Origin of the sequence: Lysinibacillus parviboronicapiens (assembly GCF_003049575.1) — a bacterium.
GTDB lineage: Bacteria > Bacillota > Bacilli > Bacillales_A > Planococcaceae > Lysinibacillus > Lysinibacillus parviboronicapiens.
Window position 1 is genome coordinate 286325 of the sequence record NZ_PYWI01000002.1, and the last position, 96980, is coordinate 383304.

At 36.6% G+C, this 96980-nt stretch carries 101 protein-coding genes, 3 pseudogenes and 2 other annotated features (1 of these 106 cut by a window edge); of the genes and pseudogenes, 77 read left to right on the plus strand and 27 right to left on the minus strand.

What is annotated here, in order from left to right; all coding sequences use genetic code 11:
• The 10 genes from C9J35_RS03840 to C9J35_RS03880 all read left to right on the plus strand — a co-directional run.
• Positions 1-1256, plus strand: partial view of a phage tail tape measure protein gene (locus C9J35_RS03840; RefSeq protein ID WP_107923486.1) — the 3' portion only. 3613 nt of this gene lie to the left of the window's left edge; only the last 1256 of its 4869 coding nucleotides appear in the window; its start codon lies beyond the left edge, outside the window; the stop codon is at positions 1254-1256.
• 11 nt (positions 1257-1267) lie between these two features.
• The gene (locus tag C9J35_RS03845; RefSeq protein ID WP_054767331.1) at positions 1268-2155 is read left to right on the plus strand and encodes a phage tail family protein; all 888 of its coding nucleotides are present in this window, start codon (positions 1268-1270) and stop codon (positions 2153-2155) included.
• Between the two features lie 2 nt (positions 2156-2157).
• The gene (locus tag C9J35_RS03850) at positions 2158-3264 is read left to right on the plus strand and encodes a siphovirus ReqiPepy6 Gp37-like family protein (RefSeq protein ID WP_107923487.1); all 1107 of its coding nucleotides are present in this window, start codon (positions 2158-2160) and stop codon (positions 3262-3264) included.
• Position 3265: 1 nt separating this feature from the next.
• Complete coding sequence (locus tag C9J35_RS03855) at positions 3266-4126, plus strand: hypothetical protein (protein ID WP_107923488.1); 861 nt, start codon at positions 3266-3268, stop codon at positions 4124-4126.
• The gene (locus C9J35_RS23470; RefSeq protein ID WP_107923489.1) at positions 4123-4728 is read left to right on the plus strand and encodes a hypothetical protein; all 606 of its coding nucleotides are present in this window, start codon (positions 4123-4125) and stop codon (positions 4726-4728) included. The genes C9J35_RS03855 and C9J35_RS23470 overlap by 4 nt, the downstream gene beginning before the upstream one ends.
• A gap of 12 nt (positions 4729-4740) precedes the next feature.
• Positions 4741-5007 (plus strand): hypothetical protein, encoded by a 267-nt coding sequence (locus C9J35_RS03865; protein WP_054767336.1) that lies wholly within the window; start codon positions 4741-4743, stop codon positions 5005-5007.
• Positions 5008-5009: 2 nt separating this feature from the next.
• Positions 5010-5186 (plus strand): hypothetical protein, encoded by a 177-nt coding sequence (locus tag C9J35_RS23475; RefSeq protein WP_167395916.1) that lies wholly within the window; start codon positions 5010-5012, stop codon positions 5184-5186.
• A 75-nt stretch (positions 5187-5261) separates the two neighbouring features.
• On the plus strand, positions 5262-5723 hold the full coding sequence (locus C9J35_RS03870; RefSeq protein WP_054767337.1) for a phage holin family protein: 462 nt from the start codon (positions 5262-5264) through the stop codon (positions 5721-5723).
• A complete protein-coding gene (locus C9J35_RS03875; RefSeq protein ID WP_107923490.1) occupies positions 5720-6244 on the plus strand; it encodes a M15 family metallopeptidase in 525 nt (174 codons plus the stop codon). Before C9J35_RS03870 ends, C9J35_RS03875 begins: the two co-directional genes overlap by 4 nt.
• Positions 6245-6519: 275 nt before the next feature.
• A complete protein-coding gene (locus C9J35_RS03880) occupies positions 6520-7542 on the plus strand; it encodes an Ig-like domain-containing protein (protein ID WP_054767340.1) in 1023 nt (340 codons plus the stop codon).
• A gap of 103 nt (positions 7543-7645) precedes the next feature.
• Here the strand turns inward: C9J35_RS03880 and C9J35_RS03885 are convergent, their stop codons facing one another.
• The 4 genes from C9J35_RS03885 to C9J35_RS03895 all read right to left on the minus strand — a co-directional run bounded on the left by C9J35_RS03885 (position 7646) and on the right by C9J35_RS03895 (position 9608).
• Positions 7646-7891 (minus strand): helix-turn-helix domain-containing protein, encoded by a 246-nt coding sequence (locus tag C9J35_RS03885; protein WP_054767341.1) that lies wholly within the window; start codon positions 7889-7891, stop codon positions 7646-7648.
• A 482-nt stretch (positions 7892-8373) separates the two neighbouring features.
• Positions 8374-9171 (minus strand): hypothetical protein, encoded by a 798-nt coding sequence (locus tag C9J35_RS03890; RefSeq protein ID WP_167395917.1) that lies wholly within the window; start codon positions 9169-9171, stop codon positions 8374-8376.
• A 73-nt stretch (positions 9172-9244) separates the two neighbouring features.
• Positions 9245-9376 (minus strand): hypothetical protein, encoded by a 132-nt coding sequence (locus tag C9J35_RS24480; protein WP_268807905.1) that lies wholly within the window; start codon positions 9374-9376, stop codon positions 9245-9247.
• A 19-nt stretch (positions 9377-9395) separates the two neighbouring features.
• On the minus strand, positions 9396-9608 hold the full coding sequence (locus tag C9J35_RS03895; RefSeq protein ID WP_107923492.1) for a helix-turn-helix transcriptional regulator: 213 nt from the start codon (positions 9606-9608) through the stop codon (positions 9396-9398).
• 176 nt (positions 9609-9784) lie between these two features.
• Between C9J35_RS03895 and C9J35_RS03900 the strand changes: the two genes are divergently transcribed.
• Positions 9785-10678 carry a helix-turn-helix domain-containing protein gene (locus tag C9J35_RS03900; protein WP_201262036.1) on the plus strand — a complete coding sequence of 298 codons (894 nt, stop codon included), beginning with the start codon at positions 9785-9787 and terminating at the stop codon, positions 10676-10678.
• An 83-nt stretch (positions 10679-10761) separates the two neighbouring features.
• Entirely contained in the window at positions 10762-11286 is a 525-nt protein-coding gene (locus C9J35_RS03905; RefSeq protein WP_107923493.1) for a hypothetical protein, read from the plus strand.
• A 93-nt stretch (positions 11287-11379) separates the two neighbouring features.
• Here the strand turns inward: C9J35_RS03905 and C9J35_RS23480 are convergent, their stop codons facing one another.
• Positions 11380-11544 (minus strand): hypothetical protein, encoded by a 165-nt coding sequence (locus C9J35_RS23480; RefSeq protein WP_167395918.1) that lies wholly within the window; start codon positions 11542-11544, stop codon positions 11380-11382.
• 792 nt (positions 11545-12336) lie between these two features.
• Here C9J35_RS23480 and C9J35_RS03910 point away from each other — a divergent pair.
• From C9J35_RS03910 to C9J35_RS03930, 5 genes and pseudogenes are all read left to right on the plus strand, one after another.
• Positions 12337-13905 (plus strand): glycoside hydrolase family 10-like protein, encoded by a 1569-nt coding sequence (locus tag C9J35_RS03910; RefSeq protein WP_107923494.1) that lies wholly within the window; start codon positions 12337-12339, stop codon positions 13903-13905.
• Between the two features lie 283 nt (positions 13906-14188).
• Entirely contained in the window at positions 14189-14344 is a 156-nt protein-coding gene (locus tag C9J35_RS25030) for a hypothetical protein (protein ID WP_167395910.1), read from the plus strand.
• Positions 14345-14685: 341 nt separating this feature from the next.
• Positions 14686-15498 (plus strand): TrmB family transcriptional regulator, encoded by an 813-nt coding sequence (locus C9J35_RS03920; protein WP_107923495.1) that lies wholly within the window; start codon positions 14686-14688, stop codon positions 15496-15498.
• 62 nt (positions 15499-15560) lie between these two features.
• Positions 15561-16439, plus strand: a complete 879-nt coding sequence (locus tag C9J35_RS03925) for a DMT family transporter (RefSeq protein WP_107923496.1) — start codon at positions 15561-15563, stop codon at positions 16437-16439.
• 95 nt (positions 16440-16534) lie between these two features.
• Positions 16535-16962: pseudogene (locus C9J35_RS03930) on the plus strand (GNAT family N-acetyltransferase).
• Positions 16963-17050: 88 nt separating this feature from the next.
• Here the strand turns inward: C9J35_RS03930 and C9J35_RS25035 are convergent.
• A pseudogene (locus C9J35_RS25035) lies at positions 17051-17166 on the minus strand (integrase); the annotation flags it as partial.
• Between the two features lie 18 nt (positions 17167-17184).
• Between C9J35_RS25035 and C9J35_RS03940 the strand changes: the two are divergent.
• A complete protein-coding gene (locus C9J35_RS03940) occupies positions 17185-17409 on the plus strand; it encodes an LOG family protein (protein ID WP_054768066.1) in 225 nt (74 codons plus the stop codon).
• Between the two features lie 133 nt (positions 17410-17542).
• Positions 17543-17674, plus strand: a complete 132-nt coding sequence (locus tag C9J35_RS24490; RefSeq protein WP_268807906.1) for a hypothetical protein — start codon at positions 17543-17545, stop codon at positions 17672-17674.
• Between the two features lie 142 nt (positions 17675-17816).
• Here C9J35_RS24490 and C9J35_RS03945 read toward each other — a convergent pair whose 3' ends face one another.
• From C9J35_RS03945 to C9J35_RS24690, 5 genes are all read right to left on the minus strand, one after another.
• Complete coding sequence (locus C9J35_RS03945; RefSeq protein ID WP_107923497.1) at positions 17817-18950, minus strand: hypothetical protein; 1134 nt, start codon at positions 18948-18950, stop codon at positions 17817-17819.
• 560 nt (positions 18951-19510) lie between these two features.
• Positions 19511-20917: a YfcC family protein gene (locus tag C9J35_RS03950; protein WP_107923498.1), complete on the minus strand. Its 1407-nt coding sequence runs from the start codon at positions 20915-20917 to the stop codon at positions 19511-19513.
• Positions 20918-21081: 164 nt separating this feature from the next.
• The gene (locus C9J35_RS03955; protein ID WP_107923499.1) at positions 21082-22404 is read right to left on the minus strand and encodes a MarR family transcriptional regulator; all 1323 of its coding nucleotides are present in this window, start codon (positions 22402-22404) and stop codon (positions 21082-21084) included.
• Between the two features lie 399 nt (positions 22405-22803).
• The gene (locus C9J35_RS24685; RefSeq protein WP_327322759.1) at positions 22804-23313 is read right to left on the minus strand and encodes a Ger(x)C family spore germination C-terminal domain-containing protein; all 510 of its coding nucleotides are present in this window, start codon (positions 23311-23313) and stop codon (positions 22804-22806) included.
• A 2-nt stretch (positions 23314-23315) separates the two neighbouring features.
• The gene (locus C9J35_RS24690; RefSeq protein WP_327322712.1) at positions 23316-23966 is read right to left on the minus strand and encodes a Ger(x)C family spore germination protein; all 651 of its coding nucleotides are present in this window, start codon (positions 23964-23966) and stop codon (positions 23316-23318) included.
• Positions 23967-24484: 518 nt separating this feature from the next.
• Between C9J35_RS24690 and C9J35_RS03965 the strand changes: the two genes are divergently transcribed.
• Positions 24485-24685, plus strand: coding sequence for a hypothetical protein (locus C9J35_RS03965; protein WP_107923500.1), 201 nt, complete (start codon positions 24485-24487; stop codon positions 24683-24685).
• A 305-nt stretch (positions 24686-24990) separates the two neighbouring features.
• On the opposite strand, the gene C9J35_RS03970 is transcribed toward C9J35_RS03965, so the two are convergent.
• The 3 genes from C9J35_RS03970 to C9J35_RS03980 all read right to left on the minus strand — a co-directional run bounded on the left by C9J35_RS03970 (position 24991) and on the right by C9J35_RS03980 (position 27424).
• Entirely contained in the window at positions 24991-25194 is a 204-nt protein-coding gene (locus C9J35_RS03970; protein WP_053582012.1) for a cold-shock protein, read from the minus strand.
• A gap of 550 nt (positions 25195-25744) precedes the next feature.
• Positions 25745-26122, minus strand: a complete 378-nt coding sequence (locus C9J35_RS03975) for an SET domain-containing protein (protein ID WP_107923501.1) — start codon at positions 26120-26122, stop codon at positions 25745-25747.
• Between the two features lie 297 nt (positions 26123-26419).
• On the minus strand, positions 26420-27424 hold the full coding sequence (locus C9J35_RS03980) for a nucleoid-associated protein (protein WP_107923502.1): 1005 nt from the start codon (positions 27422-27424) through the stop codon (positions 26420-26422).
• Between the two features lie 737 nt (positions 27425-28161).
• Between C9J35_RS03980 and C9J35_RS03985 the strand changes: the two genes are divergently transcribed.
• Both C9J35_RS03985 and C9J35_RS23495 read left to right on the plus strand, forming a co-directional pair.
• The gene (locus tag C9J35_RS03985; RefSeq protein ID WP_107923503.1) at positions 28162-28575 is read left to right on the plus strand and encodes a YugN family protein; all 414 of its coding nucleotides are present in this window, start codon (positions 28162-28164) and stop codon (positions 28573-28575) included.
• 226 nt (positions 28576-28801) lie between these two features.
• On the plus strand, positions 28802-28963 hold the full coding sequence (locus C9J35_RS23495; RefSeq protein ID WP_167395919.1) for a hypothetical protein: 162 nt from the start codon (positions 28802-28804) through the stop codon (positions 28961-28963).
• A gap of 83 nt (positions 28964-29046) precedes the next feature.
• On the opposite strand, the gene C9J35_RS03990 is transcribed toward C9J35_RS23495, so the two are convergent.
• Together C9J35_RS03990 and C9J35_RS03995 are read right to left on the minus strand one after the other, a co-directional pair.
• On the minus strand, positions 29047-29511 hold the full coding sequence (locus tag C9J35_RS03990) for an NUDIX hydrolase (RefSeq protein ID WP_107923504.1): 465 nt from the start codon (positions 29509-29511) through the stop codon (positions 29047-29049).
• 72 nt (positions 29512-29583) lie between these two features.
• Positions 29584-29997: an NUDIX hydrolase gene (locus tag C9J35_RS03995; protein WP_054768068.1), complete on the minus strand. Its 414-nt coding sequence runs from the start codon at positions 29995-29997 to the stop codon at positions 29584-29586.
• Between the two features lie 412 nt (positions 29998-30409).
• Between C9J35_RS03995 and C9J35_RS04000 the strand changes: the two genes are divergently transcribed.
• Together C9J35_RS04000 and C9J35_RS04005 are read left to right on the plus strand one after the other, a co-directional pair.
• Positions 30410-31501, plus strand: coding sequence for a PQQ-dependent sugar dehydrogenase (locus C9J35_RS04000; protein WP_201262037.1), 1092 nt, complete (start codon positions 30410-30412; stop codon positions 31499-31501).
• Positions 31502-31519: 18 nt separating this feature from the next.
• The gene (locus C9J35_RS04005) at positions 31520-31942 is read left to right on the plus strand and encodes a universal stress protein (RefSeq protein ID WP_107923505.1); all 423 of its coding nucleotides are present in this window, start codon (positions 31520-31522) and stop codon (positions 31940-31942) included.
• Positions 31943-32087: 145 nt separating this feature from the next.
• Here C9J35_RS04005 and C9J35_RS04010 read toward each other — a convergent pair whose 3' ends face one another.
• The 8 genes from C9J35_RS04010 to C9J35_RS04040 all read right to left on the minus strand — a co-directional run bounded on the left by C9J35_RS04010 (position 32088) and on the right by C9J35_RS04040 (position 39879).
• Positions 32088-32945, minus strand: a complete 858-nt coding sequence (locus C9J35_RS04010; protein ID WP_107923506.1) for a DUF6612 family protein — start codon at positions 32943-32945, stop codon at positions 32088-32090.
• Between the two features lie 205 nt (positions 32946-33150).
• Positions 33151-33390, minus strand: a complete 240-nt coding sequence (locus C9J35_RS23370) for a hypothetical protein (protein ID WP_153062939.1) — start codon at positions 33388-33390, stop codon at positions 33151-33153.
• Positions 33391-33824: 434 nt separating this feature from the next.
• The gene (qoxD, locus tag C9J35_RS04015; protein ID WP_054768069.1) at positions 33825-34106 is read right to left on the minus strand and encodes a cytochrome aa3 quinol oxidase subunit IV; all 282 of its coding nucleotides are present in this window, start codon (positions 34104-34106) and stop codon (positions 33825-33827) included.
• A complete protein-coding gene (gene qoxC, locus C9J35_RS04020) occupies positions 34106-34705 on the minus strand; it encodes a cytochrome aa3 quinol oxidase subunit III (protein WP_107923507.1) in 600 nt (199 codons plus the stop codon). The genes qoxD and qoxC overlap by 1 nt, the downstream gene beginning before the upstream one ends.
• Position 34706: 1 nt before the next feature.
• Complete coding sequence (qoxB, locus tag C9J35_RS04025; RefSeq protein WP_107923508.1) at positions 34707-36650, minus strand: cytochrome aa3 quinol oxidase subunit I; 1944 nt, start codon at positions 36648-36650, stop codon at positions 34707-34709.
• A gap of 27 nt (positions 36651-36677) precedes the next feature.
• The gene (qoxA, locus tag C9J35_RS04030) at positions 36678-37598 is read right to left on the minus strand and encodes a cytochrome aa3 quinol oxidase subunit II (RefSeq protein WP_054768070.1); all 921 of its coding nucleotides are present in this window, start codon (positions 37596-37598) and stop codon (positions 36678-36680) included.
• Between the two features lie 762 nt (positions 37599-38360).
• On the minus strand, positions 38361-39200 hold the full coding sequence (locus C9J35_RS04035) for a DUF2785 domain-containing protein (RefSeq protein WP_107923509.1): 840 nt from the start codon (positions 39198-39200) through the stop codon (positions 38361-38363).
• A gap of 214 nt (positions 39201-39414) precedes the next feature.
• Positions 39415-39879, minus strand: a complete 465-nt coding sequence (locus C9J35_RS04040) for a hypothetical protein (protein WP_054768071.1) — start codon at positions 39877-39879, stop codon at positions 39415-39417.
• A 218-nt stretch (positions 39880-40097) separates the two neighbouring features.
• Between C9J35_RS04040 and C9J35_RS04045 the strand changes: the two genes are divergently transcribed.
• From C9J35_RS04045 to C9J35_RS04125, 17 genes are all read left to right on the plus strand, one after another.
• On the plus strand, positions 40098-41087 hold the full coding sequence (locus tag C9J35_RS04045; protein ID WP_054768072.1) for a DUF3196 family protein: 990 nt from the start codon (positions 40098-40100) through the stop codon (positions 41085-41087).
• Between the two features lie 113 nt (positions 41088-41200).
• Complete coding sequence (gene tig, locus C9J35_RS04050; protein WP_107923510.1) at positions 41201-42490, plus strand: trigger factor; 1290 nt, start codon at positions 41201-41203, stop codon at positions 42488-42490.
• A 591-nt stretch (positions 42491-43081) separates the two neighbouring features.
• Positions 43082-44353 carry an ATP-dependent protease ATP-binding subunit ClpX gene (gene clpX, locus C9J35_RS04055; RefSeq protein ID WP_107923511.1) on the plus strand — a complete coding sequence of 424 codons (1272 nt, stop codon included), beginning with the start codon at positions 43082-43084 and terminating at the stop codon, positions 44351-44353.
• A 225-nt stretch (positions 44354-44578) separates the two neighbouring features.
• Entirely contained in the window at positions 44579-46903 is a 2325-nt protein-coding gene (gene lon / locus C9J35_RS04060) for an endopeptidase La (protein WP_107923512.1), read from the plus strand.
• A 4-nt stretch (positions 46904-46907) separates the two neighbouring features.
• The gene (gene yihA / locus C9J35_RS04065) at positions 46908-47489 is read left to right on the plus strand and encodes a ribosome biogenesis GTP-binding protein YihA/YsxC (RefSeq protein WP_054768074.1); all 582 of its coding nucleotides are present in this window, start codon (positions 46908-46910) and stop codon (positions 47487-47489) included.
• Positions 47490-47727: 238 nt separating this feature from the next.
• Positions 47728-47901, plus strand: coding sequence for a YjfB family protein (locus tag C9J35_RS04070; protein WP_080647677.1), 174 nt, complete (start codon positions 47728-47730; stop codon positions 47899-47901).
• 163 nt (positions 47902-48064) lie between these two features.
• Entirely contained in the window at positions 48065-49720 is a 1656-nt protein-coding gene (locus C9J35_RS04075) for a hypothetical protein (protein WP_235616190.1), read from the plus strand.
• Positions 49721-49960: 240 nt separating this feature from the next.
• The gene (locus C9J35_RS04080; protein ID WP_107923514.1) at positions 49961-51412 is read left to right on the plus strand and encodes an S-layer homology domain-containing protein; all 1452 of its coding nucleotides are present in this window, start codon (positions 49961-49963) and stop codon (positions 51410-51412) included.
• Between the two features lie 17 nt (positions 51413-51429).
• Positions 51430-54336: a vWA domain-containing protein gene (locus C9J35_RS04085; RefSeq protein ID WP_107923515.1), complete on the plus strand. Its 2907-nt coding sequence runs from the start codon at positions 51430-51432 to the stop codon at positions 54334-54336.
• Between the two features lie 629 nt (positions 54337-54965).
• On the plus strand, positions 54966-56324 hold the full coding sequence (hemA, locus tag C9J35_RS04090) for a glutamyl-tRNA reductase (RefSeq protein WP_107923516.1): 1359 nt from the start codon (positions 54966-54968) through the stop codon (positions 56322-56324).
• Between the two features lie 267 nt (positions 56325-56591).
• Complete coding sequence (locus tag C9J35_RS04095) at positions 56592-57419, plus strand: cytochrome C assembly family protein (RefSeq protein ID WP_054768075.1); 828 nt, start codon at positions 56592-56594, stop codon at positions 57417-57419.
• 18 nt (positions 57420-57437) lie between these two features.
• Complete coding sequence (gene hemC, locus C9J35_RS04100) at positions 57438-58370, plus strand: hydroxymethylbilane synthase (RefSeq protein WP_054768076.1); 933 nt, start codon at positions 57438-57440, stop codon at positions 58368-58370.
• Positions 58360-59121 carry a uroporphyrinogen-III synthase gene (locus C9J35_RS04105; RefSeq protein ID WP_107923517.1) on the plus strand — a complete coding sequence of 254 codons (762 nt, stop codon included), beginning with the start codon at positions 58360-58362 and terminating at the stop codon, positions 59119-59121. Before hemC ends, C9J35_RS04105 begins: the two co-directional genes overlap by 11 nt.
• Complete coding sequence (gene hemB / locus C9J35_RS04110; RefSeq protein ID WP_107923518.1) at positions 59118-60101, plus strand: porphobilinogen synthase; 984 nt, start codon at positions 59118-59120, stop codon at positions 60099-60101. The genes C9J35_RS04105 and hemB overlap by 4 nt, the downstream gene beginning before the upstream one ends.
• Positions 60098-61390 carry a glutamate-1-semialdehyde 2,1-aminomutase gene (gene hemL, locus C9J35_RS04115; RefSeq protein WP_107923519.1) on the plus strand — a complete coding sequence of 431 codons (1293 nt, stop codon included), beginning with the start codon at positions 60098-60100 and terminating at the stop codon, positions 61388-61390. The genes hemB and hemL overlap by 4 nt, the downstream gene beginning before the upstream one ends.
• A 125-nt stretch (positions 61391-61515) precedes the next feature.
• The gene (locus C9J35_RS04120) at positions 61516-61962 is read left to right on the plus strand and encodes an SRPBCC family protein (protein ID WP_107923520.1); all 447 of its coding nucleotides are present in this window, start codon (positions 61516-61518) and stop codon (positions 61960-61962) included.
• Positions 61963-62421: 459 nt separating this feature from the next.
• Complete coding sequence (locus tag C9J35_RS04125; protein WP_193767119.1) at positions 62422-63021, plus strand: valyl-tRNA synthetase; 600 nt, start codon at positions 62422-62424, stop codon at positions 63019-63021.
• Here the strand turns inward: C9J35_RS04125 and C9J35_RS04130 are convergent.
• Positions 63004-63198 carry a YszA family small membrane protein gene (locus C9J35_RS04130; protein WP_054768077.1) on the minus strand — a complete coding sequence of 65 codons (195 nt, stop codon included), beginning with the start codon at positions 63196-63198 and terminating at the stop codon, positions 63004-63006. The two genes, C9J35_RS04125 and C9J35_RS04130, sit on opposite strands and share 18 nt — an antisense overlap.
• Positions 63199-63302: 104 nt before the next feature.
• Positions 63303-63626, plus strand: a binding site (T-box leader).
• Positions 63627-63812: 186 nt separating this feature from the next.
• Between C9J35_RS04130 and C9J35_RS04135 the strand changes: the two genes are divergently transcribed.
• The 29 genes and pseudogenes from C9J35_RS04135 to C9J35_RS04275 all read left to right on the plus strand — a co-directional run bounded on the left by C9J35_RS04135 (position 63813) and on the right by C9J35_RS04275 (position 89248).
• A complete protein-coding gene (locus C9J35_RS04135) occupies positions 63813-66458 on the plus strand; it encodes a valine--tRNA ligase (protein ID WP_107923522.1) in 2646 nt (881 codons plus the stop codon).
• Between the two features lie 226 nt (positions 66459-66684).
• Positions 66685-66957: a hypothetical protein gene (locus C9J35_RS04140; RefSeq protein ID WP_054768078.1), complete on the plus strand. Its 273-nt coding sequence runs from the start codon at positions 66685-66687 to the stop codon at positions 66955-66957.
• Positions 66958-67095: 138 nt separating this feature from the next.
• Positions 67096-68376: a bifunctional folylpolyglutamate synthase/dihydrofolate synthase gene (locus tag C9J35_RS04145; RefSeq protein WP_201262039.1), complete on the plus strand. Its 1281-nt coding sequence runs from the start codon at positions 67096-67098 to the stop codon at positions 68374-68376.
• Positions 68373-69629: a bifunctional folylpolyglutamate synthase/dihydrofolate synthase gene (locus C9J35_RS04150; protein ID WP_107923524.1), complete on the plus strand. Its 1257-nt coding sequence runs from the start codon at positions 68373-68375 to the stop codon at positions 69627-69629. The genes C9J35_RS04145 and C9J35_RS04150 overlap by 4 nt, the downstream gene beginning before the upstream one ends.
• A gap of 446 nt (positions 69630-70075) precedes the next feature.
• The gene (locus tag C9J35_RS04155; RefSeq protein ID WP_107923525.1) at positions 70076-70711 is read left to right on the plus strand and encodes a hypothetical protein; all 636 of its coding nucleotides are present in this window, start codon (positions 70076-70078) and stop codon (positions 70709-70711) included.
• Between the two features lie 98 nt (positions 70712-70809).
• Positions 70810-71403, plus strand: a complete 594-nt coding sequence (locus C9J35_RS04160) for a Maf family protein (protein WP_107923526.1) — start codon at positions 70810-70812, stop codon at positions 71401-71403.
• A gap of 33 nt (positions 71404-71436) precedes the next feature.
• The gene (radC, locus tag C9J35_RS04165) at positions 71437-72015 is read left to right on the plus strand and encodes a RadC family protein (RefSeq protein ID WP_327322761.1); all 579 of its coding nucleotides are present in this window, start codon (positions 71437-71439) and stop codon (positions 72013-72015) included.
• A gap of 37 nt (positions 72016-72052) precedes the next feature.
• Entirely contained in the window at positions 72053-73114 is a 1062-nt protein-coding gene (locus C9J35_RS04170; RefSeq protein WP_438941196.1) for a tyrosine-type recombinase/integrase, read from the plus strand.
• Positions 73115-73124: 10 nt separating this feature from the next.
• Positions 73125-73430 (plus strand): helix-turn-helix domain-containing protein, encoded by a 306-nt coding sequence (locus C9J35_RS04175; protein ID WP_107923527.1) that lies wholly within the window; start codon positions 73125-73127, stop codon positions 73428-73430.
• A 19-nt stretch (positions 73431-73449) separates the two neighbouring features.
• Positions 73450-74802 carry a site-specific integrase gene (locus C9J35_RS04180; protein WP_107923528.1) on the plus strand — a complete coding sequence of 451 codons (1353 nt, stop codon included), beginning with the start codon at positions 73450-73452 and terminating at the stop codon, positions 74800-74802.
• 26 nt (positions 74803-74828) lie between these two features.
• A complete protein-coding gene (locus tag C9J35_RS04185; RefSeq protein ID WP_107923529.1) occupies positions 74829-75692 on the plus strand; it encodes a DNA-processing protein DprA in 864 nt (287 codons plus the stop codon).
• Positions 75693-75715: 23 nt separating this feature from the next.
• On the plus strand, positions 75716-76861 hold the full coding sequence (locus C9J35_RS04190) for a phosphoribosyltransferase (protein ID WP_107923530.1): 1146 nt from the start codon (positions 75716-75718) through the stop codon (positions 76859-76861).
• Positions 76862-77133: 272 nt separating this feature from the next.
• Complete coding sequence (locus C9J35_RS04195; RefSeq protein WP_107923531.1) at positions 77134-78099, plus strand: phospholipase D-like domain-containing protein; 966 nt, start codon at positions 77134-77136, stop codon at positions 78097-78099.
• A gap of 188 nt (positions 78100-78287) precedes the next feature.
• Positions 78288-78440 (plus strand): annotated as a pseudogene (locus C9J35_RS04200) (JAB domain-containing protein); the annotation flags it as partial.
• A gap of 455 nt (positions 78441-78895) precedes the next feature.
• The gene (locus tag C9J35_RS04205; RefSeq protein WP_107923532.1) at positions 78896-79915 is read left to right on the plus strand and encodes a rod shape-determining protein; all 1020 of its coding nucleotides are present in this window, start codon (positions 78896-78898) and stop codon (positions 79913-79915) included.
• Between the two features lie 13 nt (positions 79916-79928).
• Positions 79929-80843 (plus strand): rod shape-determining protein MreC, encoded by a 915-nt coding sequence (mreC, locus tag C9J35_RS04210; RefSeq protein WP_054768087.1) that lies wholly within the window; start codon positions 79929-79931, stop codon positions 80841-80843.
• Positions 80843-81367, plus strand: coding sequence for a rod shape-determining protein MreD (mreD, locus tag C9J35_RS04215; protein ID WP_107923533.1), 525 nt, complete (start codon positions 80843-80845; stop codon positions 81365-81367). Before mreC ends, mreD begins: the two co-directional genes overlap by 1 nt.
• A gap of 27 nt (positions 81368-81394) precedes the next feature.
• Entirely contained in the window at positions 81395-82063 is a 669-nt protein-coding gene (minC, locus tag C9J35_RS04220) for a septum site-determining protein MinC (RefSeq protein WP_107923534.1), read from the plus strand.
• 1 nt (position 82064) lies between these two features.
• Positions 82065-82862, plus strand: a complete 798-nt coding sequence (gene minD, locus C9J35_RS04225; RefSeq protein WP_107923535.1) for a septum site-determining protein MinD — start codon at positions 82065-82067, stop codon at positions 82860-82862.
• Positions 82863-83083: 221 nt separating this feature from the next.
• Positions 83084-83635, plus strand: coding sequence for a M23 family metallopeptidase (locus C9J35_RS04230; RefSeq protein WP_054768088.1), 552 nt, complete (start codon positions 83084-83086; stop codon positions 83633-83635).
• Between the two features lie 34 nt (positions 83636-83669).
• Complete coding sequence (locus C9J35_RS04235; RefSeq protein ID WP_235616192.1) at positions 83670-84236, plus strand: site-2 protease family protein; 567 nt, start codon at positions 83670-83672, stop codon at positions 84234-84236.
• A 45-nt stretch (positions 84237-84281) separates the two neighbouring features.
• Positions 84282-84357: a sequence feature (ribosomal protein L21 leader region), on the plus strand.
• A 14-nt stretch (positions 84358-84371) separates the two neighbouring features.
• On the plus strand, positions 84372-84680 hold the full coding sequence (gene rplU / locus C9J35_RS04240) for a 50S ribosomal protein L21 (RefSeq protein ID WP_054768089.1): 309 nt from the start codon (positions 84372-84374) through the stop codon (positions 84678-84680).
• 16 nt (positions 84681-84696) lie between these two features.
• Positions 84697-85053, plus strand: coding sequence for a ribosomal-processing cysteine protease Prp (locus tag C9J35_RS04245; protein ID WP_036130449.1), 357 nt, complete (start codon positions 84697-84699; stop codon positions 85051-85053).
• Complete coding sequence (gene rpmA, locus C9J35_RS04250) at positions 85050-85349, plus strand: 50S ribosomal protein L27 (RefSeq protein ID WP_010860051.1); 300 nt, start codon at positions 85050-85052, stop codon at positions 85347-85349. Before C9J35_RS04245 ends, rpmA begins: the two co-directional genes overlap by 4 nt.
• 147 nt (positions 85350-85496) lie before the next feature.
• A complete protein-coding gene (locus C9J35_RS04255; RefSeq protein WP_054768090.1) occupies positions 85497-86024 on the plus strand; it encodes a Spo0B domain-containing protein in 528 nt (175 codons plus the stop codon).
• A gap of 5 nt (positions 86025-86029) precedes the next feature.
• The gene (gene obgE / locus C9J35_RS04260) at positions 86030-87319 is read left to right on the plus strand and encodes a GTPase ObgE (RefSeq protein WP_107923537.1); all 1290 of its coding nucleotides are present in this window, start codon (positions 86030-86032) and stop codon (positions 87317-87319) included.
• Between the two features lie 23 nt (positions 87320-87342).
• Positions 87343-87798 (plus strand): transcriptional regulator ThrR, encoded by a 456-nt coding sequence (gene thrR / locus C9J35_RS04265; RefSeq protein WP_107923538.1) that lies wholly within the window; start codon positions 87343-87345, stop codon positions 87796-87798.
• Between the two features lie 160 nt (positions 87799-87958).
• Positions 87959-88837, plus strand: coding sequence for a prephenate dehydratase (pheA, locus tag C9J35_RS04270; RefSeq protein WP_054768091.1), 879 nt, complete (start codon positions 87959-87961; stop codon positions 88835-88837).
• A gap of 21 nt (positions 88838-88858) precedes the next feature.
• On the plus strand, positions 88859-89248 hold the full coding sequence (locus C9J35_RS04275) for a thiol-disulfide oxidoreductase DCC family protein (RefSeq protein WP_107923539.1): 390 nt from the start codon (positions 88859-88861) through the stop codon (positions 89246-89248).
• Between the two features lie 181 nt (positions 89249-89429).
• On the opposite strand, the gene C9J35_RS04280 is transcribed toward C9J35_RS04275, so the two are convergent.
• Positions 89430-89963 (minus strand): transcription repressor NadR, encoded by a 534-nt coding sequence (locus C9J35_RS04280; protein ID WP_107923540.1) that lies wholly within the window; start codon positions 89961-89963, stop codon positions 89430-89432.
• A 141-nt stretch (positions 89964-90104) separates the two neighbouring features.
• Here C9J35_RS04280 and C9J35_RS24695 point away from each other — a divergent pair, with 141 nt between their 5' ends.
• From C9J35_RS24695 to yajC, 7 genes are all read left to right on the plus strand, one after another.
• Complete coding sequence (locus tag C9J35_RS24695; protein WP_107923541.1) at positions 90105-91130, plus strand: LysM peptidoglycan-binding domain-containing protein; 1026 nt, start codon at positions 90105-90107, stop codon at positions 91128-91130.
• Positions 91131-91164: 34 nt separating this feature from the next.
• On the plus strand, positions 91165-91998 hold the full coding sequence (locus C9J35_RS04290; RefSeq protein ID WP_107923542.1) for a phosphotransferase: 834 nt from the start codon (positions 91165-91167) through the stop codon (positions 91996-91998).
• Positions 91999-92111: 113 nt separating this feature from the next.
• Positions 92112-92732: a Holliday junction branch migration protein RuvA gene (ruvA, locus tag C9J35_RS04295; protein WP_107923543.1), complete on the plus strand. Its 621-nt coding sequence runs from the start codon at positions 92112-92114 to the stop codon at positions 92730-92732.
• An 18-nt stretch (positions 92733-92750) separates the two neighbouring features.
• Positions 92751-93755, plus strand: coding sequence for a Holliday junction branch migration DNA helicase RuvB (gene ruvB / locus C9J35_RS04300; protein WP_054768092.1), 1005 nt, complete (start codon positions 92751-92753; stop codon positions 93753-93755).
• Positions 93756-93773: 18 nt separating this feature from the next.
• Positions 93774-94817, plus strand: a complete 1044-nt coding sequence (queA, locus tag C9J35_RS04305) for a tRNA preQ1(34) S-adenosylmethionine ribosyltransferase-isomerase QueA (RefSeq protein ID WP_054768093.1) — start codon at positions 93774-93776, stop codon at positions 94815-94817.
• 56 nt (positions 94818-94873) lie between these two features.
• Positions 94874-96019, plus strand: coding sequence for a tRNA guanosine(34) transglycosylase Tgt (tgt, locus tag C9J35_RS04310; RefSeq protein WP_054768094.1), 1146 nt, complete (start codon positions 94874-94876; stop codon positions 96017-96019).
• A gap of 141 nt (positions 96020-96160) precedes the next feature.
• A complete protein-coding gene (gene yajC / locus C9J35_RS04315) occupies positions 96161-96427 on the plus strand; it encodes a preprotein translocase subunit YajC (protein WP_107923544.1) in 267 nt (88 codons plus the stop codon).
• A gap of 113 nt (positions 96428-96540) precedes the next feature.
• Here yajC and C9J35_RS04320 read toward each other — a convergent pair.
• Positions 96541-96980: DDE-type integrase/transposase/recombinase (locus C9J35_RS04320; RefSeq protein WP_153062940.1), on the minus strand; the 440-nt coding region annotated here is incomplete at its 5' end.

The window sequence follows — 96980 nt, forward strand, 5'->3', positions numbered from 1 at the left end:
TTGATGATAAAAAATCTTTAGGCGAATTAAGCCTAGAAGAAGAAGCGAAAATTTGGGAGCAATCAATAGATCAATTTGATTTGTATTCAAAAGAACGCGTGACAGCTCAAAAAGCCTATAAAAAAGCTGTGGAAGACCTTAACAAAAAAGATTTAGAGGATATTAAACAATATATAGCTGATAAAAAATCCTCAGAGGAACTGTCACTTGTTGAAGAAGCGAAAATTTGGGAAAGAACGATCGGTCTATTTGAAGAAGGTAGTAAAGAACGTATTGAGGCACAGAAGGCATATCAAAAAGCAGTCGAAGCAGTGAACAAAGAAATCGTATCAATTAATAAAGATTTCCAAGGTCAAATGAAAACAATTTCAGATGATTTAGCAAAACAAGAAGAACAGCTAAATAAAGCTTACGAAGATGCATTTAGTAAGCGTGTATCTAGTTTAATGTCCTTTGCTGGTACATTCGACGCCTTTAAGGTTGAATTAAACCGTACAGGCCTTGAATTAATGGATAATCTGAAATCTCAAGTTGATGGCTTTAAGCAATGGCAAGATGAATTTGCGAAGTTATCAGAACGTAAAATCGATGCTGATTTACTAAATGAATTATCAGGGTTAGGTGTTAAAGCTCTACCAGAGTTGGTTGCACTTAATACCATGACAGATGAACAACTATCTAAGTACAGTGAGCTGTATCGAGAAAAATCACAATTAGCTCGCGAACAAACTGAAAAAGAATTAGTTGGTATGCGTGAAGATGCAGACAATCAAATCCAAAAGTTACGTGAAGCAGCTAATGAAAAGTTGAACCTTATCCAGCAAGAATGGGATAAGGCTATTCGCAATTTAACGCGAACTACAGCTAGTGAACTATCATCCCTACAACAGATAGGTATTGATGCAGGACAAGGTTTGTTAAATGGCTTAGAAAGTATGCACAAACCACTTATTGATAAGGCAACTGAAATAGCTAATAGTATAAGAGACGCAATGCAAGGCGCGCTAGACATTCATTCTCCATCACGTGTAATGCGTGGCTTTGGAGTAAATATCGCTGAGGGATTAATACAAGGAATGAACAGCATGATTGCAGAAGTAGAACAGTCTTCCACAGGGTTAGCTAGTGCAGTTGTGGGTGGACAAACCTCTTACGATTACTCTAAACAATTAAATCAAAAGGTTAACATCTATACACAAGATAGTGGATCACGAGAAATGGAACGAGCATTTAGACGTATGGCATTTGGATTCTAGGAGGTGACGGTTTGAATATAAAAGAATTAAAGATCACTAACAGTCGTGACGATTCGATAACATTCGGTCGTCACTTTTTCTTGATGGAAGACTTTCAGGTTAGTGGTTTAAAAGCAAATGTAAACACCTCTACATTTACAAGTGACGGAGCGCATTATCAATCAACTGTGCTTAATGTTAGAGAATTAGATATTCCTTTCTACATTAAACGCGATGGAAATGAAGCATGGTGGATTGAAGAAAAACGTCACGAGATGTATACGGTATGTAATCCTAAACACAATCCAATAAGGCTAGACTTCACTACGAAAGCTGGACAGGAATTTTATTTGTATGCCAATGCAGAGATGGCGCCCATATATAACACAGGCTTTGAACATGACAATAAAAAGTGGCTAAAGGGGCTACTACAATTTATTGCTACTGATCCATTTATTTATGAGAAAGATGATTACTTTGCTGAAATTGGTCTATGGAATCCAGCATTTGAATTTGTCCTAGAAATACCAGAAGGAGGAATTGAAATGGGATATCGTACGCCTTCCACAATAATTAATGTGGAGAACACTGGGCAAGAAGCTACTGGTATGATTATTAGGTTTAAGGCTACAGCTACGATAAAGAATCCTTCACTAATAAACGTAAACACATATGAGTCGTTGAAACTTAATACAACAATGCTTCCTGGTGATGAAATCTTTATCAACACTAATCGTGGTAAACGATCAATTATATTAAGCAGGAACAACGTTCAAACAAACGTTTTTAACGTCTTGGATTTGTCCTCCACATTCTTGCAGATTGAGGCAGGAGACAATTTATTCAGGTACGAAGCTGAAGAAAACATTGATTTTTTAGAAGTATCGTTTAACTATCGCGCAAGAAGAATAGGGGTGTAGTTATGGTTGATTTGAATGTCTTTGATTTGAATTTCAATCGTATCGGTGAAATCAGCGAATACAAGAAGCTAATTCTCCAAAGGAACTACTATAAATTCAGCATGCTTACATTGGCTGTGCCAGGTACGCCTGAAATGATTGAGCTCCTAAAGATGAACAATATCATTACAACACAATCCAATCCGAACTATGGCTATATAATCACGCATTTTGATTACATCGATGCAAACGGAAGCGAGATTGAGGTCGTTGCCTATTCTCTCAATTTCTTTACTTCATGGCGAGTCATTGAAAGGCAGCAAAGGTACGAAGGAAATGTGGAGGACATAATTAAGTCTTTCATTTCTACAAACGCAATCGATACAACTCAGAATAAAGTAATACCAAATCTAAGACTTGCTACAAATACAGGTATAAACATTGTGGATGACAGTACAAAAACAGGTGGTCCAGTTAGTGAACATTGTTTTGCGCTATGTCAAAAACATGAGATGAGCTTCGATATTTTAATGAATCACAAGGATAAAAAATATGAGGTATTCACATGGCAAGGTGATGATCACAGCATTACTCAAACAGCTTTACCACATGTGATTTTTAGTAAAGAGTTTGATAATGTCATTAAACAAAACTATGTAAATAGCAATGTCGAAACGAAAACAACCGCAATTGTGGCTGGTGAGGGTGAAGGGGTCGACAGGAAGACTATAACTGTTAATGACCATCTAAAAGGTTTTAATAGGCGAGAATTATATGTCGATGCTAGGGACTTACAAAGTAGTTATCTAGATGATAGCAATAACAACGTTACTTTAACTCCAGCGCAATACAACGAAACATTGCAATCAAGAGGTAATGAAAAGTTAGCGGAATATCAAGAAATCGAAACATACGAAAGTGAAATTGATATGTTTGCACAATTCGAATATGGTGTCGATTATTCCCTTGGTAATGTGGTTAGTATCCGAAACGATGAGCTTAAAAAAGTAATGCACGCCAGAGTTGTATGCGCTGAATTAACAGTAAACAGAGACGGCCAAGAATTACGTGTGGAATTTGGCTCAAATATTCCTACACTTAATGAAAAAATTAAAAGGGCGGTGAGATAGAGTGGCAGTAAGAAGTGGTTTTTTTAACAGTGTAAATGGCGACCGTCGATATGATGCTGCATGGTTTGCAGAGTATTTTGCAACGTTTATAGGTGATGGCGTTTTTCCCAATCCATCAAATGGTCTACAACTTGTGGAAGGCCCAGGGATGCGGACTACCATAAAAGCAGGTAAAGGTTGGATTAAGGGGTACTATGTCACAAATGACAGTGATTATATCATTCAACATGATATAGCTGATGGTATCCTAAAGCGTATCGATCGTATTGTAATAAGACTGAATCATTTAAAACGACAAATAGAAATTGTATTAAAGAAGGGTTCTCAAGCATCAAGCCCAACTGCTCCAACAATACAACGTGATGCAGAGGCGTATGAATTAGTCCTAGCAGATATATTTATAAACGCAGGCACTACTCAGATTACCCAAGCAAATATTACAGATCAACGATTAAATAATAGTCTGTGTGGCATTGTACATGGTGTTGTAAACCAAGTTGATACTACATCTATATTTAATCAATACCAATCATGGTTTAACAATTATAGTGTGACAAAAGCCAATGAATTTTCGGCATGGCAGAATAATGTTACAACAGCTTTAGAGGCTTGGATTGATGGACAAGAGGCTGATTTTAATGCTTGGATGGCAGCAGAAAAAGGACTGTTTTACGATTGGTTCGCAACAATAAAAGACATATTGGATACAAACGCAGCAGGAAACTTATATCAATTGATTGAGGACCATAAAGCCGCACCATTTCCACACTTTACAGTAGATAAAGTGCATAAATGGGGATTCAACTACAACAGCAATTTAAAGTGTGCACAAATTATTTTTGAGGTGGTGGTCGAAGAATGACTAAAATAATGCAAATACCGATGAATATAGCATCTTATGAGCAAGCAGAAGAAATAAAAACAAAAGTAAACAACATAAATACTTCAATGGCGACAGTAGGAAAAAAACTAAGAAGTAAAGTTTACACAGCTAACGGAACTTTTGTTGTTCCCGCAGGAGTTACCGAAGTGTATTTAACAGGAGGTGGCGCAGGAGGTGGTGGTGCTAAAGATGGCAACCCTGGCGGTTCAGGTGGACCCACATCATTCGGCTCTTTATTAACAATCCCAGGTGGGGGTGGTGCAGGTAGTGGTGGTGGTTCTTTGCCTGGGGGACCAGGGGGTGGTCAAGGTGGTTACCCGGTTTCCAATGCAGGTGGAATCGGGGGTTCAAGTGGATGGTACAAGGGTGGAGAATCTCGTGCTATAGCTCCTTATTGTTGCGGTGGAGGTGGTTCTACAACAGGTTGGGGCGGTGGAGGTGGTCATTTTGTAATTGACTACCCAGTTGCTGTTACTCCCGGTAATTCAATTCTTGTAACAATAGGAGTAGGCGGTACAGGTGGCGCGATGGGTGGCGCTCCAGGAGGAAGTGGAATATTAACCGTAAAATGGTGGGAATAAAGGAGTGATAGTATGCGATTTGCACAGATTTTATATGATAAAGCACATTGGATTTTTGAAGCAGATGAAAAGCCTGAATTTGCACCAAACATTGTCTTAGTTGAAATAACAGGACGTGATGATATTCAAGAAGGTTGGGATTATAACAAGGAAACAGGTGAATTTACAGCGCCAGTCATACTTGAACCAACACCAACGGAACCGCAAATAGATGAAATACAAGCTAAGATTTTAGTCAATACAGAAACGCTTATTTCTATGAAAGAGATGGAGGTATAAGCATGAACAACCTTACTTATCGGGCTTGCAAAAAGTTGGCAGAACGAGACAATATGACAGAAACACAAAAGAATGAGTTGCTATCAAGCATGGATTTATTCGTTTTAACGAAGCGTATCACCCAAGACGAATATAAAGAGTTATGTACAATAATGGACGAACAGAAGACGCAGGCATAAGCCTAGCGTTATTTTTATGCCTTCCACAGATTGTGGAGGGCTTTTATTATTCACAAAAAAAGGAGCGTGAGCTTTATGGGAGGTATGGATTTGCAGTATTTAGAAGTAGCACATTTATATTTATTTGGCGGAGTTAAATTTCTACACCTATTACTTTTATTAATGGGGCTAGACATTATAACAGGTCTTTTTAAGGCAACGAAAAATGGCAACTTATGGAGTCGTAAAAGTCTCTTTGGCTATGCGCGTAAATTGTTAGTCTTAATCGTAATTATCACAGCGAACATTGTTGACCAAGTATTAGCTTTAAACGGCACGTTAACATTTGCGACAGTGTTATTCTACATTGCTAATGAAGCTTTGTCCATAACTGAAAACATGGCTGAATTAGGTGTCCTAGTGCCAACAAATCTTGCTGAAAAGTTAAAGGTCATTGAAGGTGAGAAGGGACAAAAAGAAAGCTTTGGTACTGAAATTTTGGATGAATTAGCTGGGAAGAATGTTGATAGTGAATTGAAGGATGGTGAAAAGCGATGACAAGTGTAACGACAACATGCAGAGACTTAGCCGAACTATTAACTGCTGCACAAACAGCCTGTCGATTGCTATTTCAGGAGTGCTACAAGGCAGGTATTAAGAACATCTTCATTACAGAAACATATCGCTCACAAGAACGGCAAAAGTATCTATATGCTCAAGGTCGTACTAGACCAGGGCAGATTGTTACCTGGACTCTAGACAGTAATCATAAATCACGTTTAGCGTGGGACATTGCTGTAGGCCCTCCACAATCTTTATACGATGTGACTATTTTAAATAAAGTCGGTGCCATTGCTAAAAAATTAGGCATCGAGTGGGGAGGTACTTGGACTAACGCTATTGACCGACCACACTTTGAAGTTAAATCAAATTGGGTCATGCCTAAAGGCTACAAATTGGAAGGACAAGTAATTGTACCAAGTAACAGCAAAATGAAAGTTCAATTAATTGTGGAAGACAAAAAGGAGGAAGTTAAAGTGACAAATTGGAATCCAGGTTCACCAGCTATGAAAACTTAAACAGAAAACTTTATTGCACAGGCGGTGAAGGATGGGATTATTCAGGAATCGCATTTGAAGGATTTACAGAATGGTACTATGACAAGCGACAGATTGTTAGGTTTATATATTACGATTCAGCAAAGACGTAGTAAATAAAAACAATTAAACAATAACCTATTTGTATTAGATGAAAAAATTGTTGAATTTTGTAATAAAATACATGATAATTATACCTGTTGTATTATTTTTTTAACAGGATAATAAACCTATTAATATTGATTTGGAGGATTACTATGAAAAAGATTTTAATGATAATATCAGCAGCTATAGCTATATTATTCAGTTACTCACTTCTAGATATCGAAGGAAACAAGGCTAAAGCAGCTACTATTGGAGAACAATTAAAAGAACCTGAGATTGGTTGGAAAAGATATGACGATTCTCATCAAGCAATTATAAAAACAGGATACTCAACTTCGAATGAGGCCAGTCCGTATAACGGTCGATATTCTTATACATCCGCAAATAATAAACCTATACTATTTGATTTCACTGGAGATAAAGTTCGACTTATTGTCCGCAAATGGAACACAAGTAATTATTATTCTGAAAAAGTAGAATTAGTTATAGATGGAGAGGTAAAGCAAGAATTTTCTATACACGGACCTACGCAAAGTCAGACTTTAATAGCTGAAGTAACTGGTTTAGAGAATAAGAGACATAAAGCAATAATCCGTGTAGCAGAAGGTTATACAAAGGGTATAAACTTAGATGCAATAGACATTGATGCTGATGGTACGCTTATTCACCCAGATACAGAATTAGTTGAAACTCTAAAACTAAACAGAGAAACGCTTGACCTAATAATAGGTTCTAGTGAAACCTTAGTAGCAACTGTTACTCCTGATAGCGCTAAAGTAATTCAATGGACAAGCAGTGATCCTGAAATTGCTTCTGTAGATGACAATGGGAATGTAATTGGTAAAAAGTCAGGTAAAGTAACGATTACAGCAGAAACTACCGATGGTAGCAACTTATCAGCAACAGCAGAAGTAACAGTAAAAGAATCTGAAACAGCCGAGATTGGAACAAGAGCAATTTTAAGACTTACAATGACAACTAAAGATATTCATGAGTATGATTTATCTTTATCAGAAATTGATCAGTTTATGAATTGGTTAGATGGCCGCGAAGATGGACAAGGGAAACCGTACTATAAATTTAAATTAAATGTAACGACTGGAAATATAATTTCAAGAACAGAGTACATTATGTATGACAAAATTGTTAGTTTTACAGTTGATGATTATAAATAATTTATTTTGCAGTTAGTCTTTTAAAGGATTTAATTTCGATAAAGTTTATTCAAACAAATAAACCAGGCGCTCATTTTAAAAGTGAGTACCTGGTCTTTTTTTGTTATTCGTCATAAGGTCTATATTTTGTGTGAAGCTCCTTAGCTGCTTCTTTTCGACTTTCTATATCTTCTCTCAAATATAATTTATCTCGACTTAATTCTTTTACAGGAACTAACTTACCACGCTTTACAAGTGAATTTAATGCTTGCCGAGTTATTTGTAATTCCTCTATAACCTCTGACGTTGTTAATATTTCAGATTGAACCAGCTTAATAAACTCTTCTTTATTTGCTACCTTGTATTCCATTTGAAGACTTACACCTCATTTCTTTTTTACTACATTTTTTATAATGAACAGCACTAACCATAACATCGAAACTGTAAAACCTACCCACTTGATGGTACTCATTGATTCAAAATCTAAGTCCACTAAAAAAATAGCTACAATGATGAACACTAACCAATCAGTCGATGATATTCTTTTCATAAAGTAATGGAGGATGATATAATTTTTATAGCGAGGGAGCTAAGCCCCCTCTGCTATTTACTTTTCCTTGTCGTTCTTGTCTTTGCGAGTCATCCAGTCAATTATATCAAGTGAGCCCTTGATACTAGCGATGATTCCCGCAATGATGAGAACGACATTTCTTAATTCATCCACCATGTTCACCTCCTTTCTATACTCTTATTATACTATATCTATTTACTCTCGTAAACAGATATTAATCATTTATTTTCCTATTGTGCTAAAAAATTTCATGAAAAAAGCCACTCATTGAGTGACTCAAATTATTTTAAAACAGGAGCTAACCATTTATCGTTCTTAGCCATACCATTCGTTGTGCGTGTGTAATTAAACTTAGCAATATTTTCACCTTCTAAATGATAAGGTACTTCCCAAAAAACTGTTATTTCTTCTATACCTGGCTGTTCATAAAGTTTAGCAGCAATATTATCACTGTACATTTCAAGTATTTCCACAGTTGTTTTTTTACTGTTCTGTGCATCCCATTTTAAATGAGGCAATACAATATATTTATTATCTTCAGCTTGATAGTTATTCACTAATATTTCGCTGATTTTTGTTTGCATTAAATCTGCAGAAACAATTTTTTTTACCATTTTCTTTATGTCTTCTTTCTTATCAGTTTCTATAACAACTTCTTTTATAGCAGGTTTAGATTTAGTTTCAGTAGAAGCCTTAGCTTTTTCTTCGGTTTCTTTTTCAGTTTTTTCCTTAGATGCTTGTTCTTTAGCAGTTTGTTCTTCTTTTAATTTAGCTTCTTTTTCGGCTTTCTTTTCCTCTTCCTTAGCCTTTAATTCAGCTTCTTTTTTAGCTTGTTCGTCCTTATCAACTGTAACTATTGTTTTGTCTGCATCAACTTTAGCTGAATCGGTTGGCTTTTCAAGTAAATTTTCTAAAGACATCAAACCCACCATTAACAAAAAAGATATGCCTGCAAATTTTAAGAATTTCATACCCTGAGCTTTACTGTTCTGTTTAAACTTTTTGTAGGTTAAAGTACTGAAAGTTATCAACGATATGAAACTCAATACTCCAACTATTGCAATAAAATCTGACAACATAAAAACCTCCCTCTATATTTCCATTTTAGGAAATTTGGTAATGAAAGTACATATAAAAAACAGACAACCGTAATTAGTTATCTGTTTTATCATTTGTCTTTGATTGTTTTGCTTTATTTATTACTTCCTCAAAGGCTGCTTTAATTTCCTCGATTGTATAGCCTTTTTCAAGCAATTCGTTTGTTATTTGTTCTAACTGGTTCACTTAATTACTTCCTCATCTTTTAAATCTTTGTACCATCTTCCATTATGAAATAAGCCTCAAACTTCATATCCAACAACTCAGCAATTTTGCGTAATTCTTCTTCATTAAAATTATTCCGTTTCAATTTCTTCGATAAATTTGGCTGAGATACCTCTAGCTTCTCAGCTAGTTGTGTTAAAGTCATGCCCTTTTTAATGAGAGCAATTCGAATCTTTTCCCCCATTTCATTCATTGTCATGCCTCCTCTAGGTTACATTCATGTCTCTATTATATATGAACTAATCAATATTTGAAATAAATATATCCAAAAAGTTATGAAAAACACTTGCTATTATAACTTATCGGATATATATTTATTCATACGAGGAAAATTAATAACTAATTGTTTATGTAAGTGAGGTGAAAAAGATGGCATTCGAATACTTAGCAGCATATACAACATTTGAATCAATAGCAGATATGGATAAGAGTGTGGAGGACCATATGGCTGTTCATTATTACGATTTAACAGAATCAGAACGTGCCATCGTTTTCAAGCTTGCTAGTCACGCATTGGAGCATCCGGGGGCTTGTCATTTGAAGGCATCCACAATTGCTGAGGCATTAGAGATTAGCACAAAGACTGTTTATCGAAGCATTAAGAAATTAGAGTCATTGGGCATCATTGAAAAAGTACCTGGTACGAAATTAAACGGCATTAAAGGGGCTAGTATTTATCGCATCCTACCTTATGTCCCATCGAGCGTGTCCCAACGAGAGACAGTCGATGAAGCTAGTAACAACGTGGTTTGTCCTCCACAATCTGAAAACCAATCATCTAAATCTTTTAATCTTTTAAGTTCTAAACAAGCAAGTAATATTACAGATTTAGAAAATGAACTAGCTTTGCAAGCTGAAAAGAAAAAGGAATACATGAATGAGTACCAAGAAATGCTATTTGATTTCATGAATAGCTTGCCATTAGCAGATAACTTGAAAGATGAATTACATAAGGTTGTATTATCTGCTCAGGTTCAAAGTGCGCCTGACTTCATTAGAGCTAAGAACGTACTATTTAAAATTGCTATGGACATTAAAGAAGGTGTACTGACAGTTGCTAGTACATTAAGAGCCGTATTTGTAAGGGCATATAGTAAGGCTGTTGAGCGATTAGATAAGAAGTCGATTAATTCATCATCTATAGAAGAAACTCCGTTAAGAGAACGTCCTGTATCTTTCTATAATTGGTTAAATGAGCGTGATTGTCTTCCACAATCAATAGGTAGTAGACCTGGTAATCTAGATAATTGGCTTGAATGGTAGAGAAATGAAGGGGAGTTGCTTTTGATATAAAATGTAAAATCTATTAAAATTATATAAAAAGAGAGCTAAGGGAGAAATAATCTATGAGAAAAAATTATTTTGATAAAATACCAATAAATAAATTAGTAGAACCTAATATGTTGATACATTATATAGGTCTTACTTTCATTATTCTAGGTTTTCTTTTTTTATTTGGGTGGGTGCAAATTAATTCTGCATTCATCTTAGCTGTAGCAATCTCGGGAGCTTTATTTGTCCTAGGAGATATACTTCAATATAAGATTGAAAAAAGTGAAGTAAAGAGTAGGAAACGTTCAAATATTATTGCAATCAAAACTATCGTTCTATTTCTTTCTATCTTTTCTCTTTTAGCACTTCCTTATATTTCCGTTAATATAAAAGATGAGTTGTTAGATAAACTTGCAACAGTGGCTTCTATTGTAGCTATAGGTCTAACAATATTGAATATCGGTCTTTCCCATGAAAAGGTACAATCTGATATATTTGATGCCTATCAGGACATAATCGTGGATATTGAAAAAAAGATAGATGATGTAACTCAAAATGAAGTAGAGATTCCTCTTGAATCAGATAAAGAAAAAGAATAATTAATTCTCGCAACATATTTTGATGATTTTTTTATTAGTGTTTTATAATAAAACAAGACCACTACGTGATGGGTGGTCTTATTTTTGCTTATATTATAATGTAGTTGACTTACTTTTCTTCTCATTAATAATAAGGTCTTCTTCCTTTTGTGGGTGAGGAGTTTCGGTATGACCGACACGCTCATTAGGTTTTTTAATATTTGATTGTTTTATTGTCTCGTCTGTTGCAAATTCTGTATCTTTTTTATCCCTTTTCATTTCGACACCTCCTAAAGATATTATTTAACTTAACTAATAAAATATACTTTGTTTATGAGTGGTTTAAAAATCGAGGTAAACAAAAGGTAAACATTATAGTTGTAAACCGTTGAAATATCAATGTTATGGTATGTTCTCATGGGACGTATCTAGGTTCAGATAGAATAAGTTTGAACCAACTGAAAAGCGCTTCAAATCCTTTAATATCAGGAGTTTGAGGCGCTTTTCCTTTTTCTGAGAATCAGTTAGAAAACGATAGAAAATGAAAAGTTTCTACACATTTTCTACACAAGCAAAAGTGGTTTGAAGATGCTATCTGTCTGTTCTGAATCGAAATGTGGGGATGGTAGTACTTTAATTAAGATAAATTATTCGAGTAACACATCAAGGAGATTTCGGCGAGCCATTGTAAAAATGTTACACTTAAACTAACGTATCAGGTTTATTGAATAAATAGTAACAAGATACGAAGAATAATATTAAAGAAATGGAAATTACCAGTTAAGGGAGAATAATTGGGGATTTGTGGTATTATATAGTGAGCGAAGAAACAAGAATAAAATTATCCAACGAGCTTCGCAAACAATTGAAATTACCAATAGAGGGTCCTGCCGACAAAACACTACAGACCTAATGACTGTAAGACACTTTTGGAAGGATAAATCAGTCCCTACTTTTATAGAATAGGCTGATATGGTATTTACTTAGGTTATAGAAACAACTAGATTTTAATAACTGAGAAATAGTTGTTGAAAAATTATTATATTTAAAAAAGGAGAGATTTTATTATTTATGTTTAAAAATTTTTTTGGCAAGTGCTTAGTAACTTTTTTGGTTTTACTTTTACTTATCCCTGTTTTTACAAATCATAAGGCTACAGCTAATTCATTACCTCAAAATGAAATGCGTGCAGCATGGATTGCAACAATAACTAATATTGATATGAAGGCAGGTATGAGTAAAACCCAATATACTCAATGGGTTCAAAGTACCTTGGACAAATTAAAAGCTGATAACTTTAATACAGTTATTTTTCAAGTTAAGCCATTAAATGATGCACTGTACCCGTCTAAGCTTGCTCCATGGTCATCATATATAACAGGCAATACACAAGGGACCAATCCGGATTTTGATCCATTGCAAATTATGCTGGACGAAGCACATAAGCGAGGATTAGAACTTCATGCATGGGTAAATCCATATAGAGTCACTATGCCTTCGCACGCGTTGTCTGATCTAGCTGCCGACAATGTAGCTCGTAAAAATCCTAGCTGGGTAGTGAAATACGGTAAACAATACTACTTGAATCCTGGTTTACCAGAAGTTCAAAATTACTTACTATCAACTATAGAAGAATTAGTAAGCAACTATGATATCGACGCTGTACATATGGATGATTACTTCTATCCTTATAAAATAAAAGGAGAGACTTTTCAAGATCAACAAACTTTTAAAAAGTATGGTGGCTCTTTCAATAATATTGAAGACTGGCGCAGAAATAACGTTAATCAATTAGTAAAAAAGGTTTATGCAAGCATTAAGGCAATTAAACCTTATGTTCAATATGGAATATCTCCGTTTGGAATTTGGCGAAACAAAGGGCAAGATTCTACTGGTAGTAACACGAATGGAATGAGTAACTACGATGATATTTATGCTGATACAAGACAGTGGATTAAAGATGGAAGTATCGATTATATTGCTCCTCAAATCTATTGGTCCAGAAATCATAAAGCAGCAAATTACTCTGTTTTATTAGATTGGTGGGGAAGAGAAGTTCAAACGTATGCAAAAGACCATCCTGTTAATCTATATATTGGCATGGCCGATTATAAAGTTGGAAATGATGCTGATCCTGCATGGAATAATAAGACCGAACTAATCAGCCAAGCAATCGCCAACAGAGCAAATAAAAATGCTCAAGGACAAATGCATTTTTCTCTAAGAAGTATTAACAATAACGCTCTTGGATATGCTTCTTATCTAAATCAGCAACTATACAATACTAAAGCTTTAACACCTACAATTTATTGGAAAGGCTCTGCAATACCTTTATGTCCAACTGATGTTAAATTGAGTAAAGAGTCTTCCGGCACGAAGCTTACTATTACAGATAAAAATAGTACTCAACCAAGGAAATATGTAATATACCGATTTGATGGAACAAAAGAAGGTTCATATGAAGACGTTAAGAATATAGTAGACGTGGTTTATAACACACAAGGTAATACTGTTTATGTAGATACTACTGCAAATAATAGTAAAGTATACACATATGGTATAAAGTCTATATCTGCTACAGGTGTGGAAAGTAAAACTGCTTTTGTTCTAAAAGACGGAAGTCCTTACCAGCACCAATAGAGTCAATACCTGAAGGGCCAGAGCAACCAGAAAAACCTGTAGATCCAAAGCCTAATATTACATTCAATGATATCTCCAGGAAAACTGGGCTAAGGACATAATTGAAGACATCGTAGCTCGTGGTATTATCACAGGCTATCCAGACTACACGTTACGACCGAATGAACCAATTAAACGTCAGCATTTGGCAGTCATGATCGCACGGACTTTTGAGCTAACACTGAAACGAAAGGACGTATCATTTAGTGATGTATCAACGAATCATCCATACTATGAAGCTATTATGAGTATACAACAGGCAGGTATTGTAAACGGTTCAAACGGGGCATTCACTCCAGATGAATCTAAAAGAATGATTCAAGAGCGTGTTTTGATTAATCTTTTTTCAAAACACGCTCTTTTTTTTGCTTGTTTATCAAGGCTATTAGTATTAATTTGATCAATCTTTATTCTAAGGCTCAAATGGTTGGGCTTTTTCTTTTATGATGGCTTCTTAAGTGCAAATTTCATTTATGTAGTATTCCACATATTATACTCATTACTGTTTGGTTTACTTTTGTTTAGGTTTCTATTTCTAAATATATTGGAAGAGTCACATAATAGTAGAAAAAGCATGAATCAATGAAAATTTAGGCTTAGAAGGTTGCTGAGGCAGCCTTTTCTTATGGAACTAAAGGGGCTGGTTTGTTGAAGAAGATTTCAAATAGTTCTAAAATTATAGACTTCTTGGTATGAATGATTTATAGTAGTTAGTATATTAACTACTAAGAAGGTGAGTTTATGGAAGACAAAGCGATAATCGAATTGCAAAAGCATGGATTTTCAAAATACGAGTGTAAGGCCTATATAGGTTTATTGAAATCCCCTGCAATTACTGGCTATGAATTAAGTAAGCGTTCTGGGGTTCCACGGTCAATGATTTATGAAGTATTAGGGAAATTACTTGATAAAGGGGCTATTCAAACGGTTCCCTCTGACCCCATTGTCTATAAAGCTGTAGAGCCAAAACTACTGCTTTCTCGTCTTAAAGAAGAGATGAATACATCATTTGAATTGTTAGAGTCATCTCTTACAGTTTTAGAAAGTGATCAAAAAGTGGACGTCGTGACGAGAATTGTCCAGTACGACCATATTGTTCAAGAGATGCTTTCGATGATTCGATCCGCAGAAAAAGAGATTTGGCTATCAATTTGGGCTCCTGTGGTGAAAGATATTGAAAAAGCTGTTCGAGAGAAAGAAGGCTCGATACCAATTTTTACAGTTTTATTTGGAGCTGAAAGTGAGACATTGGGACATACCTATCATCATAACTACATGGCCCCAGACATTGTGAGTAAACGCATGGGCGGATATTTGACTATTCTCATTCGAGATGAAGAAGAAGCTCTAATTGCTAAGTTTAGCGACAGAGGTTCAGAATGGGCTGTGAAGTCAACAGATCCTGCACTTGTCCTTATTGCTACTGAATATATTAGGCACGACATTATGGTAGAAGAAATCACAAATGCATTCGGTCCTGAAAAGCTAGATGAGCTATGGAAAGCTCGAGAAGATTTAATTCATGTAATGACAGGAAAAAACAGCTTAGCATAAAGCTGTTTTTTTACCACCAAATTAATAGTAGTTATAGCAATAACGACTTAGGAGGGTGTTAAATGTATGTCAAAATAAAATTTGCCATCTCCATGGCTATATTCGGATCAGTCGGTCTATTTTCAGAAAAAACAGGTCTGCACTCGATTGAACTAGTTTTTGTGCGTTGCCTCTGTGCAAGTATTCTTTTGGGAACAATATGGGGGATTAGTACATTAAAAACAAAACAACAGAGGGAAATTGCTATCCCTCGTAGGGAGTATTTACTTGCCTTATTATGCGGTGTATTCCTTATCGTAAATTGGGTGTTTTTTTTCCGTTCTTTAGAAGTAATGCCTATTACTGTGGCGGTATCCATTTATCATTTAGCACCTATTATTGTACTTCTTTTAGGCTCTGTTATTTTCAAAGAAAAAATAACAAAAATAGGATTGGTCTTTTTCTTTGTTTGCTTTTTAGGGACATTGTTAGTTGGGGGAATTCATCAACATACAACTATGGCTGGATTTTTATCCACCGGTGTTTTATGGGCGTTTGCAGCAGCATTCTTCTACGCTCTAACTTCTATTACGGGGAAGGGAATAAAAATGCTTAGTCCTTTGTTAACAACCGTTATTCAAACAAGTCTGGGTGTTTTATTATTGATGTCATTAGTGGATTGGTCAAACTTCATACATCTTACCGTTGAAAACTGGTTCTATATCCTTGTTACAGGATTTATTCACACGGGATTTGTGTTTTATTTATTTTTCAGTAGTTTACGTGAGTTAAAGGCACAAACAATTGCAATTTTAGTCTTTGTTGATCCGGTTGTTGCAATCTTACTGGATGCAACTATTTTGAACTACCGTCCTGATGTCTACCAGATTCTCGGAGTATTTCTAGTGTTTGTGGGGATCAGTTACTCTCCCAAAAAAGAAAGAAGTTTAGAAAAAGTGTAAATTTATTTGCACACACTAATAGTGCAGTTTAAGGTACAAAATACGATTCCTTACATTCAAGTTGAAGTGAAAAAGAACCCTTAATTCAATGATATATAATCAAAGAAGTCAAATTTTTGCTATTGGCTGACCCTTCAAGAGAGATTATTAGGAATATGTCAATAGGGGCGAATGTTTTGTAGCTAAAAATCAAACAGCAAGTTATTGGGGTTTATGTATTACTTCCAACAAGGCCAGAAACAGTGGAGCTGGTGAATGTTGCAGTCGTAGAAGAGCAACACGGTAGATGTATAGGGAAACAGAATTGGTAATGGATACAATTAAGGTAGATAAGACAAAAAGATACAAAACAATAGAAATTGGAACTGGAAATTCAAGCATAGGGCAATTGGCTCTTTATCAAAAATGCGGTTTTAGAATAATTGGTGTTGATATGGACTTTTTTGTTAAGCATTACCCAGCACAAATTTTTGAGAACGGTATTCAGTACAGGGATACGGTTCGTTTATCTCAAGATTTATAGGTTAAAAAAGGGTGAATATTGTTCAACTAACAGGGGAATTAGTTGAACAGGGAAACCATTATTATAGTGTTTCTCTGTTTTAAATAAACTAAAAGTACTTCTGATAAAATTCCTTCCTAAGTTTTCCGCTTAGTTGTGCATAAATCCAAGTAGTTTCACTTTTTCATGACCCAATAAACTACGAATTACTTCAATGGGAGCCCCCAGAGATGCTTTTTTGAAGTGTTTACGTGGAATCAAATTGGTTTAATTCAAAAACCTTGTGGAATTTTAAACATTAATCATTATTATGATTTACTTATTGCATTATTTGACCATATGCAAGACGAACAATTTTTACAAACACAGTATCGAAATGCACTGTTAGTAGATAGCGACGTAATACTACTATTAGAAAAATGTTTGGCTTATGTGCCTCCTGCAATTAAAACATATCAAAATAATTAGCGTTTTATTTTAAACTTAAGCTCTATTTTTGAAACAATTAAAGTTGGAGTTGCAGCAATATACTAGATGAGAATAACCGGATTTTACTTGTTACGTAAGGCATCGTCTGAATTTGGCTACTGGAGTTTACCTAGTGGCATATAGTAAGGCTATTGAGCGTTTAAGTAAGCAGTCTATTAATTCAGCATCTATAGATGAAACAGGGAATAGAGAGTGTCTGGTATCATTTTATAATTGGGGTAATAAGCGTATTAGTCGCCCGTAATAGGTCCATCGTTAGAAATTGGCTGGCATGATAGAGAGGGCAATTGAAGATGACGCATTGAATACATGGAGGTAAGAGAAAAGGGGTTATATCCAAAAATCATTTTCAATGACTTTTAGAATAACCCCGAATTCTTTACTGGTTAATGTTGTGGAAGATAGTCTTGGCCGTTTATCGTTATTTTAGAACCTGAAATAAGAATTTCTTTATTTGCTGTTCTATATGGGGCTAAAATTTTGTGAAAGGCATCCCATTTTTCTTCTGCTTTTTCAAGCTCCTCATTTTTATTAAGAGCTCTGGCTTCTTCATAAAGCTGTTTTAATTGCTTGCTATCTGCTTCACTCACTTCGAATTCAAAGTCAGCCATGTATTCTTCAAATGTGGCAGGCACATAGTACTGATCAAGGATTTCATAAAATTCATTCCATAGCTGATTAGACAACTCTTCATTGTCATCTTTATCTGCTTTTCGAGCATCCTCAAAGATTGTTTTTAGTTTTGCTAAAGTTTCAGCAGGGATTTCTGAATCTAGGCCTTCTAGAGATTCTTCAAAAGTTTGTGGTGGATAGAGCTCATCAAAATATGGTTGAAGGATTTTATCAAACTCGTCATATTTTTCGTTAGCCTTTTCTTCATCCCCATTTTTTTCAAGCTTTACCCATTCTTCATAAATAGCTTTAAGCTGTTTTTTATCGTTTTCTTTAATAATTATGTTACTTTCATTAAATCCATATTCTTCTATATATTCATCAAATGATTTATTAGCTAATACATATGGCTTTTTAATTTTATACATTTCGTCATAAATCTTATCCATTTCCTCAAATTTCTTTTCTATCTCTTCAACTGAATAATCATTGTCTTCATTTATTTCCTTTTCTAGCTTCTTCATTTCATTAAACATTTTTTCTAATTTTACTAAATCTTCTTTTGTTACCTCTTTAGGTAGGTCTTTTTTATAAACTTCAAATGTATTGAAGTCATTATAATTTTCTACAACACTACCTTCAACAGAAATTTCCTGTCCTTCAACTAAGTTCATTTTTTCTAGTTGTTCTGTAGAAAATTTATTGAAACTGATGAAATATTTTTTACCATCTTGTCCTTTAAGGTTTATTCCGTTCATGTAGATGCTTTTAACAGTCCCTTTAATTTGTTGTTCCTTTTGAACGGATGCTTCAATTGTTTTTTCTGCTGATGCAGCTCCTGCTTGAAGTGGCGTTAAAACAGCCATTCCTATAGTAAGTGCTGAAGCAATCATCCAAGTTTTTTTCATATTTATTTCTCCTTTTATCTTTAAAATTAGGTGTTACCAATAATTAGACGATTTACCATATAAGAAAGTTCATGGTTTTTAACAAAATTTAAAAATAGGCTGCTATTTGGAAGATAGGTAAACATTCTCAAACAGTAGAATGTAGACCACTCCGTGAAGAGTGATCTAAAAAAATAGGGTAAATATTTTAAGTGCAGACTATTGGTATATCGACGTTTTAGTATGTCTTCCTATGACGCATCGAGGTTCAGGTAGACTTTGAACCAACTGTAAAGTGCCTAGAAAAAATTGGTACCGAGAGAATTAAGGCCCCTTTTTAAAAAAACAAGTTAGAAAAGCGTAGGAAATGTCTCAAAAAAATGCTAGTTGTCCGTTCGAAATCAAACCCCTTTATTTAAATAACGTGAATTAAAAAAGCTGCGAAGGCAAAATTAAAAGATCTAAGTCCAGTACAATACCAGACTTAGATCTGAGAAGCTGCTTAAATAAATTGTCTATCTTTTTTGGGTCAGAACAATGTAAATGCTACTTTCCTGACAGCTTTTTGACGTAAATTGCTACTATGAAATTCCTAGAGCTACGGCTACAATTAATGTAATACATGCGATGACTGCCCATCCAAGAATCATCTTCCAAATAAATTTAATCCATTTTTCATAAGGAATACCTGCTACTGCTAAATATGCCATGAGCGCAGACGAAGTAGGAATAATAGAGTTTGTTAAAGAGTCCCCATATTGGAACGCTAATACAGCAATTTGACGCTCTAAACCTAGTAAATCTGTAATAGGGATCATGATTGGCATAGTTGCTGCTGCTTGACCACTTCCAGATGAAATAAATAAATTCAATATCGCTTGAATAAATAACATCCCGATTGCACTGATTGCATGAGGTAAATGACCAATCGTTTCGGACGCTGCATAAACAATCGTATCAATAATTTTCCCTTGCTCTAGCACAACAGTAATGGCGCGTGCGAAGCCGACAATTAAAGCACCAAATGTCACAGCCTTTGCCCCTTCGATAAAGGAGTCGAAAATAGTACCAGGTTTTAAACCCCCGATTAGACCAGCAATTAACCCCATAATTAAAAAGGATGCTGTTAATTGTGTTAAAAACCAACCCCAGTTGAACACACCATAAATATTAAAACCAATCCCACATGCCATCACAAGAAACACGAATTTATGTTTCCACGTTAATGAAGGTATATCGATAATAGAATGATTAGCCTTTGCCTTTTGTTCAATCTCATAAATGACACTCGCTTGTGGATTCTTTTTCACTTTAAAGGCATAACGTGACACGTAGAAAATAGAAAATCCTAGCACAAAAATGTAAACGACAGCCCGGAAGCCAATCCCTGAAAATAAAGGTACATCAGCTAAAGATTGCGCTACACCTACTGTAAATGGATTTAACATACCGCCAAAAAAACCGCTGGCAGCACCGAGTGTAATCATAGCAGTCCCTGTTACGGCATCGAAGCCCATTGCGCGTGCAATGGCTACACCAATCGGTACAAAGATTATCGTTTCCTCTGCCATCCCCATGGTGAAACCACCAACAGAGAATAGAATCATAGATAATGGAATTAGTAATTTTTCTCTACCTTCTAAAGCTTTTACGCCTTTATAAACGCCAGCTTCAATAGCTCCCGTAGAACGAATAATACCAAATACACCACTTACTAAAAATATGTAAAAAATGATTTGAGCCCCTTTTTCAAGGCCCATCGGAATTGCTGTAAACATCTCAAAAAATGATACAGGATTACTTTCGATATGATGATAACTGCCATCTACAACAAGCATTCGACCTTCTTTATCCTCAACACGGTCAAACTCACCTGCAGGAATAATATAGCTTAAAATCCCTGCAAGAAAGATAATAGCAAAAATGATTGTATAAGTATGAGGCACCTTAAGCCAACTCTTCTTTTTCTTACCTTGTTCATTCTCCATATATACACCCCTATATATAAGACTTCAGATATTGCTCCATCTGACATATTGTACTGTGGTAGTTTTCTTAATGCTTCTATATGTCTCCCTTCGTAATCCCAAATTGTCGTTATATGTCGTTAATTGAAAATAAATATACAATAGATTAAATTTAATGTAAAGTGTTAATTTTCTATTATTTTAGAAATTAAATGTGTCGTTGCTTTATAAACCTTTCTAGGGCGGCCCTGATTGTATGGATGTTCCTCACCAATGAATAGCAAATAGTTATTATCAATTAATCGACTAATAATTCGTTCAGCAGACCTACGGGAAAGGTTCATATATTCTGCTAATTCAGCTGCTGAAAATGGACGATTATTATTCATGCCAATAAACTGTTTCATTAATTTTAAATTTTTCGCACTCATTTTTATTTCCTCAGCTAATGCTAAAACTTGTTTATCGTTATTCAATAACGAAATTTTGTGCTCTTTCTCAAAGAGTGATCCAAGCAATCGACTTTCTTCATCAACTAGACATAGAACGGATGTGTGGTTTTTAAATTTGTTCGTAAAAAATAAAGCCTGCGATGAATGAATCTCAGCTTCATGGAGTGAATAACCAATTCCTATTCCAATATTAAAAAATGTCTCGAACTGTTTTTCTAGTTGACCAATTAAAGATTGGAAATAAGCAATATTTGATTTTCGAATAGCTCCTCGTGTGGCATAAATAACATAAGGCTCACTTTGTGATTGTGAAACTCGTGCATTAAAGATTTTGCATATTTTTTCTATACTTTCTAAGAATAAAAGGTTATTTACCAGTGATTTTTCTTGACTAGCAATGGATACAACAGCAATTTGTGATGACGACAATAAAGAATATTTGTAAGCATCAATCGCTTTAGATATGGTTGATACAAAAGTATGTTTGCTATCAACCATATAGGTGGAAGGGATACCTAATTGATTTAACGCAACAAATACAGCATGTAAACAAGTCAGTACATGCTTCGTTTTACCTGCTGCGTATAAATTTTTATGGAAGTGAATATATTCTTCAATTTGAAACTCTTTCATTTCTCGTTGTTGCTCATACACCCAGGCGTAATCCTTTAAAAAAAAGTGGTCAGCCTGTAAGCCCGCTTCCGTTATTACTTGATAAAAGCTATCCTTGTTTGGTAAGTCAATTGATATGTTGGCAAGTTCAATTTTTTGGCTGTGTATAATGGACAATAATGAAAGCGATAATGATAATTCATCGACAGGAATATAAGTTGCTTGTATTTTTTGAACTTGTATTTTTTTATAACAATAATAATAAGGGATGGAGCCTGCAAATAATAAAATATCCGATTTGGAAGCTGCTTCATCTATTAAACCAACGCTTTCTTCAGGTACAGTGTAAGGGAAATGGATAAATTGCACCTTAGGAAACTCTTTAAAATACTCTTTTATATTATCCCAAAAAAATAAAGAACCAATAACAGCTATTGTTTTCATATTTATCCTCCAATATATATTTTTTACTATGAAAAACCTCTTCTCGATGAAGCTTTTCGTGGTTTTCTTTCTGCTCTGGCCTAATTCTCATCAAAGTATGAGATTTTCTAGCCCTTCGAGAAGCCTTCTACACATATATACCACCAGGGATTCGTTACCCTCCAAATACGATTATTATAGACGCCCATATTATGCCATGCTATATGTATTTAAAATAAATCACAAAATATTTAATTGAATCAGGTGATTGGAGGGGGAATGCACTTAGAGGAGGCAGGCATAAACTTATTTTAAGACGTCAAAGGGAAGGATAGGTTCGCATCCGATGTACAGAGGAGGCGGTTTTAGTCACAAAATAGATAACCAGGCTCTCTTTTTACAGAGAATACCTGGTATTTTTTATTCTTCAATTGTCTCTTCAAATGTTTTGTTACCTAAATATATTTTATCCACATAGATATCTATTTTGCTTAGTGAGTCTTTTGTTAATGGAATTTTCCCGTTAGCTTCGTATTTTTTCCATGCCTTAACGTTGCTTCGATAAAGATGTTCAGATAAACGATAAATATCTACATCTAATTTTAGTCCTTCCTCGTAAGTTTCTTTTATTTCTTTTTTTACTTCTGTAACAATTTTATCTCTTAGCTCTTTTGTCGTGACTGCCCCTTTAAAACCATTGACTTTAGCACGGAGCTTTATCTCTGCTTCAAATCGAATTTGTTGTCCTGTTACAATGGGTTTTACTTTTACTTTTACTTTTAATTTATCGAGAGTTACAGTGATGTAATCTCTTTCATTTGTATCTAATTTAAATGTGACTTCTGCTTGATTAGTATAATTGTGCATCCATTGATTTCCACGTGCTGCGGAACCTTTAATAATTCCTTTAAAACCGTCTTTGGAGAGTATACTTACACCTGCAAAGGATGTCGCCTCTGTTTGTCCTTCAGCAGTCTCCCATTCTTTTTGAAATCTACAAAAGGAATACTGATTTCATGACTTGGTTCATTTAATCCAATGGCGATATCTCTTAAATTTATTGGTTCAATAAACGACTCTTGTTTTGTAGGATTTATAGGGTTACTTAATTTTGAAGATGCAAGAGAATTCTTCAAAATGGGTGTGGCTAGAAGAACGTCATTAATTGAATTCTCCGTAGAATAGATCCAAATTTGATATCTTGTATCTCTAAACCGTATGAATGTATCTATGACAGGAATACTTCGTTCATTTTCCATTGCTCGTACTGAAAATATAAGATATCTCATATGGCCCCAGAAGATTTTTTGGTCAATAGAACGATATAATTCAAAAATAGCTTCTTCAATTGTTTTCCCTTTTGCATACCCAACCTCAGTAGGTACAATGTCTGGATTTGGTTGTTCAGATTTTGCTAAATCGGCAAAGTTAATAATTTGCAAATACACCTCATACTGATTATCGTTAAAGTCGACACCTACTGCATTAATATAATACATTCTTTGGGGTTCAGTAGTATCCCAGCAACCCGTTAAAAATATAGTAAAAATTATCATTATTAGAAATGCAATTTTATTTCTCATTTTATCTCCGTTAAACCGAGGTGTGAATTTTATACTGTTAGCCTAGACAAAAGTGTATTTTAATAAACTCGTTTGAGTGATTTAATCTTTTAGTGTTTCGTGCTTTTATCCACATGAAAACTAGTAGGAGGTATTATTACAGTAATGGAGCAGTTTTGCTTAAGTAGGAAATTAAATTTTATATAGTGAATGAAAAATAAAATCTCAAAGGATGAAAGTAATGGTTATCTTGCAAACTAAAGGTTATATGTAAGACAATATCGAGAAGATGATATACACGCTTAATAATACTATAAGTAACGCTTATTAAAGTGATAAAAGATAAGGGGAAAATTGGAATGAGATAGAATAAGTATGAATCAACTAAAAAGCGCTTTAATCCTTTATGATTAAGGGATTGAAGCGTTTTTTTGAGAATGCGTTAAACGATTTATCATCCTTCATGAAATCCTTAATCATTTAGAATATTTTGTATAAAATTCGGCAATGAATAGGTGTAAAATGAAGGGGTGGTAGTGATGGAATTTTATAAGGATAAAGAAATTTACTGCTACAGCTGTCGTAAAAAAACTTTATTTACATGTAAAGACAAGCATAAAAAAAGTGGTGTAGACAGTCATTGTAGTGAATGTTCTGGGATTTGGTTTGAATGGCAAAATCGAGCGGTAGAGCGAGAAATGGAAAAGTGGATTGAATATAATCAAGGGCTTGCAAATTAAATCGATATCTATTTTCACAATAAAAAAGTATAATTGAAGCTATTTACTTGTAGAATCGACTCCTATGTAAAAGTTGATTGGAACGAAGGGCGGTGACTCCTACGAAAAAAGCGGGAAAGTCGAGAACCTGGTCTAAAGCTCGCTCCTGCCTGTGGAAAGTGTCCGCCTGTTTTAGAAATCAACGGTTTCATCTAAATTTATTGTAAAAGAAAAAACTGTAGGCAAACTCAATTTTTACTGAGTCTGTCTACAGTCTGAGGTATCCTAATGAAAGGATGCCTTTTTTGTATGGTGATAATTAGAAATTAAAGTTTTACGATGTTTGTAGCTTGTGGTCCACGTTGGCCGTCTTCTACTGAGAATTCAACTTTTTGACCTTCGTCAAGTGATTTGAAACCGTCACCTTGGATAGCTGAGAAGTGAGCGAATACATCGTTTCCGCCTTCTACTTCGATGAATCCAAAACCTTTTTCTGCGTTAAACCATTTTACTGTACCTTGTTGTGTCATTTGAATGACCTCCATTAATTGTATTAAATAATATCATAAACTTCAAAAGAAAAAAATTCACATATTACAAAAAGTATCGAACAAAACATGATTACTCTTTGTAATATGTGAATTCATTGATTCTTTGCAAACGATGTTATTAAATTTATTATATCACTAAAAATCGTATTTGTCTAGTACTGAATCGAAATCTTTCGTGAGGCCCATATTGCTAAGTAATTCATGCGCCATGCAAAAACCTTACGACCCCTCATTTACTCCGCAACCAGCGCAGGATGACGGCAAGGCTACTTAAACTTCAATCCTCCCGTATACACCAAAAGATTAGCAAGAATATGGTTAAAGTAACATATAGAGGAAACCATCGTGATCATACAATTTTTAGCTGGGAAGGGGGCCAATGTAGTCTGGCTCTAAATTTTGTAGGGAAAATAAAGTTTTTAGAAACACGATAACCATCTATCAGTTGCTCTTTGATAGATGGTTATAAATTGTTTTTCAATACTACATTTTGGCAGATAAACCGCTAAAGATTCACGATAATATCCTTTTAGTCCTGGTTAAACCACAATTCTTCTTTGTCATCAACGTCCCCATTATAATTAATTAAAATTTCATCTCCTGCTTTGATATCTGTATAAGCATAGAAGTCAAAGGTGTGATTTTTAAAATTAATTTCATACGTTGCATTAGGTTCATAAGAATGATTAAACAACATTCCGTACCCTAGAAGGATAGCAGAATGGTTTATTCCATATTCAAATGCGTAATCAGCGAGAAGTGTTTGCTCAATGTATTGGTGTTGGTCATTTGGATAAGAAATGACAGGTGCTTCATGTAAAAGCGCTCCTTTTTTAATATCACATGTAGCAAATACCCCTCTATTGAATTCTCCATCACTTAATGGAGATGTTTTTACCTCAATCATATTGTTCTCCTACTCATTAAAAAAATTTTCTTTCTAAGAATAACATTAATTTGAACTTTGGGCTCTATTTTTTGAAAAGAAACTTTGCAATACGTCTGTAAGGATGTAGTTGCTCACTATTTCTTTGCACACAGCCAATCCTTTAAGGTTTTGGTTTTAATGCCAATTCGCATAGTAGATTCGTTTTGTAATGGAAAGACAGCTGCTACGTGTTAGAACATTTTCACTAGCTTTTACTATGCAATCCCCAAAATTTATCTAAGAATTGTGGGCTCTATCTCTTTTTGAGTGCATGTATCAAACTTCTTCTTGAAAATAGATTTTATAAAACTTTCGATTGGTTGTTTCATCATAGCCGACTTCAATCAATTCATGTACTTGTTCGATATCACGAACGTTCACTTGTATTTCTATAGTAGAATCGAGTTTAATTTTACGCTTATAGCTTTTTTCTGCTTTTGCAATCGCGCTCTCAGAAATAACTGTTTCATAGGGTTTTACCGTATTGACAATGATATCTTTTTGTACAGGCTCTGCTTTTTCAAAGACTGTTTCAATATAATCATTCACTTGGAATTCTTCTTCACTTCTAAAATAATCGAGGGTTTTATTTAAAAATCCTAATTTCTCGGTATTGGTAAAGCTCTCTTCTTTTAAAATATATTTTTTACACTCTGTTAACGCTAAATTCGTTTTATGATAATGTTCATCCGCTACCTTAATCTTTAAAAAGCGCTCTTGCCAGTAGACAACATCTTCTTTCTTTTTTGTTTTCATAAAGACAGCGGGTGCTTTGTCAGGCCCCATATCCACGATGACGGCCATATTATTGATTCTTTTAACATTAATACCGTCAATACCATTGACAATCATTTTATTTTGCTCGTTTTTCACATCTAAAAATATTTCTTTTTCATCAATTTTTACAATAGCAATGACCTTAGTTACATCTGTAGACATAAAACAATTTTCGAATAGGCCAATAAATAATTCTCCACTTTTAATTTGAGGATGCCCAGAGGCACTATGTAAGTGTATGGCGATATTTTTCGATTGTTCAAGAAAACTATTCTCTTGATCGAAAATAGACATTACATATGTATACACTTCATTTAACCCTATATCTGTTTCGTGAAAAAATTCATATTGTTGCTCCATATCAAGTTTGTTAAATGCTAATTGTGTAAAGGCGGCCTCTAGCATGACTTCGGGCTGAGAGAAAGTCTCTTCACCTAAAATAAGCGTATCACTTACTTGATGGACAACATATTTTGCTAATTTACTATCACTTACTTCTAACATGGTCTTCACCTTCTATTATTAGTTATAGATAATTTACCATACCACACTGGGCACAATATTTTCATGTATTTTATATATAGTAATAATAATATTAAATGGGAATCAATAGGAGGTTTTATAGTTTGAGAGTGCTGTTATGGAGACTTTAGCGTTTCTATCCGTCTTTTTGACTGTTTTGGCACAATCAATTTACATGTAAAGTTAAGTGAATCAGAAAAGAACGCAAAAGATAAAGACTCCTGCGTTTTTCTTTTTATTTTGTTTAGTAAAATCAACATACCTAATTCAAATATACAATGGTTGCAAAATCTTTGGAGGACATGAAAGATTTGGATAACTAGACGTTCGTAATCATCAAACATACGATACAAATTCGAGGTCATTAACAAGAGGATGTAGTGTCTATAATGTTTAACTCCTATCTTTTATTATCGATCATATTCATAGTCATAAGGAACATCTCTATTTCCACATCCAACAAGAAGTAATGATAAAGTTAAGAATATAAACATACTTACAAAAAACTTTTTCATTTCATAAACACTCCCTTGAATTAATTATCCTTTTTATACACATTTTATAATAATTATAGTGTAAGTGTATGATATTAATAAGTACATAATTAAAATATTTTCTATTAATGTTAACCCCTAAAGACGCGTTCTTTAGCGTAAGTAATGGTTTGTATTTCCCTTTTTAAGGATAGACTGATATCGAATAAAAGGAGGGATAGGCAATTGTTACAATTTGAATCAAATATTGTAGGAAAACAAATAGGATTTGGTTATTTACGCGATCATATTGAAAGGCATGGTTTTACAATCGGAGGTAATTGGGATTATGACAAGGGTAGTTTCGATACGGTGTTATGGCGTGAGGCAGGCGAAACAATCTATTTACGGGTACCTTTTATCGTAACAGAGGGCGAGTTGGATTTTTATGATGCGCAGATTCGCTTTCAGACCCCTTTTGTCATCAAACATGTAACCAACGTAGGCTTAGATTATGATGAGGGTTCACTGCTAGATGCTACGGGAGCTAGTCAATTCCAAGCCCCACTTGATAAAGATGCTCAAATCCATAATAAAAGTAAGTGGATCCATGCGGGTGAAAAGGTAGTAGAAGAAAAAGTTTTGCCCTTTTTTCATTAAATAAAAAGATTGTCATTTTTAGGGTCACACTAATATGGAGGTGTGGCTTTTTGCATGTAGCCGTTTGAAAAATGATGAAATAAATAGCGAAATGACTCTAATGATTGCAAGTCTTTGGACCTCCTTGACGATTGGTTCTATATAATCAAAAGTTAAAAACTAATTGTCAGAAAATATTACCAATATTATAATAGGGATAACTAATACTATTATATGGGGTGAGTTTATGGGAAAAGCAGTTAGTAATGATTTTCTATTTTCGTATCAAAAATTGCAACATGAACGACTCATCGACAGAAAAGAAGAGTATTTAGAAGTGCTTGAAAAAACGAAAGTTGAAGGCGAAATTTTAGAATTTGATAGTATAATAGAAGAGGCGCCTGAGTGACGTCTTCTTCTTTTTTTTTTTGATGGTAGTGGCTTTTGAGCAGTTACTAGAGTGATGTCGATATTTAATGAAAGGTGCATTTATTAATCGATAATTGGTAATTTCTTATTTTCAACCCAATCTACAATAAATTTTTTTTGGCGGGGATTTAAATTTAGAGGTAAATCTTTCCTTTGAAAAAATCGATGTGCTTTACTTTCTTCGCTCTTTTGTTTTAAATCGCCCTGAAAATCTGAGGTTTTAAAAATAATTTGCACACTAAATACTTTATCTTTGTTGGGATATTCCACAAAGCAAGTTTTTCCTGAGTAAATACCATATAACTGTAAGTTATGAACCACTAATCCAGTTTCTTCGAATACCTCTCTCGTCGCTGTTTGTTCAAATGATTCTCCTATTTCCATCACACCACCAGGGATACACCAATTATCTTCGTCTGCACGATGCTGCAGGAGGATTTTTTCATTACTTTCTATAATAACTCCACAGCCAACAGTAAAAAGTGTTTCGTGACCAATAAAACTCCGCATCTGTTTTACATAATTCATCGTATGCAACTCGATTCTTTGTTAAAATTTTACCTATTCATTTTATGTCTCTATTATACGCAATCTGAAGCATTATATCGTTCCTTCGTTACTGTAAAAAGCAAGGTGTTCTAAAAGTTTGTCAAGTCCTTGTGAATAGTAAGGCATTCGATAATTGGCCGTGTCCATAGCTGTCCATTCGATGTGAGAAATTTCATGTGGCAATGTTATTTCTTCTGCACCAGCCACAATCTGGGCTTCAAATGTAAAAAATAAAGCATGGTGATTTCTCTTTGTAAACTTTGCTTCATTTACTGCTAGTAGGCTTCCAATTGTCACTTTATAGCCAGTTTCTTCAAAGGTTTCACGAATTACTGCTTCCGTTCGCGTTTCATTAACTTCAACTCTTCCACCAGGTAGTGACCAATGACCTTCATGATTATATACCATAAGAATTTCATTATCGATATTTTTAATGAATGCATAGACAACTTTTACTTCTTCCAATAGTGACCCCCTGTACTCCAGTTTCAATGATTTTTTTAATGATGACAAGCTCATTTTTAGCATACGATATAGCTCAAATCCAATGCTCTTGTTATGAAGAACGTATTTTCTTTCGGTAACAGTTATATAAAGACAATGGATAAAATAAGCATGGGTAACACATGTAAAAACCAAATTTGATGATTTTATTATTAAAATTCATATCTATTTTTTAATCACTCCATTAGGGTCTTGGTTTAAACATAGTGTAGGCCGATACTAAATATTATTTACAGTTTATTGGAATTAAATTAGGAAGTAAAGTACCTTGAATTTATAGGTAAGATATATTTTAGAATAATGAGTGCCATGAAAAAAATTTTCACGTACAAACATGTGGATGCTAAAAATAACATAGAAAGAGTGATGGTCGTTGAAGAGAGCCTTAGTTCTAATTATGCTTACAATATTTTTATTAGCAGGGTGTACGGCAACTAAGCAACAATCTATTAGTAAGGAGCCCGAAAACGTAGATCAGGGGGCTGGCGAGGTAGCTGATGTGGCATTAGAAGTCATTGCACAGAAACTAGCAACACCTTGGTCAATTGACAAAGTAGACAATACATTTTATGTATCAGAAAGACCAGGGCATATAGTGAAGATAGTCAATGGTGAACGACAAAGACAACGGGTGAAGCTAGAAAAAAATCTTGCGACAGCGTCAGAGGCAGGTTTATTAGGATTTGTTCTTGCTCCAGACTTTCTGCAATCGAATCGAGCATATGCCTATTATACGTATGTAGAAGGCACCAAACAATTTAACCGAATTATTATATTAAGACTTGAAGGGGATATCTGGAAGGAGGAACAATTGCTTGTCGATCATATTTTAAGTGGTTCCTACCATCATGGAGGAAGACTTGAAATTAGTCCAGATGGTAAACTATATGCAACTGTTGGGGATGCACGAGCCCCATCAATAGCACAGGCGCAAGATACGTTGGAAGGAAAAATTTTAAGAATGAATTTAGATGGATCGATACCAAGTGATAATCCATTTCCAAATTCTTATGTTTATAGTTACGGGCATCGTAATCCTCAAGGCATGGCATGGTCGACAGACGGCACATTATATGCTAGTGAACATGGCAATACTGCAAATGATGAGATAAACAGAATCGAAGCGGGGCACAATTATGGTTGGCCGATAATTGAAGGTTCCGAGCAACAAGAGGGGATGATAGCTCCACTGTTTACATCCGGAAATAACACTACTTGGGCACCTTCAGGCATGGATTATTATGACGGTAAATTGTATGTTGCCGCATTAAAAGGAACAGCAGTTTTGGCATTTAATATAGAAAAAGGTGAACAAAGAAAAATAATTAGTGGACTAGGCAGAATTCGAGATATACTAGTTGATGGAAAGTACCTTTATTTTATTAGCAATAATACAGATGGACGGGGTTTTCCACAGGAAAGTGACGACAAATTGTATCGAATTCCATTGCTAATTTTAAAGTAATTCACGAGGAGGATTATGATGACGAAGAACTACACAAAAATCGCAGTAGCGATTGATTTTTCCGAACAGTCACTAAAAGCTTATGAACGCGCTGTAAGTATAGCACAGGAGGGCGGAGCGACTTTACAATTGGTCAATGTTGTTGATACGAAATCATTTGGGGCTATCACAGCATATGACTTAAAGTATGCAGAGAAACTGAAAGAGGAAAACCTTATCAAAATCGAGAAAATGAAAAATGAAGCGCAAGCACAAGGTGTAACGAATGTAGTAGTGACTGTAGAAACAGGTTCACCAAAAGTCGTTTTAACGCAGTTGCCTGAGGTTGAATTAATTGTATGTGGTGCTACAGGGTTAAATCAAATAGAAAAAATGGTACTCGGTTCAGTAGCAGAGCGCATTGTTCGCTTAGCGAAATGTGATGTGCTACTTGTTCGCTAATAGATATTATTTATAAAAACAAGCTGTAAATCCTCGTCTAAACGAAGGTTTACAGCTTACAGACAGTTAGTTAGTTTCCTTATAGAAAACAAATTTTTGATAAAAAAGCCAGTCTCCAAAATCATGGAAACTGGCTATTTTTGGGTTATTGCGGTTCAGTTGCGTTATCGATAATATTTTGTGGAATATCAATTGTTTTAAGGTGATTGAATTCACTATAAGTAACTACTGACTTTGTTGTCATGGCTAATTCTTCGCCTTCAACTTTCATCTTAAAGTCAAAGTTCATATCCATTTTCGTTGTGTCAAATGTTTCTTTATCGATATATAGCACGTAGTTTACTTGATCAATTGTTAAGTTATCAAGGGGATTTTCTTCAAGACCAAGTTCTTTCATAGAATCATTAACTTGTGAATCGATTAAATCTTTAAAACGATCACCTTTTGCTTCAAGTGTTAATACATAAGCATCATCGTTTTGTTCAAATGTGAAGTCATCAATATATTTTTTAAGTTGTTGTAATTGTTCTTTTGCATCTGCGGATGAAGCTGTTTGCTCTAAAATGTCGTCAAATTGTTCGTTGGGCAATTTAAACCAATTGTCAGATGCCGTATCTTTCATAAAGAAGCCTTGATCTTGTTTCATATACATTTCAATAGGCATTTCTGATTTTTCAGTGCCTTCTCCAAACATATCCGGCATTGTCATAGAGCCTGATAAGTGCATAGCGAGAGGGTCAGTAATTACATCCATTTCCATTTTCGAGTCAATAGCTACTTCCATTGATTCCTCGCCTGCACCAATTTTTGTTACTTGATTCATTTCCATATTTGCGCTCATGCTTTTAATGTCTGTTTGACGATCTACTGCCTTGTCGTACACCTGCTCTAAAGTAAGTGAGCTTGTTTTAGTTGTATCCTTTGTTGGTGTAGCGCTTGTATTACAGGCTGCCAATACTAGTGCAAATGTTCCTACGCCTAAAACTTTGAAAATCTTCTTCAATTCAATCATCTCCTATTCATTGTGAAAAAACACACTATTTACTAGTATACGAGGAATAGGGGCAAAAGTTTCGAAAAAATAAATAATGAATCATTATTACTATATTAAAGGAATGTCTTACAAATTAAGAGGAGGGAGGATCTATAGGTGAAGAGAGGCTATTTAACTGTGGTTCTTTTTTAGAAAACCTCAATTATGTTACCCATTACTTTTTAGCAGTTAAGTATTGAGATAATGCGGATGTTGTTGACAGGATATCAAGTAAATTGTTGCTTGTAGAAGTGCGAGTTGATAATGCATTTAGATGATGATTAGTGTTAATGGCTGTATTTGTTTTTTCTGTTAAGTAATCATTTAATAGGGCAATATTGTATTTCATTTTTGTCAGCCTTTGTTGGTCAATGATAGAACTGTTTTCGTTAATTGTTGCAGTAAAGTTCGTCATGTGTGTTTGTAGCTTGTCCTGTGCAGCTTTTGAATTGTTGTGCTTGAAATGCGTTTTGTAGGTAGTCGGGCATTGTTGGTGTTCTCATCGTCGAGGTATTGATATGACCATTCATATGATCAAACAAATTATACAGCGACGCTGAGCTTGATTTATGTTGCTCGTACGTGTAGTGCTTCAATGCTGTTAGAAGTGGAAGTTGTTAGAGAGAAGCAATAGCGTTTAATAAAATAAGAAGTAAAGTCACTAGTCGTTGTTGTGTTATTGTTTGTTGGCGATACGCCCTGTACTAAAGCTAGGAATATTAATCCATAAATTTACACTTGAAGTCAATTTGCTCTGCTTCCTTTCATATGTATCTTGTTTAATGGAAAATGTTATTTTAGAAAAGAAAAAGCCGAGAAAATGCTAAGCATTTTCTCGGCTTTTTTTCATTAGTAACCCCAGATCATTGCAAATAATGTACCAAGGATTGTCACAACACCTACGAATACTGAATATAAAATCGTTGTATATAACGTTTTCTTATCTTCGGATTCACCGATGTGCATGAATAACACTAATTGAACTGTTGCTTGTGCAAGTGCAGTCACTAGTAGGATAGCGAATGCCATTGTGTAGGACATATCAAATGCCACAACAGATAATGCTACAAGTGTTAATAATAGTGAGAAGCCGAAGCCCATCACATGTTGTTTTGGGAATAATTCCTTCATCAGCTAATCAGTCCTTTCAAGTAGACGAAGCTGAAGATGAAAATCCAAACTACGTCTAGGAAATGCCAGTACAGTGAGAAGATAAACGCTTTGTTAGCCGTTTGTGGGTTTAAGCCACGTTTTGCTACTTGGATTAAAATTGCTAAGCCCCAGAAGAAACCAAAAGTTACGTGGGCACCGTGCGTACCAAGTAAAGTCATTAATGATGACAAGAATGCACTTGTAGTTATTGTCGCACCTTCATGTACATAAGTGACGAATTCATCAATCTCAATACCTAAGAAACCAAGACCAAGCACAAGTGTAATGATGAAGAATGTCATCATTGCTTTTTTATTGCCAAGACGCATAGCATGTACGCCAAGACCAATTGTAAAACTACTTGCTAAAAGTAAAAATGTTTCTAATAATACTGGTGTTAACTCGAAAATTTCAGCGCCAGTTGGGCCATTACCTGTACGGTTATGAAGCGTGAAATAGACGGTAAAGAGTGTGGCGAATAACACGATTTCGGCGCCGAGGAATATCCAGAAACCAAAGATTTTTAGACGGTTTTCCTCTGTACTATATTCTAATGGAAGTGAAGAATCGATTTTCATATTATTTGTCACCTCTCAAACGTTTCTCAGTTTCGTTAATTTCCTCAACTGAAATATAACGACCATGATCTTTTTCAAATGAACGATAAGCCATAAAACCAAATACAACAAGCATACTTAGGATGGCTGGAATCCATTGATTAAATACAGCGAAGAATGCTGCTAGGAAGAAGAATCCACTCATCCAGAACGGTGCACCAGAGTTGTTAGGCATATGGATTTTTTCAATTTTACCTGCAGTAATATCGCGACCTTCTTTTTTCGCAAACCAGAACTCGTCTAAACGTGTAACTGTAGGAACTACTGCAAAGTTGTATTCAGGTACTGGAGAATGTGTTGCCCATTCTAATGAACGACCATCCCACACATCTGCTTTTTCGTTACGAGGCATATGTTTCCAACTGTAGTAAATGTTATAAACAATTAAGCCAAAGCCGACTGCTAGACCAAGTGCGCCCACGAAAGATAGCATATTTAATGGACCGAAGCCTGTTGACTCTGAATATGTGTACATACGACGTGCATAACCATCTAAACCTAAGATGAATAGTGGGAAGAATGTCACGTTGAAGCTAATTGCGATAAACCAGAAACCTAATTTACCTAATTTCTCATTTAAACGGAAACCGAACATTTTTGGCCACCAGTAGTGGTAACCTGCAAGTACACCAAATACTGTACCTGGAATTAATACATAGTGGAAGTGAGCAACTAAGAACATCGTATTATGATATTGGTAGTCGGCACTAGCCATTGCTAGCATTACCCCTGTAACCCCACCGATTGTGAAGATAGGAATAAAGCCAAGTGCATAAAGCATTGGGGTTGTAAATTGAATCTTCCCGTGCCTCATCGTGAGCAACCAGTTGAATATTTTAACCCCGGTCGGTACAGCAATCGCCATTGTTGTAATAGAGAAGACGCTGTTTACCATAACGCCGTGACCCATTGTATAGAAATGGTGGGCCCAAACTAAGAATGACAGTAAAGAAATAACAACCATACTCATAACCATTGATTTGTAACCGTATAAGTTTTTACGTGCAAATGTTGCAATGATTTCTGAGAAAATACCGAAGGCTGGTAGGATAACAATATAAACCTCAGGATGTCCCCAAACCCAGAATAGGTTGGCCCAAAGCATATCCATACCGCCATCTTGCATGGCGAAGAATTTTGTACCGAATTGACGGTCAAACATCATTAATGCTAGCGCAACAGTTAAAACTGGGAACGCGAATACGATAATCACGTTTGTAATTAAAATTGACCAAGTAAACATTGGCATTTTCATTAATGTCATACCAGGTGTACGCATTTTAATGATCGTTGTGATGAAGTTAACCCCAGTCATTAACGTACCAATCCCTGATAATTGAAGTGCTAAAGAATAGTAGTTATTCCCGACAGTTGGACTAAATTCTGTACCAGAAAGTGGGAAGTAGGCAGTCCATCCTGCATCTGGCGAACCCCCAATGATGAATGATAGGTTAAGTAAGCCTGCACCAGCTGCAAACAACCAGAAGCTAATTGCATTTAGACGTGGGAAGGCAACGTCACGGGCACCAATTTGCAGTGGAATGACAACGTTCATTAAACCAATAACGAATGGCATTGCCATAAATAAAATCATTAATAAACCATGTGTTGTAAAAATCTCATTATAATGTTGTGCATCAAGAAGTCCGTTATCTGGAACCGCTGTTTGTGCACGCATTAAAAGTGCATCAATACCACCGCGGAAAAGCATTAACAGTGCAACGGCGATATACATAATCCCGATTTTTTTATGGTCAACGGTTGATAGCCAGTTTTTGTAGAAATAGCCCCATTTTTTGAAATACGTAAGGCCTGCTACGATAGCAACTGCACCAACTACGATACTAATAGCTGCCGCTAAAATCATCGGTTCTTGCATTGGATGGAATACTTCTTCCATACTCATAGGATGCGCTCCTTTCAGATTTGAAAATTAGTGTGAATGTGTTGATTCGGAATCTTTATGTGAATCAGTGGAATGGTCCATCTGTTCATGATCCATTTCGTCGTCTGACATGTCCATATCACCGTGTTCCATTGGTGCAGGACTAAATTCTAAGTGAGTAGATGAGTAACTTGAACGACCAACGTGCTCAGCTGCTAAAAGCTCATTAAATTTTTCTTCTGTTAATGGTTTTTCGTTCGCTTTTACATCAGTAACCCATTCGTCGAAGTCTGCTTGTGTCATAGATTGTGCTTCAAATTCCATTTCCGCAAATCCGCGGCCACTAAAGTTTGAGTTACGACCCATGAAAGAACCAACTTCATCTGCTGCAAGGTGAATAGTTGTCAACATATCACTCATAGCGTATTTCTGACCTGCTAATTGTGGAATCCAAAAACTTGTAATAGGTCCGAATGAGTAAAGTTTAAACTCAATTGGACGGTCAGTTGGGATATTGACATAGTTCACTGTTTCAATACCTTCTTCTGGATAGCTGAAATGCCATTTCCAGTTCGAAGAAGATGCGTAAATTACAAGTGGCTCTTTATTATCATAACCTTCAGGTGTTGTTTCAACTGTACTTGTCGTTTTCACAGTTACAACTGCTAAGAAAGCTACGATAATAATAGGAATAACTGTCCACGTAATTTCTAGCAGATGACTTCCCTCTTCATGGGGAGGCTCGTAATCGGCAGATGCTTTTGATGCACGATATTTCGTTAGCATAAATGCTAAAAGCACGTACACGACTAGTAATATAACGGCCATTGTAATAATGGATAAAATAATTGTGTCTGATAATGTTCTGGCATTAGGCCCTTTTGGATCGAAAATTGTTAGTGGTTCACAACCAGCTAGAATCGCAAGTGCACCAAATGCTAAAAACATTAAGCTTATTTTTTTATTCATGTTTGACTCCTTTCTATAAAACAGCTATTCATAAAATTCATGTGGTGTAGTATATAGTCACATTTACAAATAGTAGGTATTGAGGTCACCTCTTTTATCTGATGTACCAATTCAAATACATGTGCATTTACAATGGCATGGTTCAATATGAAACGTAAAATCTAGTATTTGATTGGTCTAGCAAGCGTTTGCAATGACAATGCATTGTGCAACCACAAAAGGACATTTATTGGATGTCTGTAATCACAAGTTGTCGTTGTTTGCACATTGGATTATACGCCCGATTCTTCAGGAAAAAAATTATTTTGTTATAGTTTGAATGTCGAATAGGGGAAGAATATGAACATTTTTTGAACAAAAATTGTTATTTCACCATTGGTATTTTCTTGTTTAATAAAATAAACACTGTGCAAACGTTGAAAACACTGGATTTATCAAATTTAGCTAAGTAAACATTTTTTTTGTGAAAAGTTTCGTTTCACATTTTAGACGTTGTTTTGTAATAAAATCAGCGTCATACTTAGACATTCAGTGCAAATTAGTTGTGTTTTTTTATAAAAAGGAGTATGCAAAAAGACAGTATTGAGGGACTTAAAGGATATTTCTTCATTATGAGGAATGACCGAAGAGGATAAATTTGGATGCAAATATTAATTATGTTAATATAATTACATGTTTTCATTTAAAACCAAATTTTGGTATATTTTATAGTTGGTTGAAAAATAATAGAGCATCCTACATATGAGGATGCTCTAAGGACGATTATGCGCCAAGTTTTAACCATTTTGCGACTTGACCATAAATGATGTTCTGAAGTTTTGGCGCACGATTATTCATTTTTAAGGCAAAGTATAATGTTTTCATTACATTTAATGTACAAGTGCGTCCGCTAAAAAAGCTTTCGTTATAGCCTTGTGTCACTAAATGCATTTCAAATTTATCGAAAACTTGTTCTACCCACTCCATTATGGCTTCCTCAGAATAGCTACGATCCAGTAAAGCTTCAATAATGTTTACTAAGCGTTCTTCCTCATCATTGATATACACTACATCTTTCCAAGTAGTTAGCTTTAGAGCGTGGAGGATAGATGGTGCGTACTGTAAGTCGAACTTTGGGTGTTTAATTGTTATAGCTGCTAAATCAGCGCCGTGTGCGATGCTATGTGCCCATCCTTTCCCTTCAATGTGTCCGCGCGTATCCTGTTCTAACAACAAATAACGGCCAATCTTTTTAAAGAATGGTTGTAAACTTTCGTCGTTTAAAGTAAGTATTTCAGCATCCTTTGTTAATATATTTGCCACAAGTAAAGCCGAAAATGAACGTATAAATACACTATCTGTGAACTTTTCACCAATGTTAGCATATAAAAAATCCTCATTTGTCGTAGTATCAAACAAAAATTGTAATTGTTGCGGACTCAGTAAATTATCACTGAGAATGTCTATGAATGTGCGATATATAAGGTCGCGAAGCTCAGCGTTAGTTGAACCTATATGCGTCAATGTTTGTTGTAACAGCCAATCACCTTCTTTTACAAGAAAGTCTTGGCGCTCAGTAAAGCTCTTACTAGAAAATGTTTGTAATGTTTCTTTAATATCCAATTGAAAGCCCCCAATGATAAGTCTATTTAAATTATACCGTGTTTTTAATCAGGTAGTTGATTTTTTATATTGAAATAGTAGTAAATGACACATGGGAATTCCAGAATCTATGGAAAGTTGATATGATAGAAACGCAGCAAAAGAAGAACGACCTATTCATATAAGGTTTGTTACAAATATAAAAGACATACCTATATAAGTATGTCTACCTTAGTTATAGTATAAAGGCCGCTTTTATCCCAATAGGCCACTCTATGAGGGTGTTGTGATTTGTCTTTAATTCTACAAGAATATTTGCGTTTTTAATCGCTTCAATAATCCACTCACTATAATGGATGTTTGGTTGAGGATGCTGTAAGATACGTTGCATATCTTTCATATCTATACGTAAAAGCTTATAGCTGCATTCAATGTGTACATTTTGGGGAAGAATAAAAAGAGTGTCGTTTTGATGCCCAACTGAGATGGAACCAGGAATGCTACCTCTAATACTCGTGATATGTGTAATTGCTTCCCGCGTGTACATATCTATCTTAGTGCTTGTGAGAAAATCAAAATCAATTGGATAATCATGTTGCGGGCCATCCGCGGTAGTAAATGAAGTAACTCTAATAGATAGTGCCTCGAAAGCGGGGGAGATGCGACTATCGAATTCATTGATTGTATCCATTAATTGCATATATTCCTCTCCTTGTGACAAACTTGTTTACTAAGAGGCAGACAATTAATGGGTGAGAGTTGCCTGCAAAATAGTATTTTTTTATGGGTATCATTAATTATAATACAATTTATTACAAAATATGAATCTAAAAGCAATGATTTTTGTAAAAAAATAAGCGATATGTAAAAATTTTAATAATACTTGCTCAGAAAAATTTAAGTAAAGAGGTGAGAAAAATGACAAAACGAAAGCGCCATGTTATTAAACATGATAATGTTGTTGTTTTTCCTGGCGCAGCCCAAACGTTAATTCGAGAGGGCCAAAGCTTTGCGGAGAATTATCAATATGAAGAAGCTGTAGCGTGCTTTGAAAAGGCGTTTTTATATGAAGAGGGAGATGAAGTAACGTTAAGTGCCTATGCGTATGCTTTATATGAAATCAAGGCGTATGTGAAAGCGAAAATAATATGTGAGAAGTTACTGGCGATGGGTACTACGATGTATGTAGAAGTAATGGAACTCTATATAACTATATGTATGCAGCTAAAGGAGTATCATCAAGTAGAGGCGTTAATTTCTGCGCTCATTGAAGAAAATGTACTGCCAGTGGAGCAACTTGAAAAATTTGAGCGTTTACAAAACTTGAATAGAGAAGTAGCGAGAAATCTTCAGCAAAAAGAAGATACACAGCAAATGATCGAACAACAAGAGTACGAATTGTCTCATTTTAGTGCGTTAACGCCAAATGAACAATCAATTCTTTTGCATCGCTTAATGGATACAAACGTCCGTCAATTAAAAGTAGCGTTGAAATCCATTATCGAAAGCCCTAATATCCATCCATTTGTACAAAGTTTGGCATTACTATTACTTGTGGAGCAAGAAGTATCTATTGAACTCAACGTCACAAAGTTTGAGCAGACAAAAACCATTAATCCTGTAGAATTGGCTTTGCCTAATCAGTTACCTCAGTATGGTCAAGTGAAAAAGATTATTGAGAGTAAATTAGAACAAGACCCATCGACGCTAGAAATGGTACAATATTTAATGGCAAAGCATGCCATTGTGACGTATCCGTTTGAATGGCATCCATTTGAAACGGATGATATTGCCTATAGTTACATCGATTTTGTACAAACGATGCTCGGTAAAGTACAGGAAATGGACTATGACATCATCGGCTATTTACAAATGTTAGAAAAACTAACAGAACTACAGGAAGTATGAAATAAGTTGAAACTATACGCATCTATGATATACTAAAATGGTTGTCAAAATCGTAGTTACGAATGAATTGTCTAACATTTTAAACTTGATTATTTATTTGGAGGTATTTATACATGTCAGCAAAATGGGAAAAACAAGAAGGTAATATCGGTACTCTTACAATTGAAGTACCAGCTGCAGCAGTAGACGCAGCAATGGACCAAGCGTTCAAAAAAGTTGTAAAACAAATTAACGTACCAGGTTTCCGTAAAGGTAAAATGCCTCGTAAAATGTTTGAACAACGTTTCGGTATCGAATCTTTATACCAAGATGCATTAGAAATCATCGTACCAGATTCATATGCGAAAGCAATCGATGAAGCGGCTATTATGCCAGTTGACTATCCAGAAATCTCTGGCACAGAAAACTTCGTACATGGTCAAGATTTCACTTTCACTGCACAAGTAACTGTGAAACCAGAACCAAAACTTGGTGACTATAAAGGTCTAGAAGTAGCAAAACTTCCAGTTGAAGTAACTGACGAAGAAGTAGAAGCACAAATCACAGAACAACTAGCACGTAAAGCTGAACTTGAAATTAAAGAAGACGAAGCGATTGTTGAAGGCGATACAGCTGTTATCGACTTTGAAGGTTTTGTAGGCGAAGAAGCTTTTGAAGGTGGTAAAGGGGAAGACTATCCACTAGAAATCGGTTCAGGTTCTTTCATCCCAGGTTTTGAAGAGCAAGTTGTAGGTTTAAAAGCTGGCGAAGCGAAAGACGTAGTCGTTACTTTCCCAGAAGAATACCATGCTGAAGAACTAGCTGGTAAAGAAGCTACTTTCAAAGTAACTGTAAAAGAAGTAAAAACAAAAGTTCTTCCAGAACTAAACGATGAGTTCGCGAAAGAATTAGATCCAGAAGTAGAAGGCGTAGAAGCATTACGTGCTAAAATTAAAGAAACAACTGCTACACAAAAACAAGCAGAATCAGATGCTGCACTACGTGATGAATTAGTGGAAAAAGCGGCAGAAAATGCTGAGTTTGAAGTACCAGCTGGTATGGTTAACTCTGAAACTGATCGTATGCTACAAGAGTTTGGCCAACGTTTACAAACACAAGGTATGAACTTAGACCTTTATTACCAATTCTCTGGTCAAACAGAAGAAGATTTACGTGGTCAAATGAAAGAAGAAGCTGAAAGCCGTGTACGTGTTTCGTTAACACTTGAAGCTATCGCAGAAGCTGAAAAAATTGAAGCTACTGAAGCTGACATTGAAGCAGAATTAGAAAAAATGGCTGCTCAATTCAACATGACTAAAGAACAAATTACTGGCGCTTTAGGCGGTACTGCAGTTCTTGAAAATGACATTAAAATTCAAAAAACAGTTGAATTTTTAGTAGAAAACGCTAAAATTACGGAATAAGATTTTTGTAACTAGATAGCAAATTTATAAGAAAACAAGGTACGGCATTTTACCGTGCCTTGTTTTATAACACATATATTTTAGGTCTACGCTAAGCTTCTTCTATTTCTTTTTTAGAATCTTCATAATTTTATGTTAGGAAAAGTAAGAAGCCTTAGCACTTTTCTTATACATAGTATTGTTGTTTGACTTATCACACGATGCTAAATTTTAACTTCATTCAGCAGATGTTCTCGAAGCGGATTGTATACACAAAGTTGTATGTGCTAAAAACGTTTAAACTAAGAGACAAGATTGTCCACCCACTTTTAGTGGAAATAGACATCAAAGGGTTTTTCCGTGCAATGATGAATAACAAACCCCTGCTGAATGAAGTTAAGCCACTAGCGGATATTACGGGTTTTGAAGGGTGTTATTTTTAAATGTTAGCTTAATTTTACACGGTGAAGGTTAACTAGTTGTGATTTAGCAAGTCAAAGCACGATTCAAAATATGGACGTAATTATGCAGAAGCGTAATTGATGCAGTCAATTTATTTGATAATGATTCAATAATCTTGTAAGATTGTTGCTTGAATAGGGGTGAAACATATTGTTCAAATTTAATGATGAAAAAGGCAATTTAAAATGCTCATTTTGTGGAAAGCCACAAGAACAGGTGCGTAAACTAGTTGCAGGGCCTGGAGTTTATATTTGTGATGAATGTATCGAGCTTTGTTCAGAAATCGTTGTAGAGGAACTAGGTGTTGAGGAAGAGATTGAATTCCAAGATATTCCAAAACCAAAAGAAATCTTATCGATTTTAAATGAGTATGTAATTGGACAAGAGCGTGCTAAAAAAGCCTTAGCGGTTGCGGTTTATAATCACTACAAACGTATCAATACAAATAGTAAAATTGATGATGTAGAATTAGCAAAATCGAACATTGTGTTAATCGGCCCAACTGGTAGCGGTAAAACATTGTTAGCTCAAACATTAGCGCGTATATTAAACGTTCCTTTCGCAATTGCGGATGCTACTTCTCTAACAGAAGCTGGTTATGTAGGTGAGGACGTAGAAAATATTTTATTAAAATTAATCCAATCTGCAGACTATGATATTGAACGTGCAGAAAAAGGCATTATTTATATCGATGAAATCGATAAAGTTGCTCGTAAATCAGAAAACCCATCAATTACCCGTGACGTTTCTGGTGAAGGTGTTCAACAAGCACTTCTGAAAATTTTAGAAGGAACTGTTGCAAGTGTGCCACCACAAGGCGGACGTAAGCATCCACACCAAGAATTTTTACAGATTGATACAACAAATATTTTATTCATCGTAGGTGGAGCATTTGATGGTATTGAATCTATTATCAAGCGCCGTCAAGGTGAGAAAATAATTGGCTTCGGTTCAGATCCAAATAAAGTAGAAGTGGATGAAGGTTCACTAATGTCGAAGCTGATTCCAGAGGATTTACTGAAATTTGGTCTTATTCCGGAATTCATTGGTCGTTTGCCAGTACTTGCGAGTCTTGAACAATTAAACGAGTCTGCGCTTGTGCAAATTTTAACCGAGCCAAAAAATGCGCTAGCGAAGCAATATCAAAAAATGCTTGAGCTAGATGGTGTTGAGCTTGAGTTTGATGAAGGTGCCCTTTCAGAAATTGCCAAAGAAGCAATAGAACGTAAAACAGGTGCACGTGGTCTTCGTTCAATTATTGAGTCAACAATGCTAGAAGTAATGTACGAACTACCATCACGTGATGACGTGAAAAAATGTATCATTACAGCAAAAACAATTACGGATAAAGAAAAACCGAAATTGCTTCTTGAAGATGGCACTGAACTCGATGAAGGTAGCGACACAAAAACTTCAGCATAATGAACAGACTTGGCTGTCTATTGTTATGGGATAAAGAGTAACTTAGCTGACTTCGATTGTGCAATATTCGCACATATCGACAGTCAGCTTTTTATTCATACATAAAGCCAACTGTAAATAGATGAAATTTTTGGCTCGTTTGATTAGATAGTGTGAATCCATTATTTAGACACATACTAGTAGCGCGGGATTGTAAACAAAATTTTGACGGAGGTGAATACCCGCATGGTGACAATACAAAAAACAACAAATGTACCATTATTGCCTTTACGTGGACTTTTAGTATACCCCTCAATGGTGTTACATATTGATGTGGGTAGAAATCGTTCTGTAGCAGCGCTGGAACAAGCGATGTTAGAGGACCAATTGATTTTATTGGTAACACAAAAAGAAATGCATGATGAACAGCCGGAAGAACAAGATTTATATGCAGTTGGTACGATGGCATATGTAAAGCAAATGCTAAAATTACCGAATGGAACACTCCGTATTTTAGTGGAAGGTGTAGCACGCGCAACATGGTCGAACTACCAAGCGTTAGAAAAATATACTGTTGTTGATATCGATGTCAAGGAAGAAACTGCTGATAAAGATGTTGAAACACAGGCTTTAATGCGTACGTTGTTAACGTATTTCGAAAGATACGCGAAATCCTCCAATAAAATTACGACAGAAACAATTAATACAGTTACTGATATTGAAGAGCCAGGCCGTTTAGCAGACATTATTGCGTCACATTTGCCATTTAAAATTGCAGATAAACAGGAAGTATTAGAAATGCTAACCGTAAAAAAGCGTTTAGATCATTTAATAATACGCCTGCATGATGAACAAGAAGTGCTGGATTTAGAAAAGAAAATTAATACAAAAGTGAAGCAATCTATGGAGCGAACGCAAAAAGAATATTACCTACGTGAACAAATGAAAGCTATTCAAACAGAGCTTGGGGATCGCGAAGGAAAAACAGGCGAGGTTGCAGAATTACGCAAACGTATTGATGAAACTGGTATGCCAGAATCGACAAAAGAAGTAGTACTTAAAGAACTCGATCGTTATGAAAAACTTCCGGGAGCAAGTGCTGAAAGTGGCGTTATTCGTAATTACATTGATTGGGTAGTTTCGTTACCGTGGACAAAGGCAACTGAGGACCGCATGAATATTGCTCATGCTGAAGAAATTTTAAATCGAGATCACGATGGTTTAGAAAAAGTAAAAGAACGTGTACTTGAATATTTGGCGGTTCGACAGTTAAGAAACTCATTACGCGGACCAATTTTATGTTTAGCTGGACCTCCTGGTGTTGGTAAAACCTCTTTAGCACGTTCAATTGCCGAGAGCCTAGATCGTAAATTTATTCGAATTTCATTAGGTGGCGTTCGTGATGAATCAGAAATTCGTGGGCATCGACGCACTTATGTAGGTGCCATGCCAGGCCGTATTATTCAAGGCATGAAAAAAGCTGGTACTATTAATCCGGTTTTCTTATTGGATGAAATTGATAAAATGTCTAATGATTTCAGAGGAGATCCTGCAGCCGCAATGTTGGAAGTTCTAGACCCTGCACAAAATAATACATTTAGCGATCACTACATCGAAGAACCTTATGATTTATCGAACGTGTTATTTATTGCAACGGCCAATGATTTGAGCACAATTCCTGCACCATTACTAGATCGTATGGAAATCATTTCGATTGCAGGCTATACAGAAATTGAAAAAGCACAAATCACAAAAAATCATTTAATTCCTAAACAATTAAAAGAACATGGTCTGAAGAAAACACAAGTTGTTCTAAAAGATGAGGCTGTGCTAGATATTATTCGTTATTATACACGTGAAGCAGGGGTTCGTGGTTTGGAACGTCAAATTGCGACACTTTGCCGTAAAATCGCAAAAATTATTGTTTCTGGCGAAAAAAAACGTGTGACGGTAAGTTCAAAATCCTTAGAGGATTTACTTGGAAAGCATCGTTTCCGTTATGGACAAGCTGAGAAAGAAAACCAGGTCGGAGTGGCAACTGGACTTGCGTATACTACTGTTGGTGGGGATACGCTACAAATTGAGGTTTCATTAACTCCTGGCAAGGGCAAAATACAGCTGACAGGGAAGCTTGGAGATGTCATGAAGGAATCAGCGCAAACAGCCCTATCCTATGTACGTACGAAAATGGAGGATCTTGGAGTGGATGCAGAATATTTTGAAACGCATGATATTCATATTCACGTACCTGAAGGCGCAGTGCCAAAAGATGGACCTTCTGCTGGCATTACAATGGCTACAGCGATTGTCTCTGCGATTTTACACCGCCCAATTCGTCGTGAAGTTGGTATGACTGGTGAAATTACGCTGCGTGGTCGTGTGCTACCAATCGGTGGCTTGAAAGAAAAAACGCTCAGTGCCCATCGAGCAGGACTAACGACAATTATCTGCCCGCAAGATAATGAGCGGGATATTGAAGATATTCCTGAAAGTGTGCGTGAGCAACTTACATTTAAACTAGTGTCGTCTGCTGATGAAGTATTAGCATATGCACTGGACGGAGGTTTTTAAAGAAATGAAAGTCCATAACGTCGAAATGGTCATAAGTGCAGTAAGACCAGACCAATATCCAGAAGATGGACTGCCAGAATTTGCATTAGCAGGTCGTTCCAATGTTGGGAAATCATCATTTATCAATCGCATGATTGGTCGTAAAGCATTAGCACGTATCTCTTCTAAACCGGGGAAAACACAAACGCTAAACTTTTATAAAATCGAGGAGCAACTCTTTTTCGTCGATGTTCCAGGCTATGGCTATGCGAAAGTATCCAAAACTGAGCGTGAAGCATGGGGGAAAATGATTGAGCGCTATATTACTGGGCGTGAGGAATTAAAAGCAGTTGTTCAAATTGTTGATTTACGTCATCCGCCAACTGCTGATGATTGTATGATGTATGATTTCTTGAAGCATTACAATATCCCGTGTATTGTGATTGCTACGAAGGCAGATAAAATTCCAAAAGGTAAATGGGATAAACATAAGAAAGTTGTCAAGGAAACCCTCGATATGGATAGAAATGATCCTTTAGTTGTGTTCTCTTCTGAAAAAGGAATCGGATTTGAAGAAGCTTGGCATCTTATCGAAAAAAAAATGTAATAAAAAAACATCTATTGCGTCTAAGGTTTAGGACAGTAGATGTTTTTTATTTGTCTTCGTATTAACGATTGCTTTAACAAAGATTTGCAGATTTTACATATGCAAATGTAGCGTTAATTTCTTTGCACTAGAGACAAGTCCTTTTATTTGTGATGCAGTATGAAAATTGGTAGAAATACGGGGAAATGACTTGATGAACGAAAACTTTATCCGATAAATTAGATAGGAGGTGGACTAAATGGATATTGCAGCTTTATCTATCGCAATGAATCAAGCAAGTCTAATGCAAAACGTATCTTTAGCAGTGACAAAACAAGCAATGGATATGCAACAACAAAATACCGAGCAGTTAGTAGAAATGTTAGATGCTCCACATCCAACAGCCGGACATACAATTGACATTCAAGTATGATAATGGCGAGGTAGCTTGAATTTGGAAGCTACCTCTGTCTTTATGTCTAATAGTAATTTCGAAATTAAATAGAATAGTGTTAAAATGAAACTTTTTCAATAAGAAAAACTACCAATAATACGATATACTATTCATAAATAACAAATTTTTAAGGAGGCGGGAATTGTTGAAGAAGATTCCATACATATTTATGATTTTGTTACTACTTGCTCTTGGGCTTCCATCAGGACAAACTGCACAAGCTGCACAGTTAGTAACAGGGACCTTCGTGGATGTGACATATTCTGAATATGCGAATACCAACGGAGAAATAGAAAAGGCACTAAGTAAAATTACGTTGCAAAATGCGAACGGTAGAACAGTAACGTACAACATTAATAATAATACTCGCCTGTATATTAATAACACGGAAACTTCTATTGAGGGCTTTAAGATGGGCATGAAAGTAGAAGCAGAAGTCTCACTTCGTAATGTCGTGGAGCTTCGAGGTACTTCCAATACTTCAGAAGAAACGACAACAGTTGTACAAAATGCTACAACTATTGCTGGAGTAGTAACAAGCATTGATCCTAATGGCATGTTCATAATGGTGAAGCCAGACATTGGCCAAGAAACAACGTACTATATTAACAAGGATACAAGCTATCAAAAAAACTCATCGTCTGTTGATATTAGTGCAATGTATGTAGGCGATCGAGTAAAGCTGAGTCTTAAAAACACAAGTACCTCAATCGTAACAAAAGTAAATATTAGTGAGTCTGGTACTTTAGTAGAAAATCTTTATAAAGGCGAAATACAGGCAGTTAATGCTAACGCAAATAAACTGACTGTAAAAAATCAGCATGCCTTTGTGAACTGGCAATTTGGGGCACAGACAACAACTGCTTTAACAACGATGAATTTTACTTCAAAAGTACCGATTTACGTAGGTAATACTAAAATTGAAAAAGGTCAATTGAAAAACTACATTGGCAGTGAAGCGTATTATGCAACTGTTAAGCAGTTTGGCAAAGAAGTTATAGAAAAAATTGTGCTGTTAAAAAACAATGAACGCACTTACTATGAACCGATGCTTGCTGTTGATACAAACTATCAATTCTTAAAGCTAAAAACAGCCGGCACAATGTACTTCCATGACGGAACAATTTTGATTCGTAATAATCGTTTAATCGAACCAACAGGATTATTAGCTTACGGGACTGCGTTTGTTATTTCCGACGGTGCTGCTCGCGACCACTATGCACAGGTTGTACAAGTGACAAGTGATAGCTTTATGTCACCAAACTTAGCAACGCACGATTTATACTATGGTCGATTATCTCAAGCAGATGGCTATTTAATCGAAATTGATGATGCAATAAAAATTGAGTCGAATGTCTTTAAGGATACAGATAAAGTAGTACTGTCAGTTAGCAATACGACAAAGGCAAAGGTTGATGATGGTAATAAAACATACACTGTTATGCCGGATATTGAGCTTTATTTATCTGAAGGGGATTATGGTTACTTCTATGTAAAAGATGGCCATGTTCAAGCTCTTCATATTTTAGACAATGCAAAACCGGTGGCACCGTTAATGCTTGCAGGTAAGCTGCAATCGGTTAAATCAACTTATCCAGCCGTTATCAATGTGAAGAGTGTTAGTCAATGGCAGAATGGTCGTTGGTATGAGGCTGGTGAAATGATTGATATGAATATAGACCAAGCTACACTAATCAAAGCAGGTAAAGTCATTCAACCTTCGGATTTAAAACCTTCCGATCGTTTAGTTGTATTATCTGATCGATTTGTCAAAGCGCATTTCATTTTAGTTGATTAATAAAGTTAGAGAGTTGCTTTATAGGTAAATTTAGAAGCCGTAATTTAATCTCTCGTAAATGATTTAGAAAAGACAAAGAATCTGCGCAACTCCTGAGGGAAAGTAAGCCAAGCAAGAAGCGGCTGTAGTGGATTGCAACTTACCCCGCAGCATGTGAGCAGGTTCTTGTCTTTTATGTATGTACTAGACTTATAAGAAAAGCCACATCTAGGCATTTTAGAAAAGAGGGACAAAAAACGAATGCGAAATCATATATCGAAGATAGTGTTAGCATTTCTTGTAGTATTCGTTATTGTGGCGAATATCTCAGTAGATGTTTCTGCTGCATCAGCAGAAACGACGGGTGCTGTAAAAAATGAATATACATATGAAGAAGCTGTGTTCATTACAGGAACACCTATCGTATTTAAAGGTACTAGTAAAGACATCAAAATTACCCAAAAAGAAACAAAAGGAAAATTAACAGAAACGTATAGCTTAAAATTAACAGCAAGCACGGGTGCTACACTGACTCGAAATATTGCTTACGAATCAGATGTTGTAGATTATGCAACGATTGGCCAAAAGACATCGAATGGCATTGTAAAAAAATACTCTGAGAAAATAGTTGTAGGTAATATAACTTATACATTGGTAGACTTCCAATTCTCCCAAGGAACAGTGACAGATAATCGTGCAGCCTCTGATTATTTTTCAGGGAATGTAATTTCAAGAAAAACTTACGCATATCAAACCGGAAGTGGAAGAAATGCCAAAAAAAATACGGTAACAGTGGATACTGATAGTCGTCACGTCGGCTATGAAAACTTCTGGGGTGCAACAGAAACACAAATTACAGAATCTATTTATTCTTATAGCAATGGTACGACAAGTCATGTTAAAAATCGTTTATCTACAAGCAAATCTCGTGTCATAAATTATGAGGAAAATCCAGCTAGTCTAGCAAGTTTTGACGGAGGTTATGCAGTTGTAAGTGAAAAGGATGTTATATCCGAATACACGTATGACTTAGCATCTGGTGCAAAAGGGACAGTTGACCTGGATACAGAATTTATGCCAACAATTGAACGTTTAATCATTCCTAAATTTCGTGATTTAACGAATCATTATGCGAAAGACGCAATCGATAAATTATATTCTTTAGGTATTTATACAGATGCAAGTAATTTCTTCTCACCAAATACACCAATGAAACGTATTGACTTTACGGTTGCAATTGGTAAGGCTGTTGATTTACGTGTAATGGAAGAAAAGAAATCCAAGAAAACGACAACAACAAGTGTTTTTAAAGATGTGAAACGAACAGTAAAAGATTACCCATACATTGAATCAGCCGTAAATAAAGGCATTATTAAAGGTGTAACATCAGATTATTTCAAGCCAGACAACGCATTAACACGTGCACAGGCTGCCGCAATATTCGTACGTGCATTAGGGCTGGAAAACAAAGCTCCAGACCCAGGTTATATTACGAAATTTGTTGATGATGCGCAAATTCCAGACTATTCACGTGACGGAATATATATCGTCAATGAATTAGGTTTAATGACAGGTGATCCTGTAACAGGTAAGTTTAATCCAAATCAACCGTTAACACGTGCGCAAGCATCTGTTATGCTTGATCGTTTCTTGAATTATTTAGAAAATGACTTAAAACAAAACTATCGAGACGATGTATTGTTCTTTAACTAAAGAAAGGGCTGAAATGAATGACATATGCTAAAAAAGCATTGCTATTGCTTGCTTGTTTCGTACTCGTCTTAATGACAGTGACGCCAACTACCCTAGCTGCTACAACAATTCAGGATGTTCCGACGAATAATAGTAAGTACAAAGCAATTTCTTGGGCAGTCGATAATGAATTACTATCATTGAATGCTGCAAATAACTTTTTACCGAATGAACAAGTAGCAGAACGAGATCTTGTGACAATGTTTGCAAAGCTCGATAAAAACTATGCATTAACATATAACGAAAGTGTTGCTTATAATTTTTATAGTGAATTTTATTTACCGCTTGAAGGTACTTATGTCGCGACAAATCGTTCAAAAACGATTACCCGTGGACATTTTGCTCGCATATATGCGGCGTTTAAAGGTTTAGATTTAGACGAGCCTCAAGCAGTCCAATATTTGTATACGAATGATATTTCTACAGGTAACACGGGTAAAAAAACATTTGCTGATTTTAATCCGTCTACGAAACTTACACGTAGTGATGTAGCAGAATTTTTATATCGCAGTGTACAAAACGGTTCATTTGCGGTACAAGGGTTAAAGCGTACAGCAACAGGCCGTGATAATGACAAAATTACTTTGCCTGCAGGTTTTATGGGTTCAAATAGTTCAGAATTTGAGGAACCAAAGGATAATAACAATGATTTTACGGGGCCAGAATATGTCAATAATGCATTACAAAGTATTGATGTTGACAATCCGGATTTAATTGCCAATGATCAAGATACAACACTTATTACGGTATCGTTAAAGGCATGTAATGGAGATCCAATTGCGGACGATAAATCCTATACATTCCGAGTGACATCATCGTATGGTGCGAAGATTGTTGACACGGCCGGTGATGCTGTACGAAACGTACAATCAGATGGCTCTACGGTATCAGCGATTGTAGTAGCTCCTAAACTAACTAAATCTGTGCGTGATACAATTTCTTTTGAACTGATTAACAATACTGATCCGAGTATGAAATGTCTTGTAGGAGAAAAATTAAATGCACAAGTTCGTTATGCACCTCAACCTGAGATGCGTATCGATTTAGAAGTATATGATCCAGCTAACTTAGATGATGGTGATGGAAATGTAACACCACCATATGTACCATACGAAAAATTACCTGAATTCTTTACAGAAAACATTGTTAATGTCCATTGGATTGACCCAGAAGATAAATTATTTAGTATCGGACAGCAAACAAATGTGACAACGCCGTTAGGAAATGTGCAGAATATGTATTTACAATACGGTGGTAGTGATACAAAATATCCTGCATTGGGCTATGAAAATGCAATTTTGCAATTTGAAAACTATAATATTTCGGTTTGGCTCTTTGAAACAATCATTCAGAAGAGACTGGACAATTCTGTAAATAAAGATAATACAATCGAGATTATGTATATGATTTCAGAAGATGGTCGTCCAATTTATCGAATTCAGGGAATTGATGATGATATAGCATCGCAAGTAGAAAACATCAATCCTGTTGGCTCTATCATACAGCTGATGAGCTATATGCCAGAGGAAAAACAACTAACTCTCGAACACTATGATAGTGTGATGAAAATTTATGCGATTTTAACAAGTTTAAGTAACTATGACCGTACAGTATTATTGAAATATCAAGGTGGTAAATTACTTGGACAAGTAGAGGCCTATAAAAAGCGCGTGGATGCATTAAAGGAAAGTGAAGAAGAAGCGTCGAGACCATCTGGTAAAGCCCGTTATACGAAAGTTATGGTAACACTTGTAAGTCCAGGTGGCGAAATTATTACGGACTATCAGGGAACAGTTAAAATCAAATTTGATGGTGTTGAAAAAACAGCGTCCTTTATCACAAATACGTCAAATTCTGTAGATAATACTGGTAGTCCGGGAACTGCTGTAGCGTATTTTGACTCCATTATTTATGGGAAATCCAAAATAGAAGCTAAGCTAGTCAATAAAGTAGATCCACGATATGCAACTATTTTAAAGAACTTAATAGATAAAATGATTACAAAAGAAATTTTCACAAATCCTTACTTTAGTAAAAATGCATGCTCGTTAGCAACTGAAGTTGCCTATGTAGTCGATTATTCGTCTTCTATGAAACGTATAGATAAAACAAATTATCGTGGTAAGAAAACTATTGAATTAATCGATCAAATTAAGGCCAAAAATAATATCGTCATTGAAACAAATACGAGTGCGAATGTATTAGGAGAAGGTACTATTGAAAATGTCTTAAAGAAAGACCTTTATCGCACTTCGAAAGACAAAGGGGCAACGGATATTTTTGCTGGTATTGAGATAGCACTTTCAAAGTTCTCGAATGATACAAAAACTTCCAAGTCTATTGTTGTTGTTTCAGACGGTAAAACAAGTAAAGCAAAAATGACTAAAGTACTGAATGATGCGAAAAAGAAAGGCGTTAAAATTTACACAGTTAGTATGGGTAAGAAAACTCAAATCAATGAGGCAATACTAACACAATTAGCGTCAGAAACAGGTGGTGCATATTATCATGCAATTGATAATCTACAATTACACCAAGTGTATCAAAAACTAATTGATGCAATTTTATGTAAAACAACACCTTCAAGTTGCATTAATCCTGAAGATTTATTTGAAGAGTCAACAGTATCTCTGCGCAAAGGGTATATTACGATGAATGCAAGAATTGATGGCAATTGTCCTGGTGTAGCAAGTGTCAGTGTACGTTACTCTTCTGTTAGTGGAGACGTTAAATTTGAGCTGACGAAGCGTAGCGATAGCGTTTATATGTTAACGAAGACAGTACAGACAATGCAGGACTTCAAAGTAAATGGCGAAATAGAGTTTTTAGCCTATGATAACGAAGGTAATTTGCTAGCTCTGAAAACTGTTACAATTAGCAATTAAGAGGTAAACTGCTCCTAGATGATAGAAGCAATCAACTTGACGACAAAAGGCATTCAGAATGATCATCATATTCTGAGTGCCTTTTTCCATGTCGTTTAAAATGGCACGAAGTCAGCCATGCTTAAAGTGAGTAGAGTGCTAATTTCATCCATTATGCCATCATTGGACTTTGCCATGTTCAGTTAGCAAGTTTTTTTAAATAAATCGCAGCAAAAGTAAGCATTACTTGCATGAACAATTCGTCGTTACAGAGCAAATTTCCCTGTGAAGCATAGCATAAGCAAAAGGCTACGCAGGAGCATAGCGACAAGGAGGCTGAAGCAAGGCTTGCGAAAAGTGTCCGTGTAACGGAAATCAACGGGTTCATATAAATACTTCTATTTGAAAAGAAATATGACTGTAAACTAACACGAATTTTGGAGTCTGTCTTCAGTCTGACTGCTCTTAGATTCTAGCAGCAGATTTTTAATTTGAAACAATACGTATAATTTGTTACACTTAGTTTATAATAATTCTAATGTAGAAAGTTGAATTATAGTTCTTCATGACATGTTCACAAATTTTAGATGAACTCTTGTCGAACTGTGCTATAATGAGATTTGTGAATTAGAACGTGTGAGGTGTTATTCATGCATACCATCGTAGTAGGCCTGAATTATAAATCAGCGCCAGTTGAGATTCGTGAGAAGTTATCTTTCATAGAAAGTGAACTACCACAAGCAATGGAAGCGCTACAAAAACAAAAAAGTATATTAGAAAACGTCATTGTTTCGACATGTAACCGCACAGAAATTTATGCAGTGGTAGACCAATTGCATACAGGGCGTCATTTTGTGAAACAATTTTTAGCTAAATGGTTCGACTTGCCTGTGGAGACATTTTCTTCGTATTTAACAATTCGTGAAGAAGATGAGGCATTAGAACATTTATTTAAGGTAACAGCTGGAATTGATTCAATGGTTCTTGGTGAAACGCAAATTTTAGGACAAGTAAAGAAAAGCTTCTTGAATGGACAAGAGATTGGGACGACAGGTACGGTTTACAATCAGTTATTTAAACAAGCAGTCACATTTGCGAAGCGTGCACATAACGAAACAGCCATTGGTGAAAATGCGGTGTCAGTTTCTTATGCAGCTGTAGAATTAGCCAAGAAAATCTTCGGTTCTTTACAGCGCAAACATGTGGCAATTTTAGGTGCAGGTAAAATGGGTGAACTTGCTATTGAGAACTTATATGGTAGTGGCGTAGGAAAAGTGACAGTCATTAACCGTACATTTGAAAAAGCAGAAAGTTTAGCTGCAAAGTTCCATGGTGAAGCAAAATCAATGAAGGAATTACAGTGTTCATTATTGGAGGCAGATATTCTAATAACGTCTACTGGTGCAACAGATTTTGTCATTGACTATGAATTAATGCAATTTGTTGAACGTTTACGTAAAGGTAAACCTTTATTTATGGTAGACATTGCGGTTCCTCGCGATATCGATCCACGTGTTGGAGAGCTACCAAATGTTTTCTTATATGATATAGATGATTTACAAGGCATTGTAGAGGCAAACCTAGCAGAGCGTGAACGTGCTGCAGTTGAAATTACACAAATGATTAATCATGAAGTTGTGCAATTTAAAGATTGGTTTGCAACACTTGGTGTCGTGCCAGTCATCTCTGCATTACGTAAAAAAGCAAATCATATTCAAGCAGAAACAATGAGCAGTATTGAAAATAAAATGCCAGATTTAACGGATCGCGAACGTAAAATTTTAAGTAAGCATACAAAATCCATTATAAATCAATTGTTAAAAGAGCCTATTTTACAGGCTAAAGAAATGGCAAATTCACCGAAAGCGAATGAACAATTGCGTTTATTCCAACAAATTTTTGGTATTGAGGATGCTGTAGAGGCAGAAGTTGAAGCAATGAGTAAGCAAGAAATCGAGCGTAAAGAACGATTACAGCAAACTTCTGCTGAGACAAACTATTCTTTCTAATTTCAAAAAACAGCTTGAGTATCGAAATTGAAGCGGTAGCAACAAATTTTTTACGCGAAAGCGAAGCGACAATAGTAAATCTTTTTCCGTGCCGAAAGCGTCAGCGGCAGGTGCAAACGGGCGCGAAAGCGCCTTTTTTTATTGGCATTACATGAGGCGTTTTCGTATCTGTATGGTAAACTAAGGATACGAAAACGTCTTTGTTTTCTAGGCTGAAGTACTATTGAAGTCACTTTAGTAATTTTTGATATAAAGAAGGGATGTCTATTGGCTGATTTGACAATGACAAGGCTCTACGAAGTGATGATCGTCTTGTATGCGATCAGTCTTGTATTTTACTTTACTGATTACTTTTATAAACAAGTACGAGCAAGGCGGATTGCGTTTTGGCTAGTGTCATTTGTATGGGTAATTCAAAGTGCCATTATTTTATTAACGTTTGTGGAAACGAAGAGATTTCCAATATTATCCTTATATGAAGGGGTTCTGTTCTACTCATGGCTATTAGTGACGTTGTCAATTATTCTTCATTGTATAGCGAGGGTAGATTTGCCGGTATTTATCATTAATATACTAGGATTTGTGTTCGCTAGTATTTTTACATTTATGCCGAAACGGCCGACTGGAGCAGTAGGCGAAACTTTAATTTCAGAAATGCTCTTTATTCATATTTCCTTTGCGATATTATCGTACGCTGCTTTTACGCTGACATTTGTTTTTGCGATATTGTATTTAGTTTTATATCGTTTACTGAAACAAAAAAAATGGTCACATTTATGGACGCGTTTACCATCATTGCAACAAACGAGCAATTGGATGAATGTTTCATTTTATGTGGGCATTCCAATGTTATTTATAAGTTTAATTTTAGGGTTTGAATGGGCACTATTAACTTTAGAGAGTTTATCTATTTTTGATGCGAAGATAATAGGGTCCTTTATCATATTAGTTTTGTATTGCTGTATTTTATATGTGAATCGTAAAGGTAAGCTGACAGGTACAAATTATGCGTGGGTGCATATTTACGCGTATTTATTAGTTGTCGCCAATTTCTTTTTAGGAAGTAGTTTATCTCGATTCCATTTATGGTATTAGAAGAAAGGTTGGAGACTGGTGAGAAAAATTATTGTAGGTTCTAGGAGAAGTAAGCTCGCATTAACACAAACGAATTGGTTCATTAATGAATTAAAGGCAGCAGGTGTGCCATTTGAATTTGAGGTAAAGGAAATTGTCACAAAAGGCGATCAAATTTTAGATGTTCAACTTTCTAAAGTTGGTGGCAAAGGGCTCTTCGTAAAAGAGATAGAACAAGCACTTTATGACAAAGAAATTGACTTTGCGGTGCATTCAATGAAGGATATGCCTGCAGTATTGCCAGAGGGCCTAGTGATTGGCTGTATCCCACCACGTGAAGATGCGCGTGATGCTTTTATTTCAAAAGGACATATAAAATTTGCCGATCTGCCAGCAGGGTCTGTTGTTGGGACTAGTTCGCTTCGTCGCAGTGCTCAGCTCTTAACAGTGCGCCCAGATATAGAAATAAAATGGATTCGCGGCAATGTGGATACACGTTTAGCGAAACTAGAAACAGAAGAATATGATGCCATTATATTAGCAGCAGCAGGATTAAAACGCCTTGGTTGGAGCGATGATGTTGTCACTGAATTCTTATCTGTAGAAGATTGTTTACCAGCGGTAGCGCAGGGATCGTTAGGCATTGAATGCCGCGAAGATGATGCTGAGCTATTAACGGAACTAGCTAAATTAACAGATAATGCAACATGGCAAGAAGCACATGCAGAACGTGCCTTTTTGGCGGCTATGGATGGTGGCTGTCAAGTACCTATCGCAGGGTATGCAAAAACAAATGGGGAAGAAATTACACTTACAGGTTTAGTTGCTGCACCTGATGCTTCGGTGATTTATAAAGAAACTGTAGTAGGTTCAAAACCAGAAATAATTGGAAAAGAACTTGCTGATATTTTAACGAAGCAAGGGGCCTTTGATTTAATTCAACGTGTGAAGGCAGAGCAAGATGCAAAATAGTTTACCTTTAAAAGGTAAAAAAATAATTTTGACAGGTACATCTAAAACTTCCGCAATTATTGATGACATAACAACTTTAGGTGGCCAAGTAGTTATTACCCCATTGATTGAAACCTGCGAACTCATAGATAGAAATGATGATGTGCATTTAGAATTTGCACGTCAATTTAAGTGGCTAATTTTTACGAGTCAAAATGCAGTAGATGCCTTCGCTAGTAAAATGAACCGATTTAATTTAAACGCAAGGCATTTTCAAGGGAAAATTGCATCTATCGGTACGAAAACAACTGAAGCGTTAGAACAACTAGGCTTTCATGTCAGCTTTATGCCTTCCGTGTTTAGTGCAGATGTATTTGTCAAAGAATTTCCAAGTGTAGCGGGAGAAAATCCAACGTGTTTATTTATTCGTGGTGAAAAAGCGAAAAAGACATTAAAGGAAGGCTTACCGTTTGAACTAAAAGAATGGACGGTCTATGAAACGATTGAACGTCACGACCAAAAACAAGTAATTATCAACTGTATTCGTGCACACGAGGATGTAACAGTGATTTTTGCTAGCCCGTCTGCTGTTGATGTGTATGCCATGGATGTAGCATCAGTAATAGGCTGGGAAGCAACTCGTGTAGCAGCAATCGGTCATATTACAGAGGCAGCGATTTTAAATCATGGTGCTACTGTGGATATAATGCCCAGTGTATATACAATGCAAGCAGTCATCGAGGAAATAATGAAAGTAGAGGAAAGAACATGACACAATTACAATTTCAAAGACATCGTCGTTTGCGCTCAAGTGCAGCGATGCGAGCTATGGTAAAAGAAACTTACTTACACAAAGAAGACTTAATTTATCCGATTTTCGTCATTGAAGGCGAAAATATTAAAAAAGAAGTTCATTCTATGCCAGGTGTTTTCCAATTTTCTTTAGATAACCTTGGTGCTGAAATTGATGAAGTTGTGGCTTTAGGGATTCCAGCAGTTATTTTATTTGGCTTACCAGCAGAAAAGGATGCAGTGGGAACAGGCGCATTCCATGATCATGGTATCGTGCAAGAAGCTACCCGTCTTATTAAAGCACAACATCCAGAACTTTTGGTAATTGCGGATACATGCCTTTGTGAATTTACCGATCATGGCCACTGTGGCTTAATTGAAGGCGACCAAATTTTAAATGATTCTTCACTAGACTATTTAGCACGCACAGCAGTATCTCAAGCTAAAGCGGGAGCAGATATTATTGCACCATCCAATATGATGGATGGTTTCGTCACAGCAATTCGTGCCGGATTAGACGAAGCGGGTTTTGAAAATGTGCCGATTATGTCTTATGCAGTAAAATATGCTTCAAGCTATTATGGTCCATTCCGTGATGCAGCTGACGGAGCACCCCAATTTGGAGATCGTAAATCATACCAAATGGATCCATCGAACCGTATGGAGGCATTCCGTGAAGCGGAATCAGACATTGTAGAAGGTGCGGATTTCTTAATTGTTAAGCCAGCTCTTAGCTATTTAGACATTATTCGTGATGTAAAAAACAACTTCACATTACCGATTGTTGCTTATAACGTTTCAGGCGAATATGCAATGATTAAGGCCGCAGCTATTAATAGCTGGATTGAAGAAAAAAAAGTAGTGCTTGAAACATTACTAGGCATGAAGCGTGCAGGTTCTGATCTAATCATTACGTACCATGCAAAAGATGTAGCACGTTGGCTGGAGGAGAAAAAATGACGCGTTCTTATGAAAAATCAAAACAAGCATATGCAGAAGCTCTAAATTTAATGCCAGGTGGCGTAAATAGCCCAGTACGAGCATTCAAATCAGTAAACATGGATCCAATTTTCATGGAGTCTGGTCACGGTGCGATTATTAAAGATATTGATGGCAATGAATACATCGATTATGTATTATCATGGGGCCCGCTAATTCTAGGGCATACCCACCCTGAAGTTGTAAAAGCGATTGCTGAAACAGCAGCGAAAGGCTCTTCTTTTGGCGCGCCGAGCTATACAGAAAATAGACTAGCGAAATTAGTATTGGATCGTTTACCTGGTATGGAAATGATTCGTTTTGTGTCATCAGGAACAGAGTCAACGATGTCTGCCCTACGTGTAGCACGTGGTGTTACTGGGCGCGATAAAATATTAAAATTTGAAGGCTCATACCATGGCCATGGCGACTCATTACTTATTAAAGCAGGTTCTGGTGTGGCGACATTAGGTTTACCTGATAGCCCTGGTGTACCAGCAGACATTGCGCGTAATACATTAACAGTGGCGTACAATGATCTAGACGGTGCACAACAAATTTTTGAAAAATTTGGTGCTGAACTTGCCGCAGTAATTGTAGAGCCAGTAGCAGGTAATATGGGTGTTGTGCCACCACTACCAGGCTTCCTGCAAGGTTTGCGTGAGCTAACAACTGAGCATGGTGCACTTTTAATTTTTGATGAGGTTATGACTGGATTCCGTGTTGATTATGGCTGTGCACAAGGTTATTTTGATGTTATACCAGATATGACGACTCTGGGTAAAGTAATTGGCGGAGGACTTCCTGTTGGAGCATTCGCTGGTAAAAAAGAGATTATGGAGCAAGTGGCCCCAGCAGGCCCTATTTACCAAGCTGGGACATTGTCAGGTAATCCATTAGCAATGACGGCTGGTTATGAAACGCTATCTCGCCTTGATGCAAGCTCATATGAGCACTTTAAAAAATTAGGTGATCAACTAGAGACAGGTTTCCGAGCTGCGGCGACGAAATACAATATTCCACATACAGTAAATCGTGCAGGTTCAATGATTGGCTTCTTCTTTACAAATGAAGAAGTAATTGACTTTGCCTCAGCAAAAACAGCTGATTTACAATTATTCGCAGAATATTTCCGATTAATGGCCGATGAAGGTATTTTCTTACCTCCTTCGCAATTTGAAGGCTTATTTATCTCTACGGCGCATACAGAAGAGCATATTACAAAAACGGTTGACGCCTTCCATAAAGTCTTTGCGCAACTAGCAAAATAATATATACTAAGAGCCGTCCATATTGGATGGCTTTTTTTTGTCAAAATTATAACTTTCAGCATAGCCAAATCGTGGGCGAAATCATTTATAATAAAGCTATTCAGAAAAGAAAGTAGTGGTTTTATATGGCAACAGGCACACATACGGTAGAAGTACCCGTAGAGATTGAAAATGTATGGGATTTCGTAAGCAATATGGAGAAATGGGCAAAGCTTGTCCCAGGTTATAGTGCACATACGATGATAGATGATAAAAATTCTACATGGACATTTAAAGGGAATGTAGGCGTACTTAAAAAAACAGTAGAAGTAGAGATTACTATTTTAGAATGGACAGCACCCTCTAAAGTAACGTTTAAGTTAAAAGGTTTATCTGATAACTTCTCAGGAAATGGCTATTTCCTTGCTGAAAGCATTGACGCAGGAAATACAAGAATGACAGGCTTTTTAGAAGTAACAGCAGGCGGATTAGCAGGCCCTGTTTTAAATCCAATCTTTAAACCGATTGTACCGAAAGCAACTCAAATGCTAACGGATCGAGTGGCAAATAAAATAAAAATGGTTAACGTCTAAAAAAACGCTGGTCGTTGGAGATTTTGAACGCCTTGGATGTGCTTATAGTTTAATGCCACAGGCATCGAAATCTAGTTTTCCCTTCCCTTTATATTGAATTAGATGTTATAGTTACATTTTACTGTGAACAGAATATAAATGTAGCTGTTCCAAAAGTGAAAATAGTATGCTAGGAGTTCTTCTTAGTATGCTATTTTTTTATATTAATATTAATATCCGCATAGGCTTCTCTGTTGCAAATGTCTGCCTGCAGAAAGCCTAGCGGATTTTTCACAATAGAAAGATGTCATGGTTTGCATGACTTTTTAGAACTTTCCTTATTAATGCCATGATAATAGCAATATCGGAAGGAAAAAGTAGCGTGAAACAACAATATCTAGCTCGTTATAAAGCATACAACCTGCTCGACAGTCATATGATGCAAAGGGAGGGATTATTATCGAACAGAAAACTTGGAGTATGCGTGAGACATTTTGTTTTCCGGGGTATGGTTGCCCAACAGAAATTGCAGCTGTACAGATTAAGCCACAGTGGCAAGCTACGCAGCTAGATGATTCAGTACGTTTAGTCGGTATTTATCATATTACTTCACATGTTCGCTTCGATTTTCAAGACTTGCAAAATTTTAAGGATGTTGAAGATTTAGTTAAAATTGATGCACTTGATATTCAAGGAGATACAGGATATTTTGAGTATGCTGTACCTTTGCATGTTGATTTACCGAAAGATGCCGCTATTGAAGATTTGATGGTGAAAGACGTACGACCAACACTTGCCAATCAAATGTGTCAGTTGGAATGGACAGTTACAAGTATCTTTAGTGAACCAGAGCCTGTAGTAGAAAAAGCTTTAGTATTAGAAGAACCAGTTGCTCCTGTAGAGGTGGCTGTTCATGTAGAGAAGGCTGCTCCTATTGAGCAAAAAATCGTGCTAAGAGAATCTTCTAGTCACACTGCTGTGCGTGAGTCCAGCTCCTGGGATGAAGTGCCAACCATGATTTGGGATTTAACTGAGAATTATACGCCGTTAAAAGTTCGCGCTTCAAATGATATCATTTAAAAGTAAATAGCAAAGAAGAAGCAGTAGTAATAAGAAGATTAAATCGCCAGAAGTTGGTACGATGATGACACGCACAAACTGAAATGCACAAATTGGTATAATAATCGTTCGACAATAGAAACGAATTTGTCGTAGCCAAGGTGGTAAAAACCAGGGATTGTATTTACGTCGTCGCATATGAATATTCACTTCCTTTTCTATTTACTTCTTACAGCTAGCCAAAAATAACTAAATTACTTGAAAAAGTGCACGATTTTGCGTTACAATGTGGAAAGTTGAATATAGATGCTATGACAGGGAAGAGTAAATTATTCGCACATTTTTAGAGAGGAAACGGTAGCTGAAAAGTTTCTATTTATGCATAATTGAACGTAGCCCTCGAGCAGTTTTAGTGAACTAACAGTAGTTAAAGCCGGTTAAACACCGTTATCGAATTAAGAGCCAGTAGAAGTAAGCATAAGCAAATCAAGTATAAATCATATTGTGTGTTGACTAGGGCTAGCAATAAGCGCTGTCAGACATAAAATGAGAATATACGTGAGCGCTTGACTTAGCCCTGCTGGAATTAAAGGTGGTACCGCGAACTAAACTCCTTCGTCCTTTTGTAGACGCTAGGAGTTTTTTTATTGTCCAAAAATCATGTTTAAACATTTTGTGGCAATAAAGCTTCTAGTAGATATCAGATTTTCAAAGGAGTTCATTGTGTAAACACAATGGAAAATCTGGACAGCAAATTCGTTTTAGCTAATTTGATGTATATCAAAAATTTTTAGTCAACAGGAGGAGTCAAAATGACAGAAAACATTTCAATGCCAACGAAATACGATCCACAGTCAATTGAAGCGGGACGCTATGAATGGTGGTTACAAGGTAAATTTTTCGAAGCACAACCAGACAGTGGGAAAGAGCCATATTCAATCGTTATCCCACCACCGAACGTAACAGGGAAATTGCACCTTGGTCATGCATGGGATACAGCTTTACAAGATATTTTAACGCGTATGAAACGTATGCAAGGCTATGATGCGCTATGGTTGCCAGGTATGGACCATGCTGGGATTGCAACACAAGCAAAAGTGGAGGCCAAACTGCGAGAAGACGGTATTACACGTTATGATTTAGGACGTGAAAAATTCCTCGAAAAAACATGGGAATGGAAAGAAGAGTATGCAGGACATATCCGTCAACAATGGGCAAAGCTTGGCCTAGGATTAGACTATTCTCGTGAGCGTTTCACCCTCGACAAAGGCCTATCGGATGCTGTTAAAACTGTATTTGTTCAATTATATGATAAAGGGCTAATTTATCGTGGTGAACGTATTATTAACTGGGACCCTGCTGCAAAAACAGCGTTATCTGATATTGAAGTTATTTACAAAGATGTGCAAGGCGCATTCTATCACATGAAATATCCATTAGCAGATGGTTCAGGAAATGTGGAGGTAGCGACAACACGCCCAGAAACAATGCTAGGTGACTCTGGGGTTGCCGTTCATCCGAAAGACGAACGCTACCAACATTTAATTGGGAAAACAATTATTTTGCCTATCGTTGGCCGTGAAATTCCAATCGTAGCAGATGACTACGTTGATATGGAATTTGGTACGGGTGTAGTAAAAATGACACCAGCCCATGATCCTAACGACTTTGAGGTTGGTAACCGTCATAACTTAGAGCGAATTCTTGTGATGAATGAAGATGGGACAATGAATGAGCTTGCTGGTAAATATAACGGGATGGATCGTTTTGAATGCCGTAAGCAAATCGTTGCTGACTTACAAGAGGCTGGTATTTTAATCAACATCGAAGAGCATATGCATTCAGTTGGTCACTCTGAACGTTCTGGCGCTGTTGTAGAGCCGTATCTTTCAGCACAATGGTTCGTTAAAATGCAACCACTAGCTGATGCTTCATTAGCACTACAACAAGACGAAGAAGGCAAAGTGAATTTCGTTCCAGCTCGTTTTGAAAACACCTATTCTCGCTGGATGGAAAATATCCGTGACTGGTGTATCTCTCGTCAATTATGGTGGGGCCATCAAATTCCAGCTTGGTATCACAATGAAACGGGTGAAATTTATGTTGGTAAAGAAGCACCAGCAGACGCAGGAAATTGGACACAAGATGAAGATGTCTTAGATACATGGTTCTCAGCTGCGCTATGGCCATTTTCTACAATGGGTTGGCCAGACGAGGCAAATGAAGAGTATAAGCGCTATTACCCAACAAGTACGCTTGTAACAGGCTATGACATTATTTTCTTCTGGGTATCTCGCATGATCTTCCAAGGTATCGAATTTACTGATCAACTTCCATTTAAAGACGTATTAATCCACGGTTTGGTACGTGATGGAGAAGGTCGAAAAATGAGTAAATCTTTAGGTAACGGCGTAGATCCAATGGACGTTATTGAAAAATACGGTGCCGATTCGTTACGTTACTTCTTAGCAACTGGTTCATCTCCAGGGCAAGATTTACGTTATACAACAGAGAAAGTAGAATCAGTTTGGAATTTTGCTAATAAAATTTGGAATGCTTCTCGTTTCGCGTTAATGAATATGGATGGCATGACATATGATGAAATCGACTTAACTGGCGAAAAATCAGTGGCCGATAAATGGATTTTAACTCGTTTAAACGAAACAATTGAACGTGTGACATCGCTTGCTGAGCGCTATGAATTCGGTGAAGTTGGCCGCGAGCTTTACAATTTCATCTGGGATGATTTCTGTTCTTGGTATATTGAAATGGCGAAATTACCAATGAATGGTGAAGATGAAGCAGCGAAGAAAATTACTCGTTCTATTTTAGCTTACGTATTAGATCAAACAATGCGTCTATTACACCCATTTATGCCATTTATCACGGAAGAAATCTGGCAGCACTTACCGCACGAAGGTGAGTCTATTACAGTGGCTGCATGGCCAACTGTACGTACGGATCTTCATTTTGCGGATGAAGCGGACAATATGAAGCTCCTTATGGATATTATACGTTCAGTGCGTAATATACGTGCGGAAGTTAATACACCAATGAGCAAAAAAGTGCCTTTATTCATTTCTGCAAAAGATGCAGCAACAGTTACTATTCTTGAAGCAAATAAAGCATACCTTGAAAAATTCTGTAACCCTGAACCTTTAACAATCGGTGAGGGCTTAGAGGCTCCTGATCAATCTATGACAGCGGTCGTTACTGGAGCAGAGCTATTCCTGCCACTTGTAGGCCTCATTAACCTAGAAGAAGAAATCGTTCGTCTTGAAAAAGAATTAGAAAAATGGGCAAAAGAAGTGAAACTTGTTAGTGGAAAGTTATCAAACGAGAAATTTGTTTCAAAAGCCCCAGAAGCTTTAGTCAATGCAGAACGTGAAAAATTAGCCGACTATGAAGATAAACATGCAGTGGTATTAAAACGTTTAGAAGAACTGAAAAATATGTAATCATATATAATGGATTGTTGAGGTAGTGGATGACGAAAAAAGTCATCCACTACTTTTTTATTATGAATCAAAAGATATGTATTGAGTTAGGGCAAGATATATATTAATATTCAGAAAAATCAGTAAGGTACCCATTTGAAGAGATGCTTATTAAAATCTATGGCTGTTCTGCTAAAAATAGAATGGTCTTTTATAATGTAAGGCAAATAAAAAAACGGAGGTTCATATGTCTGGAAATATTGCAACAATTATAGTGAAAATAAACAAAGCCCGTGATGATTTAGATTTTGTGAGTGCAAGAGGAATGATAGAGGCAAATCTCATTAAATTATCTGAAAATGAGTATTGTTCAAATTCTGATATTTCCATGTTGAAAAGAACATTAAAGACTTCGTTTGAATTAGTGCAAAGACCAGATGTTCTACCTTTGTTAAATAATGATGCTAGAATTATATTGGATGATATGGGTGCACTATTAGGCGCACATCAGCTACAATAACTTGGTAAAAACACACAAAAACTCACTTTAACAGTGATTTTCTGTGTGTTTTTAAATTGTGTGAGAATTGTGTGTGTGCCTGGCACCATTTATACTAGAGTTATCGTAGTTAGAGGGAGTGTTTTTGTGTTTACATCGATGAAGGCTTGTACAGATTTTATTTTTACATTAAAAGCAGTTGACTATAAGCGTGAGCCGCTTGTTATGATGCGAGAAGTTTTGGCACGTTTAGATAATCCACAGAATAAGCTAAAAACGATTCATATTGCAGGTTCAAACGGGAAAGGTTCAACGGTCAATATGTTACGGGAAATGCTAGAGAAGGCAGGCTATAGGGTAGGTGCCTTTACATCTCCTCATTTAAAGTGTGTCAATGAACGTATGACGATAAATGGGGAACTAATTCCCGATGCACAATTTTTACGATATATGAACAACATTGCTTTCATTGTGGATACAGATTATGACGGAGACTATCCGAGCTTTTTTGAGGTCGTCACACTTATCATGTTCCAATATTTTGCGGAGGAAGCCGTTGATTTTGCACTTATTGAAACGGGTCTTGGTGGTCGCTTAGATGCAACGAATGTCATTACGCCACTTGTATCAATTATTACGACCATTTCACTGGAACATACAGCGTTTTTAGGAGATACCTTTGCTAAGGTAGCAGGTGAGAAGGCTGGAATTATCAAAGAAGGTGTGCCTGTAGTGGTAGGTGTAAAACAGAATGAGGCGCTTGCAGTTATTCAACAGACTGCACAAGAACGTCATGCACAATGTCACGTTATTGGCCATAACTTTATCGTAGCTGCTAATAAGCAAGAAGTTGGTATGCAGTATTTTAGTTATCGAAAAGCTGAGGTTGAGATAAACGACATGCAATTGAAAATGGCTGGACCCCATCAAATAGCCAACGCTAGTCTGGCAATAACTGCTGTACTCCTGTTACTGGAAAAGGGTCATATCGAAATATCACAGACATCAATACGTCATGCTTTGCAAAAAGCACAATGGGCAGGTCGCTTTGAACAATTTAACAACAATATTGTATTAGATGGTGCTCATAATTTAGAAGGAACAGCAGCTCTTATTCAAGCACTTCAGGCAGTATATCCCAATCGTAATTATCGTTTTATTTATGCAGCGTTATCAGATAAAGATCATGCAAATAGTATAGCTTTAATGGATGCTGTTGCAACATCCATGGCATTTACACAAATAGACCTACCGAATGCAATGCCTGCTGATAGATTAGGCGCTTTGTCGCAACATCCCGATAAAGAATGGAATAACAACTGGCGACAAGTGGTCAGAGCGGCCATACAAAAAAAGAAAGAACAAGATATTGTAGTGATCACGGGTTCGCTTTATTTCATAGCAGAAGTTCGGCAATGGCTACAGGAGGAAGAACAATGATTCCGAAATTTGATATATATAAGGACAAGTGGGCAGTAACAAGCGATGATGTCATCAAGCCAGGTCTTACTGCGATTGCAGAAGCATTAACCCTTATAGGTAGTCCCGAAAAAAAACTGCAAATTGTCCATTTAGCCGGGACAAACGGAAAAGGCTCAACACTTACATTCCTTGAAGCTATTTTAATGGAGCATGGTTTACGCGTTGGCAAATTTATGTCTCCTTGTATTTTAGATGTTCATGACCAAATTCAAGTAGCGAAGCAACCTATTTCAGCGGAAGAGATGGATCGAGTGTTTCAACAAATGCAAGCAGCGGGGCTGAGTGGCAAGCTCACAGATTTTGAGCTTCTCACTGTTGCTGCATTTTTACATTTTGTTAATAGTAATGTAGATGTGGCCATAATCGAAGCCGGGATGGGTGGTTTACTGGATAGTACGAATGTAGTGACGCCAATTGTTTCTATTATTCCGAGCATTGCGTTAGAGCATACGAAATATTTAGGAAATACCATTGAAAGTATTGCCCATCATAAAGCAGGTATTATTAAACAGCATCAACCTGTTATTATTGGCGAGCTACCGCTTGAAGCGAGGGCAGTTATCTATAAAGAAGCACGCTACAAACAAGCGACTGTGCTTGAACTTGACGATCAATTTTATATTGAGCATACGAAAAATGGTGGGTGTTATACAAATGAAGAAAATGGCTTACGCATAGCAAATCTGTTGCGAAAAATGAAAGGGCCGCATCAAGCAAATAATATGGCACTAGCCATTACCGCGTTTTTTGAAGTGGCAATAGCATTGCATGTGCCAGTAAGTATTGAAGGTATTCAACATGGGATTAATAAGGCAACTATACTTGGTCGCTTTGAAGAAATCCTGCCCTATATTATATTAGATGGCGCACATAATCCAGCAAGTGCGGAAACATTAGTAGCTACAATTCGGCAGGAATTCCCTGAGGAGAGGATTACTTTCGTTATTGGCATCCTTGCAGATAAAGATGTACAAAATGTTTTTAACCAGTTAGAACAAGTGAGTGATTGCTTTTATTTTGTTGATTTCAACAATCCGCGTGCGATGTCAGCAAAAGATATGGTGGAACTCTCGGGTGCTTCTCAAAAAGAAGTGTTACGTGATTATGTTCAATTTTTGCAAACACAATCGGAAAATAAATGCAGGACCGTCGTGACAGGTTCATTGTACTTATTAACGGACGTGCGTAACAAATTGATTGGCAACAACTAATGATGGTTGTCCTGTAACGCCATAATAGAATTTTTATGTGGAGACACGCTACGCACGACTATACCGATATACTAATTTAAATTTATACCAAACGTTTAGGATTAGCCTTCCAATTTTGTTTGTGGAAGGCTTTTGTGATGCAAAAAAGAAGTGTTTACATAAATCTATTCAATTTAGAAAATCACAAACACCTATATCATGGAATTTTGTTTATAAGAGTACCACAGAGAATCTCGTCAGGAAAACGCAAAAATATACTACGGTGGCCTGTGATATTAAAGAAATTAATTTATATGTTAAAACCTCCAAAAATACTAGTAATGAAATGCAGTTAATTAGCATTTTCACATATTTTGAAACATATACTAATATGAAATCATAGATGACAATAGTCTTGTCTTTTTTTATGTTTATTTTGATACGTTAAAGGAAGAGGTGAAGGACGTATGAAAATTGTTAGTCAGGTAATAAAAAAACAAGTATTTCGTGCAATGCTAATTGGCGGTATTGTAGGACTATTTGGTGTGGCCATATTTTTAGGTATTCTTCAAGTAAGTACCCAGTTTTCATTAAAGCAGGATAGTGAAGTAGCGAGTAAAGATTCCGAGAAAGAGACTATTCCGACAGCAGGTGGTACTACCCCTAACTCGTCTATGTTTTATGCAAGCCAAGCAGGTGTATTTTCTAACTATGAAAGTGCGAGTGCATTTTTAGCCGAGTATCCAGCATTAAAAGAAAGTGCCATTGTAGAGGCAGATGGTAAATACTATGTTTGGACAAGCATTGCGATAGAGGAAAGCCAACTCGTTTTCTTAGAAGCTCCTGCAACATTTAAAAAAGTGTTTAGTGTTACGAGCGATAGCTGTAAAGAAGCAACGATTAAAGAACTTCCTGTCGTATTAGCTGATAAAAATGCTAAAAAATTAAATTTTAAGGACAACGTAAAAGATTCAACGTTGCCTTCCGATTGGCAAACTGTAGGGACAGCAGTTTCTTCTATTTCCAGTGATATAAATATCATTCGCTTACATTTATTTGCGCATTACAAGAAGAGTAATGCGTGTCTCCAAATTAAATTTTAACAATTAAATATAGTGAAATAGGCATTTTCTTGATTTTTTGAAAATTTTCAAATACCTAATTCTCCGTTATGATAAGTATAAGGAGGAATGGTGAAATAATGTTTACAACAAATCATAAGTTAGTACTTGCTTCTGCTTCACCACGCCGAAAGGAATTGCTTGCCATGCTAGCGCTTCCCTTCGATATTGTTACGAGCGAAGTAGAAGAGACAAGCGTCCAAGCAGCAACAATGCAAGATTATGTAAAAGGTGTGGCACTGTTAAAAACACGTGATGTAGCAAAAAAAGTAGACAATGTAACAATAATTGGTGCAGATACTATCGTAGTTTTTAACAACGAACTATTGCATAAACCAACCACTCGTGAGGAAGCAATTTCTCACTTAACTCGATTATCAGGTGCGCGTCATGCGGTTATGACAGCAGTTGCTATTATCGATTCAAAAGGACAAGAAACAACATTTGTAGAAGAAACAACGGTTGTCTTTAACGAATTATCACAGGAGCTTATCGAAGCATATGTAGCTTCGGGGGATCCTTTTGATAAAGCAGGCGGTTATGGCATTCAAACTGCTGGAACCCTTTTAGTGAAGCAAATTGAAGGTGATTATAACAATGTTGTAGGCTTACCACTTGCGACGTTGTTTACGCAATTGGTAGCACTTCAAATTATCCAATTTGCGAAGGAGTGACAATTTTTGCCGACAGATGTATTACCAAGCATGATGATAAGAGACGTTCATATCGCGGATCGACCACGTGAGAGACTTTTAAGGCAAGGTGCCATGAGTTTATCGAATCAGGAGCTACTGGCTATTTTACTAAGGACAGGTACGAAAGAAGAGTCGGTTCTTGTCCTAGCAAATCGTGTATTAGGTGCTTTTGAGCATTTGCATCATTTAAAGCATGCTACGATTGAAGAAATGGTGGCTATTAAAGGAATTGGCGAGGTGAAGGCAATTCAGTTATTAGCAGCGATTGAGCTTGGGCGGCGCTTAGCTCAAAAGCACAATGATGAAAAATATACGATTCGCTCCCCGCAAGACGCTGCTGCGTACTTAATGCCTGATATGACTTCCCTTAGCCAAGAACACTTCGTTGCACTTTTTCTAAACGTCAAAAATCAAATTATTCATAAACAGACAATTTTTATAGGGAGCTTAAATGCCAGCATCGTCCATCCGAGAGAAATTTTCCGAGAGGCAGTAAAGCGTTCTGCCGCTTCGATTATTTGCGCGCACAATCATCGAAGAGCGCATATATTTACACCTTTAAAACAATATTATATATTAGGTAATAGCTAATAAAATTAGTTATTACCTAATATAAGGGGTGTACAAATTGGATAAGTCAAATTTAAAAGTATTGGTTACGGATTTAAAAAAAGATAAAATTGTTTCAGACGATGATTTTCAAGCTGAGATGATTTCTAATTGGGAAAAACAACAAATTATAAAAGGATACACAGCGGGTACAATAAATTTAAATTTAAAGAGTTTAAATGAGTTTTTACAATTCTCAGGAAAATTTATATGGGAATTAGATAACACAGATGTAGATGAATATTATTATATGATGGTGGGAAAAGCGTTAAGTTATTCTACAAGAAGAAAATATCAATCAGCTATTTCTAGCTTTTTAGATTATGCTAGAAGTAGATACTCTGGACAACTATGGCAGCGGTATAATATTAATTTCCCTATTTTATTCGATAAATTTAACAAACACTATCACAGAAAAGATGATGTTGATAGAGTAATTATTCCCCCGAAAAAAGAGGTTTTAGAACAATTCTGGGATGCACTAAAACAAGAAATGTTACATTCTAGGAAATATGCGCCCTTAGCTCGAGATTATGTAATGTTTAGAGTGATGGAATTGGCAGGGTTGAGAACAAATGAACTTGTAATGTTAGATGTAAAGGATATTCGCTTTGATTTAGGTGAAAAAGGAAAAATTCATGTTAGATATGGAAAAGGATCCAATGGTATGGGGTATAAAAAACGGTGGGTTCCTATGATGAATGATTTAGATGGATTATTAAAATGGTACCTAGAAACTATTCGTTCCCTGTTTACAGAGGTTATAGAAGGCCCTATGTTTTTAAATGAGAGTAAGAACAGGATTTCTAAAGATGCTGTAAGAAATAATCTAAGAAGAAGACAAAAGAACGTTGGTATACTTGAAAGTGAACAATTTAGTCCGCATCAGTTAAGGCATGCTTTTGCAACAATTCAAACAGAAGCTGGCGTGGATTTGTATACTATGAAAGAGCTTTTAGGTCACACTAGTATAACTACTACAGTTGGTTATGCAACCCCTGGCAGTGAATATTTAGAGAAACAGATTAAAATTGCACAGAAAAGATTGAAAGATATGCTAATAGACTATGAAAAAAAGTAGAGGGTATCAAATGTTAGAATGGAAATTGAGAAAGGTAATGGCGGAAAAAGGAATATGGACTGGTGCTGAATTAGCTAGACAATTAGAAAGAAAATCAGGATACAAGTTGTCTTTGCCATCCATTAGTGCATTGTTAACAGAAGAACCCAAACAAATTAAAGCTAAAACAATGGATGCCTTATGTACAACTTTGGAATGCACTCCTGGTGATTTATGGGAACATACACCTACGAAAGCTATTCAAGAAGAAACTCTGAATGAAAAAACAAAAAAGGTTGTTAATGCTGAAGGTTTTAATAAGCTTCCGCCTTTATAACTGAAGGAGTGGCTATGGTTTGGAAGAAAGAATTTGCGAAATTTGTGGTGCGAATTTATTAAAAAAAGGTCCTTACAAGTATAAGTGTATAGACTGTTCTGATCAAAGTTATATTGATAGTAGAAGTGGAAGTGAATTTTCGGAAACTACATTTAATCAAAAATGGGTAAGGCAACTATATTTAGGTTATATCAAAAAAATTCATAAGTACTATTCGATAAATCATGTAAGAAAATCGACAACGCAGGCTATTAAGTGCTTTAAAATTTTTGATAGTGAGCTTGAAAGTCAGCAACAATTAAATAAAGAAGTCTACATTAGGATAATAAATAGTGATAACAGATTCAAAAAGATTAAAAGTAGTTTGTGGAAGTTTTTACTGGACTCTAAAATTGTTAGAGAAGATACTGAAACAGAGAAAATCAATAAAATTAAAGCGTATATAAATGACTCCTTTGAAGATGAGTTTTATAAAGGGGTAGAAAAATATGTTTCAGCTAAAATAGCTGAAAGGCAACGTCAAGTGAATTTAAATTATAGAAACCCTACTAAGCTTATCACTATAGAGTCACACATATACATTTTTAAAGATCTTTACATATGGCTTCGACAAAGCCATAAAAATATAAGTAATTGGGGATTGGTTACAGAAAGTATAGCTAATAATTTTTTGTTGACATGTAAACCAAATAGCAGAATACAGGTTTCAAAAACCTTAATGAATTTTTATAAGTTTATGAAAGATAAAAAAATTGTTTTTCATGTACCATTTGTATACATAAAGTTTCGTGAGCCTGAAATGAAAGAAATAATATTAGATTTAGGTGTGCAAAGAGAGATTGCTAAGCAACTTACAGAAAAATATATAGAGTATCCTTTTGGAGCTCTAGTTGCAAATTTTGCTTTTTTCCATGGGCTGTCAACTTCAGAGATGTTAAATTTAAAACTTTCGGATATAGATATAGATAAGAGTAAAATATTAACTGGTAAGCGAATGCTGATATTAGATGCTTTAGATATGTTAATATTAAAGAACTATCTGCTGTACAGAAAAGAAGCCAATAAAGCAGCATATAAAACTTATTTATTCGTTAGGAATGACAAAGGTACAGACTTTAGAGATACTCCGGTTTCTAAATCGCTAATAAGAATTAAATGTTATGATTTTATAGGTCATAACCCAAGCACTCTAAGGTTTACTTTCTTTTTTAATATAGGTTCCATATATGGTCCTGAATTACTTATCCAAGCATATGGACTTTCTAAGACTATGTCTGAAAGGTACGCTAACTTTGGAACGGAATTTATTGATTTAAGACTGTTAGATTCTCTTGAAAAAATGAGGTTGAATTTAGAATACCTAAATCAATAAGATTTTTATATAAGGGAGATGGGAAGATGAAAAAACAACTAATATTCATTTTATATGATTTAGGAATTTCTTTATCAGCTTTAAGTGATCTTTATCGAGTTGTAGACGAACATATAATTGAAAGAGTACTCGAGGGTGATTACTTGGAATTGCAGTTTGAGAAGCAACTGTTTTCTGAAAAAGATTTGAAGTTGTTAGACTCGTTAGATGCTATTAATAATAGTCGAAGAAAGATTGAATCTATTATAGAAGGCTTCAAACAAGACAAAATAGAATATTTTGTATATTATGAGGAAGAATACCCAGATTTGTTGAGAAAAATACCATCCCCTCCCTTCTTTTTGTTCATGAAAGGCAATAGGCAACTACTTAATGACAAGTTTATTTGTTCGATTGTTGGGACTAGAACCCCAAGTCCTCAAACGGTAACTGAAATTGATCGCTTTGTTGCTGAAATGGTCGATCATGATATAGTAACAGCTAGTGGTTTAGCACTTGGGACAGATATACAAGTTCACCTTTCTACGCTGGGGAGAAATGGTAAAACAATAGCGATTTTACCTGGACCTATTACCTCTATTATTCCTAAAACTCACACTAAACATGCTTTAGAGATTCTACAGAATCAAGGTTTATTGATTAGTGAATATTATTTAGACGAACCAAATAAGAAGACTAACTATGTAAACAGAAATAGAATAATATCAGGGATTAGTAACGCGGTAATTATAGCTGAATGTCAAGCAAGTAGTGGTACTATGCATACAGCCCGTTTTGCTTATGTTCAAAGAAAGCCATTATATTGTTTCGATAATAAATCATCGGGTGTTTTAAAAATTCTCCATAGTAATTCCGCAGAAATCTATCGGGGAGTGTGTAGTTTAAAATAATTAGAAAGATGAGGCGTTACTGAATGGGAAAAGTTGTTGCGTTAGCTCGATTAACTGTGTTTGACGAAGATTTCAAGATGTATGATGGTATTGAAGACATGATCAATACACTTCATGATGAAGGCCATGAGTTTGTGTTTATTTCTCATGAAAACTTAGCTTTGAAAAAAGCAAAAGAAATCTTTAAAAATACTTTTAATTTCAAAATCATCTGCACATATCGCGGAGAGTTTAAAGCGTGGATAGATGAATCAAATGTTCAAAACACAATCTTGGTTGGTAGTAGTGATGAGGATTTAATTTTAGCTGCTAATAAAAAGCTATTGATAATTAACCCTGGATGGAGCGTCAAACAAGATGAAAAACCAGTAAGATACGGTATTACCTTGTCTAGTCCAAAGAAATTAACAGAAGCTGTAAGATTAATCGACAACCAATATAGTTGGTATTATAAGCTACAAGTAGATGAATCAACTACAGTTTTGGCGTTAACTTCTGCTAATACTAAGAGTTACTCTGTTACTAGCGAAGAAAGAGAAATCCTAGAAGGCTTCTCAGACCTTTTGAAACAAGGAGATAGAAGGTATTTTAACAGTTTATATTTCCATATGATTTCCGGGATAATGAAAGACCCTGAGTTAAGAAGCGTAGATATTTGGGGCGTGTTCCCTACCTCAAGTGGTAATACCAACGAAGAAGTAGAAGAGTTAAAAGAAAGATGCCGATATTTAACAGGTAAACGTAATAATAAGCCGGTTTTTATCAGACATACAGCTGTTGGTAAAAGCCATCATACAACATTTGAAAAACGTTTAGAAGTTGGATGTACTAAACACTTTAATTCAATTGTATTAAACCCTGATTATGCCAAGAAAGTAAAAGGGAAAACAATTTGTATTATTGATGATTTCTTAACAAATGGTATTTCTTTTGAAACAGCTCGAAATTTGTTATTAGAAGCTGGAGCAAAGAAGGTTATTCTATTAGCCTTAGGACGTTTTAAACGAGGTACTCATGGTGTATACCAAAAAGAAGAATACAAGATTAATGGAAAAGTTTTCACGCCAGAATACGATTTTGAATTGATTTCTCGAGAAGATTGTATTGGTGAATATGACGAAGGCGCAAGAGATGAAGTACGTAATATTTACAATATAATTTATAGTTAATGAAAAGCATTTAGGTGGCCTAGCTACTTAAATGCTTTTTTCTTATTATGCTATATGAAAGAGCGTTATATTATGCGGATTTACAATGTTAAGTAGCTATAAGTTTATAGAGTGACAATAAAGTCGTTTAAAACAATGGAGTGAAATTAGATTGTATTCCATTTTTTCTATATTTTGTATAATAAGGTCGGAAATACTTATATATTTTAACAATCCAACTAAAGGATCTTTTGTTTTAAGGTGTGAATATTAATAAGAAAAGAAGGTTTAATATGAGTGAGATTATTTTTACGAGACCAGGAAAAAAGTGTGAAATAAAAGAAAGACTAATTGAAGATATTAAAAATACAAAATTTAGAATTTACATGGCAATGTTTAGTTTTACTGACCGAGATATTTATAATGCAATGCATGAATCAGTTGCACCTAATGCTCTGTTTATTCTAAACGAAGGTGATTTAGATGGAGTAAAGAAAAGTTGTTCATATGATCTTGCCGATAAATATGACATTCATACTGTAGTATTAGGCAACAATAAGTTTAGTAAAATGCACCACAAATTCATTATTCTTGATAACATTGCATATATTGGTTCTTATAATTTTTCTTATCCGGCAAGTAACCAAAACTGGGAGTTTATCATAAGAATAACAGATCCACAGGAAGTGAAAAAAATTGAAGAAGAGTTTTGGGGAATGTGGTTTATTGGTGGCTCGAATATTCTAAACGGTAACAAATGTATTAATTGTAGTACCACCGTAGACGAACTATACGATCATTTTGCGATACTGATTGACTATGATTCTTTTGCTACAGATAATGACCCTAGAAAATACTTAAAGACGAGTTGTATTTCTTTAAATGGTAATTGTTCAGTTTGTAAAACAAATAGAGCAAAAGTTACAATAAACAAGGGTTACACACAGGGAAATTACTGTATTAAATGTGCTGGAGATGAATTCAATAAAATATTTATTAATAACCGAATTTATTGGGAAAGTTATAATATATACTATGATGAACTTGCCATCTGGAGTAAAGATACTCTTGGAGAAAGTCTGCTTGGAAAATGTGGTTTATGTAGCCAGATAAAACCTTTAGTATTACTAAATGAAATTACTAGGGGAAGAAGAAGTTCAAGTAATCCTTATGGTATTGAAATTGGAGATATGAAGAATATATGTGAAGATTGTTACAATCATGATTTTCTATCGGCGTACATAATTGATGAATTATAAGTTTGATAATCCAGATAATTTAATTGTTATATTAAATGGGCAATTATTTAAGAACGAACACACGGCATTTCCTATAAATGGATATATCGTGTGTTTTATTTTGGTTGAAGGCTGCAAGCATTTTTATAAAGCATTAGGAATACGTTAATAGATCTTGGAGTTAAGGAAGTAACTAACATAACCTTTTCCACCCTAGCGGCGTGCCAACACCTAGTCCAGAAGATATTGAGGTAACAAAGAGGATTCAGGAAGCGGGTTATATTATTGGCATTGAGCTGATTGATCATGTTATCATTGGTGATCATCAATACATTAGTTTAAAAGAAAAAGGGTATATTTAGCTCTGCAAGCAATTTTGCAGAGCTTTTTGAGGTCATAAACTCAGAGGAAACCATCCTACAGATGTGGAAGAACTTAATTAAGCCTTGATTTGTCACATTATTCAAGCGTAAGCAATTAGTTCAAGTTTTTGATGGTAGTTTGATGTTGTTGATGCAATGAAATTTAATTGCTATTCATTTAAAGGCGAACCTTTTTTGATGAATGACGTTAATGTAGTTGGTAGAAATAACTCTATGATTCACAAAAATTGGTAGCCTATTAGACGTTGTCTTAGATGAATAAAAATTATATGCTAATCTATACGTACTATTTTAAGTTTAAGAGGGATGAAAATAGTATATTTTCCGCAAGATGAGGTGTATGGCACTATAAATTCTTGGGTTTTTCCGTTATAATGAACGGTATGATTTTATGTCAACGAAAGTATGGCTTAAATAGAAAGGGAGTACACAATTTGTTTGGATTAGGTAGTAAAGATGTCGGGATTGACCTCGGCACAGCGAATACATTAGTGTTTATTAAAGGGAAGGGAATCGTTTTACGCGAACCTTCAGTCGTAGCAAAAAATACGAAAACTGGCGATATCGTCGCAGTTGGTAATGATGCGAAAAATATGATTGGACGTACACCGGGCTCAATTGTGGCTATTCGTCCAATGAAAGATGGCGTAATTGCTGATTTTGATATTACAACAGCGATGATTGAGTACTATTTAAAAGAGGCATCTAAAAATTCTGGTGGAAATTGGAAAAAACCAAATATAATGATCTGCGTGCCTTACGGTATTACATCTGTAGAACAACGCGCAGTTATCGATGCTTCTCGTCAAGCGGGGGCAAAAGAAGCTTTCACGATTGAAGAACCGTTTGCGGCAGCTATTGGTGCTAACTTACCAGTATGGGATCCAACAGGTTCAATGGTAGTCGATATCGGCGGTGGTACAACAGAGGTAGCTGTTATTTCGTTAGGTGGTATTGTCACAAGTGAATCTGTACGTGTTGGCGGGGATGCTATGGACCAAGCAATTATTTCATACATCCGTAAAACATATAATTTAACAATTGGTGAACGTACTGCAGAGGCAGTAAAAATCGAGATCGGTACGGCATTTGCTGAGGGTCCTGAAGAAAAAATGGAAATTAGAGGTCGTGACTTATTAACAGGTTTACCAAAGACGATTGAAATTTCATCTCAGGAAATTTCAGAATCATTACGTGAAGCGGTAGCATCTATTATTGATGGTGTACGTAAAACACTCGAACAAACCCCACCAGAATTATCTGCCGATGTGATGGAACGCGGCATCGTGCTAACAGGTGGTGGAGCATTATTATCTAATTTAGATAAAGTTATTAGTCGTGAAACGAATATGCCCGTATTTATCGCAGAAGATCCATTAGACTGTGTTGCTATTGGTACTGGTAAGGCATTAGATAATATCGATGTGATTCGTCGTCAACAAGTAAAAGGTTAAGGAGGTTTAGGCAATGCCACATTTTTTTTTCAATAAGAAATTAATATTGCTGCTCGTGGGCATGGTTTTTCTTGTGGCATTGATTAGCTTCTCATTACGTGATCGGACGAATGCAACTTTACCAGAGCAAATTATTAAAGATACTGTCGGCGTCGCACAATCCATTGTTGCGAAGCCGGCGAATTATATTACGGGTATTTTTAATGATATTGACTCCCTCTTAAACACGTACGAAGAAAATAAACGTTTAAAAGCACGCTTAGAAGAATTTGCTGCTGTACAAACCGAAGCATTGGCTTTGAAAAAAGAAAATGATAAACTTAATGAGCTCCTCGATAAAAAGGAGAGTTTAAAGGCATTTAATCCAATTCAAGCAACGGTTATTGCTAGAAATCCTGATCAGTGGGAAGAGAAAATTATTTTAAATAAAGGTTCCTCTCATGGTGTGGAAAAAAATATGGCAGTTATGACAGCGAAAGGCTTAGTCGGTAAAATTACATTAGTGACGCCTTTCACCTCTGAGGTAGAGCTTTTATATACTAATAATCCAAATTATCGTGTTTCTGCGATGGTTTTAGGAGAAAAAGAAGCATACGGTTTAATCGAGGGCTTTGATGAAGAACGTAATGAACTCATTATGAAGCGAATCGATTCTAGTTTAACGGTTAAAGAAGGCGAGCAGGTAGTTTCATCAGGACTTGGCGGTATTTTCCCAAAAGGGGTGCCAATCGGAGAAATTACTGAAGTAAGTACAGATGATTTTGGCTTAACGAAAATGGCCTATGTAAAACCATCTGCTGATTTTTCAATTTTAGAACATGTTGTCATTGCTAAACGTTCAACAACAATGATTGACGGTTCTGATGGCAAGGCAACAAATGAGGATTTATCGAATCCACCAGAGGCGAATAAAGAGGAGGCGGAATGATGGTTCGATTTCTCATCCCCTCTGTGGCGGTTTTGTTATTTTTACTAGAACCAGAGTTTGCTATGCTTTCACCAATTGAAGTGAAAGGGCAAATTTTTTATCTAGTACCTCGATTTTTAATCTTATATTTAATATTTATATCCATCTATTACAGCCGTCAAAGAGCGGTAATGTATGGACTTTTTTTTGGTGTCTTGTATGATGTGTTTTACATTGATATTATTGGATTATATTCCGTACTCTATCCACTCATATGTTTTTTAGCTGGATCTATTGTGAAAATTATTCATCAGCACCTAGTTGTGACAACGACGATTTCAGTTGTTTTAGTAGCAATTTTAGAATTCGTACTCTATCAATTCTTCTATTTAATAGACTTTACAACGATACCATTAACGGATTTCTTACGTTCACGACTACTACCAACAATCATTGCAAATACGTTATTTTTAATGATTCTTGGTTGGGCCTTCAAATATTTAATTAATGCGCGTGTCTTACAGAGAGCACGTGAAGTTTCTTAATAAAGAGCAACGTGGGGTGAGGCATTCATGAAAAAACAATTAGTTAATATGAAGGGGACAAAGGATGGTTTTGTTCTCCGTTTAGACGATCAGTGTGCGTATGCCGAATTAGTAGAAGAGTTAAAAAGAAAAGTTTCAGAAGGCGGTATCGATGGTAAAGTAGATGTACAATTACATTTAGGCAATCGATACTGTGCTGATGAGCAAATAAAAGAGCTAGTAAAAATTGTCCAGGAAACAGAACAACTAATCGTATCTAAAGTGCAAAGTGATGTACTGACTGTCCATGAAAGCAACCAGAAAATGATAGAAAGTCAACAAGATACATATGTAGGTGTGGTCAGATCGGGGCAAATTCTCCGTTCCTCGGGGGACATTATTATTATTGGCAATGTCAATCCGAATGGACGTGTAGAGGCTGGTGGCAATGTGTATGTCCTAGGCAAACTAAAGGGAATTGTGCATGCTGGTGTACATGGTAATAAGGAAGCAATAATTGCTGCCTCTCGTTTAGAAGCCACACATATAATGATTGCCGATCAGGTTGAGGCAATGTCAGATGAGCATGTAAAAGCTATTAATCAAGAAGAGATGGCTTGTGCATTTATCGGCTATGATGGGCGTATTACGTACGATCAAATTCATGCGTTAAAAAATATTCGACCATTGTTAAATGTGTCTAAGGGAGGAAGCTAGTGTGGGAGAAGCGATCGTCATAACTTCAGGTAAAGGCGGTGTCGGGAAAACGACGACAACGGCTAACCTTGGGACTGCATTGGCTCTACAAGGTAAAAAAGTATGTTTGGTTGATACGGATATTGGATTACGGAATTTAGACGTAATTCTTGGTCTGGAAAATCGTATTATTTATGATTTAGTTGATGTGATTGAAGGACGTTGTAAAATACATCAAGCTTTAATTAAAGATAAACGTGTTGATGACAAACTATTTTTACTACCTGCTGCTCAAACGACAGATAAGAACGCTGTCACACCTGAGCAAATGAAGAGCTTAGTAGAAGAGTTAAAAAGAGACTATGATTATATTTTAATTGACTGTCCAGCAGGTATTGAACAAGGATATCGTAATGCTGTAGCTGGTGCAGATCATGCAATTGTGGTCACGACACCAGAAATTTCAGCTGTGCGTGATGCAGATCGTATTATTGGTCTGCTTGAGCAAGAGGAAATTACAGCACCCAAACTAATTATTAACCGTATTCGTCAGCATATGATGAAGAACGGTGATACATTGGATGTTAATGAAATTACTACGCATCTGTCCATTGACTTATTAGGTATAATCGTCGATAGTGAGGGTGTTATTTCGTCATCAAATAAAGGGGAACCTGTAGTGATGGACCCTGCCAATAAAGCTTCGTTAGGTTATCGTAATATTGCACGACGCATATTAGGGGAATCAGTGCCACTCATGGCCATTGAAGATGAGCATAGAGGTATGTTTTCAAAATTCAAAGCATTATTTTCAAGATAATTAAGACCTTTTCGTGCAATAGCGCGAAAGGTTTTTTTTCTTGTTAAGGAACTATCGTCCCTGCGATTGTCGCTGTGGACGATGGACGAACATCTTCGTGTATTTATTTTTTGGCGAGCATTCATCTATTGTGAAAGCGATAGGGATTGTCGGGGGGAATATACGTTTCTTGTGCATGAATGGACATGCAACCTCATATAGTGTGAAAAAAGGATGAGGGCTTGTTTAAAAAATGGAAATGGATTGTTATGATATTACTCGTGGCTGCAATCATGCTCGTTATTCGTTTAGAAGATCAGGGCGTATTGGAAACACCAGTGAGAAAGCTTGTTACGACATCAGCAGATATCACATATTTAAGTAAGCTCGGCCAAAGTTTGTTAAATAAAGAACAAGAAACTATTATGGTATCGAGTGATGTAGGGCAAACTGAACTTTTAACTTTTTCTAATGCGCAGGTTTTTAAAGAAGGCTTTTTGTTACAGTATGATGTAGGGCTTCCTGTGTATGCTGGGCAGAGTGGACTAGTTGTTTTTACAGGCCATACAAAATATACAGGTAAAACGATGACCATTAGTTATGAGGATGGTACAACTGTATCCTATGGTATGCTCGATAGTTTAGCGCAATTGCCATACACAACAGTGCAGGCAAATGATTTGATCGGCATGAAAAAGGCTGGACAACTGTATATATCGATTGAAAAAGCTGATACACACTATAATTTAGAACAAATCGTGCAGTGGCTTCAAACAGATAACGATGAAGATTAAATTGCATATATTATGTATCCCTCTGGTGTTTATAATGATTTTTAGCGGTCAAATTGCTTATTATGCTATTATTCTCTCCTCGTTACTCTGGCATGAGGCAGGACATTTATTGGCGGCAAAAATTTGTGGTGTAAAGATAAAATCATGTGTCATTACACCGTATGGGGGGGAAATTGAATTTGATAATCCAGCGGTTGTGCAGACTACATCACTACTATGGATTGCTTTAGGAGGACCAATCGCTACGGTATTAGGGATTGGTCTCGCTTTTTTTATGCCTGAGTTACTTGCCCCTAAGCTTATCGAGGTACAGCTAGTGTTACTAGCTATAAACATATTTCCGATTATTCCACTAGATGGCGGGAGAATATTGATTGCATGTTTATTTTTATTTTATCCGACTGTACGTGCATTTGAATATTACTACTCGTTTTGTCTGACCATTGTGACGATATTATTTCTATGGACAATAAGTTACTTACCGCAGTCTATTTTTTTAGCTGTACTTTGTCTATTTATATGGCTTCAAGTAATCAAAGAATGGAATTATCGAAAATACCGTTTAGCTTTTGAGAAATATGTTATGAATAGGTTGACTTGAAAAATATGATATGGTAATATTTTAATGTTATTGTTTGTAGCACCCGTGCTACTACAACCGCTCTGGGAAGGTTTAAGTATCTTATGATCACCTTCATAAACAGGCGAGTCTGAGTTTAAGAGGAGGTGCAGTAAAATGTACGCAATTATTGAAACTGGTGGTAAACAAATCAAAGTAGAAGCTGGTCAAGAAATCTATGTTGAGAAATTGGGCGTAGAAGCTGACGAGGTTGTAACTTTCGATAAAGTTTTATTCGTAGGTGGCGAAAACGTTAAAGTTGGAGCTCCATTCGTAGAGGGCGCTACAGTAACAGCTAAAGCTGTGAAAGAAGGCCGTCAAAAGAAAATCGTTGTTTTCAAATTGAAAGCTAAAAAGAACTACCGTCGTAAACAAGGTCACCGTCAACCTTACACAAAACTAGTTGTTGAAACTATCAACGCTTAATTGTGAGGTGTAACGAGTGATACAAGTTACGATACATCATGATGAAAATAGACATGTGTCTGCATTTGAATTTTCAGGACATGCTGAGTACGACGAATCTGGTAAAGATTTAGTTTGCGCAGGCGCATCTACCATTGCCATTGGTACGGTAAATGCTATTTATGCACTACTACAATTACAACCAGAAGTTGAACAAGCAGCTGAAGGTGGAGGCTATCTAAAGGTAGATTTACCAACAGATTTAGAGCCTGAAATTGATGCAAAACTACAATTAATTGTCCAAGTAATGACTGCTCAAGTGTATTCTATGGTGCAAAATTACGGGCAATATATCCAAATCAACTACAACCAAGTAGGAGGTGGAACAGAATGAAATTGTTATTAGCATTAGACCTTCAACTTTTCGCTTCGAAAAAAGGGGTAGGTTCTACTAAAAACGGACGTGACTCTGAGTCTAAACGTCTTGGCGCTAAACGTGCTGATGGCCAATTCGTAACTGGTGGTTCTATTCTTTACCGTCAACGCGGTACAAAAATTTACCCAGGTACAAACGTAGGTCGTGGTGGTGATGATACACTATTTGCTAAAGTTGACGGCGTTGTTAAATTCGAACGTTTAGGTCGCGATCGCAAACAAGTATCTGTATACCCAGAAACTCAACAAGCTTAATTTTCATAAATATGAACATAAAGCGGAGGGCTGCATTTATTGCAGTCCTTTTTTTTCTTCAAAAAGCATATTTGTTGTGCGGAATTAAGAGAAAAAAACGTCAAAACTTGTTATACTAATGAAGATAACTTTATTGGAGTGAATGGGATGAACAGTCAATCACTAACCATTAGTGAAGTATTACGTTTTGCAAATCATGATTATGTGAATCAGCTTCAACTAATTCGCATGAATTTAGATTTAGGTAGAATCGATGAATCAAAGAAACTTATTGAAAATTTTTCTGACCAATTACGGGTGCTTTCAAGCATAAATCGACTACAGTTACCACAAACGATGGAGTGGCTACAGACAGCGAATTGGCGCTATCCTTCGTTACCAATGAAAATTAGTGGTGAGATTAGCAAACCTGTCACGAATAATATTGATGCGGCAGTTGTAGAATACTTAAATAAAACAGTTATACATGTTTATGATACATTAGATCCATTTACTGAACAAAGCTTAGGGATTCATGTGTGTGTCGACGACCATACATTTGCTGTAACGTTCACGCTAAATGGACAGTGGAGTGCTGATGCATTCACCGAAAAAGGTTTGAAACAATTTGACATTCAAACAGTGGAAGAGACAAATACGTCTTGGAAATATGTATTGAGTGCGAGCAGGGAGTGAATTAAATGTTTGTCGATCACGTCAAGATTTATGTAAAAGGTGGCGACGGTGGGGATGGAATGGTAGCCTTCCGTCGTGAAAAATTTGTGCCGAATGGTGGTCCAGCTGGTGGCGATGGTGGTCACGGTGGGAATGTTGTCTTTCAAGTTGAAGAGGGTCTACGAACGTTAATGGACTTCCGCTACAAACGCAACTTCAAAGCTGACCGTGGTGAGCACGGTATGAGTAAGGGGATGCATGGTAGACGTGCAGACGATCTAATCGTTAAAGTACCACCAGGCACAGTCGTAATGAATGAAGAAACAGGTGTTGTTATTGCCGATTTAGTCGAGCATGGTCAACAAGCGATTATCGCAAAAGCCGGCCGTGGTGGACGCGGAAATTCCCGCTTTGCAACACCAGCCAACCCAGCTCCAGAACTTTCTGAAAAAGGTGAGCCAGGACAAGAATTAAATGTTATATTAGAGTTGAAAGTACTGGCAGATGTAGGTTTAGTTGGTTTTCCAAGTGTAGGTAAATCAACATTACTATCTGTTGTTTCTGCGGCAAAGCCAAAAATAGGTGCCTATCATTTCACTACAATCGTGCCGAATTTAGGAATGGTTGAAACAGATGATCATCGTAGCTTTGCAATGGCGGATTTACCAGGTTTAATCGAAGGTGCGCACGAAGGTGTTGGTCTAGGTCACCAATTCCTCCGTCATATTGAGCGTACACGTGTTATCGTGCATGTAATTGATATGTCAGGCATGGAAGGTCGCGACCCTTATGAAGATTACTTAACAATCAACGATGAGTTAAAACAATATAATCTTCGTTTAACAGAGCGTCCGCAAATTATTGTAGCAAATAAAATGGACATGCCAGATGCAAAGGAAAACTTAGAAATTTTCCGTGAAAAAGTCGGCGAAGATGTGAAAATCTTCCCAGTATCAGCGGTTTCTCGCCAAGGCTTAAAGCCAGTATTATTTGAAATTGCAGACTTACTGGAAGTGACTCCTGAATTCCCGTTATTCGATGATCTAGATGAAGAATCAGATGCAACGGTACTTTACAAACACCAATCTGAAGCAGATTCAATCGAAATCTCTCGTGACCCTGATGGTACCTTCATTCTTGGTGGATATGCGATTGAGCGTATCTTCAAAATGACAGACTTCAGCCGCGAGGACGGTGTACGTCGTTTTGCACGCCAATTACGTGGTATGGGTGTGGATGAAGCATTACGTGAACGCGGTGCACAAAATGGAGATATTGTACGCTTATTAGAATTCGAATTTGAATTTGTCGACTAAGAATAGGTTTTAGGGGGAAGAGTATGAAAAACGTTGCTAACCAGCGATATTATTTAGTTCGTGAAGACGTTTTGACAGATGCTATGCAAAAAACTTTGGAGGCGAAACACTTACTTTCAAGTGGTACGGTATCTTCCATATGGGATGCGGTAAAACAAGTGGATTTATCGCGTAGTGCGTTTTACAAATATCGTGATGCTGTTTTTCCTTTCCACTCTATTGTGCAAGAACGGATTTTAACAGTCTTTTTACAGCTTCAGGACCGTAAAGGAACACTTGCAAAACTTTTAGAAACTGTGACGAACACGCATTGTAATATACTTACAATCCATCAAACGATTCCAATTCAAGGTCGTGCCAATGTTACACTGTCGTTAGATGTAACAAGCATGAGCTGTGAGCTTGATGATTTATTGCATCAGCTTAAGCGTTTAGATTTTGTAGAGTCTGCGGAAGTTATTAGTTCTGGAGCATTGTAAAAGGGGTGACTCAGAGGTATATCTGAGTCACCTCATTCTGTAAATAGGGAAACTTACTCAAAGAAAGGGCTTATAGAACGCCTCTTTCTTTTTAGAGCGAGTTTTCTAAAAATTAAGAATGATATATAGGCTACCAATCGTAGCGAAGGAGGTAAATTCAATGACAGAGCAAAATTGGGAGAAACGAATCGCATACTTAGGACCAGAGGCATCCTTTACATATTTAGCAACAAAAGCTATTTTCGCAAGTGAATGGCTAGTCCCTTGTGCATCAATTCCAGAATGTATTGAAGCAGTAGCGGAGGGGAAGGTAGATTTAGCAGTTGTCCCTCTGGAAAATGCATTAGAAGGCTCAGTGCCATTAACCCTTGATTATTTATTCCATGAGGCGACGCTTTATGTAACAGGTGAGTTACAACTGAAAATTCAGCAACATTTAATGGTCAACAAAGAACAAAAAGACCGCTGGGAGTCCATTAAGGGTGTGTATTCACATCCGCATGCACTCGCACAGTGTCATAAGTATTTATTCTACCGTTTTAGCGATGTTCCATTACATCAAACAACATCTACTGCAGCAGCAGCTAAATATGTATCTGAAAATCCACAGGAGTGCATCGCAGCAGTCGGCAATGCGGCAGCTGCTGAAAGATATGGTTTAGATATCGTGCAATCAAATATCCATGATTTTCACTTTAACCATACTCGCTTCTTTGTATTATCAAAACAAAACAAACGATTACCGCAGGAATTATCAGAGGGACAGGCAAAAACAACCTTCATGATTACCTTGCCAACAGACCGTTCAGGGGCATTACATCAAGTGCTTTCAGTATTTGCTTGGCGCCAACTAAATTTAAGTAAAATTGAATCACGTCCTTTGAAAACCGGACTGGGTGATTATTTCTTCATGATTGATGTATTAGCGGATGAGAAAGAACCAATGATGCGAGGTGCTATGGAAGAGTTAGCAGCCCTAGGTTGTAAGGTGAAATCACTTGGTACATACTTTACTTATCTAACATCTGACGAGGTTTAAATTCGGTTAGGGGGCATCAGAGTGGGTGGAGTTATTCTGTTTGACGGAGTTTGTAATTTTTGCCATAGCAGTGTGCAGTTTATTATAAAACGTGATCAGCGTGCTTATTTTCGGTTTGCCTCGATTCAAAGTGAAATTGGGCAGGAAATTCTTGCAACATATAACGTTCCGACAAACATAGATAGTGTCATTTTAATAGAGCATGGTCAAGCTTATTGGGAATCCACGGCAGCTCTGAAAATTAGTCGTCGTTTAGATAGCTTGTGGCCAACCTGTTATGTTTTCATCGTAATCCCTTCCTATATACGAAATATCCTATACAGGAAATTTGCTGAAAACCGTTATCGTCTTTTTGGTAAAAAAGAACAGTGCCTATTACCAACACCTTCGCAACAACAAAGATTTCTCTAATTATTGTGGAGCGCCCCATTTTTGGGAGCGCTCCGTTTTTGTGTGAACAGGAGTACTGTTTTATCTTTTGTAGGTTATTTAATCAGTAAGCCTAGTAAAAGAGCAGGTCAAGTGGATTAATATTATACAAAAAAAGAAAGAATCCCAGTTGCTTATGGGATCCCTTCTTTTTATTTATACTTTATTGATCTGTGACTAGATAGCCTTTTTTTTGTAGGTTTTGTTCAATTAAATCTAAAATTTCTACAGATGGAGCAGAAATAACATGAAGATGTGTACCACCTGTTAGTGCAGATAAATAGCTCGCTTGAGTCTCGCTAACACGTTGTACAAATTTTTCAACATCATGACGATTTGACACCATAATGGAAGCTGTAATATCTCCATATATGGGGTGTTCGACAATGACATTTTTCACTGTACCGCCACAATCCACAATGACCATGAGCTCATCTTCTGCTTCTTCCGGGGTGTGAAAACATGGAATAGTCCGTTCAACTGTTTGGTATAATTGGTCTTGGTGCATATAAATATAGCCCTGGCTCGTTGCAATAATGGGTTCATTTCTAGCCTTTAATAATGTTATATCATTGACAATGACTTGTCTTGAAACATTGGCAAATTTAGCTAAGTCTGTTCCTGTTATAGGTGTGTTGCTTTTTTTAAGTTGTGCTAGAATCTGCAGTCGGCGTTCTTCGCCTAACATTTTTTTCATAAGAGATCACCTCTGCCTGTAATGAAGGAAACGTATTCCTTAAGCATTAGTGTACCATGAAGCTTTTACAACATGCGTGAATTTTTTGTATCCAAATGAAACATTGAACATATGATACGAAGAGAGGAAGGGAGGAAAAAATTGCGTATTCATATTGTTCAAAAGGGAGATACATTGTGGAAGATTGCGAAAGAGTACGGCATTTCGTTTGAAGATTTGAAGCGGCTCAATGTCCATCTTGCCAACCCTGATTATATTGTACCGGGCATGGAAATTATTTTGCCTGAAAAAATACACAAGGAAACACATAACCAAGGAGCACATAACCAAGGAACACATAAGGAGACACAAACTCATAAAGAAATGCCTACTAAGTCTGTGAAAGAAAGTGTTAAAAAAGAGGTGCAGAAGCCTATGCCAGCGCCTCCGATTGTTGCACCTCCGCCGATGCCAATGCCTGAGCCACAAATGATTCCAATACCGTTTCCGATGCCAATGCCAATGCCACAACCAATGCCACAGCAACCAATGTGGGTGCCTCAGCCTGTAGAACTTAATTGGAATCAACAATTAGTCATGCCACAAGTTGAACATCCTGTTATACCACCAATTCAAATTCAACCACCAGCGCCGCCACCACCACCGCCACCACCAGTAGCCAAACCAACACCACCACCGCCACCTGTTCATATAATGCCGCAAATGCCAATGGTGCCACATTGTCCGAGTTGCCATCAACCGGTGCATCATCAAATGTGGTGGCATCAAATGCCGATGCATCAAATGCCAATGCATCAAATGCCGATGCACCAAATGCCAATGCACCCGCAGGTAGATACATGCTCAATGCCACAGCAGCCGGTACCATATACAATGCCAGCAGGTGATGTTGCTGGTGCAGGTCACTTCTTAGAGTCAAGCACATCTCCATTCTTCCCTGTAAATGATGCACAGGTCCAGCATCATTTTGAGCAAATGCCGGAGATGCAGATGGGGCAATCCTGTGGTTGTGGTAGTTCACAGCCCGCAATGATGCCAAATTGGCAATTTGACCAATGCAACTGTCCGCCGCCATGTCCACCACCATGTCCGCCGCCGTGCCAAACGTGTGGTCCATGGATGTCCCCGCATTTTTTCCCAGGCGGGATGACGCCTTATCGATGGTGAAAAAGCCTTCATTGTAGAGGAAGTAAAGCCTAACATTTGGAAGTATAATTACCAATCCAACAATTACTTTGTTAAAAGGGCAAAGCAATTAGAAGTAGCAGAAAAGGTGAGGGCGATTCATCGACAACTTGGACGACTTGAACCCTCACTCATCCTGCCTTTAGTGCAAAGTGATGATGAGCAGCTTATCGTGCAATTGTGGCAAGAGGGGAGTCATAGTGCGAATTTTGCACATAAAAAAGACCGCGAGCAATCTCTTAAGCTATTAATGGCTTTACATGAGACACATAAAAAAATTGCTTGGCAGCGAGTGCCAGGTTTGCACACATATTCACAGCTTTTAAAATGGCAAATGCGTCACATGCGTTTTAAAAGCAGACGAAATGATTTTCGTCCATTTTTAACGAAACAAGAAGTAGACCAAATTGTTCATTATAGTGAAAAGTCATTACAGCTAATTGCATTGGAAGATGTGCCAGAAAAAGATATTACGCTATTACATGGGGATGTCGTCCATCATAATTTTTTATGGTGTAGTGACGGACAATTACGCTTAATTGATTTTGATTTAGCACATCTAGGAGAAGCGGACGATGAATATATTTTATGGTTACATCGAGTATTGCCAGCTGTGGACTATGACCTTGCTAAAATTTTAACAGAGTTACCTGAGCTACGGCGTTTAGATAAAAGAAAGTTTCATCGTTTGAAATTTCCAAATGAGCTATTACGGGAATGGCTTTTTGCAGTGGACTTACCTTTGGAGCAGCAGCTTGTATTTTTAGATTATTTAATCCCGTTTACCAAACGAGCTCTCACATACTGGCCAAAACTGTGGTACGATATTGATAGATTCATGAAAAAATGACCGTCTTTGGGCGGTCATTTTTGTATGTGGACGGCCACTATTGCTATTTATTATAGTCGAGCATTCGTTCGCTATATGCTATAATCGAAGACGATGAATGTGAGGGATTTTATATGTATGATTATTTAAAAGGGCAGATAATGCGTATTACCCCAGAGTATATTGTGCTTGAACAACAAGGGATTGGCTGGCAGTTGAATACACCTAATCCATTTGCGTTTCGCACGGCGGCACTGGAGCAACAAATATATGTCCATTTGCATGTACGTGAGGATGCACAGGTGCTATATGGTTTTCCAAATTTAGATCAACGAGAGCTATTTCGTAAACTGATTTTAGTGTCAGGTATCGGGCCGAAGGGGGCGCTTGCGATTTTGGCGACTGGTAATCCACAACAGGTAATAAGTGCCATTGAACGCGAGGATGAGACGTTTTTAGTGAAATTCCCAGGTGTGGGCAAAAAAACGGCACGTCAAATGATTTTAGATTTAAAAGGCAAGCTGGGTTCCTTAATGGATACAATCGAATTACCTAGTACAGATGATGAATTACCGTTATTTGGTGTCAATCCGCATAAGCATGAGCTTGAAGAAGCCATACTTGCGCTAATGGCACTTGGTTATTCTGAAAAGGAACTGGAAAAAATTCGTCCACAGCTAGAGGATAATGATAAGCTTGAAACGACAGATGCTTATATGAAACAAGCATTGCAATTACTATTGAAGTTAAAATAAAGAAAGGAGGGCAAGTACATGTCAGAACGAATGATGGCAAGTGAAGCAGGTAGCTATGATGACCAGTTTGAATTATCTCTTCGACCACAAAGGCTAGCGCAATATATTGGACAGCATAAGGTAAAAGAGAATTTGCAAATCTTCATTGAAGCGGCCAAGCTTCGTCAGGAAAGTTTAGATCATGTGCTGTTATACGGTCCTCCTGGGCTTGGAAAAACAACATTAGCTGCAGTCATTGCCAATGAAATGCATGTCAATGTGCGCATGACGAGTGGCCCAGCAATCGAACGACCAGGGGATTTAGCGGCAATATTAAGCTCACTTGAACCAGGTGATGTTTTATTTATTGATGAAATACATCGTCTGCCTCGTGCGATTGAAGAGGTGCTTTATCCAGCAATGGAGGATTTTTGTCTAGATATCGTTGTAGGCAAGGGGCCTGAAGCTCGCTCTGTTCGGCTTGATTTACCCCCATTTACACTTGTTGGTGCTACCACAAGAGCCGGAGCTTTGTCTGCACCACTGCGCGATCGTTTTGGGGTGCTGTTACGCTTAGAATATTATGATGATATATCACTCGCTGAAATTGTTGTGCGCAGTGCACATTTATTTGATGTCGATATTGAGCAAGTGGCTGCAGGAGAAATGGCAAGACGTTCTCGTGGTACCCCACGTATTGCCAATCGTTTACTAAAACGAGTGCGAGATTATGCACAGGTCCTTGGAGATGGTATGATAACGGAGGACCTTGCGCAGCAAGCTTTGGAGTTACTACAGGTTGATCCTAGAGGGCTTGACCATATTGACCATAAACTTGTGACCAATATGATTGAGCGCTTCCGTGGAGGTCCAGTAGGCTTAGATACACTTGCAGCTTCCATTGGTGAGGAACGTGTGACGATTGAAGATGTGTATGAGCCATATTTGATGCAAATTGGTTTTATACAACGTACACCACGTGGTCGTGTAGCAACACATCTAGCTTACGAACATTTTGGATATGATTATCCCCAACAAACATAGAAGAAGGAAGTTTTTTTAATGCGTGTAGAAGATTTTGATTTTGAATTACCCGAAGAACTTATTGCGCAAACACCGCTTGTGGACCGTATAGCGAGTCGCTTAATGGTGGTTACACCAGGTTCAAAAGAAGTAGAGCACCATCATTTTGCACATATAGTAGATGAACTAAATGCAGGTGACTGCCTTGTGTTAAATGATACACGTGTTTTACCAGCGCGCTTAATGGGTGTGAAAGAGGAAACAGGTGCCCATATTGAGGTGTTGTTATTAAAGCAAACTGCTGGCACTGACGAGTGGGAAACTCTTGTAAAGCCAGCCAAACGTGTTAAAGTCGGTACGGTTGTGACATTTGGAGACGGTTTATTGACGGCAACATGTACGGGTGAACTTGATCATGGCGGACGTTTGTTTGCGTTTAATTACGACGGTATATTTTACGAAATTTTAGAGCGGTTAGGGGAAATGCCACTGCCACCATATATTCGTGAAAAATTAGATGATCAAGAGCGTTATCAAACCGTATATGCAAAGGAACGTGGCTCTGCGGCGGCACCAACAGCGGGTCTACATTTTACACAGGAATTATTACAACAAGTGAAAGCGAAAGGTGTAGAAATTGTTTTCATTACCTTGCATGTTGGCCTTGGAACTTTCCGGCCTGTAAGTGTTGATTCGATTGAAAACCACGAGATGCATGCGGAATTTTATAGTGTTACCGAAGAGGCGGCAGCGACTATTAATCGTGTAAAGGCTAATGGAGGCAATGTTGTAGCTGTAGGTACAACGTCTACACGTACTTTAGAAACAATCGGCTCAAAATATGGAGGCGAAGTGCGTGCAGAACAAGGATGGACATCCATTTTCATTTATCCGGGCTATGAATTTACCGTAGTGGATGGCCTAATTACAAACTTCCATCTACCTAAATCTACGCTAGTGATGCTTGTTAGTACACTTGCCACAAGAGATACTATTTTAAGTGCCTATCATCAAGCTGTAGAAGAAAAATACCGCTTCTTTAGCTTTGGCGACGCGATGTTTATTCGACCACAAAGACTTTAACCGAAACAAAATCGAAGTACTGTTTTTACTTCAGATAAGAGAGGAATTTTTATTTTATGACACAACCAGCAATTCGTTATGAACTACTCCATACTTGTAAGCAAACAGGGGCACGTCTTGGCATCGTGCATACACCACATGGATCATTTGAAACGCCAGCATTTATGCCAGTCGGAACACAGGCAACTGTTAAAACGATGTCTCCTGAGGAATTAAAAGAAATGAATGCAGGCATTATTCTTTCAAATACGTATCACTTATGGCTACGTCCAGGTAATGATATCGTTAAGGAAGCAGGTGGCTTGCATAAATTCATGAACTGGGATCGCCCAATTTTAACAGATTCAGGTGGTTTCCAAGTATTTTCACTTAGCCAATTCCGTAAAATTGAAGAGGAAGGTGTACATTTCCGTAACCATTTGAACGGGGACAAGCTATTTTTAAGTCCAGAAAAGGCTATGGAAATTCAAAATGATCTTGGGTCCGATATTATGATGGCATTTGATGAATGTCCACCATTCCCTGCAACACATGAATATATGTTAAAATCGGTAGACCGTACAACACGCTGGGCGAAGCGTTGTAAAGATGCGCACGCTCGTCCAGAAGAGCAAGGTTTATTTGGGATTATTCAAGGTGGCGAATACGAAGATTTACGTCGTCGCTCAGCGGAGGCGTTAGTAGAGCTTGACTTCCCGGGCTATGCGATTGGTGGTTTATCGGTGGGTGAGCCTAAAGATATCATGAACAAAGTATTAGAATTCACGACACCATTAATGCCTGATAACAAACCTCGTTACTTAATGGGGGTTGGTTCACCTGATTCACTTATTGATGGAGCAATTCGTGGGATTGATATGTTTGACTGTGTATTACCGACACGTATTGCACGTAACGGGACATTAATGACATCTGAAGGCCGCTTGGTCGTGAAAAATGCAAAGTATGCTCGTGACTTTGGTCCAATCGATCCAAACTGTGACTGCTATACTTGTAAAAACTATTCTCGTGCTTACGTGCGTCATCTAATTCGTACAGAAGAGACATTTGGGATTCGTTTAACGTCTTATCATAACCTTCACTTCCTGTTGAAATTAATGGAGCAGGTGCGTGAAGCAATTCGTGAGGACCGCCTAGGTGATTTCCGTGAAGAGTTTTTCGAGAAGTATGGATTTAACGAACCGAATGCAAAAAACTTCTAGTTTTGGAATATATATTAGCGAAATTTTACCTATAATAGAAAAACTATTGATAATATAGAAAAATTTTGGGCTAGTCCATCGCTTTTTTAGGGTGGAATGGTCTATACTAAAAAAGTGAGATTTGGAAAGGGGGCAAGAATTATGGAGCAATATTCTGGCTTAATAATGATTTTAATAATGTTCGTTGCGATGTGGTTTATTTTAATCCGTCCTGCTAAAAAAAGACAACAGGAAACGCAAAATATGCAAAGTAGCTTACAACGTGGTGATAAAATTATTACAATCGGTGGCTTACATGGTGTTGTTGACTCAATTGAGGACACATCTGTAACATTAATCATTGCTGATAATGTACGTGTGAAATTTGACCGTCAAGCAATCGGACGCATCGCAAATGACCAAAAATAATTCAAAGAGGCGTTGTTCCAAAGTTATTTGGACAGCGCCTTATGAAATTTTACAAAAAGCTATGTCGTGAAATGGCACTGACTACCTTTTTTGAGACAGTAAGAAAACACCTTTTAAACTGCCAGTTGACGGTATTTTACCGGTGACTGGTTGTTTAGTTTCGTTTGGATACGGATATTGTTATAATAGTGTATATATTCTTCGACTATTCGAATCACACAAGCATTAGACGTGCTGTGTATTCCGTCGAGGTAGAACGTTTCGGACTTTAGCGAGGAGTGAAACGTTTCGATTGGGGAATTATCAGCGGGTGTGCCTTTGCGGGACATGCTCATGATAATTCCTTTTTCTTTTACTGCTGCTTGATAGTCATATGACGTATACACAGAGCCCTGATCGCTATGCAGAATGATATCCTCAGGCAGCTGTTTCAATTGAGCGAGCGTATCTAAGATAAACGATGTATCTTGTGTACCACCGACTGTATAGGCAATGATTTCACCGTTGTATAAATCCATGATGCTTGAAAGATATAACATCGACTGACCAAAAG

What these genes read in the sequence shown, in the direction of transcription:
- C9J35_RS03850 (WP_107923487.1), top strand. Translation starts at nt 2,158, where the DNA reads ATGGTTGATTTGAATGTCTTTGATTTGAATTTCAATCGTATCGGTGAA.
- C9J35_RS23470 (WP_107923489.1), top strand. Translation starts at nt 4,123, where the DNA reads ATGACTAAAATAATGCAAATACCGATGAATATAGCATCTTATGAGCAA.
- C9J35_RS03865 (WP_054767336.1), top strand. Translation starts at nt 4,741, where the DNA reads ATGCGATTTGCACAGATTTTATATGATAAAGCACATTGGATTTTTGAA.
- C9J35_RS23475 (WP_167395916.1), top strand. Translation starts at nt 5,010, where the DNA reads ATGAACAACCTTACTTATCGGGCTTGCAAAAAGTTGGCAGAACGAGAC.
- C9J35_RS03870 (WP_054767337.1), top strand. Translation starts at nt 5,262, where the DNA reads ATGGGAGGTATGGATTTGCAGTATTTAGAAGTAGCACATTTATATTTA.
- C9J35_RS03875 (WP_107923490.1), top strand. Translation starts at nt 5,720, where the DNA reads ATGACAAGTGTAACGACAACATGCAGAGACTTAGCCGAACTATTAACT.
- C9J35_RS03880 (WP_054767340.1), top strand. Translation starts at nt 6,520, where the DNA reads ATGAAAAAGATTTTAATGATAATATCAGCAGCTATAGCTATATTATTC.
- C9J35_RS03885 (WP_054767341.1), bottom strand. Translation starts at nt 7,891, where the DNA reads ATGGAATACAAGGTAGCAAATAAAGAAGAGTTTATTAAGCTGGTTCAA.
- C9J35_RS03890 (WP_167395917.1), bottom strand. Translation starts at nt 9,171, where the DNA reads ATGTTGTCAGATTTTATTGCAATAGTTGGAGTATTGAGTTTCATATCG.
- C9J35_RS03895 (WP_107923492.1), bottom strand. Translation starts at nt 9,608, where the DNA reads ATGAATGAAATGGGGGAAAAGATTCGAATTGCTCTCATTAAAAAGGGC.
- C9J35_RS03900 (WP_201262036.1), top strand. Translation starts at nt 9,785, where the DNA reads ATGGCATTCGAATACTTAGCAGCATATACAACATTTGAATCAATAGCA.
- C9J35_RS03905 (WP_107923493.1), top strand. Translation starts at nt 10,762, where the DNA reads ATGAGAAAAAATTATTTTGATAAAATACCAATAAATAAATTAGTAGAA.
- C9J35_RS23480 (WP_167395918.1), bottom strand. Translation starts at nt 11,544, where the DNA reads ATGAAAAGGGATAAAAAAGATACAGAATTTGCAACAGACGAGACAATA.
- C9J35_RS03910 (WP_107923494.1), top strand. Translation starts at nt 12,337, where the DNA reads ATGTTTAAAAATTTTTTTGGCAAGTGCTTAGTAACTTTTTTGGTTTTA.
- C9J35_RS25030 (WP_167395910.1), top strand. Translation starts at nt 14,189, where the DNA reads ATGAGTATACAACAGGCAGGTATTGTAAACGGTTCAAACGGGGCATTC.
- C9J35_RS03920 (WP_107923495.1), top strand. Translation starts at nt 14,686, where the DNA reads ATGGAAGACAAAGCGATAATCGAATTGCAAAAGCATGGATTTTCAAAA.
- C9J35_RS03925 (WP_107923496.1), top strand. Translation starts at nt 15,561, where the DNA reads ATGTATGTCAAAATAAAATTTGCCATCTCCATGGCTATATTCGGATCA.
- C9J35_RS03945 (WP_107923497.1), bottom strand. Translation starts at nt 18,950, where the DNA reads ATGAAAAAAACTTGGATGATTGCTTCAGCACTTACTATAGGAATGGCT.
- C9J35_RS03950 (WP_107923498.1), bottom strand. Translation starts at nt 20,917, where the DNA reads ATGGAGAATGAACAAGGTAAGAAAAAGAAGAGTTGGCTTAAGGTGCCT.
- C9J35_RS03955 (WP_107923499.1), bottom strand. Translation starts at nt 22,404, where the DNA reads ATGAAAACAATAGCTGTTATTGGTTCTTTATTTTTTTGGGATAATATA.
- C9J35_RS24690 (WP_327322712.1), bottom strand. Translation starts at nt 23,966, where the DNA reads ATGAGAAATAAAATTGCATTTCTAATAATGATAATTTTTACTATATTT.
- C9J35_RS03965 (WP_107923500.1), top strand. Translation starts at nt 24,485, where the DNA reads ATGGAATTTTATAAGGATAAAGAAATTTACTGCTACAGCTGTCGTAAA.
- C9J35_RS03970 (WP_053582012.1), bottom strand. Translation starts at nt 25,194, where the DNA reads ATGACACAACAAGGTACAGTAAAATGGTTTAACGCAGAAAAAGGTTTT.
- C9J35_RS03975 (WP_107923501.1), bottom strand. Translation starts at nt 26,122, where the DNA reads ATGATTGAGGTAAAAACATCTCCATTAAGTGATGGAGAATTCAATAGA.
- C9J35_RS03980 (WP_107923502.1), bottom strand. Translation starts at nt 27,424, where the DNA reads ATGTTAGAAGTAAGTGATAGTAAATTAGCAAAATATGTTGTCCATCAA.
- C9J35_RS23495 (WP_167395919.1), top strand. Translation starts at nt 28,802, where the DNA reads ATGGGAAAAGCAGTTAGTAATGATTTTCTATTTTCGTATCAAAAATTG.
- C9J35_RS03990 (WP_107923504.1), bottom strand. Translation starts at nt 29,511, where the DNA reads ATGAATTATGTAAAACAGATGCGGAGTTTTATTGGTCACGAAACACTT.
- C9J35_RS04005 (WP_107923505.1), top strand. Translation starts at nt 31,520, where the DNA reads ATGACGAAGAACTACACAAAAATCGCAGTAGCGATTGATTTTTCCGAA.
- C9J35_RS23370 (WP_153062939.1), bottom strand. Translation starts at nt 33,390, where the DNA reads ATGACGAACTTTACTGCAACAATTAACGAAAACAGTTCTATCATTGAC.
- qoxD (WP_054768069.1), bottom strand. Translation starts at nt 34,106, where the DNA reads ATGAAGGAATTATTCCCAAAACAACATGTGATGGGCTTCGGCTTCTCA.
- qoxC (WP_107923507.1), bottom strand. Translation starts at nt 34,705, where the DNA reads ATGAAAATCGATTCTTCACTTCCATTAGAATATAGTACAGAGGAAAAC.
- qoxB (WP_107923508.1), bottom strand. Translation starts at nt 36,650, where the DNA reads ATGAGTATGGAAGAAGTATTCCATCCAATGCAAGAACCGATGATTTTA.
- qoxA (WP_054768070.1), bottom strand. Translation starts at nt 37,598, where the DNA reads ATGAATAAAAAAATAAGCTTAATGTTTTTAGCATTTGGTGCACTTGCG.
- C9J35_RS04040 (WP_054768071.1), bottom strand. Translation starts at nt 39,879, where the DNA reads ATGCAATTAATGGATACAATCAATGAATTCGATAGTCGCATCTCCCCC.
- C9J35_RS04045 (WP_054768072.1), top strand. Translation starts at nt 40,098, where the DNA reads ATGACAAAACGAAAGCGCCATGTTATTAAACATGATAATGTTGTTGTT.
- tig (WP_107923510.1), top strand. Translation starts at nt 41,201, where the DNA reads ATGTCAGCAAAATGGGAAAAACAAGAAGGTAATATCGGTACTCTTACA.
- lon (WP_107923512.1), top strand. Translation starts at nt 44,579, where the DNA reads ATGGTGACAATACAAAAAACAACAAATGTACCATTATTGCCTTTACGT.
- yihA (WP_054768074.1), top strand. Translation starts at nt 46,908, where the DNA reads ATGAAAGTCCATAACGTCGAAATGGTCATAAGTGCAGTAAGACCAGAC.
- C9J35_RS04070 (WP_080647677.1), top strand. Translation starts at nt 47,728, where the DNA reads ATGGATATTGCAGCTTTATCTATCGCAATGAATCAAGCAAGTCTAATG.
- C9J35_RS04080 (WP_107923514.1), top strand. Translation starts at nt 49,961, where the DNA reads ATGCGAAATCATATATCGAAGATAGTGTTAGCATTTCTTGTAGTATTC.
- C9J35_RS04085 (WP_107923515.1), top strand. Translation starts at nt 51,430, where the DNA reads ATGACATATGCTAAAAAAGCATTGCTATTGCTTGCTTGTTTCGTACTC.
- hemA (WP_107923516.1), top strand. Translation starts at nt 54,966, where the DNA reads ATGCATACCATCGTAGTAGGCCTGAATTATAAATCAGCGCCAGTTGAG.
- C9J35_RS04105 (WP_107923517.1), top strand. Translation starts at nt 58,360, where the DNA reads ATGCAAAATAGTTTACCTTTAAAAGGTAAAAAAATAATTTTGACAGGT.
- hemB (WP_107923518.1), top strand. Translation starts at nt 59,118, where the DNA reads ATGACACAATTACAATTTCAAAGACATCGTCGTTTGCGCTCAAGTGCA.
- hemL (WP_107923519.1), top strand. Translation starts at nt 60,098, where the DNA reads ATGACGCGTTCTTATGAAAAATCAAAACAAGCATATGCAGAAGCTCTA.
- C9J35_RS04120 (WP_107923520.1), top strand. Translation starts at nt 61,516, where the DNA reads ATGGCAACAGGCACACATACGGTAGAAGTACCCGTAGAGATTGAAAAT.
- C9J35_RS04125 (WP_193767119.1), top strand. Translation starts at nt 62,422, where the DNA reads ATGCGTGAGACATTTTGTTTTCCGGGGTATGGTTGCCCAACAGAAATT.
- C9J35_RS04130 (WP_054768077.1), bottom strand. Translation starts at nt 63,198, where the DNA reads ATGCGACGACGTAAATACAATCCCTGGTTTTTACCACCTTGGCTACGA.
- C9J35_RS04135 (WP_107923522.1), top strand. Translation starts at nt 63,813, where the DNA reads ATGACAGAAAACATTTCAATGCCAACGAAATACGATCCACAGTCAATT.
- C9J35_RS04140 (WP_054768078.1), top strand. Translation starts at nt 66,685, where the DNA reads ATGTCTGGAAATATTGCAACAATTATAGTGAAAATAAACAAAGCCCGT.
- C9J35_RS04145 (WP_201262039.1), top strand. Translation starts at nt 67,096, where the DNA reads ATGAAGGCTTGTACAGATTTTATTTTTACATTAAAAGCAGTTGACTAT.
- C9J35_RS04150 (WP_107923524.1), top strand. Translation starts at nt 68,373, where the DNA reads ATGATTCCGAAATTTGATATATATAAGGACAAGTGGGCAGTAACAAGC.
- C9J35_RS04155 (WP_107923525.1), top strand. Translation starts at nt 70,076, where the DNA reads ATGAAAATTGTTAGTCAGGTAATAAAAAAACAAGTATTTCGTGCAATG.
- C9J35_RS04160 (WP_107923526.1), top strand. Translation starts at nt 70,810, where the DNA reads ATGTTTACAACAAATCATAAGTTAGTACTTGCTTCTGCTTCACCACGC.
- radC (WP_327322761.1), top strand. Translation starts at nt 71,437, where the DNA reads ATGATAAGAGACGTTCATATCGCGGATCGACCACGTGAGAGACTTTTA.
- C9J35_RS04175 (WP_107923527.1), top strand. Translation starts at nt 73,125, where the DNA reads ATGTTAGAATGGAAATTGAGAAAGGTAATGGCGGAAAAAGGAATATGG.
- C9J35_RS04185 (WP_107923529.1), top strand. Translation starts at nt 74,829, where the DNA reads ATGAAAAAACAACTAATATTCATTTTATATGATTTAGGAATTTCTTTA.
- C9J35_RS04190 (WP_107923530.1), top strand. Translation starts at nt 75,716, where the DNA reads ATGGGAAAAGTTGTTGCGTTAGCTCGATTAACTGTGTTTGACGAAGAT.
- C9J35_RS04195 (WP_107923531.1), top strand. Translation starts at nt 77,134, where the DNA reads ATGAGTGAGATTATTTTTACGAGACCAGGAAAAAAGTGTGAAATAAAA.
- mreC (WP_054768087.1), top strand. Translation starts at nt 79,929, where the DNA reads ATGCCACATTTTTTTTTCAATAAGAAATTAATATTGCTGCTCGTGGGC.
- mreD (WP_107923533.1), top strand. Translation starts at nt 80,843, where the DNA reads ATGGTTCGATTTCTCATCCCCTCTGTGGCGGTTTTGTTATTTTTACTA.
- minC (WP_107923534.1), top strand. Translation starts at nt 81,395, where the DNA reads ATGAAAAAACAATTAGTTAATATGAAGGGGACAAAGGATGGTTTTGTT.
- C9J35_RS04235 (WP_235616192.1), top strand. Translation starts at nt 83,670, where the DNA reads ATGATTTTTAGCGGTCAAATTGCTTATTATGCTATTATTCTCTCCTCG.
- rplU (WP_054768089.1), top strand. Translation starts at nt 84,372, where the DNA reads ATGTACGCAATTATTGAAACTGGTGGTAAACAAATCAAAGTAGAAGCT.
- rpmA (WP_010860051.1), top strand. Translation starts at nt 85,050, where the DNA reads ATGAAATTGTTATTAGCATTAGACCTTCAACTTTTCGCTTCGAAAAAA.
- C9J35_RS04255 (WP_054768090.1), top strand. Translation starts at nt 85,497, where the DNA reads ATGAACAGTCAATCACTAACCATTAGTGAAGTATTACGTTTTGCAAAT.
- obgE (WP_107923537.1), top strand. Translation starts at nt 86,030, where the DNA reads ATGTTTGTCGATCACGTCAAGATTTATGTAAAAGGTGGCGACGGTGGG.
- thrR (WP_107923538.1), top strand. Translation starts at nt 87,343, where the DNA reads ATGAAAAACGTTGCTAACCAGCGATATTATTTAGTTCGTGAAGACGTT.
- pheA (WP_054768091.1), top strand. Translation starts at nt 87,959, where the DNA reads ATGACAGAGCAAAATTGGGAGAAACGAATCGCATACTTAGGACCAGAG.
- C9J35_RS04280 (WP_107923540.1), bottom strand. Translation starts at nt 89,963, where the DNA reads ATGAAAAAAATGTTAGGCGAAGAACGCCGACTGCAGATTCTAGCACAA.
- ruvA (WP_107923543.1), top strand. Translation starts at nt 92,112, where the DNA reads ATGTATGATTATTTAAAAGGGCAGATAATGCGTATTACCCCAGAGTAT.
- ruvB (WP_054768092.1), top strand. Translation starts at nt 92,751, where the DNA reads ATGTCAGAACGAATGATGGCAAGTGAAGCAGGTAGCTATGATGACCAG.
- queA (WP_054768093.1), top strand. Translation starts at nt 93,774, where the DNA reads ATGCGTGTAGAAGATTTTGATTTTGAATTACCCGAAGAACTTATTGCG.
- tgt (WP_054768094.1), top strand. Translation starts at nt 94,874, where the DNA reads ATGACACAACCAGCAATTCGTTATGAACTACTCCATACTTGTAAGCAA.
- yajC (WP_107923544.1), top strand. Translation starts at nt 96,161, where the DNA reads ATGGAGCAATATTCTGGCTTAATAATGATTTTAATAATGTTCGTTGCG.